The 115,343-nt window shown below is 25.6% G+C and carries 122 protein-coding genes, 1 tRNA gene, 1 pseudogene and 1 riboswitch (2 of these 125 running past the window's edge); of the genes and pseudogenes, 118 read left to right on the forward strand and 6 right to left on the reverse strand.

Going from position 1 to position 115,343, the window contains the following annotated elements; all coding sequences use genetic code 11:
• From OMES3154_RS02620 to OMES3154_RS02735, 24 genes are all read left to right on the forward strand, one after another.
• On the forward strand, positions 1–517 hold the 3' portion of the coding sequence (locus OMES3154_RS02620) for a class I SAM-dependent DNA methyltransferase (protein WP_156683250.1). Its footprint begins 203 nt before the window's first position; only the last 517 of its 720 coding nucleotides appear in the window; its start codon lies off the left edge, out of view; it ends in the stop codon at positions 515–517.
• A complete protein-coding gene (locus OMES3154_RS02625) occupies positions 501–713 on the forward strand; it encodes an AtpZ/AtpI family protein (RefSeq protein ID WP_156683251.1) in 213 nt (70 codons plus the stop codon). The genes OMES3154_RS02620 and OMES3154_RS02625 overlap by 17 nt, the downstream gene beginning before the upstream one ends.
• Before the next feature lies 1 nt (position 714).
• Positions 715–1,905: an aspartate kinase gene (locus OMES3154_RS02630; RefSeq protein WP_156683252.1), complete on the forward strand. Its 1,191-nt coding sequence runs from the start codon at positions 715–717 to the stop codon at positions 1,903–1,905.
• Positions 1,906–1,913: 8 nt separating this feature from the next.
• Entirely contained in the window at positions 1,914–2,249 is a 336-nt protein-coding gene (locus OMES3154_RS02635) for a hypothetical protein (RefSeq protein WP_156683253.1), read from the forward strand.
• Positions 2,249–3,757 carry a carboxypeptidase M32 gene (locus tag OMES3154_RS02640; RefSeq protein WP_156683254.1) on the forward strand — a complete coding sequence of 503 codons (1,509 nt, stop codon included), beginning with the start codon at positions 2,249–2,251 and terminating at the stop codon, positions 3,755–3,757. Before OMES3154_RS02635 ends, OMES3154_RS02640 begins: the two co-directional genes overlap by 1 nt.
• A 2-nt stretch (positions 3,758–3,759) precedes the next feature.
• Entirely contained in the window at positions 3,760–4,320 is a 561-nt protein-coding gene (locus OMES3154_RS02645) for a hypothetical protein (RefSeq protein ID WP_156683255.1), read from the forward strand.
• The gene (locus OMES3154_RS02650) at positions 4,320–5,033 is read left to right on the forward strand and encodes an epoxyqueuosine reductase QueH (RefSeq protein WP_156683256.1); all 714 of its coding nucleotides are present in this window, start codon (positions 4,320–4,322) and stop codon (positions 5,031–5,033) included. The genes OMES3154_RS02645 and OMES3154_RS02650 overlap by 1 nt, the downstream gene beginning before the upstream one ends.
• 44 nt (positions 5,034–5,077) lie before the next feature.
• Entirely contained in the window at positions 5,078–5,902 is an 825-nt protein-coding gene (gene mreC / locus OMES3154_RS02655; RefSeq protein ID WP_156683257.1) for a rod shape-determining protein MreC, read from the forward strand.
• The gene (locus tag OMES3154_RS02660; protein WP_156683258.1) at positions 5,895–6,374 is read left to right on the forward strand and encodes a hypothetical protein; all 480 of its coding nucleotides are present in this window, start codon (positions 5,895–5,897) and stop codon (positions 6,372–6,374) included. The genes mreC and OMES3154_RS02660 overlap by 8 nt, the downstream gene beginning before the upstream one ends.
• Complete coding sequence (recO, locus tag OMES3154_RS02665; RefSeq protein WP_156683259.1) at positions 6,362–6,949, forward strand: DNA repair protein RecO; 588 nt, start codon at positions 6,362–6,364, stop codon at positions 6,947–6,949. The genes OMES3154_RS02660 and recO overlap by 13 nt, the downstream gene beginning before the upstream one ends.
• Complete coding sequence (locus OMES3154_RS02670) at positions 6,950–7,405, forward strand: PTS sugar transporter subunit IIA (protein WP_156683260.1); 456 nt, start codon at positions 6,950–6,952, stop codon at positions 7,403–7,405. It begins immediately after the preceding gene.
• A gap of 1 nt (position 7,406) precedes the next feature.
• Positions 7,407–7,865, forward strand: coding sequence for a transcriptional regulator NrdR (gene nrdR, locus OMES3154_RS02675; protein ID WP_156683261.1), 459 nt, complete (start codon positions 7,407–7,409; stop codon positions 7,863–7,865).
• The gene (locus OMES3154_RS02680; RefSeq protein WP_156683262.1) at positions 7,865–8,167 is read left to right on the forward strand and encodes a septum formation initiator family protein; all 303 of its coding nucleotides are present in this window, start codon (positions 7,865–7,867) and stop codon (positions 8,165–8,167) included. Before nrdR ends, OMES3154_RS02680 begins: the two co-directional genes overlap by 1 nt.
• A complete protein-coding gene (locus OMES3154_RS02685; RefSeq protein WP_156683263.1) occupies positions 8,148–8,642 on the forward strand; it encodes a hypothetical protein in 495 nt (164 codons plus the stop codon). The genes OMES3154_RS02680 and OMES3154_RS02685 overlap by 20 nt, the downstream gene beginning before the upstream one ends.
• Positions 8,642–9,787, forward strand: coding sequence for an ABC transporter permease (locus tag OMES3154_RS02690; protein ID WP_156683264.1), 1,146 nt, complete (start codon positions 8,642–8,644; stop codon positions 9,785–9,787). The genes OMES3154_RS02685 and OMES3154_RS02690 overlap by 1 nt, the downstream gene beginning before the upstream one ends.
• Before the next feature lie 8 nt (positions 9,788–9,795).
• Positions 9,796–10,431, forward strand: a complete 636-nt coding sequence (locus OMES3154_RS02695) for an ABC transporter ATP-binding protein (RefSeq protein WP_156683265.1) — start codon at positions 9,796–9,798, stop codon at positions 10,429–10,431.
• Positions 10,432–10,442: 11 nt separating this feature from the next.
• On the forward strand, positions 10,443–10,730 hold the full coding sequence (gene hpf, locus OMES3154_RS02700) for a ribosome hibernation-promoting factor, HPF/YfiA family (RefSeq protein WP_156683266.1): 288 nt from the start codon (positions 10,443–10,445) through the stop codon (positions 10,728–10,730).
• A gap of 17 nt (positions 10,731–10,747) precedes the next feature.
• Positions 10,748–11,188, forward strand: a complete 441-nt coding sequence (locus OMES3154_RS02705; protein ID WP_156683267.1) for a PTS sugar transporter subunit IIA — start codon at positions 10,748–10,750, stop codon at positions 11,186–11,188.
• Between the two features lie 264 nt (positions 11,189–11,452).
• The gene (locus tag OMES3154_RS02710; RefSeq protein ID WP_156683268.1) at positions 11,453–11,869 is read left to right on the forward strand and encodes a hypothetical protein; all 417 of its coding nucleotides are present in this window, start codon (positions 11,453–11,455) and stop codon (positions 11,867–11,869) included.
• Positions 11,859–12,545, forward strand: a complete 687-nt coding sequence (locus OMES3154_RS02715) for a M48 family metallopeptidase (RefSeq protein ID WP_156683269.1) — start codon at positions 11,859–11,861, stop codon at positions 12,543–12,545. Before OMES3154_RS02710 ends, OMES3154_RS02715 begins: the two co-directional genes overlap by 11 nt.
• Positions 12,546–12,556: 11 nt before the next feature.
• Positions 12,557–13,060, forward strand: a complete 504-nt coding sequence (gene tpx, locus OMES3154_RS02720) for a thiol peroxidase (RefSeq protein ID WP_156683270.1) — start codon at positions 12,557–12,559, stop codon at positions 13,058–13,060.
• Positions 13,061–13,069: 9 nt separating this feature from the next.
• Positions 13,070–14,446 (forward strand): ABC transporter substrate-binding protein, encoded by a 1,377-nt coding sequence (locus OMES3154_RS02725; protein ID WP_156683271.1) that lies wholly within the window; start codon positions 13,070–13,072, stop codon positions 14,444–14,446.
• Positions 14,447–14,449: 3 nt separating this feature from the next.
• Positions 14,450–15,370, forward strand: coding sequence for an ABC transporter permease (locus OMES3154_RS02730; RefSeq protein WP_156683272.1), 921 nt, complete (start codon positions 14,450–14,452; stop codon positions 15,368–15,370).
• On the forward strand, positions 15,363–16,148 hold the full coding sequence (locus OMES3154_RS02735; RefSeq protein WP_156683273.1) for an ABC transporter permease: 786 nt from the start codon (positions 15,363–15,365) through the stop codon (positions 16,146–16,148). Before OMES3154_RS02730 ends, OMES3154_RS02735 begins: the two co-directional genes overlap by 8 nt.
• A 20-nt stretch (positions 16,149–16,168) precedes the next feature.
• On the opposite strand, the gene OMES3154_RS02740 is transcribed toward OMES3154_RS02735, so the two are convergent.
• Both OMES3154_RS02740 and OMES3154_RS02745 read right to left on the reverse strand, forming a co-directional pair.
• Positions 16,169–16,507, reverse strand: coding sequence for a hypothetical protein (locus tag OMES3154_RS02740; RefSeq protein ID WP_156683274.1), 339 nt, complete (start codon positions 16,505–16,507; stop codon positions 16,169–16,171).
• Between the two features lie 95 nt (positions 16,508–16,602).
• A complete protein-coding gene (locus tag OMES3154_RS02745) occupies positions 16,603–17,679 on the reverse strand; it encodes an AAA family ATPase (RefSeq protein ID WP_156683275.1) in 1,077 nt (358 codons plus the stop codon).
• A gap of 195 nt (positions 17,680–17,874) precedes the next feature.
• Here OMES3154_RS02745 and OMES3154_RS02750 point away from each other — a divergent pair, with 195 nt between their 5' ends.
• From OMES3154_RS02750 to OMES3154_RS02850, 21 genes are all read left to right on the forward strand, one after another.
• On the forward strand, positions 17,875–18,606 hold the full coding sequence (locus OMES3154_RS02750) for an ATP-binding cassette domain-containing protein (protein ID WP_156683276.1): 732 nt from the start codon (positions 17,875–17,877) through the stop codon (positions 18,604–18,606).
• Positions 18,606–18,749 (forward strand): hypothetical protein, encoded by a 144-nt coding sequence (locus OMES3154_RS02755; protein ID WP_156683277.1) that lies wholly within the window; start codon positions 18,606–18,608, stop codon positions 18,747–18,749. The genes OMES3154_RS02750 and OMES3154_RS02755 overlap by 1 nt, the downstream gene beginning before the upstream one ends.
• Complete coding sequence (locus tag OMES3154_RS02760; RefSeq protein ID WP_156683278.1) at positions 18,750–19,445, forward strand: GRP family sugar transporter; 696 nt, start codon at positions 18,750–18,752, stop codon at positions 19,443–19,445.
• Positions 19,446–19,453: 8 nt separating this feature from the next.
• Positions 19,454–20,212 (forward strand): undecaprenyl-diphosphate phosphatase, encoded by a 759-nt coding sequence (locus OMES3154_RS02765; RefSeq protein WP_156683279.1) that lies wholly within the window; start codon positions 19,454–19,456, stop codon positions 20,210–20,212.
• A gap of 7 nt (positions 20,213–20,219) precedes the next feature.
• Positions 20,220–21,602: a coproporphyrinogen III oxidase gene (locus tag OMES3154_RS02770; protein ID WP_156683280.1), complete on the forward strand. Its 1,383-nt coding sequence runs from the start codon at positions 20,220–20,222 to the stop codon at positions 21,600–21,602.
• The gene (locus tag OMES3154_RS02775) at positions 21,603–22,388 is read left to right on the forward strand and encodes an ADP-ribosylglycohydrolase family protein (RefSeq protein ID WP_156683281.1); all 786 of its coding nucleotides are present in this window, start codon (positions 21,603–21,605) and stop codon (positions 22,386–22,388) included.
• A 172-nt stretch (positions 22,389–22,560) separates the two neighbouring features.
• A complete protein-coding gene (locus OMES3154_RS02780) occupies positions 22,561–23,856 on the forward strand; it encodes an ATP-binding protein (protein WP_156683282.1) in 1,296 nt (431 codons plus the stop codon).
• 70 nt (positions 23,857–23,926) lie between these two features.
• Positions 23,927–24,115, forward strand: a complete 189-nt coding sequence (locus tag OMES3154_RS02785) for a hypothetical protein (protein WP_156683283.1) — start codon at positions 23,927–23,929, stop codon at positions 24,113–24,115.
• 68 nt (positions 24,116–24,183) lie between these two features.
• A complete protein-coding gene (locus OMES3154_RS02790) occupies positions 24,184–26,973 on the forward strand; it encodes a DNA methyltransferase (protein WP_197271475.1) in 2,790 nt (929 codons plus the stop codon).
• Positions 26,974–27,124: 151 nt separating this feature from the next.
• Complete coding sequence (locus tag OMES3154_RS02795; RefSeq protein WP_156683285.1) at positions 27,125–27,703, forward strand: hypothetical protein; 579 nt, start codon at positions 27,125–27,127, stop codon at positions 27,701–27,703.
• Between the two features lie 15 nt (positions 27,704–27,718).
• Entirely contained in the window at positions 27,719–30,070 is a 2,352-nt protein-coding gene (locus tag OMES3154_RS02800; protein ID WP_156683286.1) for a PD-(D/E)XK nuclease family protein, read from the forward strand.
• Complete coding sequence (locus OMES3154_RS02805) at positions 30,060–32,945, forward strand: UvrD-helicase domain-containing protein (RefSeq protein ID WP_156683287.1); 2,886 nt, start codon at positions 30,060–30,062, stop codon at positions 32,943–32,945. Before OMES3154_RS02800 ends, OMES3154_RS02805 begins: the two co-directional genes overlap by 11 nt.
• A 203-nt stretch (positions 32,946–33,148) precedes the next feature.
• Positions 33,149–35,335 carry a polyribonucleotide nucleotidyltransferase gene (gene pnp, locus OMES3154_RS02810; protein WP_156683288.1) on the forward strand — a complete coding sequence of 729 codons (2,187 nt, stop codon included), beginning with the start codon at positions 33,149–33,151 and terminating at the stop codon, positions 35,333–35,335.
• Positions 35,319–35,933 (forward strand): CDP-diacylglycerol--glycerol-3-phosphate 3-phosphatidyltransferase, encoded by a 615-nt coding sequence (gene pgsA / locus OMES3154_RS02815; protein WP_231679257.1) that lies wholly within the window; start codon positions 35,319–35,321, stop codon positions 35,931–35,933. The genes pnp and pgsA overlap by 17 nt, the downstream gene beginning before the upstream one ends.
• Positions 35,934–38,540: a cation-translocating P-type ATPase gene (locus OMES3154_RS02820; protein ID WP_156683290.1), complete on the forward strand. Its 2,607-nt coding sequence runs from the start codon at positions 35,934–35,936 to the stop codon at positions 38,538–38,540.
• 7 nt (positions 38,541–38,547) lie between these two features.
• Positions 38,548–39,390 carry a D-alanyl-D-alanine carboxypeptidase family protein gene (locus OMES3154_RS02825; RefSeq protein WP_156683291.1) on the forward strand — a complete coding sequence of 281 codons (843 nt, stop codon included), beginning with the start codon at positions 38,548–38,550 and terminating at the stop codon, positions 39,388–39,390.
• Positions 39,391–39,401: 11 nt separating this feature from the next.
• A complete protein-coding gene (gene lgt, locus OMES3154_RS02830; RefSeq protein ID WP_156683292.1) occupies positions 39,402–40,271 on the forward strand; it encodes a prolipoprotein diacylglyceryl transferase in 870 nt (289 codons plus the stop codon).
• 8 nt (positions 40,272–40,279) lie between these two features.
• Positions 40,280–42,184, forward strand: a complete 1,905-nt coding sequence (gene thrS / locus OMES3154_RS02835) for a threonine--tRNA ligase (protein ID WP_156683293.1) — start codon at positions 40,280–40,282, stop codon at positions 42,182–42,184.
• Positions 42,185–42,192: 8 nt separating this feature from the next.
• Positions 42,193–42,888 carry a Bax inhibitor-1/YccA family protein gene (locus OMES3154_RS02840; RefSeq protein ID WP_156683294.1) on the forward strand — a complete coding sequence of 232 codons (696 nt, stop codon included), beginning with the start codon at positions 42,193–42,195 and terminating at the stop codon, positions 42,886–42,888.
• The gene (thiI, locus tag OMES3154_RS02845; protein WP_156683295.1) at positions 42,888–44,090 is read left to right on the forward strand and encodes a tRNA uracil 4-sulfurtransferase ThiI; all 1,203 of its coding nucleotides are present in this window, start codon (positions 42,888–42,890) and stop codon (positions 44,088–44,090) included. Before OMES3154_RS02840 ends, thiI begins: the two co-directional genes overlap by 1 nt.
• Before the next feature lie 2 nt (positions 44,091–44,092).
• Positions 44,093–45,307 carry a YihY/virulence factor BrkB family protein gene (locus OMES3154_RS02850; RefSeq protein ID WP_156683296.1) on the forward strand — a complete coding sequence of 405 codons (1,215 nt, stop codon included), beginning with the start codon at positions 44,093–44,095 and terminating at the stop codon, positions 45,305–45,307.
• Positions 45,308–45,312: 5 nt separating this feature from the next.
• On the opposite strand, the gene OMES3154_RS02855 is transcribed toward OMES3154_RS02850, so the two are convergent.
• Both OMES3154_RS02855 and OMES3154_RS02860 read right to left on the reverse strand, forming a co-directional pair.
• Positions 45,313–45,741 (reverse strand): GAF domain-containing protein, encoded by a 429-nt coding sequence (locus tag OMES3154_RS02855; RefSeq protein WP_156683297.1) that lies wholly within the window; start codon positions 45,739–45,741, stop codon positions 45,313–45,315.
• 7 nt (positions 45,742–45,748) lie between these two features.
• A complete protein-coding gene (locus tag OMES3154_RS02860) occupies positions 45,749–46,381 on the reverse strand; it encodes a YoaK family protein (RefSeq protein WP_156683298.1) in 633 nt (210 codons plus the stop codon).
• Positions 46,382–46,476: 95 nt separating this feature from the next.
• On the opposite strand from OMES3154_RS02860, the gene OMES3154_RS02865 reads away from it, so the two are divergent.
• The 7 genes from OMES3154_RS02865 (at position 46,477) to OMES3154_RS02895 (ending at position 52,507) form a co-directional block, all read left to right on the forward strand.
• Positions 46,477–47,010 (forward strand): hypothetical protein, encoded by a 534-nt coding sequence (locus tag OMES3154_RS02865; protein ID WP_156683299.1) that lies wholly within the window; start codon positions 46,477–46,479, stop codon positions 47,008–47,010.
• Between the two features lie 54 nt (positions 47,011–47,064).
• Positions 47,065–48,498: a magnesium transporter gene (mgtE, locus tag OMES3154_RS02870; RefSeq protein WP_156683300.1), complete on the forward strand. Its 1,434-nt coding sequence runs from the start codon at positions 47,065–47,067 to the stop codon at positions 48,496–48,498.
• An 8-nt stretch (positions 48,499–48,506) separates the two neighbouring features.
• On the forward strand, positions 48,507–48,821 hold the full coding sequence (locus OMES3154_RS02875; RefSeq protein WP_156683301.1) for a LiaF transmembrane domain-containing protein: 315 nt from the start codon (positions 48,507–48,509) through the stop codon (positions 48,819–48,821).
• A gap of 10 nt (positions 48,822–48,831) precedes the next feature.
• Positions 48,832–49,848, forward strand: coding sequence for a class II fructose-bisphosphatase (glpX, locus tag OMES3154_RS02880; RefSeq protein ID WP_156683302.1), 1,017 nt, complete (start codon positions 48,832–48,834; stop codon positions 49,846–49,848).
• A 133-nt stretch (positions 49,849–49,981) separates the two neighbouring features.
• Positions 49,982–50,070: riboswitch (TPP riboswitch) on the forward strand.
• A gap of 44 nt (positions 50,071–50,114) precedes the next feature.
• Positions 50,115–50,843, forward strand: coding sequence for an ABC transporter permease (locus OMES3154_RS02885; RefSeq protein WP_156683303.1), 729 nt, complete (start codon positions 50,115–50,117; stop codon positions 50,841–50,843).
• Between the two features lie 10 nt (positions 50,844–50,853).
• A complete protein-coding gene (locus tag OMES3154_RS02890; RefSeq protein ID WP_156683304.1) occupies positions 50,854–51,792 on the forward strand; it encodes an ABC transporter substrate-binding protein in 939 nt (312 codons plus the stop codon).
• Positions 51,776–52,507: an ABC transporter ATP-binding protein gene (locus tag OMES3154_RS02895; RefSeq protein ID WP_156683305.1), complete on the forward strand. Its 732-nt coding sequence runs from the start codon at positions 51,776–51,778 to the stop codon at positions 52,505–52,507. The genes OMES3154_RS02890 and OMES3154_RS02895 overlap by 17 nt, the downstream gene beginning before the upstream one ends.
• 21 nt (positions 52,508–52,528) lie before the next feature.
• Here OMES3154_RS02895 and OMES3154_RS02900 read toward each other — a convergent pair whose 3' ends face one another.
• A complete protein-coding gene (locus OMES3154_RS02900; protein ID WP_156683306.1) occupies positions 52,529–53,443 on the reverse strand; it encodes a 1-phosphofructokinase family hexose kinase in 915 nt (304 codons plus the stop codon).
• 178 nt (positions 53,444–53,621) lie between these two features.
• On the opposite strand from OMES3154_RS02900, the gene infA reads away from it, so the two are divergent.
• The 62 genes and pseudogenes from infA to OMES3154_RS03210 all read left to right on the forward strand — a co-directional run bounded on the left by infA (position 53,622) and on the right by OMES3154_RS03210 (position 112,033).
• Positions 53,622–53,840 carry a translation initiation factor IF-1 gene (infA, locus tag OMES3154_RS02905; protein WP_156683307.1) on the forward strand — a complete coding sequence of 73 codons (219 nt, stop codon included), beginning with the start codon at positions 53,622–53,624 and terminating at the stop codon, positions 53,838–53,840.
• A gap of 10 nt (positions 53,841–53,850) precedes the next feature.
• On the forward strand, positions 53,851–53,964 hold the full coding sequence (gene rpmJ, locus OMES3154_RS02910) for a 50S ribosomal protein L36 (RefSeq protein ID WP_156683308.1): 114 nt from the start codon (positions 53,851–53,853) through the stop codon (positions 53,962–53,964).
• Between the two features lie 133 nt (positions 53,965–54,097).
• Entirely contained in the window at positions 54,098–54,463 is a 366-nt protein-coding gene (rpsM, locus tag OMES3154_RS02915; protein ID WP_156683309.1) for a 30S ribosomal protein S13, read from the forward strand.
• Between the two features lie 17 nt (positions 54,464–54,480).
• Complete coding sequence (rpsK, locus tag OMES3154_RS02920) at positions 54,481–54,870, forward strand: 30S ribosomal protein S11 (protein ID WP_156683310.1); 390 nt, start codon at positions 54,481–54,483, stop codon at positions 54,868–54,870.
• A 26-nt stretch (positions 54,871–54,896) separates the two neighbouring features.
• Entirely contained in the window at positions 54,897–55,484 is a 588-nt protein-coding gene (gene rpsD / locus OMES3154_RS02925) for a 30S ribosomal protein S4 (protein WP_156683311.1), read from the forward strand.
• 42 nt (positions 55,485–55,526) lie between these two features.
• Entirely contained in the window at positions 55,527–56,477 is a 951-nt protein-coding gene (locus tag OMES3154_RS02930) for a DNA-directed RNA polymerase subunit alpha (RefSeq protein ID WP_156683312.1), read from the forward strand.
• An 18-nt stretch (positions 56,478–56,495) separates the two neighbouring features.
• The gene (gene rplQ / locus OMES3154_RS02935) at positions 56,496–56,870 is read left to right on the forward strand and encodes a 50S ribosomal protein L17 (protein WP_156683313.1); all 375 of its coding nucleotides are present in this window, start codon (positions 56,496–56,498) and stop codon (positions 56,868–56,870) included.
• Between the two features lie 52 nt (positions 56,871–56,922).
• The gene (locus OMES3154_RS02940; protein ID WP_156683314.1) at positions 56,923–57,396 is read left to right on the forward strand and encodes a ribosome maturation factor RimP; all 474 of its coding nucleotides are present in this window, start codon (positions 56,923–56,925) and stop codon (positions 57,394–57,396) included.
• Between the two features lie 12 nt (positions 57,397–57,408).
• Entirely contained in the window at positions 57,409–58,482 is a 1,074-nt protein-coding gene (gene nusA / locus OMES3154_RS02945; RefSeq protein ID WP_156683315.1) for a transcription termination factor NusA, read from the forward strand.
• A 3-nt stretch (positions 58,483–58,485) separates the two neighbouring features.
• Entirely contained in the window at positions 58,486–58,755 is a 270-nt protein-coding gene (locus OMES3154_RS02950) for a DUF448 domain-containing protein (RefSeq protein ID WP_156683316.1), read from the forward strand.
• Complete coding sequence (gene infB / locus OMES3154_RS02955) at positions 58,745–61,300, forward strand: translation initiation factor IF-2 (RefSeq protein ID WP_156683317.1); 2,556 nt, start codon at positions 58,745–58,747, stop codon at positions 61,298–61,300. The genes OMES3154_RS02950 and infB overlap by 11 nt, the downstream gene beginning before the upstream one ends.
• A 1-nt stretch (position 61,301) precedes the next feature.
• Positions 61,302–61,658 (forward strand): 30S ribosome-binding factor RbfA, encoded by a 357-nt coding sequence (rbfA, locus tag OMES3154_RS02960; RefSeq protein WP_156683318.1) that lies wholly within the window; start codon positions 61,302–61,304, stop codon positions 61,656–61,658.
• A 46-nt stretch (positions 61,659–61,704) separates the two neighbouring features.
• On the forward strand, positions 61,705–62,982 hold the full coding sequence (gene tig, locus OMES3154_RS02965; RefSeq protein ID WP_156683319.1) for a trigger factor: 1,278 nt from the start codon (positions 61,705–61,707) through the stop codon (positions 62,980–62,982).
• Positions 62,983–62,998: 16 nt separating this feature from the next.
• The gene (locus tag OMES3154_RS02970; RefSeq protein WP_156683320.1) at positions 62,999–63,571 is read left to right on the forward strand and encodes an ATP-dependent Clp protease proteolytic subunit; all 573 of its coding nucleotides are present in this window, start codon (positions 62,999–63,001) and stop codon (positions 63,569–63,571) included.
• Entirely contained in the window at positions 63,558–64,811 is a 1,254-nt protein-coding gene (gene clpX / locus OMES3154_RS02975) for an ATP-dependent Clp protease ATP-binding subunit ClpX (RefSeq protein ID WP_407938951.1), read from the forward strand. The genes OMES3154_RS02970 and clpX overlap by 14 nt, the downstream gene beginning before the upstream one ends.
• 3 nt (positions 64,812–64,814) lie before the next feature.
• Positions 64,815–67,133: an endopeptidase La gene (gene lon, locus OMES3154_RS02980; protein ID WP_156683321.1), complete on the forward strand. Its 2,319-nt coding sequence runs from the start codon at positions 64,815–64,817 to the stop codon at positions 67,131–67,133.
• 9 nt (positions 67,134–67,142) lie between these two features.
• The gene (gene yajC, locus OMES3154_RS02985; protein ID WP_156683322.1) at positions 67,143–67,400 is read left to right on the forward strand and encodes a preprotein translocase subunit YajC; all 258 of its coding nucleotides are present in this window, start codon (positions 67,143–67,145) and stop codon (positions 67,398–67,400) included.
• Positions 67,400–68,428, forward strand: coding sequence for an N-acetylmuramoyl-L-alanine amidase family protein (locus OMES3154_RS02990; RefSeq protein WP_156683323.1), 1,029 nt, complete (start codon positions 67,400–67,402; stop codon positions 68,426–68,428). Before yajC ends, OMES3154_RS02990 begins: the two co-directional genes overlap by 1 nt.
• Positions 68,429–68,436: 8 nt before the next feature.
• Positions 68,437–68,883 (forward strand): hypothetical protein, encoded by a 447-nt coding sequence (locus tag OMES3154_RS02995; protein ID WP_156683324.1) that lies wholly within the window; start codon positions 68,437–68,439, stop codon positions 68,881–68,883.
• A gap of 91 nt (positions 68,884–68,974) precedes the next feature.
• Positions 68,975–69,532, forward strand: coding sequence for a hypoxanthine phosphoribosyltransferase (gene hpt / locus OMES3154_RS03000; RefSeq protein WP_156683325.1), 558 nt, complete (start codon positions 68,975–68,977; stop codon positions 69,530–69,532).
• On the forward strand, positions 69,525–70,307 hold the full coding sequence (gene rsmA / locus OMES3154_RS03005) for a 16S rRNA (adenine(1518)-N(6)/adenine(1519)-N(6))-dimethyltransferase RsmA (protein ID WP_156683326.1): 783 nt from the start codon (positions 69,525–69,527) through the stop codon (positions 70,305–70,307). Before hpt ends, rsmA begins: the two co-directional genes overlap by 8 nt.
• Positions 70,294–70,536, forward strand: a complete 243-nt coding sequence (locus tag OMES3154_RS03010) for a DUF4911 domain-containing protein (protein WP_156683327.1) — start codon at positions 70,294–70,296, stop codon at positions 70,534–70,536. The genes rsmA and OMES3154_RS03010 overlap by 14 nt, the downstream gene beginning before the upstream one ends.
• On the forward strand, positions 70,536–70,775 hold the full coding sequence (locus OMES3154_RS03015) for a KH domain-containing protein (RefSeq protein WP_197271477.1): 240 nt from the start codon (positions 70,536–70,538) through the stop codon (positions 70,773–70,775). Before OMES3154_RS03010 ends, OMES3154_RS03015 begins: the two co-directional genes overlap by 1 nt.
• Positions 70,776–70,979: 204 nt before the next feature.
• Positions 70,980–72,053, forward strand: coding sequence for a hypothetical protein (locus OMES3154_RS03020; protein ID WP_156683329.1), 1,074 nt, complete (start codon positions 70,980–70,982; stop codon positions 72,051–72,053).
• Positions 72,046–72,567, forward strand: coding sequence for a hypothetical protein (locus OMES3154_RS03025; RefSeq protein WP_156683330.1), 522 nt, complete (start codon positions 72,046–72,048; stop codon positions 72,565–72,567). The genes OMES3154_RS03020 and OMES3154_RS03025 overlap by 8 nt, the downstream gene beginning before the upstream one ends.
• 53 nt (positions 72,568–72,620) lie before the next feature.
• The gene (locus OMES3154_RS03030; protein WP_156683331.1) at positions 72,621–72,914 is read left to right on the forward strand and encodes a hypothetical protein; all 294 of its coding nucleotides are present in this window, start codon (positions 72,621–72,623) and stop codon (positions 72,912–72,914) included.
• Positions 72,904–74,118, forward strand: a complete 1,215-nt coding sequence (locus tag OMES3154_RS03035; RefSeq protein WP_156683332.1) for a hypothetical protein — start codon at positions 72,904–72,906, stop codon at positions 74,116–74,118. The genes OMES3154_RS03030 and OMES3154_RS03035 overlap by 11 nt, the downstream gene beginning before the upstream one ends.
• A 10-nt stretch (positions 74,119–74,128) precedes the next feature.
• Complete coding sequence (locus tag OMES3154_RS03040) at positions 74,129–77,224, forward strand: DUF4280 domain-containing protein (RefSeq protein WP_156683333.1); 3,096 nt, start codon at positions 74,129–74,131, stop codon at positions 77,222–77,224.
• Positions 77,160–78,101, forward strand: coding sequence for a hypothetical protein (locus OMES3154_RS03045; RefSeq protein ID WP_156683334.1), 942 nt, complete (start codon positions 77,160–77,162; stop codon positions 78,099–78,101). Before OMES3154_RS03040 ends, OMES3154_RS03045 begins: the two co-directional genes overlap by 65 nt.
• Before the next feature lie 31 nt (positions 78,102–78,132).
• The gene (gene pgeF / locus OMES3154_RS03050) at positions 78,133–78,825 is read left to right on the forward strand and encodes a peptidoglycan editing factor PgeF (protein ID WP_156683335.1); all 693 of its coding nucleotides are present in this window, start codon (positions 78,133–78,135) and stop codon (positions 78,823–78,825) included.
• Positions 78,825–79,097: a hypothetical protein gene (locus OMES3154_RS03055; protein WP_156683336.1), complete on the forward strand. Its 273-nt coding sequence runs from the start codon at positions 78,825–78,827 to the stop codon at positions 79,095–79,097. The genes pgeF and OMES3154_RS03055 overlap by 1 nt, the downstream gene beginning before the upstream one ends.
• Before the next feature lie 50 nt (positions 79,098–79,147).
• Positions 79,148–81,628, forward strand: a complete 2,481-nt coding sequence (gene secA, locus OMES3154_RS03060) for a preprotein translocase subunit SecA (protein WP_156683337.1) — start codon at positions 79,148–79,150, stop codon at positions 81,626–81,628.
• A 12-nt stretch (positions 81,629–81,640) separates the two neighbouring features.
• Positions 81,641–81,856 (forward strand): PspC domain-containing protein, encoded by a 216-nt coding sequence (locus tag OMES3154_RS03065; protein WP_156683338.1) that lies wholly within the window; start codon positions 81,641–81,643, stop codon positions 81,854–81,856.
• Positions 81,857–81,860: 4 nt separating this feature from the next.
• Entirely contained in the window at positions 81,861–83,207 is a 1,347-nt protein-coding gene (locus OMES3154_RS03070) for a tetratricopeptide repeat protein (RefSeq protein WP_156683339.1), read from the forward strand.
• 8 nt (positions 83,208–83,215) lie between these two features.
• Positions 83,216–84,073 carry a prohibitin family protein gene (locus OMES3154_RS03075; RefSeq protein WP_156683340.1) on the forward strand — a complete coding sequence of 286 codons (858 nt, stop codon included), beginning with the start codon at positions 83,216–83,218 and terminating at the stop codon, positions 84,071–84,073.
• 88 nt (positions 84,074–84,161) lie between these two features.
• Positions 84,162–84,245 (forward strand) — tRNA-Leu (locus tag OMES3154_RS03080).
• A gap of 25 nt (positions 84,246–84,270) precedes the next feature.
• The gene (locus OMES3154_RS03085; protein ID WP_156683341.1) at positions 84,271–85,059 is read left to right on the forward strand and encodes a hypothetical protein; all 789 of its coding nucleotides are present in this window, start codon (positions 84,271–84,273) and stop codon (positions 85,057–85,059) included.
• Positions 85,046–85,747: a tRNA (guanosine(46)-N7)-methyltransferase TrmB gene (trmB, locus tag OMES3154_RS03090; RefSeq protein ID WP_231679258.1), complete on the forward strand. Its 702-nt coding sequence runs from the start codon at positions 85,046–85,048 to the stop codon at positions 85,745–85,747. Before OMES3154_RS03085 ends, trmB begins: the two co-directional genes overlap by 14 nt.
• 8 nt (positions 85,748–85,755) lie before the next feature.
• Positions 85,756–87,381 carry a uracil-DNA glycosylase gene (locus OMES3154_RS03095; protein WP_156683342.1) on the forward strand — a complete coding sequence of 542 codons (1,626 nt, stop codon included), beginning with the start codon at positions 85,756–85,758 and terminating at the stop codon, positions 87,379–87,381.
• Positions 87,374–88,831, forward strand: coding sequence for an IMP dehydrogenase (gene guaB / locus OMES3154_RS03100; protein WP_156683343.1), 1,458 nt, complete (start codon positions 87,374–87,376; stop codon positions 88,829–88,831). The genes OMES3154_RS03095 and guaB overlap by 8 nt, the downstream gene beginning before the upstream one ends.
• Position 88,832: 1 nt before the next feature.
• Positions 88,833–90,833 carry an NAD-dependent DNA ligase LigA gene (ligA, locus tag OMES3154_RS03105; protein WP_156683344.1) on the forward strand — a complete coding sequence of 667 codons (2,001 nt, stop codon included), beginning with the start codon at positions 88,833–88,835 and terminating at the stop codon, positions 90,831–90,833.
• Position 90,834: 1 nt separating this feature from the next.
• A complete protein-coding gene (locus tag OMES3154_RS03110) occupies positions 90,835–91,524 on the forward strand; it encodes a TMEM164-related integral membrane acyltransferase (RefSeq protein WP_197271479.1) in 690 nt (229 codons plus the stop codon).
• Between the two features lie 4 nt (positions 91,525–91,528).
• Positions 91,529–92,533, forward strand: a complete 1,005-nt coding sequence (gene asnA / locus OMES3154_RS03115; protein ID WP_156683346.1) for an aspartate--ammonia ligase — start codon at positions 91,529–91,531, stop codon at positions 92,531–92,533.
• 8 nt (positions 92,534–92,541) lie between these two features.
• The gene (locus tag OMES3154_RS03120) at positions 92,542–93,210 is read left to right on the forward strand and encodes a dTMP kinase (protein WP_156683347.1); all 669 of its coding nucleotides are present in this window, start codon (positions 92,542–92,544) and stop codon (positions 93,208–93,210) included.
• A 58-nt stretch (positions 93,211–93,268) separates the two neighbouring features.
• On the forward strand, positions 93,269–93,937 hold the full coding sequence (locus OMES3154_RS03125; RefSeq protein WP_156683348.1) for a hypothetical protein: 669 nt from the start codon (positions 93,269–93,271) through the stop codon (positions 93,935–93,937).
• Between the two features lie 2 nt (positions 93,938–93,939).
• On the forward strand, positions 93,940–94,290 hold the full coding sequence (locus tag OMES3154_RS03130; protein WP_156683349.1) for a hypothetical protein: 351 nt from the start codon (positions 93,940–93,942) through the stop codon (positions 94,288–94,290).
• A 73-nt stretch (positions 94,291–94,363) separates the two neighbouring features.
• A complete protein-coding gene (locus OMES3154_RS03135; RefSeq protein WP_156683350.1) occupies positions 94,364–95,380 on the forward strand; it encodes a BMP family lipoprotein in 1,017 nt (338 codons plus the stop codon).
• Between the two features lie 105 nt (positions 95,381–95,485).
• Complete coding sequence (locus OMES3154_RS03140; RefSeq protein WP_156683351.1) at positions 95,486–96,790, forward strand: thymidine phosphorylase; 1,305 nt, start codon at positions 95,486–95,488, stop codon at positions 96,788–96,790.
• Between the two features lie 9 nt (positions 96,791–96,799).
• Entirely contained in the window at positions 96,800–97,444 is a 645-nt protein-coding gene (gene deoC / locus OMES3154_RS03145; RefSeq protein ID WP_156683352.1) for a deoxyribose-phosphate aldolase, read from the forward strand.
• Between the two features lie 18 nt (positions 97,445–97,462).
• Positions 97,463–98,173, forward strand: a complete 711-nt coding sequence (deoD, locus tag OMES3154_RS03150; protein WP_156683353.1) for a purine-nucleoside phosphorylase — start codon at positions 97,463–97,465, stop codon at positions 98,171–98,173.
• A gap of 8 nt (positions 98,174–98,181) precedes the next feature.
• On the forward strand, positions 98,182–98,568 hold the full coding sequence (gene cdd / locus OMES3154_RS03155) for a cytidine deaminase (protein WP_156683354.1): 387 nt from the start codon (positions 98,182–98,184) through the stop codon (positions 98,566–98,568).
• A gap of 213 nt (positions 98,569–98,781) precedes the next feature.
• The gene (locus tag OMES3154_RS03160; RefSeq protein WP_156683355.1) at positions 98,782–101,172 is read left to right on the forward strand and encodes an autotransporter domain-containing protein; all 2,391 of its coding nucleotides are present in this window, start codon (positions 98,782–98,784) and stop codon (positions 101,170–101,172) included.
• Positions 101,173–101,240: 68 nt separating this feature from the next.
• A complete protein-coding gene (locus tag OMES3154_RS03165) occupies positions 101,241–101,774 on the forward strand; it encodes a GNAT family N-acetyltransferase (RefSeq protein WP_156683356.1) in 534 nt (177 codons plus the stop codon).
• A 1-nt stretch (position 101,775) separates the two neighbouring features.
• On the forward strand, positions 101,776–103,851 hold the full coding sequence (locus tag OMES3154_RS03170; protein ID WP_156683357.1) for a heavy metal translocating P-type ATPase: 2,076 nt from the start codon (positions 101,776–101,778) through the stop codon (positions 103,849–103,851).
• Positions 103,851–105,392 carry a glutamine-hydrolyzing GMP synthase gene (guaA, locus tag OMES3154_RS03175; RefSeq protein ID WP_156683358.1) on the forward strand — a complete coding sequence of 514 codons (1,542 nt, stop codon included), beginning with the start codon at positions 103,851–103,853 and terminating at the stop codon, positions 105,390–105,392. Before OMES3154_RS03170 ends, guaA begins: the two co-directional genes overlap by 1 nt.
• Before the next feature lie 438 nt (positions 105,393–105,830).
• The gene (locus OMES3154_RS03180; protein WP_231679259.1) at positions 105,831–106,340 is read left to right on the forward strand and encodes a Fic family protein; all 510 of its coding nucleotides are present in this window, start codon (positions 105,831–105,833) and stop codon (positions 106,338–106,340) included.
• A gap of 167 nt (positions 106,341–106,507) precedes the next feature.
• Entirely contained in the window at positions 106,508–107,227 is a 720-nt protein-coding gene (locus tag OMES3154_RS03185) for a Fic family protein (RefSeq protein WP_156683360.1), read from the forward strand.
• Positions 107,228–107,599: 372 nt separating this feature from the next.
• Entirely contained in the window at positions 107,600–108,871 is a 1,272-nt protein-coding gene (gene istA / locus OMES3154_RS03190; protein ID WP_156683045.1) for an IS21 family transposase, read from the forward strand.
• Positions 108,858–109,605, forward strand: a pseudogene (gene istB / locus OMES3154_RS06650) (IS21-like element helper ATPase IstB). The gene istA and the pseudogene istB overlap by 14 nt, the downstream one beginning before the upstream one ends.
• 156 nt (positions 109,606–109,761) lie before the next feature.
• The gene (locus OMES3154_RS03200) at positions 109,762–109,971 is read left to right on the forward strand and encodes a helix-turn-helix domain-containing protein (protein WP_156683361.1); all 210 of its coding nucleotides are present in this window, start codon (positions 109,762–109,764) and stop codon (positions 109,969–109,971) included.
• Between the two features lie 3 nt (positions 109,972–109,974).
• The gene (locus OMES3154_RS03205; protein WP_156683362.1) at positions 109,975–111,507 is read left to right on the forward strand and encodes a type I restriction-modification system subunit M; all 1,533 of its coding nucleotides are present in this window, start codon (positions 109,975–109,977) and stop codon (positions 111,505–111,507) included.
• Positions 111,497–112,033, forward strand: coding sequence for a restriction endonuclease subunit S (locus tag OMES3154_RS03210; RefSeq protein WP_156683363.1), 537 nt, complete (start codon positions 111,497–111,499; stop codon positions 112,031–112,033). The genes OMES3154_RS03205 and OMES3154_RS03210 overlap by 11 nt, the downstream gene beginning before the upstream one ends.
• Here the strand turns inward: OMES3154_RS03210 and OMES3154_RS03215 are convergent.
• Positions 112,030–112,629 carry a restriction endonuclease subunit S gene (locus OMES3154_RS03215; RefSeq protein ID WP_197271480.1) on the reverse strand — a complete coding sequence of 200 codons (600 nt, stop codon included), beginning with the start codon at positions 112,627–112,629 and terminating at the stop codon, positions 112,030–112,032. The two genes, OMES3154_RS03210 and OMES3154_RS03215, sit on opposite strands and share 4 nt — an antisense overlap.
• A gap of 86 nt (positions 112,630–112,715) precedes the next feature.
• On the opposite strand from OMES3154_RS03215, the gene xerA reads away from it, so the two are divergent.
• The 4 genes in view from xerA to OMES3154_RS03235 are tightly spaced (at most 41 nt apart) and all read left to right on the forward strand, a layout consistent with a single transcriptional unit that may run on beyond the window.
• On the forward strand, positions 112,716–113,699 hold the full coding sequence (gene xerA / locus OMES3154_RS03220) for a site-specific tyrosine recombinase/integron integrase (protein WP_156683364.1): 984 nt from the start codon (positions 112,716–112,718) through the stop codon (positions 113,697–113,699).
• 8 nt (positions 113,700–113,707) lie between these two features.
• Positions 113,708–114,964, forward strand: a complete 1,257-nt coding sequence (locus OMES3154_RS03225) for a restriction endonuclease subunit S (RefSeq protein WP_197271481.1) — start codon at positions 113,708–113,710, stop codon at positions 114,962–114,964.
• 41 nt (positions 114,965–115,005) lie between these two features.
• The gene (locus tag OMES3154_RS03230) at positions 115,006–115,293 is read left to right on the forward strand and encodes a hypothetical protein (protein WP_156683365.1); all 288 of its coding nucleotides are present in this window, start codon (positions 115,006–115,008) and stop codon (positions 115,291–115,293) included.
• Positions 115,294–115,302: 9 nt separating this feature from the next.
• On the forward strand, positions 115,303–115,343 hold the 5' end (the start) of the coding sequence (locus OMES3154_RS03235; protein ID WP_156683366.1) for an FRG domain-containing protein. 955 nt of this gene lie beyond the right edge of the window; 41 of the gene's 996 nt are visible here — the first part of the coding sequence; its start codon is at positions 115,303–115,305; the stop codon falls past the right edge of the window.

The raw sequence follows: 115,343 nt of genomic DNA on the forward strand, positions 1-115,343 counted from the left end.
AGCAAATAAAAAAAATGATAAAATAAGGTATATAGTAGATGATATAACTAGAAAAGACTTTATTTTAGATACTAAATACAAGTATGTAATGTGTAATTTTGATACAGTAAACTATTTTTCATCGTATGAGGATTTTGAAGCATTTGTAAAAAATGTATCAAAAATTCAAAATAATAATGCTCTTTTAATATTTGATTTAGTTAGTGAAGAAATTTTTTCTGAAATGTTTTATGATGATGTATTTATAGATGAAGAAGAAAATTACCTAGCTATTTGGCAACATGAAAAATTAGATGAAAATAGACATGAGATTTTAATAGATATTTTCTATAAAGAAGATAATATGTACAATAAATATGAGGAAAAACACATTAAATTCATATATGATTTAGATAAGATAGTAGAAATATTAAATAGAAATGATTACTATATTCATGATATGGCTAAAAATGAAAATTATGGAGAATCTAGAATTTTTGTAATAGCTAAAAAGGAGAAAAATGAAAAAAAACGATAATATGTTAAAATATTTTGTAATATCAACAAACTACATTTTCACCTTAGCCTCTCCTGTTGTATTAATGATAGTACTTTATTATGTATTTTCAAAATACGTATTTCATAAGGAGAATGACTTTATTTTAGTTATAATGATTATACTAGGAATTGTATCAGGTTATGTAAGTCTATATAAAGAAATAAAGGGGAAATAAGATGAAGGTATATAAATATGGTGGAAGTTCAGTTTCTGACATAGAAAAAATACAAAATATTAGTAAACATCTAAAAGAAGTTTCTAAAAATGAAAAAATAATAGTTGTGGTTTCTGCTATGGGTAAAACTACAAATAATTTAATTGAAAAAGCAAATATGATAACAACAAATCCTAATGTAAGAGAATTAGATAGACTAATGTCAATAGGTGAAATTGAAACTATTAGCTTACTATCAATAGCTTTAAATAACATAGGAGTAAAAGCAATTTCACTAACAGCTGATCAAATTAGTATAAAGACAACAGGAGAACATACAAAATCTCGAATAAAAAGTATAGATAAAAATATTTTAGAAAAATTTTTAGAAGAAAACGATGTATTAGTAGTAGCTGGTTTTCAAGGAATAAATGATAAAAATGAAATGACTACATTAGGTAGAGGTGGAAGTGACACAACAGCAGTAGCACTTGCTAGTGTATTTTCTGTAGATTGTCATATATATACTGATGTAGATGGAATATATACAATTGACCCTAGAGTATATGAAAATGCAAAAAAAATAGATGTTATTAGCTATGATGAAATGATGGAGTTAGCATATTTAGGTGCTGGAGTTATGGAAGCAAGAGCAGTAGAACTTGGGTACAAATATCTAGTTGATATATATGTTGAAAAGTCACTGTCTGATGTTAAAGGAACTTTAATAACTAGTAAGGAGAAAATAATGGAAGAAAAAGAAATTACAGGTATTTCTATAAATAATAATACCTTAATGGTTACAATAGATAATATAGCGACATATGCCAAAAATCTAGAGCCAATTTTTAGTATGGCAAGCAGCTTAGGAATAAGTATTGATATAATAAGTCATAATGATGTAGTAAGTGATAATGGAAGTATCGCTTTTATTGTACCAAGAACAGATTTAAACTTAGTTAACACTTTATTTTCAAACTTAAATTTAAAAAATTCTAATGTAATATTAAATGAAAAGATATCCAAAGTATCTTTAGTAGGAATTGGTATGGTAAATCGTGTAGGAATTATGAGTAAGATATTTAAAATATTAGCTGATAATAATTTAAGTTTTCATCAAATATCTAGTTCTGAGCTAAGTATTTCAATAGTAGTTGAAGAAAGTAATGCAAAAACTTTATCTAAGCTACTAGCAAAAGAATTTAACTTATAGGAGGGATTATGGATAGATACTTAATAACAGATGTTGATGTTGTATTAGAAGATGAAGATGGTTTAGTAGGAGCAGTATATACAAATGATAGATATTATTCTACATTAGAAGAAGCCTTAGAAGTGTATGATCCAGAAATCGTACTGTATGATGAAAATGGAGAATTATTAAATACTAATTCAATGGAATTAGAAATAATTGATGAAAATGATAATGCAAAAAGTTTAACAGAATTTTCTTTTGTTATAAGAGATAAAGATATAAAGGCGTTAAAGGAATTTTGTGATAAATTTAAAATGGCAAAAAAAGCTAAACAATTATTAGAAAAATGGAGTAAAAATTAATGGATAAAATGGAAAAGTTAAAAGAGTATATAAAAGTAGATGCAGCATATAATCATGCATTAGCACTACTATCATGGGATTTAGAAACAGAGGCAGCTAAAAATTCAGTTTCAGGTATTAGTGAAACTATTGAAGTTTTATCATCACTTCAGTATAAAAACTTAGTAAATGACGAATTTAAAAATCTTTTATACTCGATTGATGAAAATAGTTTAAGTGAACTAGATAAAAAAGTAGTAAGTGAACTTAAAAAATCAGTATTTGAAAAATTAAGTAAAATACCTGAAAAAAAATATTCTAAGTATAACTCGCTATTATCAGAATCTCAGGCTGTATGGGAAGAGGCTAAAAATACAAATAACTATGAGATATTTAAGCCATATTTAAAAGAAATAATAATGACAACAAAAGAGTTTATTAAATATAGAGGATATAACAAAAATCCATACAATGTCTTATTAGATGATTTTGAAGATGAATTAACAGTTAAAAAAGCAGATGAGTTTTTTGAAAAAGTAAAAAAAGACTTAGTTCCATTTGCGAAAAAGGTTTTAGATATAGAAAATAAAGAAATATTAAAAGCAAAAGAAAAATTAAATATGAAATTTGATATACAAAAACAAAAGGAGCTAGCTTATGAATTATCTCGTATAATGGGATTTGATTTTAATATGGGAGTACTAAAAGAAAGTGAACACCCATTTACAACAAATATGAATAATAAGGATGTTAGATTTACTACACACTATTATGAAAATGATGTATTTTCTTCATTTTATTCAATAACTCATGAAGTAGGGCACGCTATATATGAAGCTCAAATATCAGATGAAGTAGATAATACAAAAGTATTAGCAGGTGGATCTACTATGGGAATACATGAAGCTCAATCAAGATTTACAGAAAATGTAATAACAAAACATAAAGCATTTATGAAAACTGTAGTAAGATTATTAGAAAAATATTTTGATTTAAAATTAACTGAAAATGAAGCATATTTATTAGTTAACGAAGTAAAAAAACAGTATATAAGAACAGAGGCAGATGAACTTACTTATCCTATTCATGTACTAATCAGATATGAAATAGAAAAAGAAATTTTTTCTGATTTAGAAAGTGTTGTAGATGTAGAATATATTAAAAACTTATGGAATGATATGTATGAAAAATATTTAGGAATAAGACCTAGAAATGATAGTGAAGGAATATTACAAGATTCACATTGGTCAGCAGGATTATTTGGATATTTCCCATCTTATGCAATAGGAAGTGCATATGCTAGTCAAATGTATGAAGCCTTAACTAAAGTAGTGGATGTTAATAAAGCGTTAGAAAATGAAGACTTTACAGAAATAAATAAGTTTTTAAAAGAAAAAATTCATAAATATGGAGCATCTAAAGGGCCTAGTTTTTTAATTAAATCAGTATCTGGTGAAGACTTTAACCCAGATTATTATATAAACTATTTAAAAGATAAGTTTAGTAAAATATACGGTATTAAGGAGTAATTATGAAAAAAATACTATTAAGTTTAATAATTTTAATGTCAACATTAACATTTTCAATAACAGATTATTATAATATTAAAGAACTAAAATATGATGATAATACATATTATTTAGCAGATTCTAATGCAATTGATAACACGTATATACAAGAATACTTAAAAAAAGACGATAGCTTTCCTAATTATAAAGAACTAATATCAGTTTCATATATTAAGGATGGGGAAAATATAAAATTAAATGAATTAGTTCAAACTCAAATAGACTTTGTTGACTCACTTGGGATATTAAAGTTTGTAAATACTACACATACTTTTGAAAAAAATATTTTATTAGATGAGTTTTTAATTGAAAGTGGTACATATGAGTATGATATATATCATTATTTAAAAGATAATAATGGTGAAATAGTTTTACTTCAATATAGTTTACGTGAATATGTAGATAGTCAAGAAAAACATGAAAAATTTATAAATTACATAATAAATAATAGGGATGAAATGGTAGCTAAATTCAATAAGTTCGTAATTCATAAACTAAATGTTAAAAATATGGAGAATAAATAATGTTTGATGCAAATGATCTTATGAAAAAAATGAGACCAAATGAGAAAATAAATTACCATAAAATGTTAGAAGATATGATAAAGATTTGGAAGTCACATGATGAAAAACCTAAAGTAATACTTCATAGCTGTTGTGCACCATGTAGCACATATACACTAGAATTTATGTGTCAATATGCTGATATTACAATTTTATTTGCTAATAATAATATACATCCTGAATATGAGTATAGAAAAAGAGCAAATGAACAAAGAGTTTTTATTGAAAAATTTAACAAAGAAACTGGAAATAATGTTCTATATATAGAAGAAGAGTATCAACCAATGGAATTTTTTAAACTAGTTAAAGGACTAGAAAAAGAAAAAGAAGGTGGCCTTAGATGTGAAGCTTGTTTTGCATATAGACTAGATATTGTTGCAAAAAAAGCAAAAGAACTAAATTATGATTACTTTGGATCAGCTTTAACATTAAGTCCTATGAAAAATAGCCAGCTAATAAATAAAATAGGGTTTCACATACAAAGTATATATGCAACAAAATACCTACCATCAGACTTTAAAAAGAATAATGGGTACAAAAGATCTATTGAATTATGTGAAGTATTTGATGTTTATAGACAATGCTACTGTGGTTGCATATTTGCAGCTGATAAAGAAAAATATATGGACTCTTTTAATGAGGGTAAAAATTACGGATATAAAAAGCAATTTTAGCTACATATTTACTAGCTTATATGCTATAATTATTTGAGGTGTTTATGAGAAGTAGAAAAGATAATAAACTAATAAAGTATTTAATAAGTATAATAGTTATTTTAATGCTAGTTGTATTGCTAAAAAGACCGGCAAGTTCTATTTATAGCTATATAACTCAAAAGACTATAAAGCTAAATGATTTAATGATAAATTTTAAATCAAAAATATATACTGATATAGAAAAGTTTATTAAAAAAGAAGAAATGCTTTCTAATTTTGATAAGTATTTAGAAAAAATAGAAAAAAAAGAAGGAAAATATCAAAAATTAGAATTAGACTTAGTTGATTTAGAAAAATTAAAAAAAGAAAATAAAAAGCTAAAAGATTTACTAAATTTAAAAGAGGAACTATCATATGATGCGGTCGCAGCCAAGGTTATTTTAAAATCGGAACATGATGATGAATATATTTATATATCAAAAGGTAAAAATGAAGGTATAGAAGAAGATTTAGTGGTGATATATGATGCAAATATGATAGGTAGAATATATAAGGTGTATGACACATATTCAAAAGTTAAGTTGTTGGTTAATAAAACATCAAAATTAAGTGTTATAGTAAATAAAAAGGAATTAGGTATTTTAAGAGGTAATGGAAATTCTTTTTCAATAAATAACTATAACATAGATAAAAATAAGATAGATAAAACCTACGTGATAGAAAGTTCTGGTATTAGTAATAAAATACCTAAGGGTGTAAAAATAGGAACATTCAGTTTGAAAAATAAAGAAAGCTTTCTAGAAACAAAAGAACTAAGATTTTATCCAAATTATAATTATCTAGATATGGATTATGTACTAATATTAAAGGAGAAAAAAGGTGAATAAATTAAAATATTTAATATTTTTAGTTAGTTTAAATGCTTTTTCACTTAGTTTTTTTAATAATGATTTTAAGGCAACTATAAAAGAAACAAATATAAAAGGTATAAAAGAATATACCATAGACTATACGCCAAATAAGATAATAGTAGAAATTATTAGTTCTGGTGTGAATAAAGGTGAAATATATACATACAAAAATAATAAAAAAAGTATATATTATCCAATTATAGATGAAGTTGTAGAGCAAGAATATGCAAATGAGGATAATGATATAATATTAGCTCTAGCAACTTTAAAAGATATAGAAAAAACTACAGAAAAAGATGAAAAAAAATATATAGTTGAAAATGACAAAATAAAAAAAATTGTAGCTAAAAACTATGTAATAATCTTTTCTTACGATAAAGAAGATAGAATAGAAAAAATATTATTCGATAACTATAATGAATTAAGAGAGTATGAATGGAAATACTAAAAGATACTGCACTTGTTTTAAAAAGAAAAAATGTTAATGATTCTAATGTTAGTGTTGTTTTATATACTAAAAATCATGGTAAAATATCTTGTATAGTTTATGGAGTTAGAGCTAATAATAAAATGGAAAAAATCAGTTTAAATCCAATTAACTATATCAATGTAGAAATAAGTAAAACAAACGACAATTATGTAATAAGATCTTATGATTTACTGAAGTATTATAAAAATATATATGAGAATATAGATAAATTAGAAATAGCAATGTATATAGTTTATGTATTAAATAAGGTACTTATATATATGCAAAAAGAAGAGAAAGTATATAAAAGAACAATAGATGCACTAACATTTATTGATAATATAGAAAGTCAAAAAATAAAGGATAATAAAATTAGATATAAAATTATTATCTCATACTTAAGAAAAATCATAAATGATTTAGGAATATATGATGAAAAATTATTATTATCTGATTTAGATAGTTATTCTAGCTTAAAAAAACTTGAAAACTATTTAAATAACTATTTAAATTTAGATATTGATTATAAGAAAATAGCAATAGGGGGAAATTAAATGAAAATAATGGATTGTTTAGATGTAAATGCAATTAATTTAGATATAAAATCTAAGGAGAAAAATAAGGTTTTAAAAGAACTATTTAGTGGACTTTCTAAAAATGAGGCAGTATTAGATGAAAAAAAATGTTTTGAAGATATACTAGAAAGAGAAAAAATGGGAAGTACTGGTATAGGAAAAGGTGTTGCAATTCCTCATGCTAAAACAGAAGCAGTAAATAAGATAATAATGACAATAGGTATAGCAAAACAAGAAATAGAATATAAATCAGCTGATGAAGAAAATGTAAAAATATTATTTATGTTCTTAACTCCAGTAAATATGTCACAAGAATATTTGATTTTATTAGCTAAAATATCAAGATATGTAAGAGAAGAGAAATTTAGAGAAGCACTACTTAAGTGTGAAACAAATGAAGATGTATTAGAGGTTATAAACTCAAAGGAAAATTAAAATGAGATGTATTGTATGTAAAAGTGAAGATACTGGTGTAATAGATTCAAGAGTTATAGGAAATCAAGTAAAAAGAAGAAGAGAGTGTAAAAACTGTGGTAAAAGATTTACTACGATTGAAATTGCAATATTACCTAGTATTACTGTTATTAAAAGTGACGAGTCAAAAAGAATTTTTGATAGAGAAAAATTAAAAAAAGGGATTTCAAGAGCTTTTAATAAAATAGAATATACTGATGAGCAAATTGATGAGTTAGTTGATGATATAGAAAATGAAATAAGAGATAATTATGGTACTACAGTGAAAAGTAGTGATATAGGGAAAATAGTATTAGAAAAACTAAAAAATATAAATGAAGTTTCATATATTAGATTTGCATCAGTGTATAATAAATTTTTAGATATTAGTAGTTTTATAGAAACTATTAATGATCTAAAATCAGATAAGGTGAATAAATAATGAAAAAATCAATTTTTTTTCTATTAATTGCTTTAGGCTTTATATTAATCATTGCAATAATTTACCCAATAAAAACTAAAAGACAAAAAATACAAAGAGAATCAATAAAAACTAAAGTTTATCAAATGAGAATAAAAGAAGAAAAGGAAAAAAATGATAAACTTAAAAATGAAATATTATCTATAAATGAAAAAAATAATATAGAAAAAATATCAAGGGAAAATCTTAATATGGGTAAAAAAGGCGAAAAAGTATATATATTTTTAAATGATGAGGATGATGATGAAAAAGAGAATAAATAATTTAAAACTTAAAGAAATCTTAGAAAAAGTTAATCAATTTGAGATAAAAGAAATAAGTAAAAAAAAAGTGTATAGAGTATCAACATATTATTTAATAAAATCTTTAATATTTTTAGCTGTAATATCAGCAGCTATTATTTTAAGTGTATTAAATATGAAAAAAATAAATTTTTTAGTTATATTTTTACTAGTATTTTTATCTGTTTATGTAGTTTATTCTATATATTATCTTTTTTCATATACGATGATAATAGATGAAAATAAGCTTATTATAAAAAAGCAAGTTATAGAACTAGACAAGATAACTAGTATAAATTTAGCTTATTCAAGTGTTGCAAGTTCTAAATTAGAAGAAGCACTAAAAATAGTTGTAGATAACAAAAAAGAATATGTTTTAAGATTAAATATTAAAAATAATATTGAATTTATAAAACAAATTTCCAAAATATCTAAAGTTAATGTTGGTATAGAATAATGATTGAAATATTTATAGCAATAAGACATTTAGTAAAAAGAAGATTTCAAACTATAATATCAGTAATTGCAATTAGTTTAGCCCTTATAATATTTATAACATCATTAGCTGTATCAGATGGACTTACTAAAAACACACTAAACTCAATTTTATCTTTAAATCCACACTTAACAGTTAAGTTTTTTAAACAAAATGAGGGTGATTATGAAAAATTACTAAATGATTTAGATTCAGATATTATAATTGATAAAAAAGCTACAATTGATATTAAAGGCTTTATTAAATACAATGGGATTGACATTATTCCAATAATAAAGGCTACAAATTTAGAAAATAAAAAACTTGAGATTGTAGAAGGTAAATTAGATAATAGTAAAAACTATATAATAATGGGTGAAAAGCTAAGAAGTTCAATAGGAGCTAATATTGGAGATAAGATTAGTGTTTTAGATATTAAGGGTAAAGAAATAAGATTAAAACTAGGTGCTACATTTAAAACAGGATTTTTACCATATGATAGTAATTTAGTTATAATACCGTTAAAAGTTGGTATGATATTAAATGAAGAAGGAAATACGGTAAGCTCATTAGATATTAGCGTTAAAAATCCATCTGATGTAAAAGTATTAAATGAATTAAAAATGGATATATTTAATAAATACGAAAATACTTATTCATATACTTGGGCTGAAGAAAATGCTAATTTACTACAAGCTATTAAATTAGAAAAATTTATACTAATAGTAATACTTAGCTTTTTAGTGCTAATAGCAAGCTTTGTTGTAGCGATAATACTAAATATCTCTGTAAGGGAGAAAACAAATGATATAGGTATATTAAAAGCTTTTGGTTATACAAAAAAGAGCATACTAAAAATATTTGTATTTGAAGGCCTAGTAGTAGGAATTTTAGGAATAATTGTTTCAATAATTTTAAGTCCTATTGTAATAGCTTTACTAAGAATTATTGCAAAAAATATTTTAGAGTCAACTTACTATATTAAAGGTTTACCAATAGAGATAAATATACATGAAATAATAATAATATATGTAGTATCATTAGTAATAATTTTTGTAGCTTCTATAATGCCTGCTATAAAAGCAGCTAAACTTGATACAGCTCAGGCAATAAGATTTAATTTATAGGGGTTCATATGGAAGTATTAAAATTAGAAAATGTTAGTAAGCATTTTAAAACCAAGATAGAGGATATAAAAGTTTTAGATAATATAAATTTAGTAGTAAATAAAGGAGATTTGATTAGTATTCAAGGAAAATCAGGAAGTGGGAAAACAACTCTACTTAATATATTAGGCTTGCTTGATACTAATTTTCAAGGTAAAATAATGTTAGAAGGAAACAAAATAGAAAGTATAGGATTTGTATTTCAATTCCATCATTTGTTACCTGAATTTACAGCTATTGAAAATGTAGCATTGCCTTTATTAAGAATAGATAAAAATAAAAAAGAAGTATTTAAAAAAGCAGAAAAATTACTAGAATTAGTTGGATTAGAAGATAGAAAAAATTTTTATCCAAACGAATTAAGTGGAGGTCAAAAACAAAGAGTAGCAATAGCTAGAGCAATGATAAATGATCCTAAAGTTATTTTAGCAGATGAACCAACAGGGAATTTAGATGAGGAAAACAGCAAAATAATAAATGATCTTTTTTTAAAAATTAATAAAGAAGAGAATAAAGCGATAATAATTGTAACACATAGTATAGAACTAGCAAATATTGCAAAAAGAAAATATATATTAAAAAATGCTAGTTTGCATGAAATATAGGAGGGGTATTTATGAAAATTATTATTAGTGGTAAGCATATTGATTTGACAGAAGCAATTAAATCATATATTAACGAAAAAATATCTAAGATAGAAAAGTATGAAGAAGAAATCAGTGAGGTTGATGTGGTAATTGAAGTAGATAAAGATGTACAAAAAGTTACAGCTACTGCATATCTAGCTGGTAAAACTTTAAGAGCAGAAGATGAAAATAAGGATCTATATACAGCTATTGATAAATTAAGTGATAAACTAAATACTCAAGTTAGAAAATATAAAGAAATACATAGTAAGCATTAGTCAAGAAAGGTGAGAAGATGAATAAAGTCTCGGATGTGGATACGATAGTACTGGATTTAGATGTAAAGGACAAAATCGATATTTTTAAATTGGTAGCAAAAAAAGCAAAAGAACTAAATATTATTGAAGATGAAGAAAAAGTAATAGAAGAATTTATTGAAAAAGAGAAAGATACAGAAACATATTTAGGTAGTAAATGTGCTATGCCACATATAAAGACAAATATAATAGGTTCTAGTGTCATATTTTACATTAGATTAAAAAATGAAATGCTTTGGTCAGGAAAAGATAGTGCAAAATATATTTTTCTAATAATTTCTAATAGAGAAGATGTTGAAAAGCACTTAAAATTACTAAGATTAATTTCTAAAATTATAATGAAAAATGATATATTAAAAATCTTTAAAGAATCAGATGATACGCTTAAGATTTCTAATACTATAAATGAAATTGAATAAGATATTATTAATAAAAGCCTAAGGGGTTAGTTAGTCACCTAAGGCTTTTATTTTTAATTTTGTGGAAACAATTGTTTCTAATTCAGATCTCTCTAGATTTTTAAGATTGCTCCTTTAATTAAAGTGTTTTACATAAGTTTCACAATAAGCAACTATAATATAAAACAAGTATGGTAGTATTAAATAGTAGTCAGAAATCTTTAGTTTTCTTGCTAATTTTTATAAAATAACATATAATTTAGTTATAAATACAAGGAGAAAATGATGGAAATAATTATTTATACAGTACTATTTATACTATTTTTAAATATATCTGTATTAGTTTACAGAATTATTAAAAAGTACTTAGAAAAGGAAGATATTAGGTTTTGTAAAAATCAATTTATAGTAAATAATAAAAGGGTATATGATCTAAAAAGTGATGATTTTAATTTACAGTTTAATAATTTAGCTCTAGCTATGGATATTAATTTTAGGCATTTTGCTTTAATTAAAATAGATCTTGTTATAAATGAAAAAAATCAAAAAAATAAAATAAGGAATTTAAAAAATGCTATAAATATTTTAAGAAGATTAAAAGAATATAATTTTAGATATTATAGTTTACTAATTTCAAGTTATTTTAATGGGAATAAAGAGTTGATAGAGGCATTGGAAAGAGAAATAAATAATGGAGAATAAATCTTTAATATTAGGTTATACAGTTGTTAGAAAAAAAATAAAGAATATCAATTTAAGAATAGATTCTAACCTAAATGTATATATATCAGCACCACTTAATCTAGATGACTACCAAATAGAAAAGTTTATTATATCTAAAAAAGCTTGGATAGATAAAAATATTAAAAGGTTTAGTGATTATAAGGATATAAATAAAAATTTAGATACTTACGAGAATGATTCATATATATTTTTTTATGGAGGTAAGTATAGATTAGTATTAAAAATTGGTGAAAAAAACATTGAATTTAATGATGATGATATAGTAATAACTAATAAAATAATTGATAAAGAAAGTATAAAAAAAATAATATATACTGATTTATACTACCCAAAAGCTAGAAAGCTTTTTGTAAAAAGGTTAGATTATTATTTAGAATTAATGTCAGAAAAAAAAGATATTAACTTAAAAATATCTAATATTAAATCAAAATGGGGTTTATGTATCCCTCAAAAAAGAGAAATAAGGTTAAATATAGACCTTATGAAAAAAAGTATAGAAGAAATTGATTCAGTAGTTGTCCATGAGGTAGCACATCTAAAACACCCAAATCACAGCAAGAATTTCTATAATGAAATAGATAAATATTTTAAAAATTATAAAGAAGTAAATAAAAAATTAAATAGTAGAATATGAAAAGAGGAAATATGAAAAAAGTTATTATGAAAGGTCATGAAATTAATTTATTAGGAAAAACATTAAACGTAGGAGATATTGCACCAGATTTTACTGTATTAGATCAAAATCTAAATGAAGTTAAATTAAGTGACTATAAAGGTATACCAGTTATAGTTAGTACATTTCCATCTATAGATACAGGAGTTTGTGCTATACAGGCAACTAAATTTAATAATGAAATATCAAAATTTTCAAATAAGGCAAAACTAATATTAGTTTCAAATGATTTACCATTTGCACTTCATAGATATTGTGGCGCTAATGGTATAGATAATGCAATAGTTACATCAGCTCACAGAGACGAAGTTTTCGCAAGAGATTATGGAGTTTTATTAGATCAAATAAGATTGTTAGCTAGAACAGTGTTTATAATAGATAAAAGTGGGAAACTTGTATACAAGGAAATTGTTGAAAATGTATCAAATGAACCAGACTATAATAAAGCTCTATCTGTATTAAATGAAATAATATAAGGGGGAGAAATGAAAAAACTTATATCAACATTATTTCTATTTTTAAGCCTATTAGCTTGTGGTTCAAAAACAGATAATCAAGCTATAACAACAGCAATTAAATCAGATATAGATTCTATGAGTCCATATAAAATGCATGCAACAGGTACAAAACAAATCATGTATAATGTATATGAAGGATTACTTATGCCTGATGTTAAAGGTAAATTAAAATTAGCAATAGCAAAAGATATGAAAATATCAGATGATATGAAAACATATACATTTGAAATAAGAGACGATGTATATTTTCATAATGGTGATAAATTAAAATTAAGTGATGTAATATTCTCATTAAATAAAATTAAAGAATTAGGAATAGAAAAATCATTTTCTAATATAGATGATATATCTGAAAAAGACGGTAAGCTTGTTATTAAGTTAAATAAAATAGATGCTTCATTTATTTACTCTTTAATAAAACCAATAGTAGATGAAAAAACTTACGATAATATAGAAAAAACTGCTAATGGAACAGGTCCATACTATATTTCAGAATACTTAAGAGAAAATAAGTTAGTATTTACTAGAAATGATAAATATTATGGTAAAAAAGCCAATATTAAAACTATAAATATGGATATATTAACTGATGAAGATACAAGTATTTTAAATCTTTTAAGTGGAAAGTATAATTTCTTATTTGAAGTATCAACAAAAAGAGTAGAAGATTTAAAAGATAAGAAAATAGTAACACACCCTGAAAATATGTTATTTATTATGGGAATAAATAATAAAAGATTTGATAAAGATTTAAGAGCAAAACTTGTAAGCGCATTAGACAATAAAGATATAATATCAAAAGCAACTGCGAATTACGCAACAGAACTTAAGACTAAAAAAATAAATATTGAGAAAAATGCACTTGAAGGTAAGGAATTTAATTTAAAAATACCAAGTAATTACAAGATATATATAATATCAGCTCAGGTTATAAAAGAAGAATTAGAAAACTATGGTGCTAAGGTAAATATAATACCTCAAGAGTTTGCGACATGGTTAAAAGAAGTTTATAAAGATAGAGACTATGATTTAACAATAATTGGATTATCAGGTAAGCTTGATAAAGAAGATACATATAAAAGATTTGTAAGTACATATGCAAAGAACTTTTTAAATTTTAGTAATAAAGAATACGATGAAATTATAGAAAAGGCAAGTTATACAGTTGATACAGAAAAAAGAGATAATTTATATGAAAAAGCATATGATGTACTTATAGATAATTTTGCAGCTGGTTTTATAATGGACCCAGCTCTAACAACAGTTATGGATAAAAATATACAAGGATTTAGTGAATATACAATTCCATATGTAAATTACAGTACTTTAAAATTTGGAGAATAAATAATGTATTATATAAAAAAATTATTAAAAGGAATACTTAGTACTTATATAATTTCTACGGTAACATTTTTTCTAATATCATTAATACCAGGCGATCCTGCTTTAATGATATTAGGAATAGATGCAAATATAGAGGAGTTAGAAAGGTTTAGACAAAGTTTTGGACTTGATAAAAATATATTTGTAAGATATATTGATTGGCTATATTCTTTAATTAAAGGAGATTTTGGAATATCTTATAGATACAATTTACCAGTTAAAGAATTAATAGCTGAAACATTACCAGTTACTATATTAATTACGATTATTTCACTTTTAATAATTTTTTTTACATCTGTTGTTTTTTCGTTTTACTTAAATAAAATAAAAAGTAAGACATTAAAAAAAATATATGAAATAATTTTAGGTATTAGCATATCTATTCCTACATTTTGGTTAGGGGTAATATTTATATTTGTATTTTCAATAATACTAAAACTATTTTATATAGGATATAATGGAACAGTATCATCTATTGTTTTACCTTGTGTAATAATATCAATTCCGTATATAGGAATAATGACAATAAATTTAAAAGAAAACTTATATAACGAAGAAAGACAAGATTATGTAAAATTTCTATACTCTAACGGTATATCAATAAGATATTTAAATCTATATACTCTAAAAAATGCAATTATAACAACAATACCTTTATTTGGTATAATATTAATTGATTTAATTACAGGAGTAGTTATTGTAGAAAAAATATTTGCAATACCAGGAATTGGTAGATTATTACTGAGTTCAATTTCAAATAGGGATATTAGATTATTGCAAGGGCTTATTGTATATACTTCATTATGTGTTATTGTTATAAATATTTTAATAGATTATTTATATGGTATTTTAGATAAGAGAATTAGAGTTGATAAACATGAGTAAGAAAAAACTAAAGTATATGATGTATATAATATTTTTACTATTAATTATATATTTTCTAAAAAATCCATATAAATTAAGTGATAATATTTTAAAAGCACCAAGTTTTAATAATTTTTTAGGAACTGATGATTTAGGACGTGATATATACAGTAGACTTGTGATGGGTACATTTAATAGTATTTTTATTGTAATTATTTCAATAGGATTAGCAAGTATTATTGGTAATATAATAGGACTACTCTCTGGTTATTATGGAGGATTTATAGACTATATAGTATCACAATTTATAGAAATGATTTTATCAATTCCAGGAATACTAATAGCAGTAGCAGTAGTTGTAATAGTAAGAAAAGCATTTTTATCGTTAGTATTAGCTTTAATAATAATGTATTTACCTCTTATTATAATGTACACAAGAGGGCTTGTAATAAAAGAAAAAAGCAAGGAATATATAACAGCAAATAAGACGTATGGGGTTAGTAATTACAGAATAATAACTAAGCATATTTATAGAAATATAAGAAAGTATATTTTTGTTAACTTTGGAATAAATTTTTCAAAAGGAATACTAACTGAAGCTGGTCTAGGCTTTCTAGGTATAGGATTAGATCCTAGCACACCGACACTTGGTAATATGTTAAATGCTTCTCAATCCTATTTTATAAGTTCACCATGGTTTACAATTTTTCCTGGTCTAGTTATAATTTTTATAGTATATAATGTAAGAAAGTTATCAAATATTAAAGAAGTAAGAAATAATAAGATGAAATCAAAATAAAACTAGCGTATCGCTAGTTTTTATTTAATCTTAATTTTGCTACTTGAATTAAATATATTTTCTTCTCTTATCCACAATTTATTAATTGAAAACTTTTTAGATTCTAGTTTTTCTAAGATATTACTACAATTTATAAAATCTTTTTTAAAATTACTATTTGATTTTGAATTTAATAGCTCTTTTATTTGCTTAATATTTGTGCAGTAGATTAACTCGTCTTCTAAATTTTCAATTTGTTTTATAAAATAAATATCACTAATATTTTTGTTTTTCTTTAATTTATTTATATTTTTTTCAAGAGTTTCTGTAATGACTATAGTATCTTTTAGAATTCTTATTAAAATTGAATTACTAATCACCTTATTTATAACATTATGTATCTTTATTTTTCCTGATACTATATATTGCTTTTATTAATTTTTATTCGGTTTCTCCTTCAACTAGATAATAATACTTATTGTTTTTCATTTTTTAATTCTTCCTCCAACTCATCAATAAGGTTTAAATTAGGCGAAAAATCGAAAACATCATTTAATACCGCATTTTTTAAAGAAACATTGTTTTTCTTTATAAAGTTTTCTGGGTGTATAACAGTAATTATTTTTTCTTTTTTAAAGAAGTTAAATGTATGTACTGGAAGGTTCATATCCAGTATATCTAGATTGTGGGTTGTAAAAAAAAGTTGAGTATTTTTCTTCAATAGTTGAATCATTAGTGCAAGTACTGATATTTCTATTTCAGAGTTAATATAAGAAAATTTTTCATCACAGTAATATAATCCGGTATAATCTTTATATATCATAGATATTAGTGCAGATATATTTATACCACTTTTTGTTCCACTAGATAGTGTAGAATTGTCTACTACTTTTCCATTTTGAACAATTACTTGTCTATCACTAAATTTTATTGCATATGCCTTATCAATTTGATTTAATGCATAAACTTTTTCAATGTTATTATCTAAAGTTTTAAGAATATTATTAAACATTTTTATGTCAATATTATTTAAAAAGTCATCTTCAGAAAATGTGAAAAACCAGCCATCTATCTTTATTTTTTTTAGATTTTCAGTGTACGTTAGTGTATCATTAGATATTTTTTTGTATTTAATGCGACACTTTTCATAAGTATCAGTCTTATTTATTTTTGATTTGAAAATATTTATAAAAACTTTTTCGTCACCCATATATTCACCTTCTAATTTATATAAATAATCTAAGTCTGTAGCATTAACAAACTCTATGCTAAATTTAAGTGGATTATTTTTATTACTATGAAATTTATCTAAAAAAAGAAGATCTCTTTTGTTAATGAAATTAAATATATTAATTATTGCTTTTCCAAATGTTGTTTTACCTGTTGCATTTGTTCCAATTAAAATATTAACTCTTTTATATCTAAAATTAGGTTTATCACTTAAATATTCATACTCAATTGTAGAATTAACAATTTTTTTAGGATACGAAAAATTTAATTCAAAATTTTTGAATGAGTAGATATTATCTAATTTTATATTCATTATAACCATTTTTATCGCCTTCTTATTAGTTCAAATTATTTGAACTAATTATATATATTTTTTTGACGTTTTTGTCAATGTTTTTGATATTTTAATATATAAATATTCAAAAGTAAGGTAATAAGATGCTATTTTTTTGTTTTATAAAATTTTGAAAATATGGTAAAATGAAATGTAAAAATAAATACTTAAAAGGAAATTAAAATGCAAAAAGAAATAGAGATAAAAAATTTAAATCTTAGTATTGATGATGAATTACTACTAAAAAATATAGATTTAGAAGTAAATGAAAATGAAATAGTTGGTATTTTAGGTGAGAGTGGAAGTGGTAAAACATTAACAGTAAAATATATACTAGGGATTTTACCTACAAGATCAGATATAAAGGTAGAAAAATTTGAAAGAGTAAAAGAAATTGGAGTAGTATTTCAAAATGCTTTTACCTTATTAAATCCAACTATAAAAATTAAAACCCAATTAAAACATTTATATGTATCTAAATACAAGACAAAGGAAGGTTTTTTTGAAAAAATAGACTTCTTATTTAAAAGAGTAGGATTAGATGATACAAAAAAATATTTAAATAAATACAGTTTTGAAGCAAGTGGTGGTGAAAATCAAAGAATAGCAATAGCAGCTAGTTTAATATCAGATCCTGGCTTATTTATAGCTGATGAGATAACAACAGCACTAGATACCAATTCAAAACAAGATGTTATAAATTTATTAAAAGATATACACCAAAAAGAAAAAAGATCAATTTTATTTATAACACACGAAATAAATTTGATGAGAAATTTTGTTGATAGAATTTATGTCATGTATAATGGAGAAATTATTGAAAAAGGAACTTGTAGTGAGATTTTTAATAATCCAAAACATGAATACACAAAAGAATTAATAAAATTAGCAAATAGATATTACGAGGAGAAATAATGAATTATATATTACTTTTTATGCCAGCAATATGCTTAGGTAGTTTATTTATAATAATAGGATTAATAAAATTAGAAGATAAAAGAGCAATTTTAAGTACGGCCATTGGAGCATTAGTAGCTTCATCTGTTTTTTTTAATTAAATGACATTGTTATCAAGTGCTGTGGGAATATTTTGTGGATTTATGTGGGTTATAGGATTTTATTACCAATTAAAAGTTTTTTCAAAAGTTGGAGCTAGTGTCGCTGTACCTCTTACAAATGGATTACAACTTTTATTTGCCAGTATATTATCATTAACAATATTTAGTGAAATAGTAGGTTTAAAAAACATTGCTTTTTTATTTGTATACATGATAATTTTAGTAATTGGTATAATTTTTGTGTCTAAAAAGGAAAATAATATTGAAAGTAAGAGTATGGATAAAACCCTATATATAGATGCAGTAATTTCATCAATTGCCTTTATAGTTTTTATGAGTACAAATAAGATATTTTCATTATCTTCATATTCATTATTCTTTCCTCAAACAATAGGAATGAGTTTAGGGGCTTTATACATTAATAAAGAAAATATAAAAAGCCTTGTAAATAAAAAGGCAATAATGGCAACTATTACAGGATTTATTTGGTTTTTAGCTAATTTTTCTATGCTTTTATCAATAGAAAATTTCGGTTTAGGGATTACTATTGCAATGGTACAATTTAATATAGTTGTATCAGCTATATTGTCAATTTTAATTTTAAAAGAGAAAAAAACTAAAAAAGAATTAATATATTTAGTATTAGGGATACTTTGTATAGTATATGCAGGGGTTAGTATAGCGCTTATTAAGTAGGAGGGAAGATGTTTTTTAAAATAATATTATTTAGCTTTATAGAAGGCTTAACAGAATTTATACCTATTAGTAGTACAGGGCATCTAATAATACTTGATCACTTTGTATCTTTATCAAAAAATACACAGTTTACTCATGCTTTTTCAGTAATAATTCAATTAGGAGCAATTTTAGCAGTTTTAGTCTATTTTAAGGATAAAATTTTTAGTTTAAAAAAAGAAGACATATTAAAAATATTAGTAGCAGTTATACCTGCTGCTATTTTAGGCTTATTATTCGATGATATAATTGATCACTATTTATTTAATATATATGTAGTAAGTAGTTTTTTAATAATTTATGGTATAATTTTACTATACATAGAAAAAATTAAATTTAATAAAAGTATATTAGAATTTAAAAATATTACGTATAAAGTAGCATTTTTTATAGGAGCATTTCAAACATTGGCTTTAATACCTGGAACTTCAAGATCAGCTGCTACAATAATAGGAGCTATGATACTAGGTTTAGATAAGATACTTGCTATTGAGTTTTCATTTTTCTTAGCAATACCTACTATGCTTGGTGCTAGTGGACTTAAGATATTAAAATTACCTATTCTTAGTTTAAGTGAATATATGTATATACTTTTAGGCTTTGTATTTTCATATATATTTGCATATATATTTATTAAATTTTTTATGAAATATATAAAAGGGCATGACTTTAAACTATTTGCTTACTACAGAATAATATTAGGTTTAGTAATTTTAATAATACTATAGGAGAAATATGAAAATAATAAGTGAAATTGATGAAAATAAGTTTAAAGAAATTGTATATACCTTTTTTGAAAATATAAACGACATAGTTAAAATAACAAATAAAAGTGATGATGAAAATATTTTAATAGAGTTTGAAAACGATAATAAAAAATATACATTTAAAAATGAAATATTATTTGATAGAGAAAAACAAATTCAAGCAATGACTAAAGGTGGCTTACTAAATTTATACGGTATAAAAAATGACTGGGGAGCTTTAGTTGGTATGAGGCCAACAAAATTAGTTCATAAATTTTTAGCTGAAGGGAAAAGTTATACTAATATAGAAGAAATTTTAAAAAAAGTATATTTATTAAATGATAATAAAATAAAGCTATTAATAGATATAGTGAAAAATCAAATAGAATATATAGATAAAGATACAGTAGCTTTATACATAGGAATAGCTTTTTGTCCCACTAAATGTACTTATTGTTCTTTTCCAGCCTATTTAAAAAAAGGAAAGTATGAAAAAATATATGACTTATACATAAAAACATTAAATGAAGAAATAAAGCTAATGGGGGATTTATTAAAAAAATTAGATGTTAAAATAAATAGTATATATATAGGAGGAGGAACTCCAAGTTTTTTATCATATGATGAATTAGAAGAACTATTATCAAATGTTTCTAGTAATTTTAATTTAGAATATTTAAAAGAATATACTTTTGAAGCTGGTAGAATAGATACTATTGACTATGAAAAACTAAAACTTTTAAAAAGTTTTTTTGTTGATAGGATAAGTATAAATCCACAAAGTTTTAAAGAATCAACATTAAAAAGAGTAAATAGATACCATTCAATAGAAAAGTTAAATGAAGTATATAAAATGGCAAAGGACTTAAACTTTATAATCAATATGGACTATATCCTAGGACTTCCACTAGAAACAACAGAGGATATACTAAATACAATAGAAAAAATGAGTGAATATGACGCTAAAAATATTACAATACATAATTTAGCCTTAAAAAAAGCAAGTTATTTAACTAAAAATAAGTATGAATTAGATAGTGAAAAAATAGATTTTAAAAAAGTATATGAAAAAATTTATGAATATGCAGATAAAAATGGATATATACCTTATTACATGTATAAGCAAAAAAAATCTTATGGAGAAAATATAGGTTTTTGTAAAAAAGAGTCGCAGTCTATATATAATATAGATATGATAGAGGAAAATAAGAATGTATTTTCAATAGGAGCTGGAAGTATTACAAAATTAATAAAAAAAGATGAGATAAAAAGAATTGTAATGCCAAAAGATCCAATAATGTATGTTAATGAGTTTAAAGATAGAATAGAGAAAAAAATAGCAGATATTTTAGATTTTTATGAGCAGGAGTAAATGGTAGGAGCAGTAATTGGAGATATAGTAGGATCTCGTTTTGAATTTAAAAATAATAAAAGTAAAGAATTTTTGTTATTTACAGAACAAAATAAATTTACAGATGATAGCCTTTTAACCATAGCAATAGCAAATGCTTTTAATATTAGTAAGACTGATTTTAGTGATTTAGAAAAAAATACTATAAACAGTATTCAAACACTAGCAAGAAAATATAATAATCTGGGTTATGGTTTTAGTTTCTATAACTGGGTATTTTCTTCAGATCCTAAACCGTATAATAGTTTTGCAAATGGTGGTTCTATGAGAGTTAGTTCTGTAGCTTATGCAGCTAAAAATCTAGAAGAAGTAAAGAAATTAACTAAAATAGTTACAGAAATCACTCATAATCATATAGAAGCAATAAAAGGTGCTACTTGTGTAGCAGAAGTAATTTATTTGGCTAGAACAGGTAAAAAAATTAAAGAGATTAAAGAATATGTAGAAAAAAATTATTATGAACTAAACTTTACATTAGATGAAATAAGACCTACATACTTATTTGATTTATCTACCAAAAATACAGTACCAGTAGCCCTAGAGGCATTCTTTGAGTCAAATAGTTTTGAAGATGCAATAAGAAATGCAATTTCAGTTGGTGGAGATTCAGATACTATAGCTGCAATTACTGGTAGTATTTCTGAAGCTTATTATAAGGTTCCAGAAGATATTAGAGAAAAAGCACTAAGCTATTTACCAAAAGAGCTATTAGATATATTAGTTGAATTTGAAAATAAGTATGAATAGATAGGCACAAGATGGAGTGAGAAATCACTCTATTTTTGCGAATAACTTGAAATAAAAAGGTGGAATTCCACTTAAATTTAACGATAATCTTGAAAAGAATATTTCTATATGCTAAAATAAACTTGAAATAAAAAGGTGGAAATCCACTTAAATTTTATGGGTTGGGTGAAATATGATAATTAAAAGAGATTATTACTTGAATAAAATAATAAGTAAAAAAGAAAATGGAAGAATAAAGATTATTACAGGGATAAGAAGGTGCGGTAAATCATATCTGTTGTTCAAATTATATAAGGATTATTTAATGTCAACTGGAATAAATGAACAACAAATTATATCTATTGCACTAGATGAGATTGATAATCTTGATTATAGAAATCCATTTAGATTAAATGAGTATATAAAAGAGAAATGCAAAGAAAATAATTTGAAATATTATATTTTTATAGACGAAATTCAACTATCTGAGACTGTTAGAAATCCATACAGTGAAAGTAAAGAAAAAAATGTAACATTTGTTGATGTTTTGCTAGGACTTATGAAAAAGGAAAATTTAGATATTTATGTTACAGGGAGCAATTCTAAAATGCTCTCCTTTGATGTGCTTACTCAATTTAGGGATCGTGGAGATGAAATTCATATAGATCCACTATCGTTTTCAGAAGTATGTGATTTGTTTGAAAATAAGGATTTGGCTTTTGAACATTATACTTTATATGGGGGAATGCCATATATATATAGACTAGAAAGTGATGAAGAAAAAAGTAGATATTTAAAAGATTTATTTAAAGAAACTTATATAAAAGATATTATTGAAAGAAATAACATACAAAATGATAAAGAAGTTCTTGAGATATTACTAGATTTTATATCGTCTGCTATTGGTTCACTTACAAATCCTACAAAACTTTCGAGACGATTTTTATCGGAAATACAAACAAAAATATCTTCAAATACCATTTCAAGATACCTTAGTTTTTTTGAAGAAGCGTATATATTATATAGTGCTAATAGATATGATGTTAAGGGCTCTAGGTACTTTTCAACACCACTGAAATACTATTTTGCAGATATTGGACTTAGAAATGCAAGACTTAATTTTAGACAAGTAGAACAAACTCATATTATGGAAAATATTATTTATAATGAACTGCTTAGTAGAGGTTATAACATTGATGTCGGTTTAGTTGAATATGACTATAAAAAAGATGGAATCAGAAAAAAGATTCAGTTAGAAGTGGATTTTGTCATAAATAAAGGACATCAAAGATATTACATTCAATCAGCTTTAAATATTGATAGTGAAGAGAAAAAAGAACAAGAAACAGCCTCACTTCGTAAAATAGATGATTCATTTAAGAAAATTGTGATTGTGAAAAACAGCATTATTCCAAGATATGATGATAATGGAATTTTATATATTGGAGTAAAGGAGTTTTTGTTGAATAAAACTTTTCTGGAGTTATAAAATTATTTGTGTCATTCAAGGTCAAATAAGATAAAAAATTATAAAAAGTAGAAAAACTGAGCTTGTACATATGTCAGAATTATATGTAGAAAATATAGGTTTTTGTAAAAAAGATTCTATAGATATGATAGAAGAAAATAAAAATGTATTTTCAATAGGAGCTGGAAGTATTACAAAACTAATAAAAAAAATATTAAAATCTAAAATAAAGGAAGATGAAGTATATATGTCAGCTAATAAAATAACTATTATTCATTAAAAGTTCAAAAAATTATGGAGCATAGATATTTTTAGAAACTGATGACTTGTGAAATAAAGGGGAGTATAATGATAAACTATAAAAAAATGGCTAACTGGTTTAGTGAACGTTGGAAAGATAGAGGGTATGAAAAGGGAGAGACTAGTAAGTTTTGGATAGACTTATTACAAAATGTTTATGGTATTGAAAATGCTACTAATTACATATTTTTTGAAAAGTCAGTACAATTAAAAAATAAGAGTTTTATTGATGCTAGCATACCTAGTACTAATGTAATAATAGAGCAAAAAAGTATAGATAAAGATTTAACAAAAAAAGAAAAACAATCAGATGGTGAGTATATGACACCATATGAACAAGCCAAAAGATACTCTGATGAATTACCTAGATCAGAAAAGCCAAAATATATAATTGTATCGAATTTTAAAGAATTTCATATTCATGATATGGAACACCCACACTCTGACCCACAAATTATACTTCTAAAAAATTTAGATAAAGAATACCATAGACTCCTATTTTTAGTAGATGAAAAACATAAAAATATTCAAAAAGAAAAAGAAGTTTCATTAAAAGCAGGAGAACTAGTAGGTAAGATATATGATGAACTTTTAAAGCAATATAATGATAAAAATAGTCCAGAAACACTAAATAATTTAAATATCTTGTGTGTAAGACTTGTTTTTTTACTATATGCAGAAGACAGTGGGATTTTAGGTAAAAGAGATATGTTTTATGATTATTTAAATAAATATAGAGATAATGTAAATACATTTAGAAATTCATTAATTGAACTATTCAAAATACTAAATCAAAAACCAGAAGAAAGAGATCCATATCTAGATAAAGAATTATTAGATTTTCCATATATAAATGGAGGACTTTTTGCTGATGATAAGGTAGTAATACCTAGAATTACAAAAGAAATAATTGAAATAATATTAGATAAAGCAAGTATAGGATTTGATTGGTCTGATATTAGTCCTACCATATTTGGTGGTGTATTTGAATCAACATTAAATCCAGAAACTAGAAGATTTGGTGGAATGCACTATACTTCTATAGAAAATATACATAAGCTAATAAACCCACTATTTTTAGAAAATTTAGAAAAAGAATTCAGTGAAATAAACAATATTAAGTTATTAACAACTAGAAAAAAAAGACTTTTAGAATTTCAAGATAAAATAGCTAATCTAACATTTTTAGATCCAGCATGTGGTTCGGGTAATTTTTTAACGGAGACATATTTATCTCTAAGAAGATTAGAAAATAGGCTAATAAGAGAGTTAAACAACCAAGGGCAAATAAGTATAGGTGAAACTCAAGATGATATTATAAAAGTGTCATTAAAACAATTTTATGGAATAGAAATAAATGACTTTGCAGTAGTTGTAGCTAAAACAGCCTTATGGATAGCAGAAGCACAAATGTTTATGGAAACTATGAGTATAGTAAATAGAGATAATGATTTCTTACCGTTAAAATCATTTACTAATATTGTAGAAGCTAATTCCTTAAGAATTAATTGGGAAGATATAATAAAAGCAGAAGATTTAAACTATATTATGGGGAATCCGCCTTTTGTAGGTAAAAAGTTTCAAAATAGAGAACAAAAAAAGGATATGGAATTAATTTTAGGAGACATAAAAGGGTATAATATGCTTGATTATGTTTCTTGTTGGTATCATAAATCTATAAAAATATTTGAAAAAAATAAAGATATTAAAATAGCTTTTGTTTCAACAAATTCAATATGTCAAGGTGAGCAAACTTCAATTATGTGGGAGGAAATTTTAAAAAAAGATATAAACATTAATTTTGCATATCAAAGTTTCAACTGGGAAAGTGAAGCTAATGATAAAGCTCATGTTTATTGTGTAATAGTTGGACTTTCTAAAAAGAGTAATGAGAAAAAAAGGCTTTACTATAAAGAATTAGAATATAAATTGGTAAATAATATAAATGCATATCTATATAGTGGTGAAAATATATTCTTAAAAAGAAGAACATCTCATATTCAAAATGAGTTAGAAATGACAGATGGAAATGTCCCTATAGATGATAATCAATTAAAACTTGAATTAGAAGAATTAAAAGAACTAGAAAAAAAAGAACCTCAGAGTTTAAAGTATATAAAAAAATTAACAGGTAGCAATGAATTCATAAATAAGAAAGAAAGATTTGTTATATGGATAGAAGAATATAATCCAGGTGAAATAAGAAATATGCCTATTATTTCTGATAGAATTAAAAAAGTAAGAGAATTTAGATCGAATAGTAGCACAAAATCTACTTCTAAATTAGCAGATATACCATATAGATTTAGAGATACAAGAAATCCTAAAACAGCTTTAATAATACCAAGAGTTAGTAGTGAAAGAAGAAAATATGTTCCAATAGGCTTTATAACTTCAGACACAATAGCACTAAATTCAGTGTTATTATTGTCAAACGCTAGTCTATATCACTTTGGTGTTTTAACATCTAATGCTCACATGATATGGCTTGATAAAATAGGCGGGAAATTAGAAACAAGATATAGATATTCTGCAACAGTGGTGTATAATAATTTTCCATTTCCTAAATGCAGTGAAAGTCAAAAAGAAAAAATAGAACAAACAGCTCAAAAGATTTTAGAAGTAAGAGATAAGTATGCTAATTCAACTTATGCAGATCTATATGATACTTCATTTATGCCAGAAGATTTAAGAAAGGCTCATTATGAAAATGATAAGGCTGTATGGGAAGCGTACTCTAAGGCTTATGAATTTGGTAATGAAGATTCATGTTTTGAATTTTTATGTAATCAATATGAAAAATTAACAAAAAAAGAAAGACTTAGTAAGAAAAAGTAAAGTATAAAAGAACATAACAAAAAACTCGAAATAAAAAGGTGGAATTCCACTTAAATTTTATATGTTAGAATAAAAGTGTTTTTGTTGAATAAAACTTTGCTTGTGTCATTCAAGCTCAAATAAGTTGAAAAATTATAAAAAGGAGAAAAACTTGGCAAGAAAAAAAAGTAAGAAGGTAAAGTATAAATATGAAAAGGCAATAATATCTTTTTTTGTATTCCTATTAACTACATTTATCTTTGTGAATAAACCATATAAAAATATACTAAATAAGAAAGAAAATGAAACTAAAAATTTATCAAATGAATATCATGTCGAAATAAATGAAGAAGTGGTATTAAAAGAGTATACCAAAAATAAAAGAGATATTAATAGTATATCTTATGATGATTATGCTAACTTAAATTTATCTAAAAAAAAGATAGAAAGCATATTAGAGTATAAAGAATATATGGGGCAAATAAACGAAATAAAAGAATTAGAGAATATACCATATATAAGTTCAGATGATCTATCTAAAATATCTAAGGTATTTAAAGATGCAAGCTATAAAAAGTATAAAAGACATAATATAAATAAGATGACAAAAAAAGAATTAAAATATCTAGGCTTATCTAACTATGATATAAAAAAGATAATTTCATACAGAAAAAAATATAAGATAAAAAATTTAATTGAGTTAGAAAAAATAATAGGAAATAAGTATAATTTGAAAAATATTGAGTTTTAAAAAAAGGGGGGCTTTATGATTAAATTCAATTTTAAAAGTATAAAAGAAGAATATATCAAAAATGATTCTAAAGATATTTTGTACTTAGAAAGTCAAAGCGATGTTGTTGAATTTTTTGAAAATGTCATACTGGTGGATAGTATCGTTTTAAAAGAAGAAAAAGAAAGTTTACTATTTTATTCACTTTTATCAGAGGGGGAGAAAAAAACATTTAATATTTCTTCGTATTTTGATTCTATAGACACAGCATACAACTACTATAGACTAATAAAAGAGCTATACTACAATAATATTAGTTATGAAATGTTAGAACTAGAAAAATGGCAAGAAAAATACATGAAAGCAATATATAACATACATAATAAGATGATAGAGAAAAAAAATAAAGAAAATATAATGCCAACATATTTAATTTTCCATGACTATAAAATTAATAGTGAGTATATAAAAAGATATAAAAAGATAGTTTTTGTAAATAAAATGTATACAAATAAAAAAGAATTGGAAGTATTAAATAAATTAGATATCGAAATTGAATATTTACTATTTACTGATGAAAATGATTTTAATAAAGAAAAAATGATACTAGAAAATATAACAGTAGAAAAGTTAGATAATAAAGTATCATTAAATAGTTTTACTGATACAAAAACAATGCTTCTGTATTTAACAGAAAAATTAAGTAAAGATAATTTAGATGTACATATAAATGATGTGAACGATAAAAGAGAATACAATGAAATTTCTTGTAATTTACTTAACTGGCATAAGAAAAATTATCTAAATAAATCAAAAAGCTATAAACTTTTAAATAGTATATATGATATAGAAAATAGTCTTGATAAAAAGACAAAAAAAATAGAATTACAAAGTATATATTTTGCTACATTAGATGAAGAATTTAACTCTTTTTTCAATATATCTTATGATATTTTAGAAAAAGTAAAAAAAGAATATATGAGTACAAAAAAGTATGTAGATATAGATTCATATGAATTTTTAGAAGAACTACTAAATTATGATGTATTTAAACTTTGTGATGACATATCTAAAAAATACAAAGATGAAACAGATAAATTTTTAGAAGCAGTATCTGAAATATATGTTTTAAAAGATTTTTCTTTATTAAAATACATAGATAAGAAAAAAGATGTGTATAAACTAATATTAAAATACTTAGATGCTAAAAAAGATTCTAGTAAATTAAAAAGCGAAAAGTATGAAATACTAAATCCTACTAATGAGAAAAAAGAAAATTATTTTTTACTAAATGCCCAAGCTAATATGGACATGAATGTTAGAGAATACATATTAGATGCTAACCAAAGAAAGAAATTAAATTTAAAAAAAGCAAATGATTTTAAATATGCAAAATACTATCCATTTGTTCGTCAAATGTATTTATCTAATAATGTAGACATACTGTATATAAAAAATGAAGAAAATGATATAGATATAAAATCAGTATTTAAAAGCATATTTGTTGAAAATGATGTTAAGGAAAAAAATATATCATATTCATCAAAAGAAATAAAAAAACACCTTATGTATATTAGTCAGGACAGAAATGATGTAAAAGAAAATTCTGATTTTTTAACAGAAAATGACTATATTAAAGTAGAAAAAGAAGATTTTTCAGATATTAAAATAAATGGTTACTCAATATCAAGCTTTATGGAAGATTTAATGTCATATATTTTAAAAAAATATATAGATAAAAATAAATTAAAATACATAAGTATAGATGATACAAGTATAAGTAATATTACAATAGGAAATATTATACATGAAATAGTAGAAACTGCATTAGAAGAAAAAGTAGAAAACATACAAGATTTAAAGAAAATAAAAGAAAAAGTTTTAAATGTGTATAAAGACTACATAAAAAAAGAATACTTTGGTATTTATAGTGTTTTACTATTTGATGAAGTATTAGAAGATGTATTAAAATATGTTTTAAAATATAGAAAATATGGTGTAGTTTGTGAGAAAAAGCTTGAACTTGATATAGATGATAATATAAAGATAAACTATATAATAGATACCTTATTTGAAAAAGATAATAAATATATAGTATCTGATATAAAATCAGGAATGAATAAAAATTCCATAATCTATGACTATCAAGTAAATCTATATAAAACCTTTTTAGAATATAGTGAAAACAAAGAAGTTATAGATACATTAGTATATTATCCCTTTGATGAAAATAAAGAAGTAAAAACAGATAAAAAAGAGTTTACATATTCTGAGTTTTTAGAAAGGGTAAATTATGTTAGAGGTTTAGACAAAATACAAATAGAAAAAAATGTATTGGAGTATAATTTAAAAAATATCATAAGAGGAGTTAAATCTAATGAAAGCTAAAATAATAAATGCTAGTGCTGGAACTGGTAAAACATATACTATGGCAATAGAATATTTAAAAGCCTTAAATAAGGGTGTAAAGTATGATGAAATACAGGTTATAACATTTACTAAAAAAGCAACATCAGAAATCAAAGAAAGAGTAATTAAATTTTTATATAATATAATTTTTGAAGAAAACAACTATGAAGACATAATAAAGTCTATGGGTGTTAAGATAAATCACAAGCTATTAAAAGAAGTATATTTTGATATGATTAAAAACTCAGAAAATATCAAAATAAGTACAAATGATGCCTTTATAAATAAAATATTTAAACTAGCAATAGCTCCATATAAAAATATATATTCTTATGAGGTATTATCAAGTGATGATGATAATTTAATTCAAACTATTTTAGAAAAATTAATAGAAAATGATTATGAAGAATTTAAAGAACTATATATGTTTAATTCTAAGAAAAAAATAGATGAATTAAAAGAAATAATAAAAGATGGCATTATAAAAAATAGAAACGTGTTATACCATCTAATAAACAAAGAAAGTGATTTATTAAATAACAAAAAATATGATTTAGAACTAATGAAAGAAGATTTATTAAAAGAATTTTCTGAATTTTCTGATATAGTTTTTGAAAATGAATCACGTGGTAAATTAAATGTATTTTCAGTTTCAAAAGATTTAATTGAAAGAATTAAAAATAGTAAAAATGCAAAGAGCCTTATTAAAGTATTTAATGAGTTTAAAAATAAAAGTTTCATAACAACGACTTATGTAAAAACAAGTTCAGCTTTCTATAATGAAGCAGTTAAAATAAATGAAATTGTTGAAAATAAAAAAGAAGCTATGTGTGAACTATATTTAGAAGATGTAATATATAAATATAATATAATTTATAGAAAAATAGCAAAAAAAGTATACGATTACTTAGAAGAAATAAACTTTAGAGAAAGAAGATTCACTTTTTCTGATATTTCTTTTTATACAGATAAGTATTTTTCTGAAAAAGAAATTGGACTTGTAAAAAATGGGTTTGCTCAAGATAAACTCTATGATATTATAGGCTCAAATATAAAAGTATTCATGATAGATGAGTTTCAAGATACGGATAATGTTCAATTAAAAATATTTATGCCATTACTTAGAAATTGTCAAGAAGTTTTAATAGTAGGAGACTATAAGCAAGCAATTTATGCTTTTCGTGGAGCAAATAGTTCTATATTTAAAAATATATCAAGTATATTAGAGAAAAATATAGCTGATATTGAAATTGAAACAAAAAGTTTAAATACTTGTTATAGAACAAGAGAAAATATAGTTGAGTATGTAAATAATAAGTTTTTAAATTTAGAAAACTATGATTATGAAAATGTAGGCTATGTAAAAGATAAAGGGCATGTAGAAGTAATTGAAGTAAAAAAAGAAGAAGCTAAAAATGATGGTATTTTTAGTGTTATTGCTAATAAACTTAAGGGAAACGAAAATAAATCGGCTGCCATCTTGTTTAACACAAATAACCAAATATCTAAAATGAGTTATGAGCTATATAAAAATAATATGGAATATAATTCAATAGAATCTATGCTTTTAGTAAAAGATAAAAATATTAAAGTGATAAAGCTTTTAATAGACTACTTAGTTACAAAGGATACATATAAGTTACTTGAATTTTTAAGATCTGATTTAATACAAATGAGTATAAATGATGTTAAAAAGTTTATTGATAACAAGTTAGAAGAAAATAGTATAATAAAGAGTATAAGAAGCCTTGAAAAAAATTCTTCTGATTTTAAGAGAAAGTACATAAGTTCTTTTGGCTATAGCGAAAATATGAGTGATGATGAAATAATAAATATAAACAACTTTTTAGATTTAGTAGATAAGGCAAATAATCTAAAAGATTTTTATGATAATTATGATAAGAATTTATCTGGTATAAAAAAAGTAAATAGCAAAAACCAAAAAGCAATTAATATATTAACTATACATAGTTCAAAAGGTTTAGAATATGATGATATACATATTTTACACGAATTTAAAAAAGATGATTTAAAAGATTTTAAAATAGCATATAAAAGAGAAAATGGTGAGATAATTGATTATCTATTTATTAAAAAAAGAGCTATTATAGAAGAAACAAAAGTTGGTAAAGAATTTGTAGAATATTTTAGGGAAGATGAATTAGAAAATTCTAAAAATCTTGCTTATGTTGGACTTACAAGACCTAAAAATAATCTATATGTTTACTATATAGAAGGTAAAGAGGAAGATAACTACTTAAAATTAAAAGGCGAAAAAGTAAGTAGTGTTTATGAAGATAATGAAATTGGAAATGACATAGAAAATGTAAAAGAAATAGAATTTAGTAATAGTATGTTCTATACTAAAACTGAATATGAAGAAAGTAAAAAAACTGGTATAAAAAATAGTTTAAAAATGGAGTTAAAAAGAAAAAATGGTCTAGCACTTCATTACTATATGCAGTACATAAAATCAAAAGAAGATATGAATGTAGCTAAATCTATGCTATATAAAAGATATGCTAATTTAATAGGGCCTAGTGAAACTAAAAAATTAATAGAAAAAGCAAATCTATTCATAGAAAATAACGAAGATATGTATGATATTAAAAAATATGAAATATACAATGAGTTTGAAATAAAAGATGATGAATATAATCTATATAGAATAGACAGAGTAAATATAGATAATAAAAATAAGAAAATAATTATATTTGATTATAAAACAGAAAAAAATGCAGAAAATAACAAAGTGTATAAAGAACAAATAGCTAAATATAAAGAAATTATTGAAGGCAAAAAAGGATATGAGGGCTACGATGTTCAAACCAAGTTAGTAAGTATAGAACTTTAATTGTATTAAAACAAAGCAGTAAGATATATTTCTTGCTGCTTTTTAAAATATAAACTAAGTAAAATCAATGCTTTATGTATTGATAGAAGTTTGAAAATATGTTAAAATGTAAAATAATGGCCTAAGATGTAAGTAATGTTGGAGCTCTAATAAATATTAGATTTGCAATATTATTTACAGGGCCTTAAATTAAAGGAGGAAATATGTTTCAAAATGAAAAAAACTTTGAAATAAATGTTGGAAATAGCGTATTAAAAGTTAATACTGGTAAAATAGCAAGACAAGCAAGTGGGTCTGTTATGCTTGAAATGGGAGATACAAAGGTATTAGTAACTGCTACTAGATCAAAAGATGTAAGAGATGGTCAGGACTTTTTCCCATTAACGGTAGACTACATTGAAAAAATGTACGCAAGTGGTAAATTTCCAGGTGGATTTATTAAAAGAGAAGCAAAACCATCAACAGAAGAAATTTTAATTTCAAGAATAGTTGATAGACCTATAAGACCATTATTCCCAGATGGGTTTTTAAATGCAGTACATATAGTAATAAATGTATTATCATTTGATGGTGTAAATATGCCAGAAAACATGGCTACAATAGGAGCAAGTTTAGCTTTAGGGATTTCAGATATACCATTTAGTGGACCAGTAGCAGGAGTTACAGTTGGTATGATAGATGGTAAATATATCTTAAATCCAACAAAAGAAGAACAAGAAAAATCAAGAATTTACTTATCTGTTGCTGGTACAAAAGATGCTATAACGATGGTTGAAGCTAGTAGTGATGAAGTATTAGAAGAAGAAATGTTAAATGCTATTTTATTTGGTCATGAAAATATTAAAAATATTTGTAATAGCCAAATTGAAATAATAAATAGCTTTGATGTTAAAAAAATGGAATTTACAAAAACAGAAATTGATGCTGAAGTTAAGAGTTACTTAGATGAGTATAAAGAAGACATCAAAAAAGCTATACTAGTACCAGGAAAACTTGAAAAACAAGAAGCAGTTGAAAATCTAGGTAAAAAATTAGAAGAATTTTTCATACAAGCAAAAGCTCGTGAAATATTAACTAACAAAGAAGAAAAAGATATAGAAGTTGCTATTGATGAATTATTAGGTGTATCTGATGTTAAAGATATTAAATACTACAAAAAACACTTAAGAGCATACTATCACGATTTAGAAAAGGAAATAGTAAGAAACTTAATAATATTTGATAAATATAGACCAGATGGAAGAAAAATAGATGAAATAAGACCTTTATATGCAGAAATTGATACTTTAAAAATGCCACATGGATCTGCCTTATTCACTCGTGGTGAAACTCAAAGTTTAGCTACTGTTACACTAGGTACGAAAGATGATGAACAAATAATAGATGGTCTTGAAGAAGAAAGTAGAAAAAAATTCTTCTTACACTATAACTTCCCACCATTTTCAGTAGGAGAAGCTGGTTTTTTAAGAGCTCCAGGAAGAAGAGAATTAGGGCATGGAAACTTAGCAGAAAGAGCACTAAAAGCTGTAATGCCATCAGAAGAAGAATTTCCATATACTGTAAGAGTTGTATCAGAAATTACAGAATCAAATGGGTCAAGTTCACAAGCTAGTATTTGTGGTGGAAGTTTAGCATTAATGGCAGCAGGTGTACCTATTAGAAAAACTGTTGCAGGAATTGCTATGGGACTTATTAAAGAAAATGATGAGTATACAGTATTAACGGATATTCAAGGTTTAGAAGATCACTTAGGAGATATGGACTTTAAAGTTGCTGGAACTAAAGATGGAATAACGGCTATTCAAATGGATATAAAAATAGAAGGTATAAGTCGTGAAATAATGGATATAGCATTAAAACAAGCAAATAAGGCTAGATTTGAAATCATAGAAGTTATGGAAAATGTAATAAAAGAACCTAGAAAAGAATTAAGTCCAACTGCGCCAAAGATTATAAATCTTCAAATTGATCCTAATACAATAGCAATACTAATAGGACCAGGTGGAAAAAATATTAAAGCTATTATAGATGAAACAAATGTTCAAATTGATATAGAAGATGATGGAAGAGTAAGTATTTACGGTAAAGATCAAGCTATGATGAATAAGGCAAAAGAGTTAGTTGAAATGGCAACATTCACGCCAGAATTAGACAAGGTATATAAAGGGCGTGTTGTAAAGCTTGCTAAATTTGGAGCTTTTGTTGCATTAGCACCAGGAAAAGAAGGCTTACTACATATATCTGAAATAAGTGATAAAAGAATTAAAAATGTTGAAGATGCATTAGTAGAGAATCAAGAAGTAGTAGTTAAAGTTATAAGTATGGAAAATGATAAATTTAGTTTAAGTATGAAAAAGGTAGGGAATGAAGATGATGGAAAAAATGAATAGAGCAAATCAATTAACAATATTAAGAATAATACTAATAGTTCCATTTTTATTATTTTTATGGTTATCATATTTTGGTGGTAGTGATATAACGTATATCTTAGTTGTTAAAGCAACATTTAGAATAATAGCTCTTGCAATATTTGCAATAGCAGTTATCACAGACTATTATGATGGAAAAATAGCAAGAGAAACTAATACAGTGACTGACTTTGGGAAATTAATGGACCCTATTGCAGATAAATTACTAACATTTACATTCTTACTTGTATTATTACAAGCTGGAGTTATAAGCTTATTATTAGTTTTAATACTATTATTTAGAGAGTTTTTCATAACAGCTATAAGAGCATTAGTATCAAATAAAACTTCTAAAATAATACCAGCATCAAAATATGGAAAGTATAAAACAATTGCTTTATACGTTGGCTTATTTATAATAGGATTAATACCAGTATTTCCATATATAACATATATGTTAAATTCAATAATATTATTACCAGCAGTAGTACTTAGCATTATATCTGCTATTTCGTACACAAAGACTGCAATTTCATTATTAGAAGGTGAAAATGAAGAAATTGAAATAGAAGGAGAGTAGATGAGTTTACATAATAAAAAAATAGAAGAGATAGTAAGTATATTTGATACAGACTTAAATAAGGGTTTATCGAACGAAGAAGCTAAAAAAAGATTAGAAAAAAATGGAAAAAATGAATTAAAAGAAGCAAATAAGAAAACAATATTTCAAATATTTTTTGAGCAAATAAATGATGTTATGATTTATGTTTTAATTGTTGCAGCAGTAATTACTACAATAGTTAATAAAGAATTTACAGATGCAATAATAATTTTATTAGTTGTAATTGTTAATGCAGTAGTTGGTGTAACACAAGAGCTAAAAGCAGGAAAAGCACTAGAAGCACTTAAAAAAATGACAAATCCAAAAGCAGTTGTTATAAGATCTGGTAAAACATTTGAGATAAATTCTAGTGATTTAGTTGTAGGAGATATAGTCTTATTAGATGCAGGTAGAGTAGTTCCGGCTGATTTAAGATTAGTTGAAACTAGTAGTTTACAAATAGAAGAAAGTAGTTTTACGGGAGAATCAGTACCAGTTAATAAAGATGCTAGTGTAATATTAGAAGAAGATACTCTAATGTCTGATAGAATAAATCTAGCATTTATGTCAACTCTTGTTAGCTATGGTCGTGCTAAAGGTGTTGTAATTGCAACTTCAAATGATACACAAATTGGAAAAATTGCTGATATGTTAGATACTGAAGATGAAAAAACGCCGCTTCAAGTTAAAATGAATAAGCTAGGAAAACAGTTAGGATATATAGCTATAGTTATATGTGTTTTAATCTTTGTTATAGGGATAATGCAAAAAAGAGGAGCAGTTGAAATGCTAATTACCTCTATAAGCTTAGCAGTAGCAGCGATACCTGAAGGTTTAGTTGCAATAATTGCTATAGTACTATCTTTAGGTGTTACAAGAATGAGTAAAAAAAATGCTATTATTAAAAAATTACCTGCAGTTGAAACACTAGGTTCTGTTAACTATATTTGTTCAGATAAAACTGGGACTCTAACGCAAAATAAGATGACAGTTGTTAAAACATTTACAAAAGATATTGATGAAAATCTATTAACAAAAGCATTCATATTATCATCAGATGCTAAAATAGAAGGGGATATACAAATAGGAGACCCAACAGAATTAGCACTAATAGCAAAAGGAATAAATGAAGGTATATTAAGAGATTCATTAGATGAATTACACCCTAGAGTAGATGAATACTCTTTTGATTCAGATAGAAAATTAATGTCAACCTTAGTTAAAAATAAAGATTCTTTTAGAGTATATACTAAAGGAGCATTGGATAACTTACTTAAAATTTCAACGCATATTGTAGTTGATGGAAATGTTGTAGAATTTACTGATTCTTTAAAAGAAGAAGTTTTAGAAAAAGCACATGATATGGCAAAAGAAGCTCTAAGAGTATTAGCTGTTGCATATAAGGATACTGATACCAAAATTAGTTCAGATGAATTTGAAAATAACTTAGTATTTATTGGAATATCTGGTATGATAGATCCACCTAGAATGCAAGCATTTGATTCTATAAAAAAAGCACATAAAGCAGGAATTGCAGTAGTCATGATAACAGGAGATCATAAAGATACAGCTTTTGCAATTGCAAAGAATTTAAATATAGCAAGTAGTGAAGATCAAACTATAAGTGGTCCTGAATTAGAAGAAATGTCAGATGAAATGTTAGAAAAAGTAGTTACTAACTATAGAGTGTTTTCAAGAGTTAGCCCTGTTCATAAAGTAAGAATAGTAAAAGCATTAAGAAAAAACAATAATATAGTGTCAATGACAGGTGATGGTGTAAATGATGCACCAAGTTTAAAATCTGCAGATATTGGTGTAGCTATGGGGATAACAGGAACAGATGTAGCTAAAGGCGCAAGTTCAATGATTTTAACAGATGATGATTTTTCTACAATAGTTGTTGCAATAGAAGAAGGTAGAAATATATACGATAACATTAAAAAGGCAATAATATTCTTACTATCATGTAACTTAGGAGAAGTAATATCGATATTTATAGCGACAATATTAGCATGGCCAATACCGCTAATTGCTACTCAAATCTTATGGATTAATCTAGTGACTGATTCATTACCAGCATTAGCATTAGGAGTAGATCCAATAAGCACTGATCAGATGAGTAAAAAGCCTCGTGATAAAGACGAAAACTTCTTTAGTCAAGGTGCATGGTTTAGAGCTTTAGTAGGTGGAACATTAATTGGAACACTTACACTATCAGCCTTTGTTATAGGACTAATAGAAAAAGGTTATAGTTTAAATACTTTAAGTATGGCTGATGAACCTTCATTAGCTTATGCTAGAACAATGGCGTTTATAGTGTTAACTGTATCACAACTGTTCTATGCTTATACAACTAGAAGTAGTGAGGAAAGCTTAATTAAGATAGGAATATTTAAAAATAAATTCTTAAACTATTCATTAATAATAGGATTAGTATTACAATTTAGTTTACTATACATACCAGTATTAAGTGATGCGTTTAAAGTAACTAAACTAAGTATATTTGATTTAGATATAGTTATATTATTTGCATTAATACCAGTTATAGTAAATGAGCTTATTAAAAAGTTTATAAAATTTAAGTAGGTTAAAAATGAAAAAGTATTTGGCAGTATTTCTTTTATTTCAAACAATATCAGTAGCAGCTCTTGTTTGCGAATTTGGTAAAATAAAAGATAATACTTATTCAGAAGAGTTAACATACAAAAAAATTGAAAATGATAGCTTATATAAATCATATATTTTAGTTGATGATAATACTGGTGAAATACTTATTGAAGATAATAAAGATTCTTCTTATCCAATAGCATCACTAACTAAATTAATGACAGCAATGGTAGTATTGGATAATAATTTTGATTTAGATAGAAAAATAAAGGTTTCATCTGAAGATGCAAGTATACCATATGGAGTTAGAATTAAAGCAGGAAAAGAATATAGAATAAAAGATTTACTTTATTACACTCTTATGATGTCATCCAATTCAAGTGCAAATGCATTAGCTAGTAGTGTTTCAAAAGATTTTGTATCACTTATGAATAAAAAGGCAATTGAGTTGGGATTACATAATACAAGTTTTTGTACTGCTAATGGACTTCCACCAAAATACACAAACTCATGTATAGATGTATCTAGTGCATATGATGTGTATAAAATGACAAAGTATGCTCTTTCAAACTATCCAATAATAGAGGAAATAACATCTACAAAGTATAAAAAAGTAGATGGTATAAACTTGATAAACTCTAATGAATTATTAAGAAAAAATGATAAAATAAAAGGTGTTAAAACAGGATTTCATGATATAGCTGGGTATAATATAAGTATTGTCTATGAGGATGAAGAAAAAAATACTAGATTGTATGAAGTAATACTAGGAAGTGATTCGAACGAAGACAGAATGCTAATTAGTGAAACGGTATTAAAAAACTTTTAAAAGGAGACAAAATGAGACCATATTTATTTAAAATAGGTAGTTTTGAACTTAGAATATATAGTTTAATGTATATAATTGCCTTATTTTTAGCAATATATATTGCAAAAAGAGATGATATAGCTAAAAAAAGAGGTATAGATAATTTAAAATTGATAGAAGACTTTGCTTTTAATGAAATATTTTTTGGACTAGCAGGGGCTAGACTTTATTATGTATTTTTAAGATGGGACTTATATCAAAATGCTCCACTAGATGCACTTAAAGTATGGCAAGGAGGACTTGCAATACACGGAGGTATAATAGGGGGTATAATAGGAGCATATATATTTTCTAAACTAAAGTCATATAATTTTTGGGTGCTAACTGATATGGCAGTAGGTCCTTTATTATTGGGTCAAGGTTTAGGAAGAATAGGAAATCTAGCAAATGGTGAAATACATGGAGTACCTACATTTACTCCACTTAGTGTAATATTAAAAGGAAATTTTAATTCTTGGTGGGAATACTATAATAGCCTAGATATATTAGCGAGAGCTAAATTTAAAGATTTAGTACCTTGGGGTATAGTCTTTCCAAGCAATACACAAGCAGGTATAGAATTTCCAAATTATGCACTACACCCAGCTATGATATATGAAATGATACTTAATTTTATAGGATTTTATCTAATATGGTTTATATTTAGAAAAAAAGAATATAAGGTAGGGGTACTTTCAATGATATATCTAATAACTTATGGAATTATAAGATATATAGTTAGTATGGTAAGAGCAGAGGATTTATATTTTATGGGGATAAAAGCACCATATATAGTAAGTATTTTAATGATAGTAGTAGCTATAATTGGAATAATGTACTTTAATAGAAAAAAAGCAAAATAGGAGGATATATGTTAGAAATAAGATTAGTTGACGGTAGTATAAAAGAAGTTGAAGAAAATATAAGTGTTATAGAATTTGCAAAACAATTATCTACAAGTTTAGCTAAAAAAACTGTAGGAGCAATATTTAATGATAGACAGGTTGATGTTTCATTTATACTAAAGGAAAATGGAAATATAAGACTAATTACCTTAGATGATAAAGAAGGTGTTGATATATTAAGACATAGTACAACTCACATAATGGCTCAAGCAGTAAAAAGACTATTTCCTAATACAAAACTAGCAATAGGACCAGTAATTGAAAATGGATTTTTCTATGACTTTGACAGTGAAAGAGCATTCACAGAAGAAGATTTAGTGAAAATAGAAGAAGAGATGAAAAAAATAATAAAGGAAAACTATAAATTTACTAGACTTGAATTAAAAAGAGAAGAATTATTAGAAAAATATAAAAATGAAGGTGAAAAATATAAGGTAGAAATAATAGAAGGTATAGAAGATCCTATACAAAGTGCATATACTCAAGGAGAGTTTTTTGACCTTTGTCGTGGGACACACCTACCAAGTACATCTTATGTAAAAGCATTCAAATTAACTAAAACAGCAGGTGCATATTGGAGAGGTGACTCAAATAATAAAATGTTACAAAGAATATATGGTATAGCATTTGCAACTAAAAAAGAATTAGATGATTATTTAATGATGTTAGAAGAAGCTGAAAAAAGAGATCATAGAAAATTAGGTAAAAAATTAGGACTATTTTTCTTAGATGAACATGGACCAGGATTCCCATTCTTTTTACCAAAAGGTATGAGTGTATTTTTAAGATTAGAAGAATTATGGAGAAGAGAACACTTAAAGAAAAACTATAAAGAAATAAGAACGCCACAAATGTTAGATAGAAGCTTATGGGAAACATCAGGACATTGGGCAAACTATAAAGAAAATATGTATACATCAGAAATTGATGAAAAGATATTCTCTATTAAGCCGATGAACTGTCCAGGAGGAGTTTTATTATTTAAATCAGAACTTAGATCATATAAAGATTTACCTTTAAAATTAGCTGAAATGGGACATGTACATAGACATGAATTTAGTGGAGCATTACATGGACTTATGAGAGTTAGAGCATTTACTCAAGATGACACACACGTATTTTGTACAGAAGAACAAATAAAAGATCAAATAATAGAAATAATAAATCTATATGATAGATATTATAAATTATTTGGATTTGATTATCATATTGAATTATCAACTAGACCAGAAAAATCAATAGGAGAAGATTCATTGTGGGAAACAGCAGAATCTTCATTAATAGAAGCCCTATCTGCTGCTGGGAAAGAGTACAAGCTAAATGAGGGTGACGGAGCATTCTATGGTCCAAAAATTGACTTTAAGATGAAAGATTCAATCGGTAGAATTTGGCAAACAGGGACTATACAATTAGACTTTAACTTGCCTAGAAGATTTGATGCAAAATATATAGGTTCTGATGGTGAAAAACATACACCAGTTATGATACATCGTGCAATGTATGGAAGTTTAGAAAGATTCATGGGTATATTAATAGAACATTATGCAGGAGCATTCCCAGTTTGGTTAGCACCAGTTCAAGTTAAAATATTACCAATATCTAAAGACCAAAATGAATATGCTAATAACTTGTATTTAAAGTTAAAAGACTTAGGATTTAAAGTAGAATTAGACGATAGAGATGAAAAAATATCATATAAGATAAGAGAAGCTAACGCTGAAGAGAAAATACCTATTCAATTAATAGTTGGTAAAAAAGAAGTTGAAGAAGGTTCAGTAAATGTAAGAAGATTTGGATCAACTGATCAAGTAAGTATGAATGTTAATGATTTTATTGATATGTTAGCTAAAGAAATAGATGTAGAAATATAGGAGATTAAATGTATTATAACGTAAAATATACACAAGAAGATGTAAATTTAATTGTATCTAATAAGTTAAAAGAAACATTTTTACTTTTAACAGGTGCAATTTTTCTAACAATATTAACAGCAATGTTTGTAAGTTCAAACCCTAGTATACTAAATACAGTAATAAATATGATGGCAGTTGTTTTAATCCTTCAAGTAGTAATAGCAGTATCAATGTCAGTATTTGTTTTTAAAATAAGTAAATCAACATTGGTTATTTTGCTGTATGTTTACGCCATACTAACAGGATTTAGTTTGTCATTGGTTACATTAGTTTATACTGTATCTAGCGTAATATATGTTTTATTAGGGACATTAGTACTATTTGCAACACTTGCAATCTATGGTTATGTTACAAAAAAAGACTTAGCAACATATTCTAGTTTTTTACTAGCTTCAATAATTGCAATAATTGTTGTAAGTTTAATAAATATATTTTTAAGAAGTAGTTTAGTAGATATGCTATTATCAGTTTTTGGAGTATTTATATTTATGGTTTATACAGCATACGATGTAAACCAAATTAAAAAGAATATATATTTGGCTTCAAACAATGGAAATGATTTAGTTTTAGAAAAAGTATCAGTTATAGGGGCATTTTCTCTATATATTGACTTTATTAACTTATTTATATATCTATTAAAACTATTTGGAAAAGAAGAGTAATGAGTAAAATAAATATTGATATAAATGAAATAAATGCTATTGGTCTAGCTTATGGAGAATTAGCATTAAAAGGAAAAAATAGAGGTATATTTGAGTCAACTATAAAAAATTCTATTTTAAGTAGATTAAAAAAATTAGATTTTGAAACTAATTTAGAAAATGATATGTCAAAGCTATATATTAACTTTGAAAAAGGAAGAGCAAAAAAAGTACTAGAAGCCATTAAAAATGTTTTTGGGATAAATAACATATCGTTTTGTGTAAAGGTTGAAACAGATGATAAGATTATTGAAGATAGGGTATTAGAAATTGCTAATATGCTTTATGAAAAAGGTTCTAGAACATTTAAAATAGAAACAAATAGATCAGATAAAAGATTTATTTATAATTCGATGGAGTATTCGAAAAAAATTGGTGCTAGCGTACTTATAAATACTGAATTTAAAGATGTAAGTATGAAAAATATGGATAGCTTAATTAGTATAGATATTAGAAGAAATACATATATATATACAGAAAAAGTAAAAGCTTATGGAGGACTTCCACTTGGTTCAGCTGGTAAAGGCTTATCAATGTTATCAGGTGGTATAGATAGCCCTGTAGCATCATTTTTAATGGCAAAAAGAGGAATGAAATTATCTTATGTAACATTTCACAGTTTTCCATTTACCTCTAAAAATTCTTTAGTTAAAATACAGCAATTAGTAGAAATTTTAACAAGATATAACTCAAAATCTATTTTTTATAATTTTAATATACTAAAGATGCAGCAGGCAATAAAAAAATATACTAATAATGAATATGCTACAATTTTAAATAGAAGAGTTATGGTAAAACTTGCTAATAGATTAGCAAATGAAAAAAATTTACAAGCACTTATAACTGGAGAATCACTAGGTCAAGTTGCAAGTCAAACTTTAGGTGGACTTACTTGTACAAATGATGCATCAAAAATTCCTGTATTTAGGCCATTGATAGGAATGGATAAATTAGAAATAATTGAAATTGCAAATGAAATAGGAACATATAAAAAGTCAATAGAACCACATGAAGATTCATGTAGTCTATTTGCACCAAAGCATCCTAATACTAATCCTAAATTAGAAGATGTATTAGTAGAAGAAGCAAAAATAGAAAATTACAATGAAATTATGGAAGAAATATATTCTAACATGGAATATATGATACTAACTGAGGAGTAATTATGAAAAAAGTTTCAAATATATTTATAAAAACTATAAAAGGTTTAACAAATGTAATACTTAAAAATTTCATAAACACAGATATTTTAATGCTAAGTAATGATTTAACATATGTATCACTTATTTCAATATTTCCATTGTTAGCTATAATATTAGGTTTTACTAAGGGATTTGGATTAGATATATATATATTAAATAAAATAAATTCTATTGTACCCACTTCTGAAAAACAGCTAAACTTTATACTAGATATAACGAGAAAATTACTAGACTCACTATCTACTAATTTATTAGCAGGAATCGGGATTATAATTGTTTTTTGGACTGTAATAGCGTTATTTCAAAGAATAGTATATGCCTTTAATAGAATTTGGAAAACAAATTATAAGCAAAGTTTAGTTAAAAGCTATATGTTGTACATATCTTTAGTTATACTTATACCAGTTATAGTAATACTATTTGTGGCAACAAACGATAAAATAACACAGTTTGCAATAGATAAAGACTACTTTAATTTTTACACTGTAGGACTTATAAAATTATTTAAGTTTTTATTCATAGTAATATTTTTAACATTTATGTATCAAGCAATACCAAATACAAAGGTGACTTTTAGATCAAGCGTTATATCTGCTGTAGTAGTTTCGTTTGTTCTATATATTTTAAGTAATTTTTATACTGTTTTAATTGTATCAATTTCAAGATATAATGCGATATATGGATCATTAGCTTTTGTGCCACTATTTTTACTTTGGATAAAATATTTGTGGGTAGTTGTTTTAGTAGGAGCTCAAATGTCGTATGCTATGGATACAAATTTTGAAATTACAGTAGAAGATATTTCTATAAGAGACAAAAAAAATATTTGTATTTTGATAATGAATAGTGTTATAGAAAATTTTTTAAATAATAAGGGAAATTGTAGTATAGAAGATTTAGCAGCTAGGATTTCAGTAAATAAAACAGCTTTGATTATATGTATAAATATTTTAGAAGAATTAGGTTATGTAATTTTAAAAGAAGAATTTTATAAAACAACAGTTATATTAAATAAAAATCCAGAAATAGTTAATTTAGATATGTTTGTTAGAGATTTTGAAAAATTATCAGATGAAGAGGAAATATTTAATGATACTTTTGACACTAGCCAATCTGAAAAAATAGATAAGGCACTAGAGCCAAAGGATAATAAATTAATAAAAGATATATTAAAATAGGGGCATTAAAGCCCCTTTTCTAATATTTTAACTAAATTTTCTAAAAGTATTTTATCTTCATTGGTAAATCTATTATATATTGGTGAATCAATATCTAAAAGTGCTATCATTTTATTGTCTTTAAATATTGGTATAACAATTTCAGATTTTGAATTTGCATCACATGCAATATGACCTTTAAATTCATGAACATTTGGAACTACTATTGTTTTTTCTTCTTGTAAGCAGGTTCCACAAACGCCTCTTCCTCTTTTTATATTTGAACAAGCGACATGTCCTTGAAATGGACCTAATTTTAATACATCATCTTTTACTATATAAAATCCTACCCAGTTAATATTTTGTAAATGGTCATTTAAAAATGCACTAAAATTAGATAGTTTTGATATAAAATAGTCTTCTCCCTCTAAAAGGGCAGTTAATTCTTTTTCCATAATCCTCCTAAATGTTTTTGTGTATTAAGTAAAATATTGTAATAAGCGGCAGTAGTAAAATTAATATTGAAGCTTCTTTTAGAGAATCAATAAATAAGGCACCAAATATTACACCAACACAAAAGCTTAGTATAATAAGTGTAAATATTTTTACTTGTTTTGTATTTTTCTTTATAATACTTTCAATCAGTTTTCTTGTATTACCAGTTAACATAGTTGACATATATAGGTTATCTTCTGTTTTTTTAAAGCTTTGTATCTGAATAGCACTCATAAAACCAATTATTGAAGTTGTAAATATATTAAAATATTCTTTTCTAAATAGAAATACTAGAATAACTAAAAATATTTCAAGTGCTAATATAAATTCTCTCCAATGTATAGAATGATTAAAGTATTTTTTCTTAATATATTCTACATAGATTATTCCTAGACAAAAGCATATTATGGGGAATAAATACTTTGGAATAGATAAGAAATCTAAGTTATATACATTATACATCATCATTATTATATTTCCTGTCATTGTAGTTGCAAAAACTTTACCTTTTAATAAGAAAGAATAAATTTCTAAAAAACCACCTATAAAGGTTAAAAGAAGTGCTATTTTTAATGAGTCTGAACTTTGATTGCTTTTCACAGTATTACCGCCTTTTCTTTTTTTTCATTATATCATTTTTTTTCTTGAAAAAGTAGTATAAAAATACTAAAATAGATACTAGGTGGTGAATATAAATGAAAAAATGGAATTTAGTTTTATTTATATATGTTTTTAACATATTAGCAATAAGTTTATTTATATCTAAAATATTTTTGGATCAAATAATAGCAAGTATTTTAGCTGTATTATTAGTATATGAATTTATATATTTTATGCTTTCAATAATTAATATACTAAAAAATAAAGATATAAAAATGTTGGAATATAAAAAAGAAATGAATATATATTTTTATTTATCCATAGTATTAATAATTTCTGTATTTATATTGGGATTTGCAGGATACTATAAGTTATTTGCTTATTTTGAAATTGCTATTATCACCTTATTTTTAGAGTTTATTAATCCAATGATGTATGATAGTAAAAGACATATAATGTATTATGGTAATAAAAAGGTGAAATTGGACGGTATAGTTGAAATAGTACCAGGCTTTAATAAATTAGTTATAAAATATAATAATAATGATTCTGTTTCGTATAAATTTACATCAGAAAAAAGAAAAAGAGATTTTATAAAGTCTATGGAATCTCTAACTAAAACTAAATAATTTCTATTTTATAATAAAGTGTGATAAAATAAATAAAAAGGGGGTGCAACAACTATGTCAGATGAAGAAAAAATAAGTGAATTAAAAGAAAAATTAAAAAATAAAAGATTAAATGAAGAAGATGAAGATTACAAAGATGATGAGATAACAGCAGACGAGATAGCAGAAGATATTAAGGAATTAAAAACAAAAGAAGAAATTCATGACTATTTAGAAGAAGTCCATGATGTAGATATAGCAGAGTATTTAGAAGATATAATAGATGAAAATGAAGAAATACTTCGTGTTTTAAGTGCTGTTGATAATGAAGAAAAAGCAGCAATTATAGAAGAGGCTGATGAAGAGCTGCAAGTTAAAATCCTAGACTTAATATCAGAAGAAGAAGCTCTAGAAATTTTTTCATATATGTCGCCAGATGATATAGTTGATATTTTAGGGAATTTAGATTTTCCTAAAAGAAAATCTCTTTTAAGTAAAATGAAAAGATCAGACGCTAATAAGTTAAGAGAATTATTAGGATACGCTCCAGAAACTGCAGGGGGTATTATGACTACTCAATACATTGCTTTTAAAGGAGATATAAAGCTAAAGGCAATACTTGAAAAGATAAAGTTAATGGCTCCTAAAACAGAATATATAGAAACAATATTTGTGCAAAATGAAAAAGGCGAAGTTATAGGAGAAGCTGATTTAAGAGATATTCTAATAATGCCAGAAGACACAGTGCTTTATGATATTACAGATGAAAATATAAAGTATGTATATCCAGAAGATGACCAAGAAGAAGTTGCACAATTAGTTTCTAAGTATGGGTTAAAAGTTGTTCCAGTATTAAGTAGAAAAAAAGTATTACTTGGTATAATTACAATAGATGACGTTGTTGATGTAATTCAAGAGGAAAATACAGAAGATATACTAAAATTAGCAGGGACTTCTGATGATGAGGACTTAGAAACGAGTCTATTTGATAGTATAAAAAAAAGATTACCTTGGCTTATGATAAATTTATTTACAGCTTTTTTAGCTTCATTTACAGTTGGATTATTCTCATCAACTATTAATAAAGTAGTAGCATTAGCTGCAGCAATGCCTATTGTAAGTGGTATGGGTGGTAATGCTGGAACTCAAAGTTTAGCAGTAACAATTAGAAGTATAGCCTTAGGTGAATATGAGAATAATGAAAATCTAAGCATTTCTATAAAATATGTATTAGTAGGATTAATAAACGGATTAATACTAGGAATTGTGTGTGGATTTATTGTTTATTTTATGTTTGGTTTAAAATACTTAAGTTTAGTTATCCTATTATCTATGATAGGAAATTGTATTATTGCTTGTTTGGTTGGATACTTAATACCAGTAGTATTAAAAATATTAAATATTGATCCAGCTATGGCATCAGCAGTATTATTAACAACAGTTACAGATGTGTGTGGTTTTTTCCTTTTTTTAGGACTAGCTACTATGTTTTTAGATAAGTTAATTTAGGAGGAAAAATGAACAAGAAAAGTGGGGCATTTATTGGTTTATTTCTAATACTGTATGGTATTTTACAATTATTTGTTAATTATATTGATTCTAGTATTTTGAACTTTATTTTTACATACCAAGTTATTATTATACTATTTGGAATATTTATTATTTTACAAAATCCTAAGAAAAAATTATCTGGAGTATTAATGATTGTTTTAGGAGTTTATCTGTATCTTGAAGATTATCTTCCAAATAAATATCAAGATTTAATATTTCCTTTAATATTAATTGTTTTAGGTATCGTAATTTTATACAAGTATTTAGTAGAAAAAAAATAAGGAGTTTTAAGTGAAAAGAGAATTAGCACTAGATTTTGCAAGAGTTACAGAGGCAGCAGCAATAGCAAGTCATAAAATGTTAGGTAGAGGAAGTAAAGAAAATGTGGACCAAGTTGCAGTAGAAGCGATGAGATTAGCATTAAATAGAATGGACATAGACGGAGAAATTGTAATCGGAGAAGGTGAAATAGATGAAGCTCCTATGCTATATATTGGCGAAAAAATTGGTTTACAAACTGAAGATAGTGTAAAAGTAGATATAGCAGTAGATCCAGTAGAAGGTACTAGAATGGTATCAGTAGGGCAAGCAAATGCTATAGCTGTTTTAGCAGTTGGAAAAAAAGGTAGCTTTTTAAAAGCTCCAGATATGTATATGGAAAAATTAATTGTAGGAAGTAAAGCAAAAGGATTAATTGATCTTAATAAGCCTTTACTTGATAACATAGAAATTGTAGCAAAGGCAAAAAATAAAGATATAAAAGATATTTTAGTTGCAATATTAGATAAACCAAGACATGAAAAGATAATAAAGGAATTACAAAATTTAGGTATTAAAGTTTATGCATTCCCTGATGGAGATGTAGCAACTTCAATACTAGCTTGTATTGATGAATCAGATGTTGATATTATGTATGGAATAGGTGGTGCACCTGAAGGAGTTGTATCAGCGGCGGTTGTAAGAGCATTAGGTGGAGATATGCAAGCAAGACTAAAATTAAGATCTAGTGTTAAAGGTATTACTCTTGAAAATGATAAGATAAGTAAAAGCGAAAAAAGAAGATGTGAAGAAAAAGGTTTAGTAGTTGGAGAAGTATTAAAGCTAGATGATTTAGCACATGATGATGAAGTAATTTTCTCTGCAACTGGAATAACTAGTGGAGATATACTAGAAGGTGTTAAAAGAAAAGATAATATAGTAAAAACTCAAACTTTACTTATTAGAGGAAATTCAAAAACTATAAGATATATAAATTCAGTGCATAATGTAGATTATAAAGATGAAAAATTATATCCATTATTCAAATAAGGGCTTTAAGCCTTTTTTTGATATCTAAATTTCATTATTTGAAAATAATTTTAGTTAAGGTCTAATAATTTCTAATTAACGCTTTAAATTGCTTATTTTTTTTGTATAAATTAAATTATTGTGTTAGAATATAATAAGGAAACAGGGGTGCTTTTAAGCTGAGATGATACCCTTTGACCTGATACAGTTAGTACTGTCGTAGGGAGTTTTATATATTTTTTATATACTCTCTATATGAGAGATTTTTTTTTGAAAGGAGGTTTTTTTTGAAAAAGCTAAGAACATATGGTTCGATTATTTTAATACTTATTGCGTGGCAGTTGTTTTCTAATTATGGCTTAGTATCTAAGTTTTTGCTACCAAGTCCGTTAGAAGTTTTAATGGCGTTTATAAAGGATTTTAAACTTATTTTGTATCATACAAAGTATACAATGGCTATTTCATTTATTGGAATATTTATATCAATTAGTTTAAGCTTATTCTTATCTATAATAATGGATAGGTTTGAAGCAGTATATGATGTAGTTTACCCTATTTTAATACTAACACAGACAATACCCACTATAGCAATAGCACCACTTCTTATAATATGGTTAGGTTTTTATATGAAACCTAAAATAGTTTTAGTTGTAATATCAACATTTTTTCCTATAACAATTTCATTAATAAATGGTTATAGATCTGTTGATAAAGATAATATAAATTTACTAAAGGCTATGGGAGCTAGTAAATATCAGATATATAAGTATCTAAAATTTCCAAGTTCTATGTCATATTTTTTCAGTGGTTTAAAAGTGTCAATGTCTTATGCTTTAATATCAGCAGTTATTGCTGAATGGTTAGGTGGATACTATGGACTTGGGGTATATATGACTCGTGTAAAAAAATCTTATGAATTAGATAAAATGTTCGCAATAATATTTTTTATAAGTTTTTTAAGTCTAGTATTAATGTATATAATAGACAACATCGAAAAAAAAGTAATTAAAAATTAAGGAGAAGTATATGAAAAAAATATTAACAATTTTAATTTTGATAATAAGTAGTTTAACATTTTCAAGTGATTTAAAGGAAGTAACATTTGCTCTGGATTGGACACCAAATACAAATCATACAGGTATTTATGTAGCAAGCTACAATGGATATTTTAAAAAACGTGGATTAAAGGTGAATATAGTTCAACCAGGTGATGAGAGCAATGCAGTGATAGTAGGAACAGGAAAAGCTGAATTTTCAATATATTTTCAGCCTAATATGTTAGGGAAACTAAAAAAAGGTGTACCTATAAAGGCAATAGCAGCTGTTATAAAAGATAATACAGCAGGAATAATGGTATTAAAAAATAAAAACACAAAAAGCCCTAAAGATTTAAAAAATATGAGATACGCTTCATGGATGGATCCAATAGACGATAAAACAGTAGAGGATGTAATAGGAGCTAAACCAAACATACTACCTTTTGGAGATGTTTATGATCCAGTTACTATTATGAAAAATAATATATTTGATTATTTAATAGTTTATTATGCTTGGGACGGAATAAATGCTAAGATAAAAAATGTACCAGTAGACTTTTATTTCTTAAAAGACTATAACAAAGATTTAAATTATTATTCACCAGTATTAATTACTAGTGATAATTTAATAAAAAATGATCCTAAATTAGTACAAGACTTTTTAGATGCTGCAAAAGAGGGCTATGAATTTGCTATAAAATACCCAGAAAAAGCTGCAGAAATTTTTGTAAAAATGGTTCCAGAATCAGATGAAAAATTAATATTAGAAAGTCAAAAATGGATTTCTAAAAAATATAATCCAAGTGGTAAATGGGGAGAAATAGATATAAACAGATGGGATAATTTCTATAACTGGGTATATAAAAATAAATTAACTGATAAAAAAGTACCTAGCTCTTATGGTGTGACTAATGAGTTTATCAAATAAATTATATATAGAAAATATAAATCATAAATATAAAGATGGTAGATATATTTTGGATGATATTAGTTTTAGTATAAAAGAAGGTGAAACAGTAACAATACTAGGTCCTAGTGGCATAGGTAAAACTACCTTATTTAATATAATAGCTGGTATAATAGTTCCAAGCAGTGGTAAAATTTTTATTGATGATAAAGACTATACCGGAAAAACTGGAGTAGTTAGCTATATGCCACAAAAAGATTTATTATTACCATATAGAACAAGCTATGAAAATATTTCATTGCCTTTAGAAATTAAAGCTGAGAAAAAAGAAATTATTAAGGATAAAATTTTAAAATATAGTGATGAATTTGAAATTACAAATTTACTAAATAAATATCCAAGTAAGTTAAGTGGTGGTGAGAAAAAAAGAGTAGAACTTCTTCGTACATATATGATGTCTGGGAGTTTAATGCTATTAGATGAACCATTTTCAGCGCTAGACTATATTACAAGGCATAAAATGTATAAATGGTTTAATAAAATAAAAAGTGAACTTAAGTTAACTTGCTTAATAATAACGCATGATATAGATGAGGCACTAATATTATCCGATAAAATATACATATTAAATCAAAAACCAGCTAATATAGTAAAAGAATTTAAAATAGAAAATAAAGATATATTAAGCCTAGAAGTTATAGAAATAAAAAAACAAATACTAGAAATATTAAAGTAAAATAAAAAAGCCTAGCCACAATTAAAGGTTAGGCTTTACTTCTATAATATTTATATCATCAATTAATTTTTTTACTGAATTAAAGTCAGCAATTTCATAGGAGTATGCACTAGCAGAACCACAAGCAACACTCATTTTTAATGTATCTACATCGTTTAAATTTTCTAGGTAAGAATAGATAAATCCAGCTACCATAGAATCACCAGAACCGATTGAGTTTATATATTTCCCACAAGGTATATTTGCTTTTAAATATTTACCTTTTTTTACTAGTATAGCACCTTTATTGCCCATTGAAACAAGTACATTTTCTACACCTTTTTCAATAAAATAACTTGCATATTTATATACTTCAATATCACTTATTATTTTAGTATTAAATGCAATTTCTAACTCCTTTATATTGGGTTTTATTAAAATATTATTGCAGATATTATCTTTTAATAAATTCCCACGAGTATCTAAAATTACTTTTGCTTTTGTTAATTTACTTAATGTATAGTATATATTTTTTTCTATATTATCTGGTATAGAACCAGATAAAATTAAGATATCGTTGTCACTTAGTCCTGATATGAAAGATTTTAATTTTTCAATATATTTTTCGTCTATGTTAGGGCTTATACCAGAGATTTCAGTTTCATTATATGTATCATTTATTTTCACATTTATTCTAGTTATACCATTTGTTTTAATAAAATCATTTTTAATCCCTAAATTATTTAGATAATTTATTATATAATCTCCAGTAAAACCAGAAACAAAACCTAAAGCTATATTTTCTTTTTTTAAATTTTTCAACATTATTGAAACATTTATACCCTTGCCACCAGCACGAAACTTTACATTTTTCGATAAATTTAAATCGTTTTCAGCCAACTTATCTAAATAGATATCATAATCTAGCGCAGGATTTAATGTTAATGTATATATCATAAATAAAGCACCTCATTTCTATAAATATTATAACTTTTTTTTTAAAAAATAAAATAGAAAAAAATTTTTTTATAAAAAAACTGTTTTTTTTCTTTACATCTTTTGTGTATTGTGCTAGAATGAATAGGTTGCAAGATTATTGCAATGATTTTATATTATATGATTCGAGGTGATTTAATTGGCAAAACAAGATGTACTAGAACTTGAGGGTGAAATATTAGAAGCATTACCAAATGCAATGTTTCAAATAAAACTTGAGAACGGACATACTGTGTTAGGACACATTTCGGGTAAAATGAGAATGCATTATATCAAAATTTTACCTGGAGATAAAGTTACGGTGGAAATTTCTCCGTATGATTTATCACGTGGAAGAATCGTATATAGAAAAAAATAAAGGGGGTTTTATGAAAGTAAAAGCATCTGTGAAAAAGATTTGTGACAAATGTAAGATCATAAAAAGATCTGGTGTTGTAAGAGTAATGTGCGAAAACCCTAAACATAAACAAAGACAAGGATAACAAGAGGAAAACAAAAGCTTATTAATTTATATACCTAATATAAATTGTAAATGTATGTTTAGCCGTAGAGCTTATTCTTATCAAAATTATGGGTAAGGCATATTGAAGAAGATTAATTAAAGGAGGAGTAGATTTGGCAAGAATCGCAGGAGTAGATATTCCAAAGAACAAAAGAGTAGAAATTTCATTAACATATATCTTTGGTATAGGTAAAAGTTTATCAAATGAAATATTAAAAAGAGCTGAAGTTAACAGAGATACTAAAGTTATGGACCTATCAGAAGATGAATTAGGAAGAATTAGAAAACTTATCGACGAATACAAAGTTGAAGGTGAATTAAGAAAAGAAATCAGACTTAACATTAAGAGATTAACAGATATCAAATGTTATAGAGGATTAAGACATAGAATGGGGCTACCAGTAAGAGGACAAAAAACTAAGACTAACGCAAGAACTAGAAAAGGTCCAGTTAGAATGGCAGTTGCTAAGAAAAAATAAGGATAGGAGGAAACTAAGTGGCTAAGAAAACATCAGCAGTTTCAAAGAAAAAGAAATTAAAAAACATACCTAATGGTATAGCATATATACATTCAACATTTAACAATACTGTTGTAACAATAACAGATACTGAAGGAAGAGTTATAGCTTGGAAATCAGGTGGGACATCAGGATTTAAAGGAACTAAAAAAGGAACTCCATTTGCAGCTCAAATAGCAGCTGAACAAGCAGCTCAAGTAGCAATTGAAAATGGAATGAAAAAAGTTGAAATAAAAATAAAAGGACCTGGATCAGGAAGAGAAGCTTCAATAAGATCAATACAGGCAACTGAATTAGAGGTTACTAGAATAATAGATATTACTCCAGTTCCTCACAATGGTGCGAGACCACCTAAAAAAAGAATGTAATTTTTAACTAAGGAGGGAATAAATTAATGGCAAGAGACTTAAGACCAGTTCTGAAACAATGTAGAACATTAGGGTTAGATCCAGTAGTACTAGGAGTAAATAAAAAATCAAATAGAAATAAAAGACCAAATGCAGCTAAGAAATTAACTGAGTATGGAGTACAATTAAGAGAAAAACAAAAAGCTAAATTTGTATATGGAGTTATGGAAAAAGGATTCTATAAACTATATGAAGAAGCAACAAGAAAAGATGGTGTAACAGGGGAATTACTATTACAATATCTTGAAAGAAGATTAGATAACGTAGCATACAGATTAGGATTTGGAGCTACTAGAAAACAAGCAAGACAATTAGTTAACCATGGACACTTATTAGTAAATGGTAAAAAAGTTGATATAGTATCATACAGAGTAAAAGCTGGAGATGTTATAGAAGTAAAAGAAGGTTCAAAAGATTTAGATGTATTAAAAGAATCTGTTGGGAAAAAATCTGTACCAGGATGGCTTGAATTAGATGAAGCAAAGAAAGTTGGGAAAGTATTAGAAGATCCTACAAGAGATGTAGTTGATTTTGATATTGATGAAGCGATGATAATTGAGTTCTATTCAAGATAGTTATAATAATTATTAAAATCAAACTATAAGGAGTTGATTCGCTTGTTAAATATAGAAAAAATAGCAAAAAATATTAAATTAACTGAAGAAAAGAAAGATAAATATTCTGCAGTATATACTCTAGAACCTTTATACAGAGGTTATGGAAATACTATTGGAAATGCATTAAGAAGAGTTTTATTATCTTCAATTCCAGGTAGTGCAATAAAAGGGATGAGCATACAAGGTGTTCTAAATGAATTCACTACATTAGACGGTGTTAAAGAAGCAGTAACTGATATAATCTTAAATGTAAAAGAAATAGTTGTAGAATTAGATGAGCCAGGAGAAAAAAGAATGAGCTTATCTGTTAAAGGACCAAAAGTTGTAACAGCAGCTGATATTACTAAAGAATTAGGTATAAATATAATAAATCCTGAACAAGTAATAGCGACAGTTACTACAGATAGAGAATTTAATATGGAGTTCTTAGTTGATTCTGGTGAAGGCTTTGTTGTATCAGATGAAATAGATATGCAAGGTTGGGATCATGAAATGCTAGCAGTTGATGCGATATATACACCAATAAAGAAAGTAAACTATACAGTAAAAGATACTATGGTAGGAAGAGTAACTAACTATGATAAGTTAGAATTAGAAATTGTAACAGATGGAAGTATAGAAATATCTGATGCACTATCTTATGCAGTTGAATTACTACAAGTTCATTTACAACCATTTACTGAAATTGGAAATGCTATGAGTAAATACAGAGAAGAAGAAGAGGAAGTTGTAGAAGTTGTTGAAGAAAAAAATGATTTTTATGATATTCCATTAGAAGACATAGATTTAAAACAAAGATCATTTAATGCACTAAAAAGAGCAGGAATACATACTCTAGGAGCTTTATCTAAATTATCATTATCTGATATTGAAAAGATAAAGAATCTAGGTAAGGTATCAATAGATGAGATTACTGATAAGTTAAGAGAATACGGATTTAACGTAGAATAAGATTGGGGGTTAAGTAAATTGAATCATAGAAAATCATATAGAAAACTTGGAAGAAGAACAGATCATAGATTAGCAATGCTTAAAAATATGACTATATCTTTAATACAAGCTGAAAAAATAGAGACAACAGTAACAAGAGCAAAGGAATTAAGAAAATTTGCTGAAAAAGCTATTACATTAGGTAAGAAACACAATGCTACTGATGATAGCTTAAGAAAAGTTCACTTAAGAAGACAAGCTTTTGCTTTCTTAAGAAACGAAGAAGCCGTTTATAAACTATTTAACGAAATAGCACCAAAATACGCTGAAAGAAATGGTGGTTATACAAGAATAGTTAAAACTGACGTGAGACGTGGAGACTCTGCAGAAATGGCAATCATAATGTTTGTATAAATATAAGTACAAAGTGGACTCATGGTCCACTTTTATATTAAAAAGGGGACAAATGGAAGAAAGTAAATTAGAATATCTAGAAAAAACATTTCAAGATTTAATTGAAGATAAAAATATTATCATACTATACGTTGATTATGATAAAGAGGGTGGATATAATTATCTAAGAGTGTATTTAGAAAAAATAGATGGAACTCGTGTTAGCTTAGATGATTGCGAAAAAGTAAGTGTTAAAATTGACGAAATTGCAAATGACCTAGTTTCAGGTTCATTTATGCTAGAAGTTTCAAGCCCAGGGATTGAACGTAAATTAAAAAAAGAAAGAGATTATTTAAAATATATAAATGATGTAGTTGAAATAAAAACAAGAAGTAATATAGAATCTAAAAAGAAATTTAAAGGTAAGTTACTAGATTTTAAAGATAATACAATATATATTTTAGATGAAGAGATAGGAGAAGTTAAAATAGCTATAGAAAAGGTAATACAAGCTAAAAATGTATTTGATTTCAGTAGCCTAATATAAAGGAGGAGAAAAATGAGTGCAAGAGATCAAAAACTATTTTTAACTGCACTTGATCAATTAGTAGAAGAAAAAGGATTAGATAAAGAAGAGTTATTTACAGCTATAGAAACAGCAATGCTTGCTGCATATAAGAAAAATTTTAAAGAATCTGAAAACGCTGTAGTTGAGATAAATAGAAAAAATGGTGCAATTACACTAAAAGCTCAAAAAAAAGTTGTTGAGGATGCAGTTGATGTAAATACTGAAATAAGCTTAGAAAATGCAAAAATATACAATAAGAAAGCAAAAATAGGTGATCTTATTGATATAGAAGTAAATGCATCTGAATTTAGAAGAAATGCTATACAAAATGCTAAACAAATTGTAATCCAAAAAGTTCGTGAGCACGAAAAATATACAAGATTTATTAAATTCAAAAAAATTGAAAATTCATTAGTAACAGCACTTGTAAAAAAAATGGATGAAAATGGTAACCTATATATCGAATTAAATGATATAGAAGCGATAATACCATTTAAAGATTTAAACCCAGAAGATAAGTTTGAACAAGGGGATAGAATTTCTGTATATATAGGGGAAGTAAGTGAGGGAAGTAAATTCACTAAAGTAGAATACTCAAGAAGAAATGAAGAATTCTTAAAAAAACTATTAGAAAGAGAAATACCAGAAATTGCAAATAAAGATATTGAAATTAAGTCAATTGCAAGAGAAGCAGGTAGTAGATCAAAAATAGCTGTATATAGTAGTGACCCTAATTTAGATGTTAAAGGAGCTTGTATAGGTAGAAATAGTACAAGAATACAAAGCATATTAAAAGAATTAAACGGAGAAAAATTAGACTTAGTTTTATGGGATGAAGATGAAAGAATTTTTGTAAAAAATGCTTTAAGTCCAGCTAGTATATATTCAATAGAAATTGTTGAAATAGATAATGAAAAAGTTGCAAATGTAGAAGTAAACCCAGATGAATTATCACTTGCAATTGGTAAAAAAGGTCAAAATAGTAGACTAGCATCTAAATTATGTAAATTAAGAATAAATATTAAAATAGATGAAAATGATAAAGTAATAAGTGAAGAAGAATAGTAAATGAAAAAAGAACCAATTAGAACTTGTGTATATACAAGGGTAAAAAAAAGTAAAAATGAATTACTAAGACTTGTTAAAAATTCAAATGATGAATATATTTTAGACGAAAGAAAAATAATGCAAAAAAGAGCAATATATATAGACGTATCAAAAGAAGTTCTATTTTTAATAGATAAAAACAAGAAATATTCAATAAATGAATTAGCAAAAGAAAAAATAAAAAAAATAATAGAAGAAAAGATAAAGGTAGGTGGTGAAAATGTCAAATAGAGTTCATGAGGTAGCAAAAAAATTCAAAATGAATACAAAAGATTTCATTTCTAAAATTTCAAAACTAGGTATAAATAAAGAAAATGCTTTAAATACATTAGATGAATCTGAAATAAAGAAAATAGAAAATGAATTTAATAAGGCAAAAAATAACCAAGGAAATGAAAAACAGGTTATACGTGAAAAAATGATATTTAATAACCAAAAAGAAGAAAAAAAAGAAGAAAGAAAAGATTATAGAAGAAATAGAGGTTACATGAATTATACTAATACAAATAGTAAAAATCAAAGTAACTTTAAAAATAATAATCGTAAGGAAAATAATAAGGAAAATTACAATAATAATAAAGATAATCAAAAGAAAGATTATAAAAACTTTAAAAACAGAAATAATGATAATATAGCAAATAAAGATAATAAACAAAATTTTAAAAATAACAGAAATAATGATAATAGGTCGAATGATAAAGGCTTTAATGCATATAGTAAAGATAGAGACGACTATAGCTCAAATAATAAGTTTAATAAGCCTAAAGCTAAAAAGGATAAAAAGGTAGCTAGTGAACCTTCAATTATTCCTGAAAGTGAAAATACAGCAACAAAGAAATTTTCAAAAGGTTCTAATAAATCTAAATTTGATAAAAAGAAATATGAAAATGAAAAAATTCAAAAAGAAGAAGAAAGAATCTTAAAAGAATTAAGAACAGACTTTAGAAAAGAAAATTCTAAGAAGAAAAAGAAAAAAGCTGAAAAAGAATTAAAAAGTGAAGTTGAAAAAATTGATGAAGGTGCAGGAATTTTAAAAATAAGTGGTGAATTATCTGTTAAAGATTTTGCTGAAAAATTAGGAGTTAATGTTTCAGATATTATTAAAAAATTCTTCATGCAAGGAAAAATTTTAAATGCTAATGCTATTTTATCATTAGAAGAAATTGAAGAATTAGCACTTGAATATAATGTGTTAATTGAAATGGAAGAGGAAGAAGAAATTTCATATGGTGAAAAATATGAATTAGAAATTGAAGATAGCAGCGAGGATTTAGAATTAAGAGCACCTGTTATTACAATAATGGGACACGTTGATCACGGTAAAACTTCATTATTAGATGCAATAAGAAATACAAATATAATTGCAAGTGAAGCAGGAGGAATAACACAAAAAATAGGAGCTTATCAAATTGATTATAAAGGTCAAAAAATAACATTTATAGATACTCCAGGTCACGAAGCATTTACTGAAATGAGAGCAAGAGGAGCTAATATAACTGATATTGCAATCCTTATAGTAGCTGCAGATGATGGAGTTAAACCACAAACAATAGAAGCTATAAGCCACGCAAAAGAAGCAAATGTTCCTATAATAGTCGCAATAAATAAAATGGATAAAGTTGGAGCAAATCCTATGAGAGTAAAACAAGAATTAACTGAACAAGGTCTTGTTTGGCAAGAGTGGGGTGGAGATGTTGAGTTTATTGAAATTTCAGCAAAAACTGGACAAAATTTAGAGCAATTATTAGAAACTGTATTAATTACAGCTGAATTACAAGAATTAAAGGCAAATTCTAAAAAAAGAGCGAAAGCTGTTGTAATAGAATCAAAATTAGATCCTCAAGTTGGAACTATAGCCGATATTTTAGTAAAAGAAGGAACATTAAGAATTGGTGATATATTTGTAGCTGGTGAATCTTACGGTAAAATTAGAACAATGTTAAATGACAAGGGTGAAAAAATTACAGAAGCAGGACCTAGTACTCCAGTAGAAATAACAGGATTTAATAATATTCCAAATGCTGGTGACACACTATACTGTGTTAAAAATGATAAACAAGCTAGAAAGATAATAGAAGACTTTAAAGCAACAAATAGAGAAATAGAAATAAATGGTAAAAAACATATATCACTTGAAATGTTAAGTAAAGAATTAAAAGACCAAGATATAAAAGAATTAAAATGTATAATAAGAGCAGATTCAAGAGGGTCTGTTGAAGCATTAAAAGATGCTTTATCAAAATTATCAAACGATGAAGTAAGTGTAAATGTAATACAAGCAAGTGCTGGAGCAATTACAGAAGGAGATGTTAAGTTAGCTGAAGCATCTAATGCAATAATAATTGGATTTGGTGTAAGACCTAATACACAAGCAAGAAGTGAATCTGAAAAAACAGGTGTAGAAATTAGAAACTATAGTGTAATATATCACGTAATAGAAGATATTGAAAAAGCTCTAAAAGGAATGCTAGACCCAGAATATAGAGAAATTTACTTCGGTAGAATGGAAGTACTACAAGTATTTAAAATATCAGGAGTAGGTAATATTGCAGGATCTATCGTAGTTGATGGTAAAGTACAAAAGGATTCAAAAATTAGAATTTTAAGAGATGGAATAATAATACATGAAGGAGAAATAAGCTCACTTAAAAGATATAAAGATGACGTTAAAGAAGCAACTCTTGGACAAGAATGTGGTATAAGTATTAAAGATTATACTGATATTAAAGCTCATGATATTATTGAATCATACAAAATGGAGGAAATAGCTAGATAATATGAATGAAAGAAGAGTAAAAGGGATAGAAAAAGAAATAGCTAGAAAAATTGGTACAATACTGTTAACTGAAGTAAAAAATGAAAAACTAAAAAATCTAGTAAGTGTTTACAATGTGAAACTTAGCTCAGATGCTAGATATGTTGATATAATATTTTCTATATTGAACTATAAGGAAAATATAAATAAAGAAAAGTTATTAGAAGACTTGAATAAAGTAAAGGGCTTTTTTAGAAAAAGATTAAGCGAAGAGCTAAACATTAGATATGTTCCAGAAATAAGAGTTCACTTAGATGATACGATAGAGTATGCAGTTAAAATATCTAAATTGATAGATGAAGTTTTAGACAAAAAATAAAAAGTATGTTAAAATAAAAATATTATATAAATATAGGAGGTACAAGATGTACATTATAGAAAAAAATAACGAATCAGTAGTTAAAGTAGCAATAAAATTAGATGGTGAAGAATTTAAAAAAATAAGACAAGAAATTATGGCTAAATATAAAGATGCAAAAATTGATGGATTTAGAAAAGGTCATGTTCCAATGGATATAATTGAAAAAGAATTTGCAGGGAATATAAGACAAGACTTATATGATACAGTTGTAAATAAAGAATTTTCTAAAGCATTAGTTGAATCAAATGAAGAACCAATTTCAAGATTAGAAGTAATAGAAGAAAAAATAACTAAAGAAAGCTTAGAAGTTGTATTAAAATTTGATGCAATGCCTTCATTTGAAATGCCTGAATATAAAGGATTAGATGTAGAATTTACAAAAGCAGAAGAAGTTAAAGATGAAGATGTAAACGCTACATTAGAATCTATAGCTAAAAGATCAGCTGAAAAAGTAGTTAGTGAAAAAGAAGTAATTGAAAATAATGATATAGCTAATATTAACTTTGAAGGATTTGTAGATGGTGTAGCATTTGAAGGAGGAAAAGCAGAAGGCTTTGACTTATTATTAGGAAGTCATCAATTTATAGATAACTTTGAAGATCAAATAGTTGGTCACAAAGTTGGAGATGAATTTGAAGTAAATGTAACTTTCCCAGCTGAATATCATTCAGAAAACTTAAAAGGTAAAAAAGCTATGTTTAAGGTTAAATTAAACTCAATAAAAGAAGAAAAAGTAGCAGAAATTAATGATGAATTAGCGAAAAAAAATGGAGAAGAAAGCTTAGAAGCTCTTAAAAATTCAATAAAAGAAGGATTACAAAAAGAAAGAGAAGAAAGAGTATCAGTTGAAAACTTCCAAAAAGTTGCTGATAAATTAGTAAGCATGGTTGAAATGACTGTACCTGAAAAAGTTAAACAAGAAGAAGCAGATAGAGAAGTTAATGAATTTAAAAATCAATTAGCACAATATGGACAAAACTTTGATGAATTTATTAAAAGAACAGGTAAAACAATGGAAGAATTTAATGCTGATGCTTTAGAAAGAGCAGAAAAAACTGTTAAATTCAGATTAATAGCATCTAGAATTATAAAAGAAGAAAACTTAACTGTATCAAATGCTGATATTGATGCTTCTTTATCAGAAATGGCTGGTCAATACGGTATGAGCTTAGTTCAATTAAAAGAAGAATTAAACAAAATGAACTTATTAGACCAATACTCAAACGATATTGCAAATAGATTAGTAACAGAAAAATTAAGAAAAGTATTATTAGAAAAATAAGCAAAAGGGGAAAAAAATGATATATCCGTATGTCCACGAAGAAGATGGTGGAGTAGAAAAAACATATAACATTTTTTCAAGATTATTAAAAGATAGAATAATTTTTCTAATGGGAGAAGTAGATGATGAAATGGCTAATACAATAATAGCTCAACTTCTATACTTAAATGCCCAAGATAAAAATAAAGATATAATAATGTATATAAACAGCCCAGGAGGATCAGTAACTGCTGGGCTTGGTATATATGATACAATGAAACATATAGATTGTAAAATATCTACAGTTTGTATAGGACAAGCAGCTTCAATGGGTGCTTTTTTACTAGCAGCTGGTACTCCTGGTATGAGAAAATCATTAAAAAATTCAAGAATAATGATTCATCAAGTACTAGGGGGGATAAATTATTCTCAAGCAAGTGATGTTAAAATAAGAGCTGAAGAAATGTTAAGATTAAAAGATTTACTTAATCAAGAAATGGCAATAAATACAGGAAAAACTATAAAGCAAATTGAAAAAGCAACAGATAGAGATAATTTTATGGGAGCTATGGAAGCAAAAGATTTTGGTCTTATAGATGAAATTATCTAATGAAAGGAAAATAATGTCAGAAGATAAATTATATTACTGTTCTTTTTGTGATACAGATGATTCTAATTTAGAATATATTGAAGGAGAAGATTTTGTAAGAATTTGTGAAAATTGTATTAAAAAATCTATGTCTCTTATTGAAGAGCAAGAAGTATTACAAAAAAATGATGAAGGTAATTTTAATATAAATTTATTAAAACCAATAGAAATTAAAAGTAAATTGGATGAATATATAATTGGTCAAGATAGAGCAAAAAAAATATTAGCAGTTGCTGTATATAACCACTTTAAAAGAATATCTCTTAAATTAAAAGAAGATAATGATGTTGAAATACAAAAATCAAATGTTCTTTTAATAGGACCAACAGGTAGTGGTAAAACCCTACTAGCTCAAACATTAGCTAAAATACTAAATGTTCCAATAGCAATAGCTGATGCTACAACAGTAACTGAAGCTGGTTATGTTGGAGATGATGTTGAAAATGTACTATTAAAACTAATTAAAGAAGCTGATTATGATATTAAAGCAGCAGAACGTGGAATAATATATATTGATGAAATTGATAAAATTGCAAGAAAATCAGAAAATACATCTATAACAAGAGATGTATCAGGTGAAGGTGTACAACAAGCTTTACTTAAAATAGTTGAAGGAACAGTTTCAAGTGTACCAGCTCAGGGTGGTAGAAAACATCCGAACCAAGAAATGATAGAAATAAATACTAAAGATATTTTATTTATAGTTGGTGGGGCTTTTTCTGGACTTGAGAAAAAAATTAAAAGTAGATTCAATGTAAAACAAATTGGTTTTGGAAACAATAGTTTGAATAAAGAGCTTGATGATGAAACAATTTTTGCTCATGTATTACCAGAAGATCTTAAAAAGTTTGGTATAATACCAGAGTTAATAGGAAGATTTCCTGTAATAGCATCTCTTAATTCATTAGATGAAAAAGCTTTAATTAAAATATTAACTGAGCCTAAAAATGCAATAATAAAACAATATAAGAAATTTTTTGAAATGGAAAATATTGAATTAGAGTTTGAAAAAGATGCCCTAAAAGAAATTGCAAGACTAGCTGAAAAGAAAAAAATTGGAGCAAGAGGATTAAGAAGCATAGTTGAAAATGCATTATTAGATTTAATGTATGAAACACCAAGTAAAAAGAATGTTAAAAAAATTAAAATTACTAAAGAATTAATAGACGAAAAAAACAAGGTAGATACAAGTAAGGAGTAAATTATGATGATTCCTATAATCCCTGTAAGAGAAATAGTTTGTATGCCTGGTGTAGAGTCAAGCATAAGATTAGGAAGAGACTTTAGTATAACAGCAGCAAGTGTAGCAATAGAAAAATTTGAAGGTGATTTAATTTTACTATTACAAAAAGACACTAAAAAAATTGATATTGATATAAGTGAAGACTCTTTATACTCTTATGGACTATTAGTAAAGGCATCGAATTTAGTGAAAACAAATAATGATGTTTATTTATTAAATATAAAGGGAATAAAAAGAATAAAAGCAAATAATATAAGATACAATGAGGAATTAAAAATATTTGAATCATCTTATATTAAAGTTAATACAAAAAAAGATATAGAAGAAGAAGTACAAAACTTTGAAATGTATAAGCCTGAAAATATTATAAAGATATCTACTGAATTTATGAGAGTAGATACTGTAGCAAATGTTACTGAAGATGGTTCTAATATTATTAAAATTAAAGATTTAGAAGAACTTATAGATACTATGCTATATTATATAAATATACCAGCCGATGTTAAACAAAAGTTTTTAGAAATGAGAAGTTTAAAAGAAAGAATTGATAAATTTTATACAGAATTATTACTACAAAAGCAAATAAATCAAGTTGAAAATGAAGTTAATAGTAAATTAAAAACAAATATAGATGAAGCTCAAAGACAGTATATTTTAAGAGAAAAAATAAAGGTTTTAAAAGATGAAATTGAAGGTGAAAATCATGATAAGAGTGAATTACAAATTAGATTAGATAAATCTAAAATGCCTGAAGATTTCAAAAAAAAGGTTCAAAAAGACTTAGATAAATTATCAAATGTTTCTCAAATGAGCCCTGAGTATAACGTCTTATTAAACTATATTGAATTAGTTTTAAGTTTACCATACACACCATCAAATAAAAAACAAAATAATATAATAAAGGCTAAAAAAATATTAAACGATGAGCATTATGGATTAAAAGAAGTTAAAGATGCAGTATTAGAATTTTTAGCTGTAATAGAATTGAAAAAACAAGAAAAAAATAAAAACTATAAAAAAGCCGCAACTGTTTTATGTTTAGTAGGACCTCCTGGTGTTGGTAAAACAAGTTTTGCATCATCTATAGCAAATGCTATGAATAGAGAATTTACAAAAATAAGTTTAGGTGGTGTAAATGACGAGTCAGAAATTAGAGGTCATAGAAGAACCTATGTTGCTGCTATGCCAGGTAGAATTATTGATGCCATAAAAAGAACAGGTGTTAATAACCCGGTTATACTATTAGATGAGATTGATAAGTTAGACTCAGGATTTAAAGGAGATCCAGCATCTGCTTTATTAGAAGTATTAGATCCAAATCAAAACTATAAATTTGAAGATCATTTTGTCGATTATCCGTATGATTTATCAAATGTATTCTTCATTTGTACAGCAAATACTTATCAAACTATACCTGAAGCTTTATATGATAGATTAGAAGTAATATATATTGATTCTTATACAGAAATAGAAAAATTAAATATTGCAAAAAAATATTTAATAAAACAAGTAGAAAAAGAAACAGCTATAAAGCTTAATATAAGTGATAAATTAATATTAAAAATTATAGATTCCTACACAAGAGAAGCAGGAGTTAGAAATCTAAAAAGAGAATTAGTCAAAATAGCTAGAAAAAAAGCCTTAGAAAAATTAGAAAATATTAAGCTTAATAATAAGCTAGTTGAAGCTGATTTAGTAAAATATTTAGGTAATGAAAAATTCAAACCTGATAAATTAGCGAAAAAAGATGCAAAAGTAGGTAGAGTTAAAGGTCTTGCCTGGACAAGTGTTGGAGGGACTACACTCGATGTAGAAGGTGTTAAAATGCCTGGTAGTGGTAAACTTCAATTAACAGGTAAATTAGGTGAAGTAATGCAAGAATCAGCAAAAGTAGCTTATTCTTATGTTAGAAGCATAGTTAAAAATGATTTTACAAAAGATACTGATGTGCATTTACATTTTCCAGAAGGAGCAACTCCAAAAGATGGACCAAGTGCTGGTATTACAATAACTACAACAATATTATCAGTGATAGAAAATAAAAAGGTAAGACAAGATATAGCTATGACAGGTGAAATTACGCTAGTAGGTGATGTATTAGCTGTTGGTGGTATAAAAGAAAAAGTAATAGCTGCTCATAGAATAGGTATAAAAGAAGTAATATTACCTAAGGAAAATGAAGTAGATATAACTAAACTGCCAGATGAAATTAGAGAAAGTATGAAATTTAATTTTGTATCTAATTATAGTGAAGTAAAAAAAATTGTATTTAAGAAATAGGAGAAAAAAATGAATTCAAGTATGTTTATAATTGTATATGTAGTGTTACTTTTACTTTTATTTTTACCAATATGGTTATCAAATAGAAGTAAAAAGAAAAAATTTAATGATATGTTAAACAATCTTAAGGTTGGAGATAAGATAATAACTATAGGTGGAATATATGGAACTGTTTCAAAAATAAATGAAAATGATATACAAATACAAATAGCAAAAGGTGTATCGATGACAATAACAAAAGGAGCAATTGCAAGGGTAGTAGAATAATGATAAAAACATTAAAAAAATTTATTATTTTAATCTTATTATTTACTACATATATTACATTCTCAAATAGGCTTGATAGTATTAACTATAACGATTCAGAAATAGTATTAACTTTTAGTGAAAAAGTTCCTGAATATACTGAAAGTTTTGATCCAAATCTACCTTCAATAAGTCTTTCATTTAAAGACACTATAAAAAGTAGAGGAATAAGACAAGTTATTGAAATAAACGATAACTATCTAAGAGATATTTTGAGTGAATATTATGATAATGAAACAGATGTAGTTATATACTTAAAAGAAAATATGATTTATACAACATACACAGTTGGAAGAGAACTTAAAATAAGATTAAGAGAAGAAGCTATTGAAAGAAGAAAAAAATATACTATAATTTTAGATGCAGGACATGGTGGACAAGATAGTGGAGCAATAGGAGATGCAGGATATTATGAAAAAACCTTAGCATTAGCTGTTGTACTAGAATTATATAAAAATTTAAAAAATGACTATAAAGTTATCTTAACAAGATCTGATGATACTTTTATACCACTTAATAAAAGAGCTCAGATTGGGAATGATAATGAAGCAGACTTATTTGTAAGTATACACTTAAATTCAGGTGGAAAAAATAAAAAAGCAGAGGGAACAGAAGTGTTTTACTACTCAAAAAATCCATCAAGTTATGCAAGACAAATTGCTAAATTTGAAAATGATTTTGATAAAAAAGGAACTGCTGCAATTGAAGCATCAGACTTTGTTATAAGTGATGTATTATATCATCTAAACCAACAACAAAGTGCAATACTAGCTAGTAGTGTATTAGAAAATATTGTTTCTACTATGAAAACACATAAAAGAAAATCAACAGGTGCTAATTTTGCTGTTTTAAGAGGTAGCAAATCAAATGCAATTCTAATAGAACTTGGCTTTATAACTAACCACAAGGATAGGGTAAAATTTTCTAGTAAAAGTGGACAAAAAAGAGTTGCAAAAGCAATAGCTGACGCAATAAGAAAGCACTACTAGGTGATAAAATGAAAAAATTTTTTTTAACAATACTATTAGTTATAGCACTTATTAGTGCGTATAGATATAATATGTATTTAGATGAAACTAAAAATAATGTAAGTTTAGTATATACTAAAAATACTGAAACTAAAAAAGAAGATGAGGTTAGTATTAAGGTATATAATATAGCAGCTAATAAAATAGAGGATAAAAATATTTTAGTAAAAGATAAAAGATTTTTAAGTGAAACAGATATAGTTAATGAAACATTAAAAAATCTATCGTATTTAACAAATAATATGAGATTAATTAGTATATATGAAATTGATAAAAACGATAGACTAATAATATTATCAGATGATTTTAAAAATCTATCAAGAGTATCCCAAGTTGCAACTACAACTGTTATAAAATTGAATTTAAAAGAAAATTTTAAAAAAATAGATAAAATAGAAATTAAATTTGAAAGATAACTAGCTTAAATTTTAGGCTAGTTTTTAATTTGCTATGGAAATTTATTTGTATATTTGATATAATAAATTAAAAAGTTTGGAGATGAAAATCATGGCTAGAAATTGGGAAGAAAATATAAAAAAAGTATTAATATCAAGAGAAGATATACAAAAAAGAGTTAAAGAACTAGGAGAACAAATAACTAATGATTTAAAAAATGACGATGCACCATTAGTTGTTATAGGAATTTTAAAAGGTTCTGTAATATTCATGTCTGATTTAGTACGTGAAATTAAATTACCTTTAACTATGGATTTTATGGAAGTAAGTAGTTATGGTGATGGATTTGAATCTACAAGAGATATAAAGATAATAAAAGATTTAGAACATAGTGTAAGAGGGAAAAATGTATTAGTTGTAGAAGATATAGTAGACTCTGGTTTAACACTAAAAAAAATATTACAAATGATAGGTAAAAGAGGACCTAAACAAGTGCTTTTATGTACATTGCTTAATAAAGAAGTAAGAAGAGAAGCTAAAGATTTAGAAGTTCAATATAAAGGATTTGAAATAGGAGACGAATTTGTATCAGGTTATGGATTAGACTATATGCAAGAATATAGAAATATTCCTTATGTATGTACAATGGATATTAAGATAAATGAGTAGTTATAAGCACAAGAAAAAATATGGGCAAAATTTTTTAGATAGTAAAGAGTTATTAGAGAAAATAAAAAATGTAGTTAATTTAAATAAAGATACTACTGTTTTAGAAATAGGACCAGGTGAAGGATACTTAACTTCAATGATTTTAGAAAATGCAAAATTTTTAACTTCCTATGAAATAGATTCTGATTTAATATCAAATTTAGAAAAAAAATTTAAAAAGTATGATAATTTTAAATTAATAAATGAAGACTTTATGTTATCTGACATTGTTGGAGAAAATTTAAAGGTAGTAGCAAATATTCCTTACTATATAACAACCCCCATTGTAGAAAAACTAATTGAAAATAAAGAAAAAATTGATGAAATATATATAATGGTTCAAAAAGAAGTTGCTATTAGATTATGTACAGAATTTTCAGGAAGCGATGTAAGTACATTAACACACTACATTAGATACTACACTATACCAGAATACTTATTTACAGTAGAAAAAGAGTACTTTAACCCTATTCCAAAAGTTGATTCAGCTTTTATAAAATTAAAAATAAGAAAAGATAGAAAATACGAAAATATGATAGATGAAAAAATATATTTTTCATTTATTAAAAAGGCATTTTCACAAAAAAGAAAAACTCTTATTAATAATTTAAAAAAAGCAGGATTTGATAAAGAAGAACTTGAAAAGAATTTAGTAAATGATAAAATAAGAGCAGAAGAACTAAGTATTGAACAGTTTATAGACTTAATAAAAGGATTAAAATATGATAGATTATGAGTATATAATTAAAATTGACAGAAAAGATATAGATATAATGAATAAAATAACAGAGGCATATGAGGGAATAGGAAATATTAGAACACTATCAGCAAGTGAGGGGCTAGTAAAAATTCTAACAAATAAATATTTCTTGAATGATGTTGATTTAATGTTAGAAAAAATAAGGAAAGTATTTAAAATAAATGTAGAAGTTTTATCTATAAAAAAATGGGAAGGGGAAATTTAATGGTTGATTACGAAAAAATTGTGAAATTCTTTTTACAAGAGTACATACTTGATGAAAATTATGAAGTTAAAATAAATAAAAATAAAGAAAATATAACAATTACAGTAGTATTAGATAAAAAAGATATGGGAAAATTAATTGGAAAAAACGGGAATATAATAACATCATTAAGAAATTTAATTAACTCAATTTCTAATAAAGATAAAAAAAATGTAAAGATTTTAGTAAAAAATAATTAAAAGATAGTTCGCTATCTTTTTTTTTGCATGTATTATACATGCTTTTTTTGTTAACATAAAAAAAAATAAAATAAAAATAGATTTAAAATCAGCTTATGTAACATATATATTTTGTTAATTAAAAAAAGACAATGAAAAATACTAATTTTTTAATTCAAGTGAGAATCAAATAAGAGTATATTCTAGTTAAAAAGGGAGGGTATTATGTTTACTGAAAAGTATTTTAAAGAAGATATAAAGATATTTGAAAGGTCTTTAGATAATAAAATAGATGAAGGATTAAAAAAAATTGAAGAAAATATACTTGGTATAAATGATAAATCACCGAAGATATATACCGTATTATTAAATAAAAATAAATTTAATTATGAGTATATTTTAAGTGCAATAGTAAATGATGATGTTAATAGTATATATGATACATATTTAGATAGTGTATATATTAATGCTGAATATTTTAAATTAAGTAATTATGAAAATAAAATTTTTTCAGGATATTTTTTAGTTGATTCTGATAAATACGAATTCAGGTATGTTTTAGAAAAAGATACAAGATATTTTGATAAAATAAATGAAATATACCATATATATCTTACAAATAATGTTAAATGGTACGGTATTGATATGAAATACATAAATAGAATGTACAGAGTAAAGGTAGTTGAGTATGTAGATAATATTCATTTACTTGAAAATATAGATAAATTTAATATAGAGTACAATTTTTCTTCCGATGTAGATCTAAATTTAAAACCATACTGGAATATATTAAATAAGAACTTTATTGCAAAAGAGAGTATGAGTATATTAGATGGTTTTTCATATAAATATGAAATTGAAAAAAATGAGAATACTTTTTATTTAGTAAATGAAAAAGATGAAATTATAGAAGATGTTGTAAATCAAAAAAATAAGTTAGAGATATATTCTAAATTTTCTAACCTATACAGCTTTATTATTTTAGTTATTGGATATGTAAATATGAGTGTATTTAAATATATATCTGTAAATTATGAGTATGAAATTGATTCAGAGCCTACTATTGAAAATATTAAAAGATATTTTAAAAAGCATGATTATGAAGTCGTTGATATAAAAATGTCAAATGAAAATAAAAATTATTTAGATATACCTGAATATAACAAGATGATAATGAAAAAATATATATCAAATATAGAAGTTAAACTAGATAATTATTATGATTACGATAAGATATTTAAAATAGTTAACATCCTAAATCTAAATCTATATATGTACAAGGTAGTAGTCTATGAGTAATATTAGCTATCTTTACCAACTATACAATAAAAATATTAGCAAGATAATAATAAATGAATTTCACCCATATTTACAATGCTATGTCGAAAAGGATAGGGCATATATTAACTTAAATGAAAAAATAGAAAATACTGATTTAATAGATAAATACATAAGACTATGTATTAATTATGAATATATTTTAAATACAAACAGATTAAATATTTTAGCAAGAAATAAAAAGTATGTATTTGAAAAATATAAGCTAAAGTTAAAATACAATAAAGACTATATCTATATTTTCATAAAAGTATTAAATTCAGTATTTAGCTCTAATATCGTTTACTATAATAAATCAAATAATCTTTTTATCATTTATTTAGATTATGAAAAATCACAAGATAATATAGATCTAATAAATGAGATACTAAATAATTTTATGCCAATTAACTATAACTATGTTTATACTTTTTCACATATATATACACTAGATATTAAAGAAATTGGTGAACTTGAAAGGTGGTTTTTACTATAAAATACGAGATTAAAATAAAAAATATAATACTGTCAAATGATGACATATTAAATATGAAATTTTTGTTAAAAAAAGATAGAAATGATGGTCTAGCAAATAATAATTCAAAAATACAAATAGAAATAAATGCTAGACAATTTTCAAATAATACTATAAAAAATTTAATTAGCTTAAAAGATGAATACTTTAGTGTAGATTTAAATTATGAAAATATATCATACAACATAGATAAAATGTATATATATAATATCGAACAAGTTTTTGTTAATGGAGAAATAAGCTTTAATATAGTACTTTATCAAAAATATATGACAAAAGATAAGGAGATAAAAGTAATTGAAAATTGAAATAGATAATAATGAATTAAAAGACTATACAATAGATAGATTTGATATAAGTTTTGATTTAAATAAGCATACAGAATTATCACTAATTTTAAGAATGGATAAAAAAAATTTTGATTTAGATAATAAAAGTATAAAAGTGGATAATATATTTTATGGAAATATTTATGAATATAAAATGGCTGAATATGGATATGAGGGATTTTACATTGAGATAATGGCATACTCTTTAACAAAAGAGTTGGATAGAAATTTAAAAACTAGGATATATCAAGATAAAGAATTTACATATATGAATATAATAAATCAAGTAATGGATGAATATAATATAAAATATATTTGTAGCGAGAAATTAAAAAAGAAAATAAATAAAGTGTATTTTCAAGATAATATAACAGATTATGAATTTTTAAAAAGAATTCTAGCGGATATAAATGAAGCTATATTTGTATCATATAACGGATTAGTAGTTTTTGGAATAGATACATATGGTTATAGTGAAATAAGTGAGTATAAAGAAAAAAGAATAACAAATAAAGGAGTAGAATACCTTGTTGAAAATAAAGTTATACTACAAGCTGATAGTATTGATAATTTGTTTGTTCTAAAGTCACATATATATATGCATAATCAAATTTTAAATTCAGATATACTTTTATCTAAAAAAAATATAGAAATAGAAAAAATAAGATCAAATGTAAAAGGACGATTTATTGAAGCAAAGGTAGTTGACTTGATAGATGAAAATGAAGTAGCTAAAATGAAAGTTAGTTTTTTAATAGATGGCTTTTCTGATAAAAGTATAAATAAAAAAAGCATCTGCTTTTCAACGCCGTATAGTAAAATACATACAGGAATGTATATAACACCTGAAATTGGAGATAAGGTAGATGTATATTTTCCAAGTGATAATGAAGATGATATGAAAGTTGCTTTTTGTATAAATAATGATAAGAGTTCAATTTTTCTTAATAAAGAGTATAAAAACTTTTTAACAAATGACTTTTCTATGATTTTAGATAAAAAAGATTTTAAATTGATTCTAAATGATTTAAATATAAACATAAATAATAACTTAAACCTAGAAGTAAAAGAATTTACAAATATAAAATCAAATAATAAGCTAAATTTAAAATCGGATAAAGACATACAAATAAATACCATTAAAGACTTGGTAATAAACGCTACTAAAATACATAATAATTAAAGGGTAGAATATGGAATTAAAATATTTTGAAAATGAGAAAATACCAGATGAAATAGAAAAATTTTATGATGATTTAGCTAATATTTATTTAAAAAAAGAATACGACTCTGGTGCAAAAGAAAATGGAGAATTAGATAAAGAAAATATAGGTAGATATATGTTAAGTGAACTTGATATTAGTTTAGTTGATAAGAATATCGATGTTGATTTTTTGGTTTATTCTACTGATGGATATAAAAAGCAAGATGAAATAATATTAAATTATGATAAGTATATTCTTTTAAAAGAATTAAAAAATATAATAGAAAATTATCTAAATGAAGTAATAGATTTATCTAATTTTAAAAATATGGATGAAAAATATAAAGCTACAATGAAGGTAACATTGCCAGGACTTTTAATTGCAACACATAAATTTAATATAAGAAAGCTTACAAAACTATTTAAGGAAAAAACAATTTATTTGGATGAAAATAATATACCTATTACTTGGTACATAGATGATAAAGATTATGATCTAAGTTTTTTAGTAGAAGATCTATATGAATTAGTTTTTCCAAACTATGATGATGAAAATGATGATATAGAAATTGATGAAAATAAGGAATTTGTGGGTAATAAAACAAATGATATTGTAAAAGAGTTAGAAAAAACAGAGAAAAAAGATTCTAAACTTTTAAAATTCTTGCAAGGTATTGGTAAAAAAGCATTAGATGTAGGTGGAGAGATTGCTAAAACATATATAATAGAGCGTATAAAAAAAGAATTTTCTAGTGATGAAAATAAGGACGAAAGAAAAGAAGATAAAAAGGAAGAAAGAAAAGAAAAAGAAAAAGAAAATAAAAATATAGAAGAAAAAAAACAAGTAAAAAAAGAAGAAATAAAGAAAAAAAATAATAAAAATAAAAGCTATAGGGTAGATAAAAATAAAAAAAACTTGGAAAAAATAAATAAAAAGTTTTCAAAAGATTATGGTTTAGATAATTTAGTCAAATATTTTTTAGATGTTACAAATAGAATTGCAAATAAGAAAGAAAAAAAGGTTCTAAATGAGGTTTTAAAAGCTGAAAATGAAAATAATAATGAAGTAGTTAATCAAGATAAAACAAAGGAATATAAAAGCATAGAAAAAAAACCAATAACTACAGTAGAGTATATATATAATATAGCGAGTAATTCAAATAATCCATTAGAAAGTATAGAGAAAAGTTTAAAGTATCTAAGTGCAAAATATGAAAAATCTAATGTATCAAATATATCTGATATTACAAAAGAAACTATAAAAAGAGGTGTTAAAGCACTATATATAGATACAATAAAAAAACTTACAGACGATGATTTAAAAAATAATAAAGATAAACTTGTGTTAGATTTAGGCCTTGTAGATGTTGATGAAATACCAATTAATATAAATAGCTCTAATTTATTAGATATAAAAAAAACATATGAATATAAATTAGTAAAATTAATTAAAGATATGAATCTAGTAGATAAAAGTTTTTCAAAAAAAGCTTTTGTAAGAAAATATGTAAAAACAAGACGACTTTTAGATAATATTCAAATTAAGATAGTAAAAGCTTTGTGTAAATTAGAAAATGAAAATTTTGATAATGTAGTAGATAATGACAAAAACATATTTTGCAAATATATAATATATCTTGATCAGACTGTAAAAGGTCTATCTGATTATGAATATACTATGTTTTCAAAACTAGAAAAAAAGGTGAATATTACAAGTCTAGTTATATATCTAGTAAAATCAAAGTATAGCTTTAAAGATGAGTCAATCATATATATATCAAATGAGTTAAAAGGTTTAAAATATTCAAAATATGTGAAAAGCGATAGTAAAAACATAGATAGCGTAAAAATAAAAAAAATATTTCCTAATTTTGGAAGTTTAGAGGAAAATTTCAATTTAAGAAAAAGTCCTAATATTAGTAGCTTTTACGAAGAACTATATGATAATAAGAAAGATTTAAAAAAATATTTTGTATGTGATGGTGCAACACTTTCTTGTAAATTTTCGAACTCTACAACAAGTTTAATATGTAAGAACACTAGTAAATATATAGAAGGTAAAAATATAGCTACAATAGAAAATAAGGATATAATACCATTTTCTAATTGTAGTATAAATCCAGATGGAATATGTAAACCACAACTTAAAAACTGGGAGAAAAAAAGTGATGAACTAGTCGATAATATACCTGTTCTTATTAGTGATTCATTTAGCTTTTGTAGTTTAGGTGGCGTAATAAATATAGTAGATGCAAATCAGAAAAAAAGTGGCATAAGTGAGTTTGATAAAAAAACTTTAGAAAAAAAGTACTATATAAATGATTATGCAGTAATAGATGCAGATTTTGTATTAGAATTCTGTGACCTATTTTTCAATTTAGAAGACAGGAATATATATAATAATATAAGAAGTATAAATGCTCTAGAGAATAGTGTGCTAAACTATTTACGTCTAAAATTTAAGGCTAAAAAAGATGAGCTTAATTTAGAAAATGAAAATACTATTGCCGCAGTTAATCAGTATGAGAAAAAAATAATAAATATATATGATTTAAAAAAATATACAAAAGGCTATTATTTAGGATTAATAAAATATGAAAATAAAGAAAATGACAAGATAATAAAAGAATCTATGAGATTATCAAAATTAATACCCATAATATTTTTAAAAAAAGTATTTGATAGACTTGATGTTATATACATGCCTTATGATAGCATAGATATAAAAAATGAGAAAAAAGCTAGTTGGATGAAAGCAGTTTTAAAAAGCTTAAATAATAATAAATTAAGTAATAAGAAAAATTTCAACCTGTTCTTTGTTCTAAGCACGATAAATAATGGGCTATATACAGACGATATAAATATATTTTTAAGTGATAAAATAGATAAATACTATGAAAAAATCGATGAAGTAATATATGGTTCTGTAATTTTATTTAAAAATGATAGTAACACATACTATATTGCTTTTTTAATATCAAAAACTAAAGAAGGGTATTATGTAATTGGAGGAGATAATAATGGGAAAGTTAAAAAATCATTTCATAAAAGTGCTATGCTTGTTAACATGTTTTGGCCTAAGTAATATTAGCTTAGCAAATAAAATAGACTATTTTTCACTAAAAGAATATAAGAGATATTTTTTTGATGAATATAATAAATATAGATATAGCACAGTAGAAAATAATATATTAGAATCTTTTAATATATTAAAGGTATCTAATGAAAAAAAGCAAGGAGAGATCTTTTTAGATGTATTAGAAAACGATGTAAAAAGTTGGAATATGGAATATGTATTTTATGTAAAGAAAAACTCTATAAACAATTTTCTTAGTATATATAGAACAGATATATTAAATGAAGTATTAGTTGATTATGGTTTTAAATTAAAACATAGTAAGTACATGTATTTAAATGAAGTTGATTTGGGCCTTGTTTTAAAATCTAAAATTAATGAATATTATTTAAATTTAAATGCAGTACATAATTTTTCATATAATTTTTTTGATTTTAAAAAGTATAATATAAAAAAAGAAATGTATAACATAAATGGTGCAGTTAATTTAGAAGCAAATATTGGGAATAATTTTAAGATACTACCAAGTATAAATCTAGCATATATATATGATTTTTCTCATGATTTTATAGATCAAAATAAAAGCCTTATTAAAGTAAAAAAAGGTTTTGATATATCCCTTGGTGCTGGAATTAAGTTAGAGTATGAATATATTAAAGACTTTAAATTAAAAATAGGAAGCTCATATATTTTTTCTAAAATAATATTTAAAAAAGACAAATATGAAATTTTTAAAAAGAACTTAGTAAATGACATTTCACAAAATCAAATACATATGGTATCAATATATCTAAATGCAAATATTAAAGATATCCATAATATAAAAGCTATACTATCATATAATAAAAGCCCTATTTTAACTCTTTCATATGGTATAAACTGGTAATTGGTGATATAATATATCTTGAGGTGAGAAGATGTATATAGAATTTGAAAAACTAAAAGAATACGGATTTACAGCTATTCAAACAACAAAAGATGAAAAAGATATGAAAGATGAAAAAAATTTAGAAAAAATAATAAATAAATTGAACATAGATAGAAAATATTTAGTAAAAGGAGTTCAAACTCACAGTACAAATATACTATGTGTTGATAAAAATACAGATATTAGTGATATAAAAGACTATGATGGGTATATTACTAATGATAAAAATATGACCTTACTTGCATACTTTGCTGATTGTATGCCAATGTTTTTGATAGATAAAAATAAAAAGACCTTTTCATTACTGCATGGTGGATGGAGAGGAAGCTCAAACAAAATTCTTGAAAAAGCAATAAATATAATGGTAGAAAAATATGATGCCAATAAAAATGATATATTAGTTGTACTAGGTATATGTATTTCTTCTAAAAACTATGAAATTTCAAAAGATTTAGCAGATGAATTGCTAAAAAACTTAAAATTTGATAAAATAATAGAGAGAAACAATGAAAAATATTATTTGAATTTAGCGATGTTAAATAAAAATATTGCTATATCAAATGGTATATTGGAAGAGAACATAATATTAAATAATTATTGTACTTTTGATGGAAACTTTTTTTCTTATAGAAAAGATAAAACAACTAGTAGAATGGCAGCAATAATTAAAGTAGGAGAATAATGAAAAGATTAGTAGTAAATATAGCATATATATTAGTTATATTAACATTTAATAATATAAATAATATAGTTAATGTAAATTACTTTGGTATTACAGAAATCATATATTATATAAATAAAAAAGATAATAAAAAGAGTAAGAGAAATAAAAAATTTAAATTTAAATCTTACTATTTTTCGTATATAAATATTAAAAAAATAGAAAGTATATTTTTAAGATATATTAGTTTTTATTCTTATGATAACATAAATCACATGGTTAGATTAGAATAAGTAAAATATTTTAACTAATAAAAAAAAATATAAGGAGAATAGTAGATAATATGTTAGAAAATGTTTTTAATAAGATGTTCGGTTTAACGGATGAAAAAATAATAAAAAGAATGAGAAAAACAGTAGAAAAAATAAATAATATGGAGCCACATTTTGAAAAAATGTCTGATGAGGAATTAAAAAATATGACAAATATATTCAAAGACAGATTAAAAAATGGTGAAACATTAGATGATATTTTAGTAGAAGCTTTTGCAACTGCAAGAGAAGCTGCTAAAAGATTGACAAGAATGAGAGCTTATGATGTACAGTTAATAGGTGGTATGATTTTACATGAAGGTAAAATAGCAGAAATGAAAACAGGAGAAGGTAAGACATTAATGTCAATTTTCCCTGTATATTTAAATGCCCTAACTGGAAATGGTGTACACGTTGTAACTGTAAATGATTATCTTGCAAAAAGAGATAGAGACACTATGAGTGTTATTTATTCATTTTTAGGTCTTTCATCAGGAGTTATCATAGCAAATCTAGCTAACGGTGAAAGAAGAAAAGCATATAACTGCGATATTACATATGGTACAAATAATGAATTTGGGTTTGATTACTTAAGAGATAACATGGTACACGATGCTAAAGATAAAGTTCAAAGAGAACACAACTATGCAATAGTCGATGAGGTTGACTCAATTTTAATAGATGAAGCAAGAACTCCATTAATAATTTCAGGAGCAGCTGAAGAAGTAACAGAGTGGTATTCTAATATGGCTTATGTTGCAACTAAGTTAAAAAGAAGTTATAAAACAGAGGAAATTAAAGATAAGAAAAATACTGTAATACCTGATGAAGATTGGGAAGATTATGAAGTAGATGAAAAAGCACATACTGTTACAATAACTGATAAAGGTATTAAAAATGTAGAAAAAATACTAGGTATTGAAAATCTATATGCTCCAGATTATGTAGAATTAACACACTTTTTATCACAAGCACTAAAAGCAAAAGAGTTATTTAAGCGTGATAAAGACTATATAATAAACAAAAAAGGTGAAGTAATAATAGTAGATGAATTTACTGGACGTTTAATGGATGGAAGAAGATATTCTGATGGACTACACCAAGCAATAGAAGCAAAAGAACACTTAAAAGTAGCTGGTGAAAACCAAACATTAGCAACAATAACATTACAAAATTACTTTAGAATGTATGAAAAATTATCAGGAATGACAGGAACTGCAAAAACAGAAGAAGAAGAATTTAGACAAATATACGGATTAAAAGTTGTAGTTGTTCCTACAAATAGACCTGTAATAAGAGTAGATAAAAATGATGTTATATATCAAACAGAAAGAGCAAAACATAAAGCAATAGTTAAAAAGATTACTGAGTTATTTGAAAAAGGACAGCCAGTATTAGTTGGAACTGCTTCAATTGAACACTCAGAAAAATTATCTAGTTTACTTAAAAAAGCAAGAATACCACATGAAATTTTAAATGCTAAATATCATGAAAGAGAAGCTGAAATTGTAGCTCAAGCTGGTAGATTTAAAACAGTAACAATAGCAACAAATATGGCTGGTCGTGGTACAGATATTAAATTAGGTGGAGATGCAGATTCATTAGCAAGTAAAGTATCTGAAAGAGGAACAGATGAATATTTTGAAGCACTAGACTTATATGAAAAAGAATGTAAGGAAAATAGAGAAAAAGTACTAAATGCTGGAGGACTATTTATTCTTGGTACTGAAAGACACGAAAGTAGAAGAATTGATAATCAATTAAGAGGTCGTGCAGGTCGTCAAGGAGATCCAGGAGTATCAGAGTTTTATCTTTCACTAGAAGATGAGCTAATGAGACTATTTGGTGGAGATAGACTTAAAAATGTAATGAAGTTCTTAAAAATAGAGGAAGATGAGGAAATTAGAAATAAATCAGTTACAAAATCTGTTGAAAATGCACAAAAAAGAATAGAAAGTAGAAACTTTGGAACAAGAAAGAGTTTAATTGAGTTTGATGATGTAAATAATAAGCAAAGGGAAATTATATATAAACAAAGAGACCAAATTCTATATAATGATAACTTAAGAGAAGTAATACTAGATATGCTATATGATACAGTTGAAGATATTGTTTTAAATTCTGAAAAAGATATTGAAATAATAGCTGATAAGATAAATGAAGTGTATGGTTATGAAATTGATTTTGATATGAACTCATTATCAGAAAATGATTTAATTGACAAACTTTATGATGAATTAGAAAAAAGATTTAAGTTAAAAATTGATGTTTTCGGTGAAGAACAATTTGATAAGATAGAAAAATATATAATGCTAGAAGTATTAGATAATAAATGGAGAGATAATCTAAAAGATTTAAATGAATTAAGAGAAGGTATTAACCTACAATCTTATGGACAAAAAAATCCAGTAAATGAATATAAGATAGTAAGTTCAGATGTATATAATGAAATGATAAGTTCTATTAAAAGAGATACAACATCATTCTTATTAAGAATACAACCTAGAAAGTAATAGGAGAAGGTTATGAGAAAAAAATTATATAGAAATACTGATGATATGTTATTATTTGGTGTATGTAGTGGTATAGCAGATTATTTTAATGTTGATCCACTTATAATAAGAATACTATTTGTGTTTATAGGAGGCACATCATTACTATACATTGTATTAGCACTATTAATGCCAGTTAAACCAAAAGGCAGAAAAGATCAAAGAGAATTTGACTACGAGGAGGAATAAGATTATGAAAAAAATAATAACTATATTTACATTTTTAATTTCAGTATCACTTATAGCAGGGCCTAAGGCTGATTTAGAAAAAGCAAGTAAATTAATTTCTGAAAATAAAGAAAAGGAAGCGATAAGCTTACTTGAAAAAACAAAACCGGTAAAAGGTGAAGAAAATGAATATGAACAAATAAATTACGCATTAGCTGCAAATTATATTAGTAAAAATGATGAAGATAATGCAAAAAAATATTTCCAAAAAATAAGTGATAATAAAAATTCTAAATCAGATATAGCAAAAGGTGCCGATCAATATTTAATGGCGTTAGCTAGTGATGATAGTGGAAAAATATTATATTTAGAAAGATTAAGTGAAAGATTTGATAATAAGAATTATGAAATTTTATCTGAACTAAATGCATACTATGTCTTAAATAAACTTGATGAAAAAGCATCAAGCTTAAATAAAGTTATAAAAGAACAAGGTGAAAACTTTGAAGATATTGTTAGTTTATTTACAGGAGAAGTTTTAGTACCACAAGATTTTGATTTAGCTAATACGTATATTAAAAAAGCATTAAAATCAAAAAATCCTAAAATACAAATAGAAGCTCACATACTTTTAGCAAGTTACTATTTAGCTAAAAAAGATTACAAAAAAGTAGAAGAAGAAGTTAATCTTGCTGAAAAAATAAATCCAAGTGACGCGATGTTATTAGCAAGAATTGGTGATATTTATAAATCAATGGGAAATGAAAATAAAAACTATGAATATCTAAAAAAAGCATATAAATTAGATTCTAAGCAATTATCTATAGTTATCGCACTAATTGAAAGTAGCTATGATAGAAATGATAAAAAGGATCAGAATGTATGGTCTGGAGTTGCAAGAAACTTAAATAAAGATGTAAATGATTTAGAACTTGCTAAATTATTTATGCAAAAAGAAAAAATAGAATTAGCTAAAGAATTTGCAATAAAAGCATCTAAAGAAAATAATGAAGCCAACTATTTATTATTTGTTATATACATAAACGAATATAACAAAGAAGAAATGTTAAAATATGCAGATAAAATATTAAAAACAGGAACAGATGAAGAAAAATTAGCTGTTACAGTTGTTAAAAATAACCCAGAATTAGCTTTATCTGAAATAGCATACTCTAATGGTAATTTAAATAAATCTTTAGAGTTTGCAAAAAAAGCTGCTAAGAAAAATCATGAAGCTGATTTAATGTTAGCTCAAATTTATATAAAATTAGGTGATATAAATGAAGCTAAAAAATATTTAGAATCATCAGTTAAAAATAAAGTAAATGTAAAAGAAGCTAAGTCGATTTTAGACAAATTAAATGAGAGATAGGAAATATTATGCAAAAAATATCAAAAAAAGAAATCAATAGTATTTTAATATCAATTTTAATAATAGTAATTGCTGCAATTTTTTATGCAAATACTTATACAGTTGTAACTGGAGAGGTAGCTATAATTTCTGACTTCGGGAAAGTTTCAAAAGTAGAATTAGCTGGAATCCATTTTAAAATTCCTTTTGTACAAGAAAAAGTAAATCTTGAAACAAGAGAAAGAACATATTTATTTACAAAACCAGGGTATTTTAGAACTTTTGATAAAGTTGAAATTGATACAGATAATTCAATAACAGTAAGTACAAAAGATATACAATCGGTAAATATAGAATTAACAGTTCAAATAAGTGTAACAGATCCAATGATGCTTTATAAATCATTTAGAGGTATGCATGAAGAAAGATTTATAAGACCAAGAGTAAGAGAAATTGTACAAGCTACCATAGCTAAATATACAATAGAAGAGTTTATATCAAAAAGAACAGAAATATCTGCTATAATTTATAATAATCTTAAAGATGATTTCAAAGAATACGGATTATCTGTATCTAATATATCAATAGTAAATCACGATTTTTCTGACGAATATGAACAAGCTATTGAGCAAAAAAAAGTAGCTGAACAAGCTGTTGAAAAAGCAAAAGCTGAACAAGAAAAGTTAGCAGTTGAAGCTGCAAATAGAGTTAAGTTAGCTGAATTTAAGTTAAAGGAAAAAACATTACAAGCAGAAGCAAACTTAGTTGAATCTAAATCATTAACACCTCAATTTCTAGAAAAAATGAAAATAGAAAAATGGGATGGAGTGCTACCTAAAGTACAAGGAGACACTAAGACAATATTGCCTGAAAGTTTATTAAAATAAAGAAAAATAGATAAGACCTGTTAGTTTTCTAATAGGTCTTTTTACTTGACAATAAGAGTAAAATAATTTAAAATAATTTATAGAAGTTGCCTGGGTGGCGAAATGGTAAACGCATCAGACTCAAAATCTGACGGAGTCATCCTTAAGGGTTCAAGTCCCTTCCTAGGCACCATTTTTATTATATAGAGGAGAAAAATATGAAAAAATTGGATTTAAGTTTAACAAAAGAAGAATTAACTAAGTTAAATTATGAAAAAAACGCCATAAGAAATTTATTAGTTTCAAGGGCAATATATAACGAAAGTTTAGAATATGAATTTACAAAAGAAGAGCAAAATATACTTGATTTATATATAGAAAACGAAAAAATTACAATATATTTAAAACAAGAAGCAGAAACAAAAATGATGATTAATGAAAATCAAATAATAGATGCTTACAATGCAAATAAAAGTTTTTTTGAAGAAAACAAAATGTCATTTAAAGAAGCTCATGAAATGATAAAAGAACAGTTAAAAGAATCTTTATTTGAAAAATTAGCAAATGAATTTATTTCTGAGATAGTACTTAAAATGGACGATTCAGTTACTTTAACAAAAGATGAAATACTAGCAACAAAAGGCGATGCTAATAACATTAAACAAGTATTACAAAATAAAATAATAAAAGAATATGCATTAAAAAACAATTTCTACAAAGAAAATGAAGAAGCTCTAGACTTAGTTGCAAGTGATATTAGAATAAATTATTATACTTCAGTAATCAATTCAAAAGATATACAAGTTTCAAATGAAGAAATAGATAAAGTTTATGAAGAAAATAAGGAAGCATTTGAAAATGTAGAATTTGATAAGGCAAAAGAAATGATAGCGATTAGATTAGCTAATGAAAAAGTTGCTGCAAAAACTCAAGAATATGCACAAATGCTGATTGAAAAATATGATATTGATAAAAAAGTAGAAGAGATTTTAAATGATAGAATATAAAAATCGTGAACTATGGACATATTTTTTTACTAAACCAAGATCTTACTATAATAAATATATGTATGAAATGGTGAACTATCCAGATTATCTAATATTTGATAGAGAAGAAATTGAAAATAATAAAAGTAAGTGGAACGAAGTATATGATAATAAAAATACAGATATTTATTTAGAAATAGGATCAGGAAGTGGGAATTTTTCCATAGAACTTGCTAAAAGAAATCCAAATGTAAATTTATTATGTGATGAATTAAGACTTAAAAGATTAGTTTATTCTGCAAGAAAAGCTAAGAAGGAAGATTTAAAAAATATTAAATATATTAAATATGATGCAAATAACTTAACTGATTTTTTATCAGAAAATGAAATATCAGGACTATATATAAATTTCCCAGACCCTTGGACAGGACAAGAACATAAAAGAATGTTAGGTGAGAAACTTTTAGAAAATTTAGATGTTGTTCTCAAAAAAAATGGGAAGATATTTTTTAAAACAGACCATGATAATTATTATGAATCTGTAGTTGAGCTAATAAACAAATCAGATAAATATGAAATAGTTGTTAAAACAGATGATCTTTATTCAAATGAAAAATTACTAGAAAATAATATACAAACTGAATTTGAACATTTATTTATACATAAACTAAAAATTAAGATAAAATATATTGAAATAATTAAGTTGTAAGGAAAAAAATGGAAGTAATATTAAAAGAAGGTATAGATAGTAAATATAAAATAAAAGATTTTGCAATCTCGCCTTTAAACGAGGATATAATAACTGTTGGTGAAGATTTAATCTTTTTTACAAAGGATTTAAAACTTAAGAAAAAATTAACTAAAAAAATAGATTCTTGTGATTTGATTAAGTATATAAAAGAGGAAAATCAATTCTTTGCTTCCTCTACTTTTTATATAATAAATTCTAATAATAAAATATACAAATGTGATTCATCAAATATGAAAATATTAAATGAAGTTTTTGATCCTAACATGGTAATAAATAGTATAAATGTTTCACTAAATGGTTTAGTTATTTATATAAATAATAGTAAAATTTATTGTTATGACACACTTTCTAAAAAACTTAAAATTTCAAAAGAAATTAATATAGAAAAAAATGATGTTAGTAGTATATATATTAAAGATGAAAAATTAATACTAAAGGTTAGAAAATACAAAGAAGAAAAAAATCAAATAACAGTTTTTAAACTTGAAGATTTATCTGTAATATCTTCATTTCAAACAAATACAAATAACTTATACCTATTTTTAAGAGGAATAAATCTATATCTAGCAAAATCAGATGGAGTTGTTGAAATATGGGATTTAATTTTAAATGAACTTTATGATTTTAAAAAGATATCAAATTCTAGAATAACATATATTGAAAATGATGATGAGTGGATATATTTTGGAACATCATCAGGAGAATTAATAATAACTACAGATAAATTAGATGTTTTAAAAAGAGTTAAAATATTTAAACAAGAGATAAAAAAATTAGTATATAGTGAAGATAAACTATATGCACTTAGCCAAAACGGTCAAATAGTTCCAATTGTTTTAATAGATGAAGACGATAAAAATGTAGTAAATAGATTTATGAAAAGCTATAATATAAATAAGGAATACGAAGGTTTTTTTACAATAAAAAGAGTTATAGAAATAGAAAATTTTTTAAAAAAATTAAAACTAAAAGGTATTAGATATGCTCCATCAAATGATTTAATATTTAAAGCTCTAGAAACTAGTATAAGTGATAAAAAAGTATGTATTTTAGGAAAAGATCCATATTTTCAACCAAATGTTGCGACAGGTTTGGCATTTGAAGTTAGAAAAAAATCATGGGCAAGTGTTGAAATAAATGCATCTTTAAGAAATATACTAAAGCTAATATACTACTCATATACAAATGATAGAAAAGAAATAAGAGAGATTAGAGATGAAATAGATAAAGGCAAATTTAAAATTCTGCCGCCTGATAAGATTTTTTCATCTTGGGAAAAACAAGGTGTGCTGTTATTAAATACAGGGCTTACTGTTGAACTAAATAATGCGGGTTCTCATATATATTTTTGGGAAAAAATAACCAAAGATTTAATTAAATACATATCGAGTAAAAATAAAAATATTACATACCTACTGTGGGGAAAAGAAGCACAAAATTATGAAAAAGAAATACAAAATGGGAATATAATAAAACATAATCACCCAGCAATATGTGGTAAGTTAGATAATGCTAATGATTTTCTAAATGGAGAATCATTTATTAAAACAATGAATATAATTAATTGGTTAGGAGAAGAGAAAAATGAGTAGAGAAATCAGAACAGGATTAACTTTTGACGACGTGTTATTAGTACCAAATGCTTCTAGCGTTACACCTAATGAAGTATCAATAAAAACAAAGCTTACAAGTGAAATAGAGTTAAATGTACCTATTTTAAGTGCTGCAATGGATACTGTAACAGAAGCAGAACTAGCTATATCATTAGCTAGAGTTGGTGGTATTGGATTTATTCACAAAAATATGACGATAGAAAGACAAGCAGAAGAAGTTAGCCGTGTAAAAAGATCTGAATCAGGTATGATAACAAATCCAATCACTTTAGATGTTGACTCATATTTATATGATGCTCATGAAATAATGAAAAAATATAAGGTATCAGGATTACCTGTAATAAATAATAAAAATGAATTATTAGGAATTATTACAAATCGTGATTTAAAATATAGAGATGATTTAAATGTAAAAGTTACAGATATTATGACAAAAGATAATTTAGTTGTAGCACCAGTTGGTATTACATTTGAAGAAGCTAAAAAAATCTTATTAGAACATAGAATCGAAAAATTACCAATAGTAGAAGGTAAAATTCTAAAAGGACTAATTACTATAAAAGATATAGATAATGTATTAAACTATCCGAATGCTTGTAAAGATAAAAAAGGAAGATTAAGAGTAGGTGCTGCAGTTGGTATTGGAACGGATACTATTAGAAGAGTAAAAGCTTTAGTGGAAGCAGGGGTTGATGTTATAACAGTGGATTCGGCTCATGGGCATTCAATTGGTGTTATAAACAAAATAAAAGAAATTAGAGAAAATTTCCCTAACTTACAATTAATAGGTGGTAATATTGTAACTAAAAAAGCTGCTATGGACTTAGTAGAGGCAGGAGTAAATGCAGTAAAAGTTGGAGTTGGACCAGGTTCTATTTGTACTACTCGTGTTGTAGCTGGTGTTGGAGTACCTCAATTAACAGCTATAATGGATGTTAGTGAATATTGTAGACCACTAGGAATTGGTGTTATAGCAGATGGTGGTATAAAACTAAGTGGTGATATAGTAAAAGCAATAGCTGCAGGTGCTGATTGTGTTATGTTAGGTTCACTTTTAGCAGGAACAACTGAAGCTCCAGGTGAGGAAATAATATATAACGGTAGAAACTATAAAACATATGTAGGAATGGGATCATTAGTAGCTATGAAAAGAGGAAGTAGCGATAGATATTTCCAATTAGAAGCAGCTACTGAAAAATTAGTTCCAGAAGGAATAGAATCTATGATACCAGTAAAAGGAAAACTTGCTGATACAGTATATCAATTATGTGGTGGACTAAGAGCAGGTATGGGATATTGCGGATCAAAGGATATAGAAGCTCACAAAGATGCTGAATTTATAAGAATAACAAATGCAGGTCTTAAAGAATCTCATCCACATGATGTTATAATAACTAAAGAAGCTCCTAATTATAGCGGGCAAAATTAATATGAGTGAAGATATTAAAAAAAAATATATTAGTTTAAAAGAAGAAATAGAAAAATATAATAAGTCATATTATGATGAAGATATAAGTTTAATTTCTGATTTTGAATATGATAAAAAATTAAAAAAATTATATGAATTAGAAAAAGAATATCCATATTTAAAGGATGAAACTTCACCTAGTTTAAAAGTTGGAGGTATGGCTTCTAATAAATTTACAAAAGTAGAACATAAAAAGCCGATGTTAAGTTTAGATAACACATATTCAATAGAAGATTTAAAAGAATTTTTTAATAGAACTAAAAAAATTGTAGGATTTGATCCAAGATATATATTAGAACTAAAACTAGATGGTCTTAGTATTAGTTTAATATATGAAAATGGTATATTAGTAAGGGCATTAACTCGTGGTGATGGTAAACTTGGAGAAGATGTCACTGAAAATATATATCAAATAAGTTCTATTCCTAAAAAGCTTAATGAAAATATTGATATAGAAGTTAGAGGAGAAGTTGTACTACCTATAAAAGAATTCAAAGAAATTAATGAAAAAAGAGTTGAATTAGGATTGGATGAATTTTCTAATCCAAGAAATGCAGCAGCTGGAACATTAAGACAATTAGATCCTTATGTGGTTAAAGAAAGAAATCTAGACTGTTATTTGTATTATTTAGTAGAACCAGAAAAATTTGATATAAAAACTCATAAAGAATCTATTGAATTTATAGAAAAATTAGGATTTAAAACAACTAAAATATTTATTGAATGTCATACATTAGAAGACTTTGAAAAAGAAATTATGTACTTTGAAAAAGAAAGAAAAAAATTATCTTATGAAACTGATGGCTTAGTAATAAAAGTAGATGACTTTTCTTTATATGAAAAATTAGGAATGACAGCAAAATATCCAAGATATGCAATAGCATATAAGTTCACACCTGAAAAAGTTATGACTAAAATAATAGGAATTGATTTTGGTATAGGTAGAACAGGAGTTATAACTCCAGTGGCTAATTTTAAACCAGTTAGCCTAGCTGGATCTATAGTTAAAAGAGCGTCACTTCATAATTTTGATGAAATAAAAAGAAAAGATATAAAACTTAATGATTATGTAATAATAGAAAAGGCAGCTGAGATAATTCCACAAGTTGTAGAAGTTGTAAAAGAAAAAAGAACTGATGAAGTAAAAGATATTTTAGTACCTGTAAAATGTCCTAGTTGTAATAATGAGGTATATAAATCTGACGAAATAGTTGCTATTAAATGTATAAATATATATTGTCCTGAAAGATTAAATAGAAATATTGAATATTTTGTTTCAAGAAATTGTATGAATATTAAAGGTTTAGGAGATAAAATAACTAGAAGATTTATTGAACTTGGAATAATTACAAATATATTAGATGTATATAATTTACATAAATTTAGAGACTTAATAATTTCTCAGGAAAAAATGGGAGAAAAAAGTACTGATAATTTATTGGAAAGTATAGAAAAAAGTAAGAAAAATAGTTTTAGCAGAGTCTTATATTCACTAGGAATAGACTTTGTAGGGAAGGTGATTTCAGAACTTATTGTAAATGAGATTCCGAATATTGATTTACTTATAAATTCTACATATGATGACCTTATAAAAATAAAAGGTGTAGGAGAGGTAGCAGCAAAATCTATACTAAAATATTTTAGTGATGAAAATAATCTAAGAATAATTTATGGTTTAAAAGAAATAGGACTTAATTTTGAAAATGAAAAAATCAAAATAAAAGATAACCTAAAAATGAAAGATAAAACATTTTTAGCTACAGGAACGCTAGTAAATTTTAAAAGAGAAGAAATAAAAGAACTTGTAAAATTAAATGCTGGTAAATACTTATCAGCAGTTAGTAAGAATTTAGATTATTTAATAGTCGGTGAAAATGCAGGTAGTAAACTAGAAAAAGCTAAAAAATTAAATATAAAAATAATAAGCGAAGATGAGTTTTCTAGCATGCTTGAGGAGGATTAAAATGATGATGAGATTTGAAACTTTTTCAAAATTTCATTTAGAACTAATTATATATGCACTATTAGTATTTTTTGTATTCTATGTTATACATAGCTATATTCCTGATAATAAATTACAAGTATATACAATAATTTTAGGAGTATTTGTACTAATTTTAAAAATATTCGATTCACTTAATTTACATTATACAGAATTAAAGCCGTGGACGATATTACTACCATTACATATTTGTAATATTTCGTTAATAGCAGGAGCGATATTTTTAATAACAAAAAAAGAAGTATTTTTCAATATTTTATATTTTTTATCATTTGGTGCAATAATTGCAATGGCAGTTCCTGATTGGAATACATATAATACATTCTATTATCCGTATCTATATTTCACAACACATATTATGGAATATATTATACTGTATTTAGGATTTAGTAGAATGAAAATTAGAATAGATAGAAAAAAATATTATGTAGTTTTAGTTATAATCTTATTTATTATGATTATATCAAGCTATGTAAATACACTAAGTAGTGAACTTAATTTTATGTTTTTAAAAACATATGCAATAGAGTCACTATCATTTATTAAATCAATTTGGTTATATAGAATACTTGTTGTGTTTGTATACTTTTTACAAACATATGTAATGTATCTATTATTTATATATATTAAAAAAAAAAGAAAAGAGGATTAGATTAATGACAAAAACGTACATACCAAAAGACTACAAACCAATGTTTAACATATTAGAAATGGAAATCGCTATTAAACATATTAAAGATTTTTTTGAAGTTGAACTAGCAAAGACACTAAATTTAACAAGAATATCAGCTCCTTTATTTGTTGAAAGAGAAACAGGGCTTAATGATAATTTAAGTGGAACTGAAAGACCAGTTAATTTTGAAATGCTAGATAATCCAAATAAAAATATAGAAATAGTGCATTCTTTAGCAAAATGGAAAAGAGATGCTCTAAAAAGATATGGTTTTAAAGAATACGAAGGAATATATACAGATATGAACGCAATAAGACGTGACGAAATCTTAGATAATCTTCACTCTATTTACGTTGATCAATGGGATTGGGAAAAAATAATAAAAAAAGAAGATAGAAATATAGAATATCTAAAAGAGACTGTGAAAAAAATATATAAAGTATTTTTAAAAACAGAAAAGATGCTACAAATAATATATGATGATTATGTACCATTTTTAGCTAATGAAATTAAGTTTATATCTTCAGAAGAATTATTACAAAAATACCCAGATAAATCTCAAAAAGAACGTGAAAATTTAATAGCCAAAGAATATAAGGCTGTATTTATAACTCAAATTGGTGATAAATTATCTGATGGGTATAAACATGATGATAGAGCTCCTGATTATGATGATTGGTCACTAAATGGTGATATAATAGTATACAACGAAGTTTTAGATAGCGCTTTTGAATTATCGTCTATGGGAATAAGAGTAGATAAAGATAAGTTAATAGATCAATTAGAAAAAGCAAATATAAGTGAAAAAACAAAATATCATAATATGATAATAAATGAAGAATTACCTTTAACAATGGGTGGAGGAATAGGTCAAAGTAGAATATGTATGCTATTTTTAAAAACAGCACATATAGGTGAAGTACAAGCTTCTATATGGAATGATGAAATTGAAGAAGATTGTAAGAAAAATAATATAAATTTATTATAGGGAAAATTATGGGAAAACTAATTATAATAGAAGGAACTGATGCAAGTGGAAAGCAAACACAGACAGAACTTCTATATCAAAATTTATTAAATCAGGGTAGAAAAGTAATAAAAATATCTTTTCCGAATTATGAAAGTAATGCTTCATATCCTGTGAAAATGTTTTTAAATGGAGAATTTGGGAATATAGATGATATTTCATACTACGCAAGTTCTAGCTTTTATGCTATCGATAGATATGCATCCTATAAAAAAGAATGGGAAAAACTATATAATGATGGGTATATAGTGATTTCTGATAGATATACAATTTCAAATATAATACATCAGGGAAATAGAATAAAAGACAAAGATGAATTTAATAGATTCTGTGATTGGATACTTGATTTAGAATGGAACAAGTACGGTATACCAAAACCAGACATGGTTATTTATTTAGATGTCCCTTATGAAATATCAAATAGACTTATGAAGGATAGATTAAATAAAATAAATGGAAATGAAAAAAAAGATATTTTAGAATCAGATGAAAATCAAAAAATTCGTGCATATAGAGTTGCAAAAGAAATTGCAAAAAAATATGAATTTAATATTATAAATTGCACAGAAAATGATAATTTAAGAAAATTAGGTGAAATATCAAATGATATTTTAAGTGAAGTAGAGAAAATACTTTAAGAAAATGGGTATTAGTTTACCCATTTTTTTAAAATTTAAAAATTGGAGGTATATAACTTTGGATAGATTAAAAAAACTAACAATACTATCATCTATTTGGAATTTAGTAATATTTTTATTACTATTTTTCCAATCAAGTATAATATTTGAAATAGTAAGAGAAAACCTATTTCCGTCATTAAAATTTATAAAACCATTATTTGATGATAAAATTATTTCATTTATTAAATCACAAATCATATTAACTATCATAACCATAGTGATTATGATTTTAGTAGAGATTGTACTTTTTTTTGTAATAAATACGATACTACAAAAAAAATATAATAAATATATAAATTTTAAATACTATAAATATCTTAATATATATTTTATTATATCTATACTAATTCTATTGTTTACTATAGGATATTATTCAATAAATATATTAAATCACTATAATGGAATTTATTTTAATATGAATAATAAGACATTAAACTCTATAATTGAAATTTTAAAAAATACAGAATTTACAAATATGGTAAATGTAGAAACATTTATTAATCTATCTATTGAAAAAATAAAAAATGATAGTGAAATATATAAGTTTGTAATAGAAGTTTTAAATTTTATTGACGCTATATACTATATAAAATTAATTTTTTATAAACTATCATACATATTACTTGTATTTGGGATATATAAAAATATAAGAATATATTTAAGTATAGATGAGAAGGGAATGTAAGAATGTTTAATTTTGGTGTTAAAAATTTGGAAATTACTGATGAAATAGTAGAATATTATAGAAATAATCCAAATGAATTAGATTTACTTATAGATAAAGAAGATTTTAATATAAGGTTTTTAAGTTACTTTTTTATTTTTGGATTAGCTATAACAATAGCTAGCAGAGTTATATCATTTTCTTTTTCTGACGTATTGGGAGAATTTATAAATCATGTAGTACTAGATGTAACATCAGAGATGGGAATAGCAATATTTGGAGGATCTATTACTGCATATTTATTAGAATATTTACAGAAAAAACAATATGAGGCAAACATAGCATATAGAAATGAAATAAAAAAAAGACTTTAATTTGATTTGATAAACTTGAAAATTTAAAATTTATGGGGTATACTAAACTATATAAAAATATAGGAGGAATACAATGAAAAAGTTATTTAAATTATTAACAAGTTTGTTAATGTTTACAGTGTTATTAGTTTCTTGTGGAACTGAAAAAAAAGAAGCTAAAAAAGCAGGGAAAGTTGCGATAGTATTTAGTACAGGTGGTTTAGGAGATAAATCATTTAATGATTCTGCTAATGAAGGATTATTAAAAGCTGCAAAAGAATTAAATGTAGAGTATGATTACTATGAACCAAAAGATGCAAGTTCTGAAACTAAGAATCAATTATCTAACTATGCAGAAAAGGGAGATTATGACATGATATTTGCAATAGGTGCAACAGCACATGATGCATTATTAGAAGTTGCAAAAGAATTTCCTGAACAAAAATTCACTATAGTAGATTCAGAAGTAGATTTACCAAATGTTGCGTCTATATTATTTAAAGAACAAGAAGGATCTTACTTAGTAGGTGCTTTATCAGCTATGATGACTAAAACAAACTCATTAGGATTTGTTGGAGGTATGGATATAGATGTTATTAAAAGATTCCAATCTGGATTTGAACAAGGTGCTAAAGCTGTAAATCCTGATATAAATATTACAGTTGTATTTGTAAATGGATCTAATCCATTTAATGACCCAGTAACAGCTAAATCATTAACTACAACTATGATAGATAACAAAAAAACAGATATAATCTTCCCAGTTGCAGGAGGAAGTGGAGCAGGAGTTTTCCAAGCTGCTAAAGAAAAAGGTGTATTTGCATTAGGTGTTGACTTAGACCAAGATGGTATTATGCCAGGAATAATATTAACTTCAATGATTAAAAAAGTTAATGGTGCAGTGTATCAAATAGTTAAAGATGTTTTAAATGATAACTTTAAAACAGGTGTTAAACACTTAGGAATAGCTGAAGAAGGTGTTGCTACATCAGAATTTAAATATACTAAAGATATAATAGGTCAAGAAAAAATAGATAAGATAAATAAATTATCTAAAGATATTAAAGACGGTAAAGTTAAGGTTGAAGGTATTGAATACCTAAAAAAATAATAGAATAAATTAGATAAAGAGCTTATGCTCTTTATCTACTTAGTCTTAAAATCTAAGAGAAACAACAGAGACTACATTGTTGTTATTTTTTTTTAAGGGGAGTATATGAGAATAGTAGATTTAATACAGAAAAAAAGAGATAATATTGAATTAACAAAAGAAGAAATAGATTATTTCTTAGACGAAGTACAAAATAATAATATGCCAGATTATCAACTATCAAGTTTTTTAATGGCAACATATTTTAACGGTATGACAGATAATGAGATGATAGAATTTACTAAAAAAATGAGAGATTCTGGGGATATTATTAAATTTGAAAAATTAAATAAATATTTAGTGGATAAACACAGTACAGGAGGAGTTGGAGATAAGGTTACAGTTGTATTAGCTCCAATAATAGCAGCTCTTGGTATGGGGACAACTAAATTATCTGGGCGTGGCTTAGGTCATACTGGGGGGACTATTGATAAATTTGAATCAATTAAAGGATTTAAATTTTCAGGAACAAAAGAAGAAATACAAAAAATTGCAAATGCTTGTGGTATAGGTCTAATGGGATCTAGTGATAAAATAGTACCACTTGATAAAAAAATATATGCATTACGTGATGTTACAGCAACAGTTGCCTCTATTCCATTAATAGCTAGTAGTATAATGAGTAAAAAATTAGCGGTACAATCAGATGTAATAATACTAGATGTTAAAGTAGGCGATGGGGCATTTATGAAGGATATAAATAGTGCTTCTTTATTAGCTCAAGCTATGATAAAAATAGGAAAAGGTGTTGATAGAAAAACATACGCTATACTTACAAATATGGATGAACCGCTTGGTAAATCAATTGGAAATGCTGTTGAAATTATAGAAGGAATAGAAGCATTAAAAGGAAATTATGAAGATGATTTATTTGAAGTAGTATCTGAAATTGCATCTTTAGCTATATTATCAAAGGGAGATATAAAAGATAAAAATGAAGCTAAAAAAATGGTTAAAGAAGTAATAGATAATAAAAAAGCACTAGAAAAATTAAAAGAATTTATTTCTAACTCTGGAGGAGATAAAGATATAGTTGATAATTATGAACTACTACCTAAGGCTAAAAATGAATATAAAGTTATATCTAAAAAAGCGGGTTATGTAGAAAAGATAAAAGCAGAAGAAATTGGTCATGCAGCTATGATAATAGGAGCTGGTCGTAGAACAAAAGAAGATGAATTAGATTATGCAGCTGGTATAATTTTATCTAAAAAAGTATCAGATTATGTTAAAGAGGGCGAAGTTTTAGCTACAATACTATATAATAATTCTGAAAGCTTAGAAGATTCAATAAACAATATATTAGATGCATATGTAATAAGTGATAAAAAAGTAGAAAAACCAAAAAGTATTTTAAAAATCATAGAATAGGGGTAGAAAATGCAAATAAATAAATATATAGATCATACAATTTTAAAAGCAACAGCAACAAAAGCTGATATTGAAAAGTTATGTAATGAAGCAGTAAAATATGAATTTTATTCAGTGTGTGTGAATGGTGCTTATGTTTCTTATGCAAAAAGCTTAGTTAAAAATTCAGATGTATTAGTAGCAGCAGTTGTAGGTTTCCCATTAGGACAAATGACGACAGAAGCAAAAGTTTTTGAAGCTAAGGAAGCTATAGAAAATGGTGCAAGTGAAATAGATATGGTAATAAATATAGGGATGTTAAAAGATAGAGAATATGACTATGTTGAAAATGAAATAAGAAAAATAAAAGAAGCAATAGGTGATAATGTATTAAAAGTAATTATTGAAACTTGTTATTTAACTGAAGAAGAAAAGAAAATTGCTTGTGAGTTATCATTAAATGCAAAGGCGGACTTTGTTAAGACTTCAACTGGTTTTGGAACAGGTGGAGCAACTTTTGAAGATGTTATTTTAATGAAGAGTATAGTAAAAGATAATGCAAAAGTAAAAGCAAGTGGTGGAGTAAAAGATTATGAAACAGCTAAAAAATATATAGAATTAGGAGCTAGTAGATTAGGGACTTCATCAGGAATTAGTATAGTAGAAAAAAAATAATATAGGGGGGAAATAACTATGGCAACACCACATTTAGGTGCAAAAAAAGGAGATATAGCTGAAATTGTATTATTACCAGGAGATCCATTAAGAGCAAAATATATTGCAGAAACTTTCTTAGAAGATGTTATACAATATAACGAAGTAAGAGGAATGCTAGGATTTACAGGAACTTATAAAGGAAAAAGAGTTTCTGTTCAAGGAACAGGAATGGGAGTGCCATCTATTGGTATATATACTCATGAATTAATAAATGAATATGGATGTAAGGTGCTAATGAGAGTAGGTACAGCAGGAAGTATGCAAGAAGACGTTAAAATAAGAGATGTTGTTTTAGCTATGTCAGCAAGTACAGATTCAAATATTAATAAATTAAGATTTAATGGTGCTGATTATGCTCCAACAGCAGATGGTGAGTTATTTATAAAAGCATATGAAGTAGCTAAAAAAAGAGGATTAAATGTAAAAGCTGGAAGTGTATTAACTAGTGATACTTTCTATGGAGATGACATGGATTCTTGGAAAAAATGGGCAAAATTTGGAGTAACTTGTGTTGAAATGGAAACTGCACAACTATATACAACTGCTAGTAAATTTGGAGTTAAAGCATTAACTTTTCTTACAATAAGTGATTCATTGGTAACACATGAAGCAACAAGTGCTGAAGAAAGACAATTAACATTTAATGATATGATAATAACTGCATTAGAGACTGCAATAACATTGTAGGTGTTAATATGGAAGAAAAAGATATAAAAAAAAGGCTAGTAGAGCTTTTAGAAAAATCATATTCACCATATTCTAATTTTCCAGTTGCATCTATTGTAATTGATGAAAATGATAATTATTATGAGGGTGTAAATGTAGAAAATAAGGCATATCCTTCTTCACTATGTGCTGAAAGAAATGCAATAACTACAGCTATAACAGGTGGAATGAAAAAAATAAAAAAAATATATGTAATAGCTGATATAGATATACCTATAAGTCCTTGTGGAGCTTGTAGACAAGTAATGTCAGAATTTTCAACAAAAGATACTGAAATCATCTTATATGGAACTAAAACAGATGACGAGTTAAGATATAATGAAGAAGAAATTCTTCCTTATAGCTTTAAACTATAATTATAAAAGCAAGTAAATAGTATATTCTATTTATTTGCTTTTTTAGTTAAAAAAAATTAGATAATATATTTTTATAAAGCAAAATAAGTTACTAGAAAAGAATTATTAAGTTAACTAGATTAAAAAATATAAAAATGTATAAATTAAAATGAAATAATATTTTTTATTATGGTATATATTACATAGAGGATTTTTTCTTGTTAGGAGAATGTTATGTATATTAAGTATAATAAAATTATTGCGCTACTATTTATTTTATCAAGTTTTATTAGTAAAGCTTCATTTAAAGTTATGTACCATGAAAGTGACACATATATGTGTGGACTTACAAATTATGAAACAGGTGAGGGTCCAGAATTTTGCCCATATGAAAAAGATTATGAAGAATATCCAGATGCAAATGTAAGATCTGGACTTTCAACATTACATAGTTATCCCATTTTATATAAGGATGAGGAAATGAGATTAGAAGATGTTTTAAAAGATGAAAATTTAATAAATATGAGATTAATTTTAAAAGCGGATACTAGAACATTGGGTGAAAAAACCTATATTTTCTTAGGTGATTTTATTGGAGGTATGAAGAAAATAAAAGGTACAGCTATGGTAATAGATAAGCCTTGGGTTAAATACAAAGAAAAAAGATATGTTGGTAAGAATAGCGATATTGATGTAAATAATCTTATCGAAAAAATAACACCTACCAGTGGTTTAGTTGAAAGTAGTAGATATTATGCAAAATTAGATAATGAGGTTGATACTACAACTACTGGTAAAAAAAATGTAAAAATCGCAATATATGATAGAGTAAGTAAAAGAAAATTAGCAGGTTATTCAACTACAGTTTTAGTGTTAAAATCTATTGAGTGGAAAGATAATATTGAAATATATAAAGGTGAGGATATAAATTTAGAAGATATTATAGAAAGTTATAATATTCCAAGTGGATATACAATACAAATAGATAAATCAAGTGGTATAAGTAATCCGTTAAAATTAAATATAAAAACAGATACAAATGATAATTATACTGTAGATTTAGATATAAATATTTTAGAGGAGCCAGTTATTGATTATAGAAATTTAACAATATATAAAGATACTGTAGATATAACAAAAAAAGCTACAGAACTTATAAAAAATATGAGTGTTGATTTAAATAATACTTATCCAAATAGATATACAATAAGTTTAAAAGAGGTATCAAATGTAGACACATTAGGGAATGTAGTATTTAAGTATGAAATTATAGATACAGTAAAAAATAAAAGATTTACAAAAGATATAAATATAAGTGTAGTAAATGAAGAAATAACGCCTAATTTTACTACTGGGAATGAATTTTTATTAGGTGAAAATATTGATATAGATAAAATATTACCCGGTATAGATAGAGAAAAATATGATGTGGTAATAAAAAATAAAGAAAGTTTAAACTTAAATGAAAATGGAAATAAAGAAGTTTTAATAAATATAATATCAAAAGAAACTGGTAAAATATTTGAATATAGAGTGAATCTTAATTATGTTTTAAAAGAAGTAAAATTAGATGATTTAATTTTTGAAGAATATGAAAATATTGATGAAACTAAAGTATCAGAAATACTAAGTTCTAAGCTTTCTAAATATGAAAAATATGAAATTATTGAAAAAAAAGATGATTTAATAAAGGTAAAACTATTTTATAAAAATGGTGGATATGAAATAGGAAATGTTCATGTAAAAAGAACAGAAAACAAAGCAATAAAAGAATATTTTGATATAAGTTCTTCAAATAAATATGGTAAAATAAGTGAGTTAACTAATATTTCTAGTAAATTATTAAATAGAATAGCAGATATAGATAGTAATGAGAAAATTCATAATTTCTGGATAAGTCAAAATGATACTTTTAATAATGATTATAATAAAAAAGCATTAAATAATACTTTTGGAATCAAGCTTGGCTATGATTATTTAATAGCTAAAAAAAATACTATAGTTGGTACATATTTAACATATAACTATAAAAAAAATAAAAAATATAATATGAATGAGTTTAATGTTTCTGCATATTTTTCATATAGACCAAGTGATAAAATATCAGTAGCTTCTATACTAGAATATTCATATAATAAGGCTAAGTTAAGACTAAGTGAAAAAGAATATGATTACAACAAAAATGACTTTCTAGTTAATGCTTTTATAAACTATAATTATAGAGTTAAAAATGATTTAAATATATTTTTTGTTTTAGGAGATAGTTTAATATTTAATTTGAAAGATAATATAGCAAATAATATAAATGAAATAAAAGTAAAAAGTGATTTTGCTAATGAAATATATTCTAATGTAGAAATATCTAAACTTTTTGGCAAAAAAATAAAATTAAGTTTTGGTCTTAAAGCAGGTGCATATTATGAAATGCTAGATTTTAATTTTAACAAAAAAGAAGAAAAAGAAAATAAATTAAGTGCAATAGTATCACCAAGCATATCTTTTGACTATAAGATAACTGATAATATAATCATTTCATTAAAAGAAATATTGTCATATAAAACTAAAAAGAATTTAGAATATAAATTAAATGTTGATATTTCATTTAAACTAGGGGATAGAAAGTAGTGAGAGTATTTTGACAAAGCCTTAGGTAAAAATATATAATATACATATGAAAAAAGAGGGTGTATATTATGTTAGAACTTATAAAAATAGATAAAAAAGATGAATCTAGTATAAATTATATTGAAAATATAATAAAGAATAATTTTGATGAAAATGAGTACAGAGATTCGTATGAACTTTATAACTACTCATTAAAAAAAGATGAATTTATAGCTTTTTATATAAAGTATAATAATGAAGTTGTAGGAATAATAAATACATGGAATCTAGGGGAGTGTATTTATGTGGAACATTTTGTAATAGAAAAAGAGTATAGAAATAAATCACTTGGATCTAAAAGTTTAGAACTTTTGAAAAATACTTTTAATAAAAATATAATATTAGAAGTTAATGTTGAAAATACTGATGTTGATAAAAAAAGAATTACTTTTTATAAAAAAAATGGGTTTAAAATACTTGATATTAAATATTATCAAGAAGCATACTCAGATAATAAAAATAAGATTGAGATGTACTTAATGTCAACTAAAGAATTTGAAAAAAAATTATTAGATAATGTAGTTAAAAAATTAAAAAAACTTGTATATAAGATAGGAGATTAGAGTGCAAAAAAAAGTATATAAGGTAGAAAATATGTCATGTGCAAGTTGTGTTAATATTATAGAAACAACTTTAGAAAAAAAAGGATACAAAGCAAAAGTGAACTTAATATCTGAAAAAATGGTAGTATATCTAGAAAACGAAGATAAAGAATTAAAAAGTATTATGAGTAAAATAGGATATGATATAAAAGATTCAAAGGATAATGAAGAGCCAAAAAAAGAAGTGCCAATACTAAAACTATTAACTCTTTTTATATTCATGATAGTTATAATGTTAAAAATTCCAATTTCATTTAAGTTGATAATTTCAAGTATAAGTATATTTTTGTGTAGAGAAATTTTAATAGATGGATATAAAAAAACAGTAAGTTTGAAATTTAATATGTATTCTTTAATTTTAATAGGAGTTATGTCAGCATATTTATATAGCATAGTTATGATGTATAATTCTAGATTTGATAGACTATATTTTGATGGAATTTCTGTTATCTTATTTGTTATAAGTTTAGGTAATCAGATTGAAGCGAAATTAAAGAAAAATACAAAAGAAAGTATAGAAAAAATAACACAGTTACTACCAAGTCACTGTAATATATTGGTAAATAATGAAATAATAAAAATAGAAACTAAAAATCTAAAAGTAGATGATATACTAGTTGTAAAAGAAGGTGAAGTTGTAGCTTCAGATGGAATAGTGGTAAGTGGTATAGCATTAGTAAATGAAAGCTCTATTACAGGAGAAAGTAAAGATATTGAAAAAATAAAAGACGATAATATAATAGGAAGTAGTGTAATAACTAAAGGGCAAGTAAATGTAAAAATTAAAAGTGTTGGTGAAAATACAGTAGTATCTAAAATAGCTAGTATGATGGAAATGACTCAACTTATAAAACCTAATATAGCAAGATTTGCAGATAAAGTTGCTATGTATTTTGTGCCAGGAGTCTTAATTATAGCTACAATAACTGGAGTTTTATGGTATTTACTTACAAAGGATTTAGAAAAAGCATTTAATAATTTTGCAAGTGTAATACTAATATCATGTCCTTGTTCAATTGGACTTGCCACACCTGCTTCGATTTCACTAGGAGGATTATTGCTATCTAAAAGACATATTTTGATAAAAAATCCAGAAGCTTTGGAAATCGGGTATAAAATAACAGATGTAGTTATGGATAAAACTGGTACATTAACTAATGGAACTCCAGTAGTTAGCGATATTATGCTAGATAAAAACTACTACAATGATATATATAGCATAGAAAAGTATATAGAACATCCAATATCTAACGCAATCTGTAATTATTTAGAAGCTAAGACTAATATAACTTTTAGTGAGAAAAAAGTTAGAAATTTTCAGGGTTTAGGAGTATTTTCTGAATCATATTTAATTGGAAATAGAAATCTTATGACAAGAAGAAATATTGATGTTAGTAAATATGAAAAAGAGTATGAAAAGTTTTCAAATCAAGGTAAAACCTTCATATTTATAGCAAAAGATAAAGATTTAATAGGTTATATAACTATAATAGACGATATAAAAGATAGTAGCCTTGAATTTATAACATACCTTAAAAATAACAATATGAAAGCATATATGTTAACTGGTGATAATAAAATGACAGCAAGATATATTGCTGATAAATTAGGCATAAAAGAACTTAGTGCAGAGGTATTACCTTATGAAAAAGTAGAATTTATTGAAAAAGTAAAAACACATGATAATTTTGTTGCCATGGTAGGAGATGGCGTAAATGATGCAGCTGCATTAAAGGCTTCTGATATAGGATTTTGTGTATCTAATGCATCTGATATTAGTTTAAAAGCAGCCGATGTTATATTGCTAAAAAATGATTTAAATGATATAATTAAATTCAAAAATATAAGTTACATAACAATGAAAAATATTAAAGAAAATCTATTTTTTGGATTTATATACAATGTATTTGGTATTGTTATTGCAACAGGGGTATTAGGTATAGAATTAACTCCGACAATAGCTTCAATTTGTATGGTATGTAGTTCAATATCAGTATTATTAAATTCAATAAGATTAAAATTATACAAGGGGGATTAATGAAAGAGATTAAAGATAAAATCTTAATTATAGACTATGGTTCACAGTACAGCCAATTAATTGCAAGAAGAATAAGAGAATTAGAAGTATATTGTGAAATTACAGGGGATACAAGTATTGAAAATATCGACGAAAGTGTAAAAGGTATAATATTTTCGGGTGGACCTGCATCTGTTTATGAAAAGGATGCTCCTAGTATAGATAAAAAAGTGTTCGATCTTAATATACCTATTTTAGGTATATGTTATGGAATGCAATTGATAACACATTTAAATGAAGGTACTGTAGAAAAATCAGATAAAAGAGAATTCGGACCAGCAGTATTAGAAATATTAGAAGATAATATATTATTTGATTCTATTCCTAAAAATACTAATGTATGGATGAGTCATGGCGATCACATTACAAAAATGGGTAAAGGATTTAGAAAAATAGCAGGAACTAGTTCATCTAATGCTGCAATAGCTAATGATAATAATGTATATGCACTGCAATTTCACCCAGAAGTATCACATTCAGAATATGGAATGAAAATGATAGAAAACTTTGTATTTAAAGTTTGTAAAATGGAAAAAAACTGGATAATGAAAGACTTTATAGAAGAAAAAGTGAAAGAAATAAAAGAGAAAACAAAAGGAGAAAAAGTTTTACTTGGACTATCTGGTGGAGTTGATTCGTCAGTTGCTGCAGCTTTAATCAATAAAGCAATATCAAAAGATTTAGTTTGTGTATTTGTTGATACTGGACTTTTAAGAAAAGATGAAGCTAAAAAAGTAAAAAAACAATATGAAGAATTAAATGGATTAAATATAGTATATGTTGATGCTAAAAAAAGATTTTTAGATAAGCTAAAAGGTGTAAAAGATCCAGAAGCTAAAAGAAAAATAATAGGTCGTGAATTTATAGAAGTATTTAATGAAGAAGCTAAAAAATTAAAAGAAGATAAGGAAATAAAATTCTTAGCACAAGGTACAATTTATCCAGATGTTATAGAATCAGTTTCAGTAAAAGGACCTTCACATACAATAAAATCACATCATAATGTTGGTGGATTACCAGAAGATTTAAAATTTGAGATAATAGAGCCTCTAAGAGAATTATTTAAAGACGAAGTTAGAAAATTAGGTTATAGATTAGGTTTATCAAAAGAAATAGTAGGAAGACATCCATTCCCAGGGCCTGGTTTAGGTATTAGAGTAATAGAAGAAGTGACAGAAGAAAAAGTAAGACTATTACAAGAAGCAGATGAAATATTCATAGAAGAATTAATAAAAAATGATTTATATGATAAAGTATCACAAGCTTTTGTTACAATATTACCGGTAAAAACAGTTGGAGTTATGGGAGATGTTAGAACATACGAATATGTTGTTTCATTAAGATCAGTTAATACTATTGATTTTATGACAGCAAAATGGTCTAGATTACCATATGAATTATTAGAAACAGTAGCAACTAGAATAACAAATGAAGTAAGAGGAGTTAATAGAGTTGTATATGATATTACCTCTAAGCCATCTGGGACTATAGAGTGGGAATAATAAAAAACGCTATAAAATGAGTGTAAAATCAAGTTGAGGGAAGAACAATAATATCCACCCTGTATTTAATATAGAGTGGATTTTTATATAAATATATTGTTTTATTGAAAATAAAAATTTTAGGTGTTATAATTTTATTAAAGATACTGTAAAAGGAGGAGGATTAATATTAATAAATTAAAAAAATATTTAGATTTTTTTAATTATAAAAGACCATTAGAATCTAATATAATAGAGAAAATAGAAGATCATTTAAAAACAGATTATATTTATAATTCCAATGCAATTGAAGGTAATACATTAACTTATAATGAAACAAAAGTAATTTTAGAATATGGAGTTACAGTAAAAGGGAAATCTTTAAATGAACATTTAGAAGTTAAAGGACAAGAATATGCATTAAATTTTTTAAAAGAAATTATTAAAGAAAATGAAGAAATGAATATTAAAATTATAAAAGATTTTCACCATTTAATATTAGCTCCTAATAATATTGAGATTGCAGGTATCTTTAAAAAAACACCTAATTTTATAGGTGGTTCAGAAACTAAAACTGTATCTCCTTTTGAAGTTGAAAATGAACTTAATAAATTAATAAAAAAATATAAAGAATCTGATGAAGATATAATATCTAAGGTTTCAAAATTTCATGCAGATTTTGAAAAAATCCACCCTTTTGTTGATGGTAATGGAAGGACAGGAAGACTACTTATGAATATGGAATTGATGAAAAATGGTTATCCAATATGTATTATTGAAAATAAGGATAGATTAGAATATTATAATAGTTTAGAGTTAGCACAAACTAAAAATGATTATAGTAAAATTATTTCTTTTATAGAAAAAAATTTAGAAAATACTTTTGAAATGTACTTTAATCATATAAGCAATGATTGGAAAAAAGAGTTTAAAGAATGGGAAAATTTAAATGAAAAAAAACTAATATAAGTAAATGGACAAGTAAAGATAAAGAAGAAAAAGATAGATGAAAATATTCCACCCTATATTTAATATAGAGTGGAATTTTTTATAAAAAAATATTATATAAATATAGTGTTTTATTGAAAATAAAGAATATATATGATAAAATTAATTTATGAATTGAGGTGATAAATATGGAAGATAAATTTAATATGACAAAAGAGCAAAATATATTTTTAGCAAAAAAAGAAATCAAAGAAAATATATATAATGCATTAAAATTAGAAGGTTCTAATGCAACATTTTTACAAACAAAAAAGATTTTAGAAGGAATTAATGATAGTGAGGTATCTTTAGATGATATACAAATTATATTAAATCTTAAAAATGCTTGGAAATATGTTTTAGAAAATCTTGATAAAGATATAAATTTAGAATTTATTTGTCAGATAAATTCAAGAGTTTCTAAAAATGAAAGCCTTGATCCAGGAATAATTCGTTATGGTAGTGTTGGAGTAACTTTAAAAAACAAAGAAAGATATATTCCAGAAATACCAGATATACAAAAAGTTAGTGAAGAAATTAAAGAAATTAATTTAATAAAAAATCCTACTGAAAAAGCACTTAAATATTATTTATATGGAATGAGAAGTCAATTATTTTGGGATGGAAATAAAAGAACAAGTAATTTAGTAGCTAATTCAATTTTAATAAGAGAAGGTAAAGGAATAATTAGTGTTAATATTGATAAGCTTGATGAATTTCAGACAAAATTATCAAAGTTTTATAAATCTAATAATTATGATGATTTAACAAATTTTATATATAATAATGCTATTAAAGGCTTGAATATAGATAAAGATCTTGAAAAGAAACATAAGTCTTTTTTTATAAAAGAAGAGTTGGAAAGATAATATTTAGTGGCTACTTAATGGCACACATTAAATTTAAGAAGCTATATTTTATTAGGATTTTATGAATTGTGAATAATGGAGTGGGAGTAGCTAAAAACAGGCTCTAAAGCCTTATAAATAGCCATTTTATGAGTGTTGTGCTTGCAAAATGCTTGCAGATTTTAGAAATGAGTCACCTGAAGAATAATTCTTTGGGTGATTTTTTTGTATTTAGAAATGCTATAGGGAGAGTGCTGTAAAAAGTCTGTAATTTTCCATTAAAATTTTTGAAAAATTACAATTTATAAATGATAAAATAAGAATACCCAATAATGATAATTTAAGATTCCCCAGTTAGAATAAATTTGATATATTATTCATGAGGTGATATGCATGAATGAAATATATATAAATTCTAACTTAATTAATACACTAGATGATTTAAGAGCTTTATCTAGTATATATTTAAAAGGAGGATTGAAAAATTTGAATATTAGTAAGATAGCAAGAAAGCTAGGACATGATAGAAAAACAATTAGAAAAGCTTTAAAAGGGAACATTCCTAAGACTACAAGAAAAAGAAATAAATATGTTGATTCTTATCGAGATAGAATAATTAAATTATTACAAGATGATAAAAGAAAATTTGAATATTATCAACATATATATAACTACATGGTAAGAGAATATAGCATAGAATGTACTTATGCCACTCTTAAAAACTACATCATTAATGATGAGGAATTAAATAAACTTTTTAATAAAAGAAATAATACAAATAGTTTTACTGAAAGGTTTGAGACAGAAGCAGGTCAACAGGCACAATTTGATTTAAAAGAAAGAATGAAATTAATCGATACAAATGGAAATGAAATGATTGTAAACGTAGCTACCTTAACTTTAGGGTTTAGTAGATACAATGTTAGAAAGATAGTACTAGATACTTCTTATGAGACTGTTATTAATTTCTTAGCTGAAGCATTTGAAGAATTAGAAGGAGTACCTAGTGAATTAGTTATAGATAATATAAAATGCTTAGTTGATAAACCTAGAACTAAAAATAAAGAAGCATTAATAAATCCTAAATTTGAGGAATTTGCTAAAAATTATGGATTTAAAGTAAAACCGTGTATGCCATATAGGCCACAAACAAAAGGTAAAACTGAAACACAAAACAAAGTACCATCACAACTTTACAATTACAATACTGAATATATTGATATTTGCAGTGTTAATGATAAATTAGAAATAATAAATAAAGAGGATAATGAAAAGATTTCTCAAGCAACACATTTGCCACCAGTATTTCTTTTAAAAAGGGAAAAAGAAAAATTACAAAAATTACCAAGTCAAGAAATTAGAAAAGGATATTACATTAAATTAAAAGAAGTTATTGTTAGTAACGAGTCATTAGTATCCTATCTTAACTGTAAATATTCTGTCCCTAAAGAATATATTGGTAAATTAGTAGGAAGAACTATTAAAAACAACAAACTTCTAATTTATTATAACAAAAAAATAATAACATTGCACGAAATTTCAAAAAAAGTATTAAATATTAAAGATTCACACGATTTAAAATATGATAAAAATTTATCACCTAAAACAGAAGACAATAGTATAATTATTGAAGAAATGGAGAATATTAAATATGATAACGATTAATGATGTTTTAGAAAAATTAAAATACTTAAAATTAAATTCAGCATACAACCATTTAAAAGAATTAAATCTAGCAAGCGAAATAAGCCAAGAAGAGCTTAATGGGATAAATAAGGTGATAAGTAATGAAGTTGAAGCTAAAGAGCAAAATAATAGGTTATACAACGTGAAAGTAGCAGCATTTCCTTTTGTAAAAACAATAGAGGATTATGACTTTAGATTTCAGCCCTCAATAAAGGAAGAAAATATAAAGAATATAATTAATTCTGGATTCTATGAAGAAGCTAGCAATATACTCTTCATAGGCAATCCAGGAACAGGGAAAACACATTTATCTATAGCTATAGGGTATGAGGTAGCAATTAAAAGAAATAGTGTATATTTCATTAATTAATCTATTACTAAAAGCATATCAAGAAGGATTATTAGAAAAGAAAATAAGGCACTATTTTAAATATAAATTACTAATAATAGATGAGATTGGTTTTAACGAAATATCACCATTAGAAGCAAAATTATTCTTTCAATTAATAGATTTAAGATATGAAAAAAGATCAACTATTATTACAAGTAATATTAGTTTTGAAAAATGGGCAGAAATATTAGGGAAAGACGAAATGATAACTAAAGCAATATTAGATAGATTATTGCACCATTCATATTTATTTAATATTACAGGACCATCATATAGAATAAAAGATAAATTGAAAATTAAACATAAAAGTGAGGAATCTTAAATTTTAAAAAGTGGGGAATTTTAAATTGACATTTATAAGTCTGCATATTTGTAAAAAAAATAAAATAAAAATAGAGAGAACGCTATATTTAAGTGTCTAAATATGGTATAATATTTTAAAATAGATTTGCGTTCTCATAGAAAGCGAGGAAATTTAATGAAAGCTAATTATAAAAAACTATGGCATATATTACTTGATAGAGATATGAAGAAGAAAGAGTTAGCAGAGCTTGCGGGGGTCAGCACATACACAATCAATAAGCTTAATAAAAATGAGAATGTCACTGTGGAAGTCCTTGGGAAGATTTGCAAGGCTTTGAATTGTACATTAGACGATATTATGGAATTTGAAGAGGATGGTGAATAAATAATGGCTAAAAAAAATAACGCAAATATAGGTTTTGAAAAGCAAATTTGGGATGCAGCTTGTGTTCTCTGGGGGCATATTCCTGCTGCTGAGTACAGAAAAGTAATTGTTGGACTTATTTTTCTTCGTTATATATCCAGTGCATTTGAAAAACGTTACGAAGAACTTTTAAAAGAAGGCGATGGTTTTGAGAATGATAGAGATGCATATGCAGAAGAAAACATTTTCTTTGTGCCGGAGGAGGCTCGTTGGAGTAAGATTTCGACTGCTGCACATACACCTGAAATTGGTACAGTAATTGATGACGCCATGAGAGCGATTGAAAAAGAAAATACGAGTTTAAAAAATGTTTTACCTAAGAATTATGCAAGCCCAGATTTAGATAAAAGAGTACTTGGTGAAGTTGTTGATTTATTTACAAACGAAGTAAAAATGGATGGAACTGATGCAAGTAAAGATTTATTAGGTAGGACATATGAGTATTGTATTGCTCAGTTTGCTGCCTATGAAGGAACAAAGGGCGGTGAATTTTATACGCCTTCAAGTATTGTAAAAACAATTGTTGCCATATTGAAACCGTTCAATAATTGCCGAGTGTATGATCCATGTATGGGTAGTGGCGGTATGTTTGTACAAAGTGAAAAATTTGTACAGGCTCATAGCAACAATCGAGGGAATATTTCCGTTTATGGACAGGAATCCAATGCAGATACATGGAAGATGGCTAAAATGAATATGGCAATAAGAGGAATTGATGCGAATTTCGGCTCTTATCATGCCGATACATTTTTTAATGACATCCATAAAACATTAAAGTCGGATTTCATTATGGCAAATCCACCCTTTAACCTTTCTAATTGGGGAGCGGATAAATTAAAAGATGATGTAAGGTGGAAATATGGAATGCCACCATCAGGAAATGCAAACTATGCGTGGATACAGCATATGATACATCATTTGGCACCAAATGGTAAAATTGGCTTAGTGCTTGCGAATGGAGCCTTATCCTCTCAATCTTCCGGAGAAGGAGAAATCAGGAGAAAGATCATAGAAGATGATCTCGTTGAAGGGATTGTAGCTTTGCCGACACAGCTATTTTATAGCGTTACCATTCCTGTAACCTTGTGGTTCATTACCAAAAATAAAAAACAAAAAGGAAAGACACTATTTATTGATGCCAGAAAAATGGGATATATGGTAGATAGAAAACATAGAGACTTTACAGAAGGTTTGCAAGAAGATGGAAGTCTTGGAGATATTGATTTATTAGCTAAGACCTTTGAAGATTTCCAAAACGGAATACTGGAAGAGAAAAAAGGATTTACGGCTATTGCTACCATAGAAGATATTGCAAAACAAGATTATATCTTAACTCCGGGGAGATATGTGGGTATTGAAGAGCAGGAAGATGACGGAGAGCCGTTTGAAGAAAAGATGACAAGATTGACTTCGGAGCTTTCGGATATGTTTAAAAAGTCCCATGAATTAGAAGAGGAGATACGCAAGAAATTGGGGGCGATTGGATATGAAATCTGAATGGGAAATAAAAAAATTATCAAAGATTGCAAATTTTAATCCTCGCGAGTCGTTGCCAAAAGGAAGAATTGCTAAAAAAATTGGAATGGATAAATTACAACCATTTTGTAGAGATATTTCATCATATGACAATGAACCTTTTACAGGCGGGACTAAATTTCGTAATGGTGATACCATTATGGCAAGAATAACTCCATGCTTAGAAAACGGAAAAACTGCTAAGGTTAATATTCTTAATGAAGATGAAATTGGATTTGGCTCTACTGAATATATTGTATTTCGTGCAAAAGAAGGATTTGATGAAGATTACCTTTATTATTTAGTATGTAGTTCAATTGTAAGAGTGCCAGCAATTAAATCAATGGTTGGTTCATCTGGTAGACAGCGAGTACAAATAGATGTAGTGAAGAACTTAGATATTAAGATTCCTCCCATTGAAGAACAAAGAGTAATAAGTGGAATTTTGCGAGATTTAGATGATAAAATAAGGCTTAACAATGAAATAAACAATAATTTAGTGGCTTAAAGGTCGATGTTGGAGATATCAAGTTCGCCGGACATTAGCTTCGGTAATAGAGTGTCACGAGTTGTAGCCAATCGCTGATTTTCATCTTTGTTGTGACCTATCATTTTAAAAATCGGAGTTGCTATGGATGTATAATTGCGAACTTTATCAAAATTTAGATCACATATTGGCATTGAAGATACATGTTGAGGGTAAATATGTGGTTGTGCGGAACCTGTTTGAGCATCATAGATTTCTTTTTGTCGTTTTTTGAGGAGTACATACCAAAAATAAACATCGTCTGTCATAGAACTATCAATAAAAGACGAGTCGGATGACCAAATTGGTATATTCCATAAGCTAACATATCCCGCATTTGCACCTGAAGCAGATATAGCAAGCACAGGAGCAACAGTATTAGCTACATTATGATAAGTTGATGGTTCTAAACCGCCAGCAACAACTGGAACATTTCCGAATACGGCATTTTTTGATAGTAATCCTTTGCCTCTTTTAGGCGTTATGGTATCTCCGATAGTATTTTCTCCATTTGATATACTCGGAAACATGTTATCAAAAATTGCTTGAGCTTGTTGCTCTAAATTATTGTTTAGCATATAACATACCCATAACTTCTGTGGGTGGCAGAAGTTAATATCAGGGGACTTCCGCCCCATAGTCGTTAAATAAAGGAGGATGGACTGTGAAACAGGATTTAATCAAAGATGTTGTTCAAGAAATGTTGCCATATTTGAACAATGCACAAAACGAAAAGCTACAAGAGGTTTTGCAATATACCCTTGTAAATTATGATGTAACAGAAAACAAACAACAAGAGAAAATTTCGGAACAGAACTTTGTAGAATTGTTCTTATCGGCAAAACATATAGAGGGTTGCTCCGAAAAATCTCTTAAATACTATAAGGCTACTATTAACACTATGCTTGATGAACTCAAAAAAGATGTCAAACACATAGTTACAGATGATATAAGAGGATATCTGACAGAATATCAGGAAAAGAAAAATTCAAGCAAAGTTACAATAGATAATATCCGCCGTATTTTATCAAGCTTCTTCTCTTGGTTAGAGGATGAGGACTACATACTAAAAAGTCCGGTACGACGTATACATAAAGTAAAAACAGGTACAAATATAAAGGAAACATACTCTGATGAGGCATTAGAGCTTATGAGAGATAATTGTACAGAACTGAGAGATTTAGCAATAATAGATATGCTTGCTTCAACCGGTATGCGTGTGGGCGAAATGGTACTATTAAACCGAAATGATATTGATTTTAACGAGAGAGAATGTATCGTGTTCGGTAAAGGGAGTAAAGAAAGAGTTGTATATTTTGATGCAAGAACAAAGATTCATTTGCAGAATTATCTTAACAGTAGAATAGATGATAATCCTGCATTATTTGTGTCGTTGAAATCTCCATACAAAAGATTGAAAATCGGCGGTATCGAAGTTCGTCTGCGTGAATTTGGGAAAAAGTTAGGATTGCAAAAGGTACATCCACATAAGTTCAGACGTACTCTTGCAACGATGGCAATAGATAAAGGAATGCCCATTGAGCAATTGCAGCAGCTTTTAGGGCATAGAAAGATAGATACGACATTGCAGTATGCAATGGTAAAACAAAGTAATGTGAAAATTGCGCATAGAAAATATATTGGATAGAGAGGAAAATGGATATGGCTGAACAATTCACAACATTAAGTGCGCTAACGATAGACGGAAAAGGTTCATATGGAATTGGTGCAAGAGCAGTTCCTTTCTCGAAAGATTTATACACCTATTTGAGAATTACGGATATTAAAGACGATGGAACACTAAATCTACAGGATTTGAAATCGGTTGATGATGAGAAAGCTTCGGAATATCTTTTAAAACCGAATGATATTGTGTTTGCAAGAACGGGAGCAAGCACTGGAAGAAATTATTTTTATGATGGAACGGATGGAGAATTTGTATATGCAGGATTTCTCATTAAGTTCAGCATTGATGAGAAAAAAGTAAATCCCAAATACATAAAGTATTTTTGTCAGTCTAAACAGTATAAGGACTGGATTAACTCGTTTAATACAGGTAGCACTCGCGGAAACATAAATGCTCAAACGCTTGGCAAAATGCCAATTCCTCTTATTGAACGAAAGATACAGGATATTTTAGTAAGTGTTCTTTCGAGTATAGATGAAAAAATCAAAAAGAATAATGAGATAAACAATAATTTAGAGCAACAAGCTTCGGCATTATTTAAGTCTTGGTTTGTTGACTTTGAACCTTTTGGATATGCTATGCCTTCCAATTGGGAAGTAGCTACATTAGATACTATAGCTGATTTTCAAAACGGATATGCATTCAAGAGTAAAGACCTACTTAGTAAACCAGCACCAAACACATATAAAGTATTCAAACAAGGTCATATTAGTCGTGGCGGTGGCTTCATTTCTGATGGCACAAAGAGTTGGTATCCTAAATCATCAGCAACATCTTTGGGCAAATTTATACTTCGCAAAGGTGATATTCTAATGGCTATGACTGATATGAAAGATAATGTTGCTATTTTGGGAAACACAGCTATTATGCCTGTTGACAATGAATATATTGTTAATCAGCGTGTAGGACATTTGAGAGCAAATAACTACAAAGGAATTACTTATCCATATATTTACCTGCTTACAAATAACAAAAATTTCTTAACTGATTTGCGTAGCAGAGCTAATAGCGGTGTTCAGGTAAACCTTTCTTCTGCTGAAATAAAATTATCCGAAATAGTAATAGCTACAGAGAAGATTAACAAGGCGTTCTCAGATATTGTAATGCCTATGTGTGAACGAATAATTCAAAATCAACTTGAAAATCAACGCTTAGCAGTATTACGAGACACACTTATTCCTAAACTAATGTCCGGTGAGCTTGATGTCTCTAACATCGACCTCTAAGCCGCTAAATTATTGTTTATATTACAGAAGGAGTCATAAATATGGAAGAAATAATATTTAATAAAGATGAAAATGAAAACTATGGAATAGAGATAACTTCTGTAAGTTCTTTTATTGATGAAGTAAATAAGTTAAAAGATGATTTGTACGGGAGTAACGAGGAATTATTTTTCAGGGGGCAAAAGACGGATTTCTGGGATGTTATTCCAAGCATTTTTAGAGACAATTTTTTAAGTGTAGAACATACATTAATGCAAGTACCTCTATTAAAAGCACCATATGAATTTATTTCTATAAATAATGATTTTGAAATCATGACGAAATACTAGCATTATGGAATGTGCACAAGACTGTTAGATTTAACTACTAATCCATTAGT

It is taken from the genome of Oceanivirga miroungae (genome assembly GCF_902505095.1).
Lineage (GTDB): Bacteria > Fusobacteriota > Fusobacteriia > Fusobacteriales > Leptotrichiaceae > Oceanivirga > Oceanivirga miroungae.

Coding starts and splice junctions, on each gene's coding strand:
- OMES3154_RS02625 (WP_156683251.1), top strand. CDS start 501: ATGAAAAAAAACGATAATATGTTAAAATATTTTGTAATATCAACAAAC.
- OMES3154_RS02630 (WP_156683252.1), top strand. CDS start 715: ATGAAGGTATATAAATATGGTGGAAGTTCAGTTTCTGACATAGAAAAA.
- OMES3154_RS02635 (WP_156683253.1), top strand. CDS start 1,914: ATGGATAGATACTTAATAACAGATGTTGATGTTGTATTAGAAGATGAA.
- OMES3154_RS02640 (WP_156683254.1), top strand. CDS start 2,249: ATGGATAAAATGGAAAAGTTAAAAGAGTATATAAAAGTAGATGCAGCA.
- OMES3154_RS02645 (WP_156683255.1), top strand. CDS start 3,760: ATGAAAAAAATACTATTAAGTTTAATAATTTTAATGTCAACATTAACA.
- OMES3154_RS02650 (WP_156683256.1), top strand. CDS start 4,320: ATGTTTGATGCAAATGATCTTATGAAAAAAATGAGACCAAATGAGAAA.
- mreC (WP_156683257.1), top strand. CDS start 5,078: ATGAGAAGTAGAAAAGATAATAAACTAATAAAGTATTTAATAAGTATA.
- recO (WP_156683259.1), top strand. CDS start 6,362: ATGGAAATACTAAAAGATACTGCACTTGTTTTAAAAAGAAAAAATGTT.
- OMES3154_RS02670 (WP_156683260.1), top strand. CDS start 6,950: ATGAAAATAATGGATTGTTTAGATGTAAATGCAATTAATTTAGATATA.
- nrdR (WP_156683261.1), top strand. CDS start 7,407: ATGAGATGTATTGTATGTAAAAGTGAAGATACTGGTGTAATAGATTCA.
- OMES3154_RS02680 (WP_156683262.1), top strand. CDS start 7,865: ATGAAAAAATCAATTTTTTTTCTATTAATTGCTTTAGGCTTTATATTA.
- OMES3154_RS02685 (WP_156683263.1), top strand. CDS start 8,148: ATGAAAAAGAGAATAAATAATTTAAAACTTAAAGAAATCTTAGAAAAA.
- OMES3154_RS02690 (WP_156683264.1), top strand. CDS start 8,642: ATGATTGAAATATTTATAGCAATAAGACATTTAGTAAAAAGAAGATTT.
- OMES3154_RS02695 (WP_156683265.1), top strand. CDS start 9,796: ATGGAAGTATTAAAATTAGAAAATGTTAGTAAGCATTTTAAAACCAAG.
- hpf (WP_156683266.1), top strand. CDS start 10,443: ATGAAAATTATTATTAGTGGTAAGCATATTGATTTGACAGAAGCAATT.
- OMES3154_RS02705 (WP_156683267.1), top strand. CDS start 10,748: ATGAATAAAGTCTCGGATGTGGATACGATAGTACTGGATTTAGATGTA.
- OMES3154_RS02710 (WP_156683268.1), top strand. CDS start 11,453: ATGGAAATAATTATTTATACAGTACTATTTATACTATTTTTAAATATA.
- OMES3154_RS02715 (WP_156683269.1), top strand. CDS start 11,859: ATGGAGAATAAATCTTTAATATTAGGTTATACAGTTGTTAGAAAAAAA.
- tpx (WP_156683270.1), top strand. CDS start 12,557: ATGAAAAAAGTTATTATGAAAGGTCATGAAATTAATTTATTAGGAAAA.
- OMES3154_RS02725 (WP_156683271.1), top strand. CDS start 13,070: ATGAAAAAACTTATATCAACATTATTTCTATTTTTAAGCCTATTAGCT.
- OMES3154_RS02730 (WP_156683272.1), top strand. CDS start 14,450: ATGTATTATATAAAAAAATTATTAAAAGGAATACTTAGTACTTATATA.
- OMES3154_RS02735 (WP_156683273.1), top strand. CDS start 15,363: ATGAGTAAGAAAAAACTAAAGTATATGATGTATATAATATTTTTACTA.
- OMES3154_RS02745 (WP_156683275.1), bottom strand. CDS start 17,679: ATGGTTATAATGAATATAAAATTAGATAATATCTACTCATTCAAAAAT.
- OMES3154_RS02750 (WP_156683276.1), top strand. CDS start 17,875: ATGCAAAAAGAAATAGAGATAAAAAATTTAAATCTTAGTATTGATGAT.
- OMES3154_RS02755 (WP_156683277.1), top strand. CDS start 18,606: ATGAATTATATATTACTTTTTATGCCAGCAATATGCTTAGGTAGTTTA.
- OMES3154_RS02760 (WP_156683278.1), top strand. CDS start 18,750: ATGACATTGTTATCAAGTGCTGTGGGAATATTTTGTGGATTTATGTGG.
- OMES3154_RS02765 (WP_156683279.1), top strand. CDS start 19,454: ATGTTTTTTAAAATAATATTATTTAGCTTTATAGAAGGCTTAACAGAA.
- OMES3154_RS02770 (WP_156683280.1), top strand. CDS start 20,220: ATGAAAATAATAAGTGAAATTGATGAAAATAAGTTTAAAGAAATTGTA.
- OMES3154_RS02775 (WP_156683281.1), top strand. CDS start 21,603: ATGGTAGGAGCAGTAATTGGAGATATAGTAGGATCTCGTTTTGAATTT.
- OMES3154_RS02780 (WP_156683282.1), top strand. CDS start 22,561: ATGATAATTAAAAGAGATTATTACTTGAATAAAATAATAAGTAAAAAA.
- OMES3154_RS02785 (WP_156683283.1), top strand. CDS start 23,927: ATGTCAGAATTATATGTAGAAAATATAGGTTTTTGTAAAAAAGATTCT.
- OMES3154_RS02790 (WP_197271475.1), top strand. CDS start 24,184: ATGATAAACTATAAAAAAATGGCTAACTGGTTTAGTGAACGTTGGAAA.
- OMES3154_RS02800 (WP_156683286.1), top strand. CDS start 27,719: ATGATTAAATTCAATTTTAAAAGTATAAAAGAAGAATATATCAAAAAT.
- OMES3154_RS02805 (WP_156683287.1), top strand. CDS start 30,060: ATGAAAGCTAAAATAATAAATGCTAGTGCTGGAACTGGTAAAACATAT.
- pnp (WP_156683288.1), top strand. CDS start 33,149: ATGTTTCAAAATGAAAAAAACTTTGAAATAAATGTTGGAAATAGCGTA.
- pgsA (WP_231679257.1), top strand. CDS start 35,319: ATGGAAAAAATGAATAGAGCAAATCAATTAACAATATTAAGAATAATA.
- OMES3154_RS02820 (WP_156683290.1), top strand. CDS start 35,934: ATGAGTTTACATAATAAAAAAATAGAAGAGATAGTAAGTATATTTGAT.
- OMES3154_RS02825 (WP_156683291.1), top strand. CDS start 38,548: ATGAAAAAGTATTTGGCAGTATTTCTTTTATTTCAAACAATATCAGTA.
- lgt (WP_156683292.1), top strand. CDS start 39,402: ATGAGACCATATTTATTTAAAATAGGTAGTTTTGAACTTAGAATATAT.
- thrS (WP_156683293.1), top strand. CDS start 40,280: ATGTTAGAAATAAGATTAGTTGACGGTAGTATAAAAGAAGTTGAAGAA.
- OMES3154_RS02840 (WP_156683294.1), top strand. CDS start 42,193: ATGTATTATAACGTAAAATATACACAAGAAGATGTAAATTTAATTGTA.
- thiI (WP_156683295.1), top strand. CDS start 42,888: ATGAGTAAAATAAATATTGATATAAATGAAATAAATGCTATTGGTCTA.
- OMES3154_RS02850 (WP_156683296.1), top strand. CDS start 44,093: ATGAAAAAAGTTTCAAATATATTTATAAAAACTATAAAAGGTTTAACA.
- OMES3154_RS02855 (WP_156683297.1), bottom strand. CDS start 45,741: ATGGAAAAAGAATTAACTGCCCTTTTAGAGGGAGAAGACTATTTTATA.
- OMES3154_RS02865 (WP_156683299.1), top strand. CDS start 46,477: ATGAAAAAATGGAATTTAGTTTTATTTATATATGTTTTTAACATATTA.
- mgtE (WP_156683300.1), top strand. CDS start 47,065: ATGTCAGATGAAGAAAAAATAAGTGAATTAAAAGAAAAATTAAAAAAT.
- OMES3154_RS02875 (WP_156683301.1), top strand. CDS start 48,507: ATGAACAAGAAAAGTGGGGCATTTATTGGTTTATTTCTAATACTGTAT.
- OMES3154_RS02890 (WP_156683304.1), top strand. CDS start 50,854: ATGAAAAAAATATTAACAATTTTAATTTTGATAATAAGTAGTTTAACA.
- OMES3154_RS02895 (WP_156683305.1), top strand. CDS start 51,776: ATGAGTTTATCAAATAAATTATATATAGAAAATATAAATCATAAATAT.
- OMES3154_RS02900 (WP_156683306.1), bottom strand. CDS start 53,443: ATGATATATACATTAACATTAAATCCTGCGCTAGATTATGATATCTAT.
- rpmJ (WP_156683308.1), top strand. CDS start 53,851: ATGAAAGTAAAAGCATCTGTGAAAAAGATTTGTGACAAATGTAAGATC.
- rpsD (WP_156683311.1), top strand. CDS start 54,897: ATGGCAAGAGACTTAAGACCAGTTCTGAAACAATGTAGAACATTAGGG.
- OMES3154_RS02940 (WP_156683314.1), top strand. CDS start 56,923: ATGGAAGAAAGTAAATTAGAATATCTAGAAAAAACATTTCAAGATTTA.
- nusA (WP_156683315.1), top strand. CDS start 57,409: ATGAGTGCAAGAGATCAAAAACTATTTTTAACTGCACTTGATCAATTA.
- OMES3154_RS02950 (WP_156683316.1), top strand. CDS start 58,486: ATGAAAAAAGAACCAATTAGAACTTGTGTATATACAAGGGTAAAAAAA.
- infB (WP_156683317.1), top strand. CDS start 58,745: ATGTCAAATAGAGTTCATGAGGTAGCAAAAAAATTCAAAATGAATACA.
- rbfA (WP_156683318.1), top strand. CDS start 61,302: ATGAATGAAAGAAGAGTAAAAGGGATAGAAAAAGAAATAGCTAGAAAA.
- tig (WP_156683319.1), top strand. CDS start 61,705: ATGTACATTATAGAAAAAAATAACGAATCAGTAGTTAAAGTAGCAATA.
- OMES3154_RS02970 (WP_156683320.1), top strand. CDS start 62,999: ATGATATATCCGTATGTCCACGAAGAAGATGGTGGAGTAGAAAAAACA.
- clpX (WP_407938951.1), top strand. CDS start 63,558: ATGAAATTATCTAATGAAAGGAAAATAATGTCAGAAGATAAATTATAT.
- lon (WP_156683321.1), top strand. CDS start 64,815: ATGATGATTCCTATAATCCCTGTAAGAGAAATAGTTTGTATGCCTGGT.
- yajC (WP_156683322.1), top strand. CDS start 67,143: ATGAATTCAAGTATGTTTATAATTGTATATGTAGTGTTACTTTTACTT.
- OMES3154_RS02990 (WP_156683323.1), top strand. CDS start 67,400: ATGATAAAAACATTAAAAAAATTTATTATTTTAATCTTATTATTTACT.
- OMES3154_RS02995 (WP_156683324.1), top strand. CDS start 68,437: ATGAAAAAATTTTTTTTAACAATACTATTAGTTATAGCACTTATTAGT.
- hpt (WP_156683325.1), top strand. CDS start 68,975: ATGGCTAGAAATTGGGAAGAAAATATAAAAAAAGTATTAATATCAAGA.
- rsmA (WP_156683326.1), top strand. CDS start 69,525: ATGAGTAGTTATAAGCACAAGAAAAAATATGGGCAAAATTTTTTAGAT.
- OMES3154_RS03010 (WP_156683327.1), top strand. CDS start 70,294: ATGATAGATTATGAGTATATAATTAAAATTGACAGAAAAGATATAGAT.
- OMES3154_RS03015 (WP_197271477.1), top strand. CDS start 70,536: ATGGTTGATTACGAAAAAATTGTGAAATTCTTTTTACAAGAGTACATA.
- OMES3154_RS03020 (WP_156683329.1), top strand. CDS start 70,980: ATGTTTACTGAAAAGTATTTTAAAGAAGATATAAAGATATTTGAAAGG.
- OMES3154_RS03025 (WP_156683330.1), top strand. CDS start 72,046: ATGAGTAATATTAGCTATCTTTACCAACTATACAATAAAAATATTAGC.
- OMES3154_RS03030 (WP_156683331.1), top strand. CDS start 72,621: ATGAAATTTTTGTTAAAAAAAGATAGAAATGATGGTCTAGCAAATAAT.
- OMES3154_RS03040 (WP_156683333.1), top strand. CDS start 74,129: ATGGAATTAAAATATTTTGAAAATGAGAAAATACCAGATGAAATAGAA.
- OMES3154_RS03045 (WP_156683334.1), top strand. CDS start 77,160: ATGGGAAAGTTAAAAAATCATTTCATAAAAGTGCTATGCTTGTTAACA.
- pgeF (WP_156683335.1), top strand. CDS start 78,133: ATGTATATAGAATTTGAAAAACTAAAAGAATACGGATTTACAGCTATT.
- OMES3154_RS03055 (WP_156683336.1), top strand. CDS start 78,825: ATGAAAAGATTAGTAGTAAATATAGCATATATATTAGTTATATTAACA.
- secA (WP_156683337.1), top strand. CDS start 79,148: ATGTTAGAAAATGTTTTTAATAAGATGTTCGGTTTAACGGATGAAAAA.
- OMES3154_RS03065 (WP_156683338.1), top strand. CDS start 81,641: ATGAGAAAAAAATTATATAGAAATACTGATGATATGTTATTATTTGGT.
- OMES3154_RS03070 (WP_156683339.1), top strand. CDS start 81,861: ATGAAAAAAATAATAACTATATTTACATTTTTAATTTCAGTATCACTT.
- OMES3154_RS03075 (WP_156683340.1), top strand. CDS start 83,216: ATGCAAAAAATATCAAAAAAAGAAATCAATAGTATTTTAATATCAATT.
- OMES3154_RS03085 (WP_156683341.1), top strand. CDS start 84,271: ATGAAAAAATTGGATTTAAGTTTAACAAAAGAAGAATTAACTAAGTTA.
- trmB (WP_231679258.1), top strand. CDS start 85,046: ATGATAGAATATAAAAATCGTGAACTATGGACATATTTTTTTACTAAA.
- OMES3154_RS03095 (WP_156683342.1), top strand. CDS start 85,756: ATGGAAGTAATATTAAAAGAAGGTATAGATAGTAAATATAAAATAAAA.
- guaB (WP_156683343.1), top strand. CDS start 87,374: ATGAGTAGAGAAATCAGAACAGGATTAACTTTTGACGACGTGTTATTA.
- ligA (WP_156683344.1), top strand. CDS start 88,833: ATGAGTGAAGATATTAAAAAAAAATATATTAGTTTAAAAGAAGAAATA.
- OMES3154_RS03110 (WP_197271479.1), top strand. CDS start 90,835: ATGATGATGAGATTTGAAACTTTTTCAAAATTTCATTTAGAACTAATT.
- asnA (WP_156683346.1), top strand. CDS start 91,529: ATGACAAAAACGTACATACCAAAAGACTACAAACCAATGTTTAACATA.
- OMES3154_RS03120 (WP_156683347.1), top strand. CDS start 92,542: ATGGGAAAACTAATTATAATAGAAGGAACTGATGCAAGTGGAAAGCAA.
- OMES3154_RS03130 (WP_156683349.1), top strand. CDS start 93,940: ATGTTTAATTTTGGTGTTAAAAATTTGGAAATTACTGATGAAATAGTA.
- OMES3154_RS03135 (WP_156683350.1), top strand. CDS start 94,364: ATGAAAAAGTTATTTAAATTATTAACAAGTTTGTTAATGTTTACAGTG.
- OMES3154_RS03140 (WP_156683351.1), top strand. CDS start 95,486: ATGAGAATAGTAGATTTAATACAGAAAAAAAGAGATAATATTGAATTA.
- deoC (WP_156683352.1), top strand. CDS start 96,800: ATGCAAATAAATAAATATATAGATCATACAATTTTAAAAGCAACAGCA.
- deoD (WP_156683353.1), top strand. CDS start 97,463: ATGGCAACACCACATTTAGGTGCAAAAAAAGGAGATATAGCTGAAATT.
- cdd (WP_156683354.1), top strand. CDS start 98,182: ATGGAAGAAAAAGATATAAAAAAAAGGCTAGTAGAGCTTTTAGAAAAA.
- OMES3154_RS03160 (WP_156683355.1), top strand. CDS start 98,782: ATGTATATTAAGTATAATAAAATTATTGCGCTACTATTTATTTTATCA.
- OMES3154_RS03165 (WP_156683356.1), top strand. CDS start 101,241: ATGTTAGAACTTATAAAAATAGATAAAAAAGATGAATCTAGTATAAAT.
- guaA (WP_156683358.1), top strand. CDS start 103,851: ATGAAAGAGATTAAAGATAAAATCTTAATTATAGACTATGGTTCACAG.
- OMES3154_RS03180 (WP_231679259.1), top strand. CDS start 105,831: ATGAATATTAAAATTATAAAAGATTTTCACCATTTAATATTAGCTCCT.
- OMES3154_RS03185 (WP_156683360.1), top strand. CDS start 106,508: ATGGAAGATAAATTTAATATGACAAAAGAGCAAAATATATTTTTAGCA.
- istA (WP_156683045.1), top strand. CDS start 107,600: ATGAATGAAATATATATAAATTCTAACTTAATTAATACACTAGATGAT.
- OMES3154_RS03200 (WP_156683361.1), top strand. CDS start 109,762: ATGAAAGCTAATTATAAAAAACTATGGCATATATTACTTGATAGAGAT.
- OMES3154_RS03205 (WP_156683362.1), top strand. CDS start 109,975: ATGGCTAAAAAAAATAACGCAAATATAGGTTTTGAAAAGCAAATTTGG.
- OMES3154_RS03210 (WP_156683363.1), top strand. CDS start 111,497: ATGAAATCTGAATGGGAAATAAAAAAATTATCAAAGATTGCAAATTTT.
- OMES3154_RS03215 (WP_197271480.1), bottom strand. CDS start 112,629: ATGCTAAACAATAATTTAGAGCAACAAGCTCAAGCAATTTTTGATAAC.
- OMES3154_RS03225 (WP_197271481.1), top strand. CDS start 113,708: ATGGATATGGCTGAACAATTCACAACATTAAGTGCGCTAACGATAGAC.
- OMES3154_RS03230 (WP_156683365.1), top strand. CDS start 115,006: ATGGAAGAAATAATATTTAATAAAGATGAAAATGAAAACTATGGAATA.